Source organism: Streptomyces sp. NPDC046931, from assembly GCF_040644655.1.
Taxonomy (GTDB): Bacteria; Actinomycetota; Actinomycetes; order Streptomycetales; family Streptomycetaceae; genus Streptomyces.
In genome coordinates this window covers 1-112,609 of sequence record NZ_JBEYWX010000023.1, presented here as the reverse complement: position 1 = coordinate 112,609, position 112,609 = coordinate 1, and the positions used below count along the sequence as shown (strand labels likewise).

Annotated in this window: 97 protein-coding genes and 16 pseudogenes; 57 read left to right on the top strand and 56 right to left on the bottom strand. The window is 68.7% G+C overall.

Annotated features, from left to right (window positions below):
* Positions 1–67 precede the first annotated feature (67 nt).
* Positions 68–562, bottom strand: a complete 495-nt coding sequence (locus ABZ876_RS30805; protein WP_361788070.1) for an RICIN domain-containing protein — start codon at positions 560–562, stop codon at positions 68–70.
* Between the two features lie 777 nt (positions 563–1,339).
* Between ABZ876_RS30805 and ABZ876_RS30800 the strand changes: the two genes are divergently transcribed.
* A complete protein-coding gene (locus ABZ876_RS30800) occupies positions 1,340–2,182 on the top strand; it encodes a hypothetical protein (protein ID WP_361788068.1) in 843 nt (280 codons plus the stop codon).
* Positions 2,183–2,615: 433 nt separating this feature from the next.
* Here the strand turns inward: ABZ876_RS30800 and ABZ876_RS30795 are convergent, their stop codons facing one another.
* From ABZ876_RS30795 to ABZ876_RS30785, 3 genes are read right to left on the bottom strand one after another with little or no spacing between them, the layout of a single operon-like run.
* Positions 2,616–3,788, bottom strand: a complete 1,173-nt coding sequence (locus ABZ876_RS30795; RefSeq protein ID WP_361788066.1) for an SRPBCC family protein — start codon at positions 3,786–3,788, stop codon at positions 2,616–2,618.
* Positions 3,785–4,402, bottom strand: coding sequence for a DNA primase (locus ABZ876_RS30790; RefSeq protein ID WP_361788064.1), 618 nt, complete (start codon positions 4,400–4,402; stop codon positions 3,785–3,787). The genes ABZ876_RS30795 and ABZ876_RS30790 overlap by 4 nt, the downstream gene beginning before the upstream one ends.
* 2 nt (positions 4,403–4,404) lie before the next feature.
* A complete protein-coding gene (locus ABZ876_RS30785) occupies positions 4,405–4,527 on the bottom strand; it encodes a gas vesicle protein GvpG (protein WP_361788062.1) in 123 nt (40 codons plus the stop codon).
* Positions 4,528–5,727: 1,200 nt separating this feature from the next.
* Between ABZ876_RS30785 and ABZ876_RS30780 the strand changes: the two genes are divergently transcribed.
* The gene (locus ABZ876_RS30780) at positions 5,728–5,898 is read left to right on the top strand and encodes a hypothetical protein (protein WP_037661814.1); all 171 of its coding nucleotides are present in this window, start codon (positions 5,728–5,730) and stop codon (positions 5,896–5,898) included.
* Between the two features lie 643 nt (positions 5,899–6,541).
* The gene (locus tag ABZ876_RS30775; RefSeq protein WP_361788060.1) at positions 6,542–7,369 is read left to right on the top strand and encodes a ZIP family metal transporter; all 828 of its coding nucleotides are present in this window, start codon (positions 6,542–6,544) and stop codon (positions 7,367–7,369) included.
* A 512-nt stretch (positions 7,370–7,881) separates the two neighbouring features.
* On the opposite strand, the gene ABZ876_RS30770 is transcribed toward ABZ876_RS30775, so the two are convergent.
* The 7 genes from ABZ876_RS30770 to ABZ876_RS30740 form a co-directional block, all read right to left on the bottom strand.
* Positions 7,882–8,232, bottom strand: a complete 351-nt coding sequence (locus ABZ876_RS30770) for an STAS domain-containing protein (protein ID WP_361788058.1) — start codon at positions 8,230–8,232, stop codon at positions 7,882–7,884.
* A 485-nt stretch (positions 8,233–8,717) separates the two neighbouring features.
* Positions 8,718–9,005 (bottom strand): hypothetical protein, encoded by a 288-nt coding sequence (locus ABZ876_RS30765; RefSeq protein ID WP_361788056.1) that lies wholly within the window; start codon positions 9,003–9,005, stop codon positions 8,718–8,720.
* Positions 9,006–9,186: 181 nt separating this feature from the next.
* Positions 9,187–10,056 carry a trypsin-like serine protease gene (locus ABZ876_RS30760; RefSeq protein WP_361788054.1) on the bottom strand — a complete coding sequence of 290 codons (870 nt, stop codon included), beginning with the start codon at positions 10,054–10,056 and terminating at the stop codon, positions 9,187–9,189.
* A gap of 57 nt (positions 10,057–10,113) precedes the next feature.
* On the bottom strand, positions 10,114–10,506 hold the full coding sequence (locus tag ABZ876_RS30755) for a hypothetical protein (protein WP_361788052.1): 393 nt from the start codon (positions 10,504–10,506) through the stop codon (positions 10,114–10,116).
* 194 nt (positions 10,507–10,700) lie between these two features.
* Positions 10,701–11,825, bottom strand: a complete 1,125-nt coding sequence (locus ABZ876_RS30750) for an alpha/beta hydrolase-fold protein (protein WP_361788050.1) — start codon at positions 11,823–11,825, stop codon at positions 10,701–10,703.
* 339 nt (positions 11,826–12,164) lie between these two features.
* Positions 12,165–13,040 (bottom strand): polysaccharide deacetylase family protein, encoded by an 876-nt coding sequence (locus tag ABZ876_RS30745; protein ID WP_361788048.1) that lies wholly within the window; start codon positions 13,038–13,040, stop codon positions 12,165–12,167.
* Between the two features lie 593 nt (positions 13,041–13,633).
* Positions 13,634–14,056: a hypothetical protein gene (locus ABZ876_RS30740; RefSeq protein WP_361788046.1), complete on the bottom strand. Its 423-nt coding sequence runs from the start codon at positions 14,054–14,056 to the stop codon at positions 13,634–13,636.
* Between the two features lie 275 nt (positions 14,057–14,331).
* Here ABZ876_RS30740 and ABZ876_RS30735 point away from each other — a divergent pair, with 275 nt between their 5' ends.
* Entirely contained in the window at positions 14,332–14,940 is a 609-nt protein-coding gene (locus tag ABZ876_RS30735; RefSeq protein WP_361788044.1) for a hypothetical protein, read from the top strand.
* A gap of 165 nt (positions 14,941–15,105) precedes the next feature.
* Positions 15,106–15,367 (top strand): annotated as a pseudogene (locus ABZ876_RS30730) (GNAT family N-acetyltransferase); the annotation flags it as partial.
* Here the strand turns inward: ABZ876_RS30730 and ABZ876_RS30725 are convergent.
* Positions 15,357–16,214, bottom strand: coding sequence for a hypothetical protein (locus ABZ876_RS30725; protein ID WP_361788042.1), 858 nt, complete (start codon positions 16,212–16,214; stop codon positions 15,357–15,359). The pseudogene ABZ876_RS30730 and the gene ABZ876_RS30725 overlap by 11 nt on opposite strands.
* Positions 16,215–16,922: 708 nt before the next feature.
* Between ABZ876_RS30725 and ABZ876_RS30720 the strand changes: the two genes are divergently transcribed.
* The 7 genes and pseudogenes from ABZ876_RS30720 to ABZ876_RS30690 all read left to right on the top strand — a co-directional run bounded on the left by ABZ876_RS30720 (position 16,923) and on the right by ABZ876_RS30690 (position 23,495).
* Positions 16,923–18,134, top strand: coding sequence for a transposase (locus tag ABZ876_RS30720; RefSeq protein ID WP_361788040.1), 1,212 nt, complete (start codon positions 16,923–16,925; stop codon positions 18,132–18,134).
* Between the two features lie 424 nt (positions 18,135–18,558).
* Positions 18,559–19,749 (top strand): helix-turn-helix domain-containing protein, encoded by a 1,191-nt coding sequence (locus tag ABZ876_RS30715; protein WP_361788038.1) that lies wholly within the window; start codon positions 18,559–18,561, stop codon positions 19,747–19,749.
* A 389-nt stretch (positions 19,750–20,138) separates the two neighbouring features.
* A complete protein-coding gene (locus ABZ876_RS30710) occupies positions 20,139–20,477 on the top strand; it encodes a DUF485 domain-containing protein (protein WP_055495030.1) in 339 nt (112 codons plus the stop codon).
* Positions 20,474–22,069 (top strand): cation acetate symporter, encoded by a 1,596-nt coding sequence (locus ABZ876_RS30705; protein ID WP_361788036.1) that lies wholly within the window; start codon positions 20,474–20,476, stop codon positions 22,067–22,069. The genes ABZ876_RS30710 and ABZ876_RS30705 overlap by 4 nt, the downstream gene beginning before the upstream one ends.
* 351 nt (positions 22,070–22,420) lie before the next feature.
* Positions 22,421–22,750, top strand: a complete 330-nt coding sequence (locus ABZ876_RS30700) for a helix-turn-helix domain-containing protein (protein WP_361788034.1) — start codon at positions 22,421–22,423, stop codon at positions 22,748–22,750.
* A pseudogene (locus ABZ876_RS30695) lies at positions 22,720–22,827 on the top strand (winged helix-turn-helix domain-containing protein); the annotation flags it as partial. The gene ABZ876_RS30700 and the pseudogene ABZ876_RS30695, both read left to right, overlap by 31 nt.
* Positions 22,828–23,063: 236 nt before the next feature.
* The gene (locus ABZ876_RS30690) at positions 23,064–23,495 is read left to right on the top strand and encodes a transposase (protein ID WP_361788032.1); all 432 of its coding nucleotides are present in this window, start codon (positions 23,064–23,066) and stop codon (positions 23,493–23,495) included.
* A 123-nt stretch (positions 23,496–23,618) separates the two neighbouring features.
* Here the strand turns inward: ABZ876_RS30690 and ABZ876_RS30685 are convergent, their stop codons facing one another.
* From ABZ876_RS30685 to ABZ876_RS30670, 4 genes are all read right to left on the bottom strand, one after another.
* The gene (locus tag ABZ876_RS30685) at positions 23,619–24,716 is read right to left on the bottom strand and encodes a pentapeptide repeat-containing protein (RefSeq protein ID WP_361788030.1); all 1,098 of its coding nucleotides are present in this window, start codon (positions 24,714–24,716) and stop codon (positions 23,619–23,621) included.
* Positions 24,717–25,041: 325 nt separating this feature from the next.
* Positions 25,042–25,320, bottom strand: coding sequence for a hypothetical protein (locus tag ABZ876_RS30680; RefSeq protein WP_361788082.1), 279 nt, complete (start codon positions 25,318–25,320; stop codon positions 25,042–25,044).
* Positions 25,321–25,354: 34 nt separating this feature from the next.
* The gene (locus tag ABZ876_RS30675) at positions 25,355–25,606 is read right to left on the bottom strand and encodes a DUF2933 domain-containing protein (protein WP_361788028.1); all 252 of its coding nucleotides are present in this window, start codon (positions 25,604–25,606) and stop codon (positions 25,355–25,357) included.
* Between the two features lie 54 nt (positions 25,607–25,660).
* Positions 25,661–25,924, bottom strand: coding sequence for an SHOCT domain-containing protein (locus ABZ876_RS30670; protein ID WP_361788026.1), 264 nt, complete (start codon positions 25,922–25,924; stop codon positions 25,661–25,663).
* Between the two features lie 202 nt (positions 25,925–26,126).
* On the opposite strand from ABZ876_RS30670, the gene ABZ876_RS30665 reads away from it, so the two are divergent.
* The gene (locus ABZ876_RS30665; protein ID WP_361788024.1) at positions 26,127–28,934 is read left to right on the top strand and encodes a heavy metal translocating P-type ATPase; all 2,808 of its coding nucleotides are present in this window, start codon (positions 26,127–26,129) and stop codon (positions 28,932–28,934) included.
* On the top strand, positions 28,931–29,257 hold the full coding sequence (locus ABZ876_RS30660; RefSeq protein ID WP_361788022.1) for a metal-sensitive transcriptional regulator: 327 nt from the start codon (positions 28,931–28,933) through the stop codon (positions 29,255–29,257). The genes ABZ876_RS30665 and ABZ876_RS30660 overlap by 4 nt, the downstream gene beginning before the upstream one ends.
* Positions 29,258–29,528: 271 nt before the next feature.
* Here ABZ876_RS30660 and ABZ876_RS30655 read toward each other — a convergent pair.
* Together ABZ876_RS30655 and ABZ876_RS30650 are read right to left on the bottom strand one after the other, a co-directional pair.
* A pseudogene (locus ABZ876_RS30655) lies at positions 29,529–29,612 on the bottom strand (HNH endonuclease); the annotation flags it as partial.
* Positions 29,613–29,651: 39 nt separating this feature from the next.
* A pseudogene (locus tag ABZ876_RS30650) lies at positions 29,652–30,271 on the bottom strand (IS256 family transposase); the annotation flags it as partial.
* A 10-nt stretch (positions 30,272–30,281) separates the two neighbouring features.
* Between ABZ876_RS30650 and ABZ876_RS30645 the strand changes: the two are divergent.
* Positions 30,282–30,754 (top strand): annotated as a pseudogene (locus ABZ876_RS30645) (Tn3 family transposase); the annotation flags it as partial.
* Positions 30,755–30,848: 94 nt separating this feature from the next.
* Here the strand turns inward: ABZ876_RS30645 and ABZ876_RS30640 are convergent.
* The 4 genes and pseudogenes from ABZ876_RS30640 to ABZ876_RS30625 form a co-directional block, all read right to left on the bottom strand.
* Positions 30,849–31,217, bottom strand: coding sequence for an STAS domain-containing protein (locus ABZ876_RS30640; RefSeq protein ID WP_361788020.1), 369 nt, complete (start codon positions 31,215–31,217; stop codon positions 30,849–30,851).
* Between the two features lie 5 nt (positions 31,218–31,222).
* On the bottom strand, positions 31,223–32,683 hold the full coding sequence (locus ABZ876_RS30635) for a GAF domain-containing SpoIIE family protein phosphatase (RefSeq protein WP_361788018.1): 1,461 nt from the start codon (positions 32,681–32,683) through the stop codon (positions 31,223–31,225).
* A gap of 233 nt (positions 32,684–32,916) precedes the next feature.
* A pseudogene (locus ABZ876_RS30630) lies at positions 32,917–33,453 on the bottom strand (hypothetical protein); the annotation flags it as partial.
* Between the two features lie 254 nt (positions 33,454–33,707).
* The gene (locus tag ABZ876_RS30625) at positions 33,708–33,911 is read right to left on the bottom strand and encodes a cold-shock protein (RefSeq protein WP_361788016.1); all 204 of its coding nucleotides are present in this window, start codon (positions 33,909–33,911) and stop codon (positions 33,708–33,710) included.
* A 368-nt stretch (positions 33,912–34,279) separates the two neighbouring features.
* Between ABZ876_RS30625 and ABZ876_RS30620 the strand changes: the two genes are divergently transcribed.
* Positions 34,280–34,627: an STAS domain-containing protein gene (locus ABZ876_RS30620; RefSeq protein WP_361788014.1), complete on the top strand. Its 348-nt coding sequence runs from the start codon at positions 34,280–34,282 to the stop codon at positions 34,625–34,627.
* A 254-nt stretch (positions 34,628–34,881) separates the two neighbouring features.
* Here the strand turns inward: ABZ876_RS30620 and ABZ876_RS30615 are convergent.
* The 3 genes and pseudogenes from ABZ876_RS30615 to ABZ876_RS30605 form a co-directional block, all read right to left on the bottom strand.
* Positions 34,882–36,419: pseudogene (locus tag ABZ876_RS30615) on the bottom strand (Tn3 family transposase); the annotation flags it as partial.
* Positions 36,420–36,494: 75 nt separating this feature from the next.
* Positions 36,495–36,947 (bottom strand): hypothetical protein, encoded by a 453-nt coding sequence (locus ABZ876_RS30610; protein WP_361788012.1) that lies wholly within the window; start codon positions 36,945–36,947, stop codon positions 36,495–36,497.
* Positions 36,948–38,220: 1,273 nt separating this feature from the next.
* Positions 38,221–38,826, bottom strand: a complete 606-nt coding sequence (locus tag ABZ876_RS30605) for a chorismate mutase (RefSeq protein ID WP_361788010.1) — start codon at positions 38,824–38,826, stop codon at positions 38,221–38,223.
* A gap of 127 nt (positions 38,827–38,953) precedes the next feature.
* Here ABZ876_RS30605 and ABZ876_RS30600 point away from each other — a divergent pair.
* Positions 38,954–39,039 (top strand): annotated as a pseudogene (locus ABZ876_RS30600) (integrase core domain protein); the annotation flags it as partial.
* Positions 39,040–39,178: 139 nt separating this feature from the next.
* On the opposite strand, the gene ABZ876_RS30595 reads toward ABZ876_RS30600, so the two are convergent.
* Positions 39,179–40,255 (bottom strand): ATP-dependent DNA ligase, encoded by a 1,077-nt coding sequence (locus ABZ876_RS30595; protein WP_361788080.1) that lies wholly within the window; start codon positions 40,253–40,255, stop codon positions 39,179–39,181.
* 175 nt (positions 40,256–40,430) lie between these two features.
* Here ABZ876_RS30595 and ABZ876_RS30590 point away from each other — a divergent pair, with 175 nt between their 5' ends.
* Entirely contained in the window at positions 40,431–40,667 is a 237-nt protein-coding gene (locus ABZ876_RS30590; RefSeq protein WP_361788078.1) for a hypothetical protein, read from the top strand.
* Positions 40,668–41,136: 469 nt separating this feature from the next.
* Here the strand turns inward: ABZ876_RS30590 and ABZ876_RS30585 are convergent, their stop codons facing one another.
* On the bottom strand, positions 41,137–41,451 hold the full coding sequence (locus tag ABZ876_RS30585) for a hypothetical protein (RefSeq protein ID WP_361788008.1): 315 nt from the start codon (positions 41,449–41,451) through the stop codon (positions 41,137–41,139).
* Positions 41,452–41,812: 361 nt separating this feature from the next.
* On the opposite strand from ABZ876_RS30585, the gene ABZ876_RS30580 reads away from it, so the two are divergent.
* Both ABZ876_RS30580 and ABZ876_RS30575 read left to right on the top strand, forming a co-directional pair.
* Entirely contained in the window at positions 41,813–43,180 is a 1,368-nt protein-coding gene (locus tag ABZ876_RS30580; RefSeq protein WP_361788006.1) for a hypothetical protein, read from the top strand.
* A gap of 8 nt (positions 43,181–43,188) precedes the next feature.
* Positions 43,189–43,380 carry a hypothetical protein gene (locus ABZ876_RS30575; RefSeq protein ID WP_361788004.1) on the top strand — a complete coding sequence of 64 codons (192 nt, stop codon included), beginning with the start codon at positions 43,189–43,191 and terminating at the stop codon, positions 43,378–43,380.
* A gap of 92 nt (positions 43,381–43,472) precedes the next feature.
* Here ABZ876_RS30575 and ABZ876_RS30570 read toward each other — a convergent pair.
* Positions 43,473–43,658: pseudogene (locus ABZ876_RS30570) on the bottom strand (flavodoxin family protein); the annotation flags it as partial.
* On the opposite strand from ABZ876_RS30570, the gene ABZ876_RS30565 reads away from it, so the two are divergent.
* On the top strand, positions 43,600–44,235 hold the full coding sequence (locus ABZ876_RS30565; RefSeq protein WP_361788002.1) for a GNAT family N-acetyltransferase: 636 nt from the start codon (positions 43,600–43,602) through the stop codon (positions 44,233–44,235). The pseudogene ABZ876_RS30570 and the gene ABZ876_RS30565 sit on opposite strands and share 59 nt — an antisense overlap.
* Positions 44,236–46,230: 1,995 nt before the next feature.
* On the opposite strand, the gene ABZ876_RS30560 is transcribed toward ABZ876_RS30565, so the two are convergent.
* The 3 genes from ABZ876_RS30560 to ABZ876_RS30550 all read right to left on the bottom strand — a co-directional run bounded on the left by ABZ876_RS30560 (position 46,231) and on the right by ABZ876_RS30550 (position 48,424).
* Positions 46,231–46,929, bottom strand: coding sequence for a hypothetical protein (locus ABZ876_RS30560; RefSeq protein WP_361788000.1), 699 nt, complete (start codon positions 46,927–46,929; stop codon positions 46,231–46,233).
* A gap of 139 nt (positions 46,930–47,068) precedes the next feature.
* Positions 47,069–47,815 carry a hypothetical protein gene (locus ABZ876_RS30555; RefSeq protein ID WP_361787998.1) on the bottom strand — a complete coding sequence of 249 codons (747 nt, stop codon included), beginning with the start codon at positions 47,813–47,815 and terminating at the stop codon, positions 47,069–47,071.
* Between the two features lie 63 nt (positions 47,816–47,878).
* On the bottom strand, positions 47,879–48,424 hold the full coding sequence (locus ABZ876_RS30550) for an RNA polymerase sigma factor (protein WP_361787996.1): 546 nt from the start codon (positions 48,422–48,424) through the stop codon (positions 47,879–47,881).
* A 52-nt stretch (positions 48,425–48,476) separates the two neighbouring features.
* Here ABZ876_RS30550 and ABZ876_RS30545 point away from each other — a divergent pair, with 52 nt between their 5' ends.
* Together ABZ876_RS30545 and ABZ876_RS30540 are read left to right on the top strand one after the other, a co-directional pair.
* On the top strand, positions 48,477–49,418 hold the full coding sequence (locus ABZ876_RS30545) for a serine/threonine-protein kinase (protein WP_361787994.1): 942 nt from the start codon (positions 48,477–48,479) through the stop codon (positions 49,416–49,418).
* Between the two features lie 576 nt (positions 49,419–49,994).
* Complete coding sequence (locus ABZ876_RS30540; RefSeq protein WP_361788088.1) at positions 49,995–50,210, top strand: hypothetical protein; 216 nt, start codon at positions 49,995–49,997, stop codon at positions 50,208–50,210.
* On the opposite strand, the pseudogene ABZ876_RS30535 reads toward ABZ876_RS30540, so the two are convergent.
* A pseudogene (locus ABZ876_RS30535) lies at positions 50,162–50,293 on the bottom strand (arsenite S-adenosylmethyltransferase); the annotation flags it as partial. The gene ABZ876_RS30540 and the pseudogene ABZ876_RS30535 sit on opposite strands and share 49 nt — an antisense overlap.
* A 142-nt stretch (positions 50,294–50,435) precedes the next feature.
* On the opposite strand from ABZ876_RS30535, the gene ppk2 reads away from it, so the two are divergent.
* From ppk2 to ABZ876_RS30520, 3 genes are all read left to right on the top strand, one after another.
* Complete coding sequence (gene ppk2, locus ABZ876_RS30530; protein WP_361787992.1) at positions 50,436–51,392, top strand: polyphosphate kinase 2; 957 nt, start codon at positions 50,436–50,438, stop codon at positions 51,390–51,392.
* 703 nt (positions 51,393–52,095) lie between these two features.
* Positions 52,096–52,875, top strand: coding sequence for an alpha/beta hydrolase (locus ABZ876_RS30525; protein ID WP_361787990.1), 780 nt, complete (start codon positions 52,096–52,098; stop codon positions 52,873–52,875).
* Positions 52,876–52,926: 51 nt separating this feature from the next.
* Positions 52,927–53,910 (top strand): transposase family protein, encoded by a 984-nt coding sequence (locus tag ABZ876_RS30520; RefSeq protein ID WP_361787988.1) that lies wholly within the window; start codon positions 52,927–52,929, stop codon positions 53,908–53,910.
* Between the two features lie 60 nt (positions 53,911–53,970).
* Here ABZ876_RS30520 and ABZ876_RS30515 read toward each other — a convergent pair whose 3' ends face one another.
* Together ABZ876_RS30515 and ABZ876_RS30510 are read right to left on the bottom strand one after the other, a co-directional pair.
* The gene (locus ABZ876_RS30515) at positions 53,971–55,152 is read right to left on the bottom strand and encodes an ISAs1 family transposase (RefSeq protein WP_361787986.1); all 1,182 of its coding nucleotides are present in this window, start codon (positions 55,150–55,152) and stop codon (positions 53,971–53,973) included.
* Between the two features lie 72 nt (positions 55,153–55,224).
* On the bottom strand, positions 55,225–55,644 hold the full coding sequence (locus ABZ876_RS30510; protein ID WP_361787984.1) for a hypothetical protein: 420 nt from the start codon (positions 55,642–55,644) through the stop codon (positions 55,225–55,227).
* A gap of 946 nt (positions 55,645–56,590) precedes the next feature.
* Between ABZ876_RS30510 and ABZ876_RS30505 the strand changes: the two genes are divergently transcribed.
* Positions 56,591–56,899, top strand: a complete 309-nt coding sequence (locus ABZ876_RS30505; RefSeq protein WP_361787982.1) for a hypothetical protein — start codon at positions 56,591–56,593, stop codon at positions 56,897–56,899.
* Between the two features lie 4 nt (positions 56,900–56,903).
* On the top strand, positions 56,904–59,366 hold the full coding sequence (locus ABZ876_RS30500) for a hypothetical protein (RefSeq protein ID WP_361787980.1): 2,463 nt from the start codon (positions 56,904–56,906) through the stop codon (positions 59,364–59,366).
* A 27-nt stretch (positions 59,367–59,393) separates the two neighbouring features.
* Here the strand turns inward: ABZ876_RS30500 and ABZ876_RS30495 are convergent, their stop codons facing one another.
* From ABZ876_RS30495 to ABZ876_RS30485, 3 genes are all read right to left on the bottom strand, one after another.
* Positions 59,394–59,762 carry a hypothetical protein gene (locus ABZ876_RS30495; protein WP_361787978.1) on the bottom strand — a complete coding sequence of 123 codons (369 nt, stop codon included), beginning with the start codon at positions 59,760–59,762 and terminating at the stop codon, positions 59,394–59,396.
* A gap of 176 nt (positions 59,763–59,938) precedes the next feature.
* Entirely contained in the window at positions 59,939–60,895 is a 957-nt protein-coding gene (locus tag ABZ876_RS30490; RefSeq protein ID WP_361787976.1) for a sigma-70 family RNA polymerase sigma factor, read from the bottom strand.
* A gap of 10 nt (positions 60,896–60,905) precedes the next feature.
* Positions 60,906–62,114 (bottom strand): FAD-dependent oxidoreductase, encoded by a 1,209-nt coding sequence (locus ABZ876_RS30485; protein ID WP_361787974.1) that lies wholly within the window; start codon positions 62,112–62,114, stop codon positions 60,906–60,908.
* Positions 62,115–62,496: 382 nt separating this feature from the next.
* Here ABZ876_RS30485 and ABZ876_RS30480 point away from each other — a divergent pair, with 382 nt between their 5' ends.
* On the top strand, positions 62,497–63,435 hold the full coding sequence (locus ABZ876_RS30480) for an aminoglycoside phosphotransferase family protein (protein WP_361787972.1): 939 nt from the start codon (positions 62,497–62,499) through the stop codon (positions 63,433–63,435).
* Positions 63,436–63,578: 143 nt separating this feature from the next.
* Here the strand turns inward: ABZ876_RS30480 and ABZ876_RS30475 are convergent, their stop codons facing one another.
* Positions 63,579–64,214: a M56 family metallopeptidase gene (locus ABZ876_RS30475; protein ID WP_361787970.1), complete on the bottom strand. Its 636-nt coding sequence runs from the start codon at positions 64,212–64,214 to the stop codon at positions 63,579–63,581.
* Between ABZ876_RS30475 and ABZ876_RS30470 the strand changes: the two genes are divergently transcribed.
* The 11 genes and pseudogenes from ABZ876_RS30470 (at position 64,192) to ABZ876_RS30420 (ending at position 77,007) form a co-directional block, all read left to right on the top strand.
* Positions 64,192–65,094: an IS701 family transposase gene (locus ABZ876_RS30470; RefSeq protein ID WP_361787968.1), complete on the top strand. Its 903-nt coding sequence runs from the start codon at positions 64,192–64,194 to the stop codon at positions 65,092–65,094. The two genes, ABZ876_RS30475 and ABZ876_RS30470, sit on opposite strands and share 23 nt — an antisense overlap.
* Positions 65,079–65,351, top strand: a complete 273-nt coding sequence (locus ABZ876_RS30465) for a hypothetical protein (RefSeq protein ID WP_361787966.1) — start codon at positions 65,079–65,081, stop codon at positions 65,349–65,351. The genes ABZ876_RS30470 and ABZ876_RS30465 overlap by 16 nt, the downstream gene beginning before the upstream one ends.
* 214 nt (positions 65,352–65,565) lie before the next feature.
* On the top strand, positions 65,566–69,996 hold the full coding sequence (locus ABZ876_RS30460; protein WP_361788076.1) for a WD40 repeat domain-containing protein: 4,431 nt from the start codon (positions 65,566–65,568) through the stop codon (positions 69,994–69,996).
* Positions 69,993–70,883, top strand: a complete 891-nt coding sequence (locus ABZ876_RS30455; protein ID WP_361787964.1) for a hypothetical protein — start codon at positions 69,993–69,995, stop codon at positions 70,881–70,883. Before ABZ876_RS30460 ends, ABZ876_RS30455 begins: the two co-directional genes overlap by 4 nt.
* Positions 70,884–71,299: 416 nt before the next feature.
* The gene (locus ABZ876_RS30450; RefSeq protein ID WP_361787962.1) at positions 71,300–71,806 is read left to right on the top strand and encodes a hypothetical protein; all 507 of its coding nucleotides are present in this window, start codon (positions 71,300–71,302) and stop codon (positions 71,804–71,806) included.
* A gap of 77 nt (positions 71,807–71,883) precedes the next feature.
* On the top strand, positions 71,884–73,326 hold the full coding sequence (locus ABZ876_RS30445) for a hypothetical protein (protein ID WP_361787960.1): 1,443 nt from the start codon (positions 71,884–71,886) through the stop codon (positions 73,324–73,326).
* An 84-nt stretch (positions 73,327–73,410) separates the two neighbouring features.
* Complete coding sequence (locus tag ABZ876_RS30440; protein WP_361787958.1) at positions 73,411–74,241, top strand: hypothetical protein; 831 nt, start codon at positions 73,411–73,413, stop codon at positions 74,239–74,241.
* A pseudogene (locus ABZ876_RS30435) lies at positions 74,238–74,984 on the top strand (class I SAM-dependent methyltransferase). Before ABZ876_RS30440 ends, ABZ876_RS30435 begins: the two are co-directional and overlap by 4 nt.
* A gap of 176 nt (positions 74,985–75,160) precedes the next feature.
* Positions 75,161–76,152: pseudogene (locus ABZ876_RS30430) on the top strand (IS5 family transposase).
* A gap of 42 nt (positions 76,153–76,194) precedes the next feature.
* Entirely contained in the window at positions 76,195–76,485 is a 291-nt protein-coding gene (locus ABZ876_RS30425) for a helix-turn-helix domain-containing protein (protein ID WP_361787956.1), read from the top strand.
* A gap of 153 nt (positions 76,486–76,638) precedes the next feature.
* Complete coding sequence (locus ABZ876_RS30420; protein ID WP_361787954.1) at positions 76,639–77,007, top strand: VOC family protein; 369 nt, start codon at positions 76,639–76,641, stop codon at positions 77,005–77,007.
* 76 nt (positions 77,008–77,083) lie between these two features.
* On the opposite strand, the gene ABZ876_RS30415 is transcribed toward ABZ876_RS30420, so the two are convergent.
* The 4 genes from ABZ876_RS30415 to ABZ876_RS30400 form a co-directional block, all read right to left on the bottom strand.
* Positions 77,084–77,818, bottom strand: a complete 735-nt coding sequence (locus ABZ876_RS30415; RefSeq protein WP_361787952.1) for a transposase family protein — start codon at positions 77,816–77,818, stop codon at positions 77,084–77,086.
* Between the two features lie 81 nt (positions 77,819–77,899).
* A complete protein-coding gene (locus ABZ876_RS30410; protein ID WP_361787950.1) occupies positions 77,900–79,099 on the bottom strand; it encodes a hypothetical protein in 1,200 nt (399 codons plus the stop codon).
* Positions 79,100–79,129: 30 nt separating this feature from the next.
* Positions 79,130–82,495, bottom strand: a complete 3,366-nt coding sequence (locus ABZ876_RS30405; protein ID WP_361787948.1) for a protein kinase — start codon at positions 82,493–82,495, stop codon at positions 79,130–79,132.
* A gap of 50 nt (positions 82,496–82,545) precedes the next feature.
* Positions 82,546–83,577: a hypothetical protein gene (locus ABZ876_RS30400; protein ID WP_361787946.1), complete on the bottom strand. Its 1,032-nt coding sequence runs from the start codon at positions 83,575–83,577 to the stop codon at positions 82,546–82,548.
* Between the two features lie 623 nt (positions 83,578–84,200).
* Here ABZ876_RS30400 and ABZ876_RS30395 point away from each other — a divergent pair.
* A pseudogene (locus tag ABZ876_RS30395) lies at positions 84,201–85,597 on the top strand (NF041680 family putative transposase).
* A 90-nt stretch (positions 85,598–85,687) separates the two neighbouring features.
* Here the strand turns inward: ABZ876_RS30395 and ABZ876_RS30390 are convergent.
* The 4 genes and pseudogenes from ABZ876_RS30390 to ABZ876_RS30375 form a co-directional block, all read right to left on the bottom strand.
* The gene (locus ABZ876_RS30390) at positions 85,688–86,884 is read right to left on the bottom strand and encodes a transposase (RefSeq protein WP_361787944.1); all 1,197 of its coding nucleotides are present in this window, start codon (positions 86,882–86,884) and stop codon (positions 85,688–85,690) included.
* A 30-nt stretch (positions 86,885–86,914) separates the two neighbouring features.
* A complete protein-coding gene (locus ABZ876_RS30385) occupies positions 86,915–87,070 on the bottom strand; it encodes a hypothetical protein (protein ID WP_361788086.1) in 156 nt (51 codons plus the stop codon).
* Positions 87,066–87,577 (bottom strand): annotated as a pseudogene (locus ABZ876_RS30380) (transposase); the annotation flags it as partial. The gene ABZ876_RS30385 and the pseudogene ABZ876_RS30380, both read right to left, overlap by 5 nt.
* 162 nt (positions 87,578–87,739) lie before the next feature.
* Positions 87,740–88,663, bottom strand: coding sequence for an alpha/beta hydrolase (locus tag ABZ876_RS30375; protein WP_361787942.1), 924 nt, complete (start codon positions 88,661–88,663; stop codon positions 87,740–87,742).
* 73 nt (positions 88,664–88,736) lie between these two features.
* Between ABZ876_RS30375 and ABZ876_RS30370 the strand changes: the two genes are divergently transcribed.
* Positions 88,737–89,213, top strand: a complete 477-nt coding sequence (locus tag ABZ876_RS30370) for a MarR family transcriptional regulator (protein WP_361787940.1) — start codon at positions 88,737–88,739, stop codon at positions 89,211–89,213.
* Between the two features lie 419 nt (positions 89,214–89,632).
* Here the strand turns inward: ABZ876_RS30370 and ABZ876_RS30365 are convergent, their stop codons facing one another.
* Together ABZ876_RS30365 and ABZ876_RS30360 are read right to left on the bottom strand one after the other, a co-directional pair.
* Positions 89,633–89,992, bottom strand: a complete 360-nt coding sequence (locus ABZ876_RS30365) for a transposase (RefSeq protein WP_361787938.1) — start codon at positions 89,990–89,992, stop codon at positions 89,633–89,635.
* A 205-nt stretch (positions 89,993–90,197) separates the two neighbouring features.
* Positions 90,198–91,250, bottom strand: a complete 1,053-nt coding sequence (locus ABZ876_RS30360; protein WP_361787936.1) for an Lrp/AsnC family transcriptional regulator — start codon at positions 91,248–91,250, stop codon at positions 90,198–90,200.
* 173 nt (positions 91,251–91,423) lie between these two features.
* Between ABZ876_RS30360 and ABZ876_RS30355 the strand changes: the two genes are divergently transcribed.
* Both ABZ876_RS30355 and ABZ876_RS30350 read left to right on the top strand, forming a co-directional pair.
* Complete coding sequence (locus tag ABZ876_RS30355; protein WP_361787934.1) at positions 91,424–92,140, top strand: SDR family NAD(P)-dependent oxidoreductase; 717 nt, start codon at positions 91,424–91,426, stop codon at positions 92,138–92,140.
* A gap of 69 nt (positions 92,141–92,209) precedes the next feature.
* On the top strand, positions 92,210–93,184 hold the full coding sequence (locus ABZ876_RS30350; protein WP_361787932.1) for an amidohydrolase family protein: 975 nt from the start codon (positions 92,210–92,212) through the stop codon (positions 93,182–93,184).
* 102 nt (positions 93,185–93,286) lie between these two features.
* On the opposite strand, the gene ABZ876_RS30345 is transcribed toward ABZ876_RS30350, so the two are convergent.
* Both ABZ876_RS30345 and ABZ876_RS30340 read right to left on the bottom strand, forming a co-directional pair.
* Positions 93,287–94,645, bottom strand: coding sequence for an ISAs1 family transposase (locus tag ABZ876_RS30345; RefSeq protein ID WP_361788074.1), 1,359 nt, complete (start codon positions 94,643–94,645; stop codon positions 93,287–93,289).
* A 400-nt stretch (positions 94,646–95,045) separates the two neighbouring features.
* Positions 95,046–96,005, bottom strand: a complete 960-nt coding sequence (locus ABZ876_RS30340; protein WP_361787930.1) for an NADP-dependent oxidoreductase — start codon at positions 96,003–96,005, stop codon at positions 95,046–95,048.
* Positions 96,006–96,173: 168 nt separating this feature from the next.
* Here ABZ876_RS30340 and ABZ876_RS30335 point away from each other — a divergent pair, with 168 nt between their 5' ends.
* Positions 96,174–97,064: a LysR family transcriptional regulator gene (locus ABZ876_RS30335; RefSeq protein ID WP_361787928.1), complete on the top strand. Its 891-nt coding sequence runs from the start codon at positions 96,174–96,176 to the stop codon at positions 97,062–97,064.
* A 361-nt stretch (positions 97,065–97,425) separates the two neighbouring features.
* On the opposite strand, the gene ABZ876_RS30330 is transcribed toward ABZ876_RS30335, so the two are convergent.
* Positions 97,426–98,514, bottom strand: coding sequence for a zinc-binding alcohol dehydrogenase family protein (locus ABZ876_RS30330; RefSeq protein WP_361787926.1), 1,089 nt, complete (start codon positions 98,512–98,514; stop codon positions 97,426–97,428).
* Positions 98,515–98,616: 102 nt separating this feature from the next.
* On the opposite strand from ABZ876_RS30330, the gene ABZ876_RS30325 reads away from it, so the two are divergent.
* The 4 genes from ABZ876_RS30325 (at position 98,617) to ABZ876_RS30310 (ending at position 101,438) form a co-directional block, all read left to right on the top strand.
* Entirely contained in the window at positions 98,617–99,510 is an 894-nt protein-coding gene (locus tag ABZ876_RS30325; protein WP_361787924.1) for a LysR family transcriptional regulator, read from the top strand.
* Between the two features lie 328 nt (positions 99,511–99,838).
* Positions 99,839–100,294 (top strand): transposase family protein, encoded by a 456-nt coding sequence (locus ABZ876_RS30320; protein ID WP_361787922.1) that lies wholly within the window; start codon positions 99,839–99,841, stop codon positions 100,292–100,294.
* Positions 100,278–101,228, top strand: coding sequence for a transposase (locus tag ABZ876_RS30315; protein WP_361787921.1), 951 nt, complete (start codon positions 100,278–100,280; stop codon positions 101,226–101,228). The genes ABZ876_RS30320 and ABZ876_RS30315 overlap by 17 nt, the downstream gene beginning before the upstream one ends.
* A gap of 24 nt (positions 101,229–101,252) precedes the next feature.
* Positions 101,253–101,438, top strand: coding sequence for a hypothetical protein (locus ABZ876_RS30310; protein ID WP_361788072.1), 186 nt, complete (start codon positions 101,253–101,255; stop codon positions 101,436–101,438).
* 62 nt (positions 101,439–101,500) lie between these two features.
* On the opposite strand, the gene ABZ876_RS30305 is transcribed toward ABZ876_RS30310, so the two are convergent.
* Together ABZ876_RS30305 and ABZ876_RS30300 are read right to left on the bottom strand one after the other, a co-directional pair.
* Positions 101,501–102,103 (bottom strand): DUF6000 family protein, encoded by a 603-nt coding sequence (locus ABZ876_RS30305; RefSeq protein ID WP_361787919.1) that lies wholly within the window; start codon positions 102,101–102,103, stop codon positions 101,501–101,503.
* 359 nt (positions 102,104–102,462) lie between these two features.
* Entirely contained in the window at positions 102,463–103,233 is a 771-nt protein-coding gene (locus tag ABZ876_RS30300; RefSeq protein ID WP_361787917.1) for a transposase, read from the bottom strand.
* 35 nt (positions 103,234–103,268) lie between these two features.
* On the opposite strand from ABZ876_RS30300, the gene ABZ876_RS30295 reads away from it, so the two are divergent.
* Positions 103,269–103,745 carry a hypothetical protein gene (locus tag ABZ876_RS30295; protein ID WP_361787915.1) on the top strand — a complete coding sequence of 159 codons (477 nt, stop codon included), beginning with the start codon at positions 103,269–103,271 and terminating at the stop codon, positions 103,743–103,745.
* A gap of 59 nt (positions 103,746–103,804) precedes the next feature.
* Here ABZ876_RS30295 and ABZ876_RS30290 read toward each other — a convergent pair whose 3' ends face one another.
* Positions 103,805–104,383, bottom strand: a complete 579-nt coding sequence (locus tag ABZ876_RS30290) for a helix-turn-helix domain-containing protein (protein WP_361787913.1) — start codon at positions 104,381–104,383, stop codon at positions 103,805–103,807.
* 69 nt (positions 104,384–104,452) lie between these two features.
* Between ABZ876_RS30290 and ABZ876_RS30285 the strand changes: the two genes are divergently transcribed.
* Positions 104,453–105,997: an FAD-dependent monooxygenase gene (locus tag ABZ876_RS30285; protein ID WP_361787911.1), complete on the top strand. Its 1,545-nt coding sequence runs from the start codon at positions 104,453–104,455 to the stop codon at positions 105,995–105,997.
* A gap of 169 nt (positions 105,998–106,166) precedes the next feature.
* Here ABZ876_RS30285 and ABZ876_RS30280 read toward each other — a convergent pair.
* Positions 106,167–106,903 (bottom strand): annotated as a pseudogene (locus tag ABZ876_RS30280) (DNA polymerase III subunit alpha); the annotation flags it as partial.
* Between the two features lie 10 nt (positions 106,904–106,913).
* On the opposite strand from ABZ876_RS30280, the gene ABZ876_RS30275 reads away from it, so the two are divergent.
* Together ABZ876_RS30275 and istB are read left to right on the top strand one after the other, a co-directional pair.
* Positions 106,914–107,366, top strand: a complete 453-nt coding sequence (locus ABZ876_RS30275) for a hypothetical protein (protein ID WP_361787909.1) — start codon at positions 106,914–106,916, stop codon at positions 107,364–107,366.
* Positions 107,363–108,094, top strand: coding sequence for an IS21-like element helper ATPase IstB (gene istB, locus ABZ876_RS30270; RefSeq protein ID WP_361787907.1), 732 nt, complete (start codon positions 107,363–107,365; stop codon positions 108,092–108,094). Before ABZ876_RS30275 ends, istB begins: the two co-directional genes overlap by 4 nt.
* A gap of 386 nt (positions 108,095–108,480) precedes the next feature.
* Here istB and ABZ876_RS30265 read toward each other — a convergent pair whose 3' ends face one another.
* A complete protein-coding gene (locus ABZ876_RS30265) occupies positions 108,481–108,906 on the bottom strand; it encodes a nuclear transport factor 2 family protein (RefSeq protein ID WP_361787905.1) in 426 nt (141 codons plus the stop codon).
* 86 nt (positions 108,907–108,992) lie between these two features.
* Here ABZ876_RS30265 and ABZ876_RS30260 point away from each other — a divergent pair, with 86 nt between their 5' ends.
* The 4 genes and pseudogenes from ABZ876_RS30260 (at position 108,993) to ABZ876_RS30245 (ending at position 112,457) form a co-directional block, all read left to right on the top strand.
* Positions 108,993–109,559, top strand: coding sequence for a TetR family transcriptional regulator (locus tag ABZ876_RS30260; protein ID WP_361787903.1), 567 nt, complete (start codon positions 108,993–108,995; stop codon positions 109,557–109,559).
* Positions 109,560–110,413: 854 nt separating this feature from the next.
* Complete coding sequence (locus tag ABZ876_RS30255; protein WP_361787901.1) at positions 110,414–110,557, top strand: hypothetical protein; 144 nt, start codon at positions 110,414–110,416, stop codon at positions 110,555–110,557.
* A gap of 1,317 nt (positions 110,558–111,874) precedes the next feature.
* A pseudogene (locus ABZ876_RS30250) lies at positions 111,875–111,958 on the top strand (integrase core domain protein); the annotation flags it as partial.
* Between the two features lie 184 nt (positions 111,959–112,142).
* Positions 112,143–112,457: a hypothetical protein gene (locus tag ABZ876_RS30245; RefSeq protein WP_361788084.1), complete on the top strand. Its 315-nt coding sequence runs from the start codon at positions 112,143–112,145 to the stop codon at positions 112,455–112,457.
* Positions 112,458–112,609: the final 152 nt, after the last annotated feature.

The window sequence follows — 112,609 nt, the reverse complement described above, 5'->3', positions numbered from 1 at the left end:
GCCGACCCGAAGTACTCGACGGCTTCATCGCCGGGACCGGACTGGCACTGGAGCCTCCGTAACGCTGTCACCCCACCCTTTCAACCTCAGCGGCAACCTTGGGGTCGTAAGGCATCAGCTGCTCATGGTTGGAGGCCCAGAGTTGGTTGATGTTGCTGGGCGGTTCGCGCCTTTTGTCTTGATCGAGAGCAGTTCCCGGCGCGATGGGTCCACCGCCTTCGTGCCCGGGTACTTGCAGGACGAGCCCGCTCTTCTTGTTGACAAGGAAGCCCGCGTCATATTTCCACAGTTGGTTGTCGTTGTCGCTGGGCCTCCTGTCCCGGACGATGACCCGGCTGCCGGGCGCGGTGCTTCCGTCTTTGGTGTCGAGCACCTTGCCGCTGTACACGTTCCGGACGAAGAAATAGCCCTCCGGAAAACTGTCCTGCCGCAGGGTGTGCCCGAAGTGGGCGGACGGCTCGACCGCAGAGGCGGCGCCTGGTAGCGGCATCACCGCCCCCAACAGCGCCGCAGCCAGTACTGCGACGCTCCGCCGCCGCCCTACCGCCAAGGAAACGTGCATATCTCCTCCTTCTCGGTGACTTCCCGCACGCCCTTATCACTTTGGGCGCCGGGCGAAGCAATAGGCCGCCGCCAGGAAGGTGAATTCACTCGATCGAGCCGGACATCGCTGGTCCGTGAAGAGGGGTGGTCCACCGGCCGACATTGCCGATGCCTGTCAGCCCTGGGTTCCGAGCGGGCGCCACCGGTCAGCAGGTGCTCCCGCAGGACTTCGAGCAGCGCTTGGAGCCGCAGGACTCCAGGGAATGTCAAGGACGGCCGGCTGCCATCCGGCCACCCGGAGTTCCATGCCGCGCACATACCGCTGACGGACGTGGAGCGGGAACTCTGGTCTGCCCTGACCCTGGAGTTCTGACCTGCGCGTTGGGCCGCGTGGACGGCGACCGTCGACCGCTGCGCCGCGAATGCCGGTCGGACGCTCCGCCAAGCATCTGACCAACTGCCGGCCCGGGCCGAGGACAGCGGTGATGCCCTGGTCACGGCCAGGGTAACGGGCGCATGACGCAGGCACGAAGGCGTCGTTGCAATGCTGAGCTGTCAACATCCGATGTGTTGACCGTGAATTGCGGCGCGAATAGCGTCCAGGCATGCGGATCTCCCTGCGGTTCACCCGGCGGTGCGCCGTCGACCTGCTGCGCGTCGCCGCCGCGCTCTGTAGCTGACGCCTCGCCGAACGCAGCCGTCCCATGCTGACCGCCCACCATGGCGGTTTCCTTCGTGTGCGCGCGTTCGGCGTCCCGGCCACAGCACTCACCCGCACATCCGCGAAGGAGTACCCGTGCACCCGCTCAGAACCCGCCGCTCCGCCCTGCAAGCGCTGGGCTCGGCAGCCCTGCTGACCGCCTCCGCCACCGTCCCGCTCGCCACGCCCGCCGTTGCGGACGAACGGCAGCAGCACCTGTCCGTGACGCTCGACTGGTACGACACGACGGCCGTGACCATCGCGGTGGCCGGGGCCGCCACCCAGGTCACCAACAGCCGGACCTGGGCCATCAGCTGGCTGGCGGCCGCCCGAGCCACCCGCGAGGTGCCGCCCGGCGTCGACCGGAGGGACTTCCGGAACGCGGCCCTGGCATCCGCTGTGCACGACGCCCTGGTGGCGCTGATCCCATCCCGCACCCAGGAACTGGATGACGCGTTGCGCTCTACGCTGGACCGCGTTCCGGACGGGCCGGCCAAGGCGAAGGGCGTGGCGGCCGGCGCGCGCCAGGCACGGCTGGTCCTCGCTTTGCGTGAGGGCGACGGTCTCGACCCGACTTCGGTGAACGCGCCGTTCACCGTGCCGCCGGCGGCTCCCGGCGTGTGGCAGCCGACTCCGCCCGCCTACGCCCCGGCCGCACAGTACGGCAACCGGCTCGCCCGGCCCTTCCTGCTGGACAGCCCCGACCAGTACCGGCTGTCCGCGCCGCCCGCCCTGGACTCCGCCCGCTACCGTGCCGACCTGGCCGAGGTCCGTGCGTACGGGGCCGCGGACAGCACCGTACGCACAGCGCTGCAGACCGAGACCGCCAACTTCTGGTTCGGCTCCTCACTGACGCTGTACACCATTGCCGAGCAGGCCGTCGACTTCGAGCGGCGCTGGCAGGCACTGACCCGCCACCACGCGCAGCAACAGCGGTGACAAGCCGCGCGCTGCTCCCCACTTCGCACCAGTGATCCAGTCAGCGTCAACGGCTGCGCAACCGTGAAAACCACACGTCAGCCCAGCACGCAGCCGTGATGCCCATTGCGCGGCCAGTGCGCACAGCGATCTGCGCGCTGCGCACCCGTCACCATCACCCGCTCTACCGAGGCTCTTCGCTGGCCGGTCATGACAGGGGCCTGGCCCCGACCCACAGGAGACCGTCGTCACCCACGACACCCAGCTTCAAGACAGAATGCCGCCCGGCCCCGCGTGATGTGTCGCTATTCGGTCGAGGTCGCATCAGGTCGACTTCTCGAAGCCGAAAAGTGGGTGCAGCGCCTTGCGCGGATCCACAGTCCGCCACCGGGGCCCAACGAAGGGGGGAACAGTGCCTCATGGCCGTGCGGCTCGGGAAACCGGTCCGGCGTCGTCATCGACGGCTCCCGCGGTCGGCGTACTCGGGCTCCTCTTCGTCCTCCTCGTACTCGCCCTCGCCCTCGTACTCGCCCTCACCGCCGCCGTCGCCCTCGTACTCCTCCGACTCCTCGGGTTCCTCGGAGTCCTCCGGCTCCTCGTACTCCTCCGGCTCCTCGTACTCCTCCGGCTCCTCGGGTTCCTCGGAGTCCTCCGGCTCCCCGGACTCCTCCGGCTCCTCGGATTCCTGTTCCTCGTCCTCGGCGCGGGTCTCGTCGCCCGGCTCCTGCTCCGATTCCTCTTCCGCGACCGCGTCCTCGTGGCTGCGGACGACCTCACCGTCGCGGATCTCGCCGCGCCAACCGTCCTCCGCCTCTCCCTTCAGGGCGATGTGGCGGGCGAAGTGCTTCAGGTCCAGCCTGACCCGGCGGCCTTGGGCCCGCCACAGATTGCCGGTCTTCTCGAACAGCCCGGACGGGTAGTACTCGATGACCAGCAGGATCCGGGTGAGGTTCTCCCCCAGCGGGTGGAAGGTGACGACACCCTTGGCGGTGCCCTTCGCGCCTTGTGAGGTCCACTGGATGCGGTAGTCGGGTACCTGCTCGGTGGTGTGCGCCTTCCAGCTGCGGCTGGACCAGAAGATCTTGGCCTGCCAGTCCGAGTGGGTGTCGTCGGCGCGGCTCGCGCTCTTGACGCCCTTGGCGAAGGCGGAGAAGTCCTGGTATTGGGTCCACTGGTCGTAGGCGGTGCGCAGCGGCACGCCGACGTCGACGGACTCCATGATGACCGTCGGCTTGTTGCCGCCTCCGCCCTTCTTCCTGCCCCGGCCGCCCGTGAGATTCTTCGCCGCGTCCATCACGTTCTCCTTGGCGCGGGAGGCGCCCAATTCCAGTGCGCTGCGGAGCGGGCCCTTGCCCTCGGTGAGCTTGCGACCGCCGTCGAGGGCGAGACGGGCGAAGCCCGGGCTGTTGCCCTCGGCGATGTCGTTGAGTTTGCCGGTGGTCTGGCCGAGCTTGCGGCCGAAGCCGGTGAGCATCCGCTGGGCCTGCGCGGACAGGTACTCGCGCACCTCGTCCTTCAGCCGGTCGGCGGCCTCGCTGTGGGCGAGGCCGGAGAGCGGGTTGCTGTCCTTCGCGGCGCCGGTGGCCCGGCGCGCTGTGGACGTCGCGGATCCGAGGGTGTCGGTCATCGCTCGTCGCCGCCCTTCGCCGCACCCGCACCGCGGGCGCCGAACGTCTTCTTCGCGGCCGTCTTACGGGCCGTGCCGGTGGACTTGGCCGCCTTCTTGCCGGGGGCGGCTTTCTTCGCCGGCGCCTTCTTCGCCGGGGCCCTCTTCTCGGCCGCCTTCTTCGGCTGGGCCTTCTTGGCCGCCTTCCTGGCGGGCGGTCCGTCGCCCCGCTCCCGGCGGTCGTCGTCCTCGGGCGCCTCCCGGTCGCTGTTCTCGGCGCTGTCGTCCGCCTCCTCGTCGGAGCCGGGGGCGGGCTGGGCCCCGGACAGTTCGTCGCGCATTCGGGCGGTACGGTCGTGCAGCCGGTCGGCGAGTGCGCCCATCTGCCGCCCGACCATCGCGCCGGAGGCGGCCTTTCCGACGCCCCGCAGGTCCTGGCGCAGCTGATCGCCGATCTCCTTGAACTGCGGGTTGTCGCTCAACTGCTGCCGGGCGAGGGCCGCGAGGGCCCCGGGGCCGAGATTCAGCTTCTTGCCCGCGACCAGGGAGCCGACCGCGAGCGCCATTTTCAGTTTCTTCGTACGACCCAGCAGATATCCGGCCCCTACGGCCAGGCCCAGTGTTGTTCGGTTCATCATCACGTCCCGTCGCTTGTCGTGCCGCAGGAGTGCATCGCCGCCTTTAGCCGGTCCAGCAGTTCGTCCTCCCGCCGGTCGAACTCCTCCTCGGTCACCTCTCCCCCTGCGTGTGAGCGCTTCATCCAAGGCCAAACCTCTGGAAGCGGTCACGGGGCGGAGGTCTGACCGGCGTACCTGGTGGAAGAGGTGTCTGTGTCAGCCATCCAGTGCCGCCAGGCGACTACGGGCGGGCTTGGCAGACCAGGCTGTGTGAGCTGGGGTTGCGTGCCAGGACGTCGCTCCCGGCCGGTAGCGCGTATCGCGCACCGGCCCTCTGCAGGGCCTTGCGCGTAGCCGCACCGGAGCCATTGAGAAGCTCATTGATCAGCTGTTCGGTCTCCAACTCCAGTGATGCATCCAGCGCCCTGTTGACCTGTTGCACGCGGGTGATCGTGACGCTTGGAGGGGGGCTTGTCGGTGTATGGGGTGGCGGCTGGTCTGGTGTGTTGCTGGTTCGTTGAGAGGTGGGGTGAGTGCTGTGAACTGGGAGGTCAGCGCGTGTGAGCTGGGCTTGTGTGTTCTGTGCGCAGAAGCGCTGGGCTCGTTGTAGGTAGCGGTAGGGCCAAAAGGCGCGGTGTGCGCTTCCGCTGGTCAGGACTGTTTTTGTGGGTCGGCGGGTAGGGTCGGCGGGTTTGGGTGGGACGGTTGTGTTGCTCGGCAAGGTGGTCGAGGCGGATGGCGTCGGGTGAGGCGTTGGTGATGCGTTCGGTGCCGTCGCAGATGGCGGTGATGGCGCGGCGCTTGTCGTCCTGGACGACGTCCTGGCCGTCGCGTTGCAGGACGCCTCGCTCATCTGTCTCGCTCGGCAATGAAGCTGATCAAGACAGGTAGCGGCGCTGACGCGCCGGTGCGGGCGTACCGCCAGCGGCGTCACTGGGATGGCGGGTGGGGGTTCACCGGAGAAACGAACCACCAAGGGCCCGCCACTGCCTGAGGCGACTGCTCGCTCGTGGGGAGCGATGGCGTCACTCACCTCGTTGCCGGTGGCGCGCTGTTCGGCCTGGGCTCGGCGTTTCCATGGCGGTCGTGGGGCTGGGTTCCCTCGGTTGCCGGTCTCGGGCGTCGGCTGTACGCGCGACCCTGTAACGGTCTCGGCGAATCCATGGCCACGGCATCGCTTTGAGGCATACACGCTGCGTGTCAGCGGTGCGTGGGGTACGAGAAAGCGGGCACCGTCCACGGTGTGCGGCGCGCATATGCCCCTCATCCCGTGGAAGTAACTCATCTTTTGGGTGCTTGTAGGGCTGAAGTAAGGGCATCCGGTGGCCAGGAGGTTGATAACGATGGTTCCCCTGCTTCTGGTTCTTCTGCTGGCTCTGATCCTCTTCGGCGCGGGCTTCGCGCTGAAGGCACTGTGGTGGATCGCGGTGATCGTGCTGATCGTGTGGCTGCTCGGCTTCGTCGTCCGGTCCGCGGACAGCGGAGGCCGCAAGGGCCGCTGGTACCGCTGGTAGACGAAAGGCATCCGGCGCGCGGAGCGCGCCACGCGCGAGCAATGAGTGGGCCCGGCCGGCACGGCCGGGCCCACTGGCGTGAAGGAGAGGCTTGCTTGCGGCAGTTGGGAGGGATCGGGCTTATCGGACGCACCGCAGGGTACGTGAGTCATGCACCGGCCCCGCAGACTCAGCAGTGGAACCCTGCTCCTCCTGTCTGCGGGGCCGGTGCGCACCGGGCTTGCATATGGTTCGGCCGGGCCACGCAGTTCGGCCCCGCCCGAGGCGGTACCTGGCGATGCCGAGGTGTTGGCCGCTTTCTCGCGCATCACTGACTACTGCTCGCGCCGGGATGGGTTCGAACATGCGGGGACGCGTGGCGTTGCGGAGGGCCGCCTGGCTGGTCAGCGAAGCGTGGTCCAGTCTCGCATGCCCGTATATCTGCATAAGTGTGGAAGAAACCGCTGAGATGCTGTTTTTCCAGAGATATCGCCTCGTGACATGGATGCGGGAACCAGCCTCGGTGGGATTGCATGTGCTCCGACGATGGAACGTGTAATGACTTGGCCAAGGTCCACTGAAGCCCGGCCACCACCACTTGTTAGGTAAGGCTTGCCTGGTTTACGTTCTGTGCGCTTCTTGTGCACGTCAGACCGGAGTCCCCATGTCCAGCGGCAATATCGCCCTGCTCGGAGCCATCGCAGGCTTCACCATCTACCTCGGCCTTCCCCTCGGCCGCCTCCGCAGCCCGACCCCCCGGCTCAGGGCCGGCCTGAACGCCGTCGCCATCGGCATTCTGATCTTTCTCGTGTGGGACGTACTGACCCATGCCTGGGAGCCCATCGACGAGGCCCTCAGTAAGCACACGTGGGGAACGGTTGCCTCCGGAGGCGCCACCCTGATCGCGGGCCTGACCATCGGCCTCGCCGGGCTCGTCCACTACGACGGCTGGATCGCCCGCCGCCGCAAGACCGACGGCCGACCGGCGGGCCCCGGCGCTGCCGCCTCCGTCGAGCTGGCTCCGAAGACCCACAGCCAGGCGAGTTCGCTCGCGTTGATGATCGCCACCGGCATCGGCCTGCACAACTTCGCCGAAGGCCTCGCCATCGGGAACTCCGCCGCGCGAGGAGAACTGTCCCTGGCCCTGCTTCTGATCATCGGTTTCGGCCTGCACAACGCCACCGAAGGATTCGGCATCGTCGCTCCGCTGGCTGCCGAGGCCGAACGTCCCTCCTGGCTCACCTTGCTGGGGCTCGGCTTGATCGGCGGCGGTCCCACCTTCTTGGGCACGCTCGTTGGCCGGCACCTGGTCAATGACATCCTTTCCATCGCGTTCCTCGGCCTGGCCGCCGGCTCGATCCTCTACGTTGTCATCGAACTGCTCGCCGTGGCCCGCAAGACCGGTCTCAAGACCCTCACCGCCTGGTGCATCCTCATGGGCCTCTTGCTGGGTTTTGCCACGGACGCCGTCGTTACGGCTGCCGGTGCCTGACCGGCCAGTCTGCGCATCGATTCGTGGGTGCCGTCCCGGTCCACGGGCGAGCGATGGACCGGGACCAGCATCGTGTGTGGGCCGCTAGTGCCTTGGAAGCATCCGTGTTCCGGTCGCCCGTCTTGGTTTGCGCCCAAGCAACTGTGGAGCGACCGTGTCCTCGACGAAGCCAGACACACCGCCGACCCTGTCACCTCGCCCGCCTCTTCGGCATCCACCCCCCACTGCCGTGAGGTACGTACACGCCGCCCACCCGGACAAGGCCCTGGCGAAGATCCGTTGAGGCGACCCCCGCTACTTCAAGGCCCCCCTTCTGACGCGCTCGCTAGGCCACCGGCCTGCTGACGCCCGACAGAACAGACTGCAGTCGACTGAAGTTGGCGGAGAACAGGAACACGACCGCCGTCCCCTCATGTCCTTGATCTGCACTTCTGGCGGGCCGCTCGCATCCCATCCGGTTACCGTCGACGAGCTAATCCCCTAAGGCGGGGAAGGGCCCTGCGCTGGGGCGCTCATGGGGCTGCGGGCCTGAGGTCGGCCGGGGGTACGTCGGGCAGGAGACGGCAGAGGTCGAAGACGGTGGGATTCACGTCGGCCGCCATGAGCAGCAGCGACAGCGGCTGTGCGCGCAGTCCGGTCACGGTCGCCCGGCGCTTCGGGCCGTCGCCGGCGGTGGGGGTGAAGAGGAGGTGGAGGCCGGCGACGTCCATGAAGGGCGTGAGGGTCAGGTCCCACAGCAGGTCGCTCACCTGCGGCGGCAGCGCGTCGACGGCGGCGCGCAGCGGAGGCAGAGTGTCGAAGTCGATCTCTCCGCAGAGGGATAGGCGTGCGAAGGTGCCGTCGATCGTGGTGGTGATGTTCATGCGGGCGTGCCCCCTTCCGGGGGTTGGTGAGCCCAAAGACGAAGCACCCCCCTTGAGGGGTGTACGACGATGGAGGGGGTCGGGTGCCCGGGGTGGGGGCAACGCCCGAAATCCCCAAAGACCGGCACCCAGGGATGTCGGTCGGTCTCGTTGTCTTCCCTTCCACCGTCACACAGACACCCTCGCCGCCACGACTGCCTACACGAGAATCTGCTGTGAAGCCCGCCACCGCCCAGGCCGACAGGCCCCTGTCCTTGCCGAAAGCCTTATCCGCCCAGGTGATGAGGCGGTGGGCGGCCTTCGCGGAGCGTCGACGATGGATGCTCACGCCGCGGTTGCGCGGAAGCCGATCAGCACTGCAACGTGATCGTCCGGACTGCCGCGACTGGCCTACATCGGTGTGAGCAACGCGCTCGCGCTGCTGCGCCTACTGCCGATGAGCGATCGGGACAAAGACATCGAGATCCTGGTGCTACGGCATCAGATCACGGTGCTGGAGCGGCAACTGGGCCAGCGTAGACCGCGGTTCGATGCGGCCGACCGGGCGTTCCTGGTGGCGCTGCTGCACCGGTTGCCGATGGAACCAGCGCCATCTGCTCCATGCTCTGCGCGAGTTCGAACACTTCTACAACTCGCATCGGCCCCACCAGGGCATCGGCAACGACCGCCCGCTCCGCCCGTTGCCCGAGCCGATCAACGACCCGGCCCGGATCCTTCACCTTGACGTACGAAGACGCGACCGACTCGGCGGCATACGCCACGAGTACCAGCATGCCGCTTGACCTGGCCGGATGAGGTTTCCGGCAAGGACAGCGTTCAGGCTGGTCAGCGCAGAGTGAGCCACCAGGGGAAGGCCATCGAACCCTCCAGGGGCGGCTCTGGGCCGCGAGCCCCTCCCCGGCACGCTTCGCGGCTACGGCCCTTTGCCGTGAGCGGGGTGCGGATGAGGTGGGCTCAGTCCTCGTCCTGGGCGCGCCGGTAGAGCTTGGCGATGTCATCGTCGAAGTATGCGGCGTAGGAGACGTCGTCCTGGTCGCCGCCGCCCTCGTGGCCGCCCAGGACGCCGATGACCGTGCCGGTGTGGCTCTTGGGGTTGTAGTCGGTGAGCCAGGGGCTGCCGCTGGTCCCGTCCTCGAGGTCGGTGCACTGGATGCGCAGCTGGGCGTCGCTGAACTTCGTGGTGCGGTTCTGGCATGAGATGGGCGTGTCACGGCTGGTGGGATAGCCGGTGATCTTGACCTTGTTGCCGAAGCCGCGGTTTATGCCGAGGGTGTTGCCGCTCAGGACGTCCTGAATGTTCTTGCCGTCCTTCTGGTCGAGGACGAGGAAGGCGACGTCGAGGTCCTCGTCCTGCGACTTGGCCCAGCGGTCGTCGACGACTACCTTGCTGACCTTCCACAGGCCGGTGGGTTCGTCGCCGTTGCGGTAGCCGGGGGCGAAGACCAGGTCGTTCAGCGGCTGTCCGGAGTCGGCGTCGAAGGCGCAGTGGGCCGCGGTGATCAGCATGTTCCGGCCCGGACTCTGCACCACGCTCGCCGTGCAGAAGTGGGCGCCCTGGTCGTCCTTTTCGAAGACCGCGCCGATGCGGGCGTTCTCCTCGGTCTTACGGGGGGTGTACGCGGTGCCGTCCTTGGCCGGGGCCGTCGCGGGGTGGTCCTGGTCCTGGTCCTGCGGGGACTGGCCCGGCTCGCCGGATTTGCCGAAACCGCTGGGCCCGCTGCTTCTGGCCGCATGGGTTTCCCCCGCGGCGTCGCCCACCACTGCTGCCGCCCCGACGATGACCAGTGTCAGGGGCAGGATGGAATTCCTGACTAGTGAGCGCACAAGGTCATTATCGACGCGGGCCGGGAAATCGGGAGATGCTTCACCGGGAGGCTCCCGTCACAATCCACCGCCCGGATCGGTCGTCGGCACCCTGGTCGCCACTGCTGCCGTGTCACCGGCGGAAGTGGTCGATCCGTTCAGAAGCAGGCGCCGGTCGCTCAGGGAGAGACCGAGAGGGGGTGCCGTGATGACGACGTCTGGCGCCGCAAACTCCCTACGAAAGGAGTCGCCCTTCTCGATCACTACGTGCCTTGGTGCGCCCTGGCCGATGCCGGCCGCCAGTGCGGCGATCTGTGCGTCGAGCTCATACCCGAGAAAGTCGACGACGGCTTCTCGCTCGGCCGCACTGCCCAGGGCCGCCCAGAGGAATGATCCGGTTCCGCAGAACGGGGCCAGGACAAGATCCGCCAGACGTTCCTCGACCAGAGCGGCGACGGCAGGGGCGAGCACCGGGGGCGAGCTGAAAGCCCCCGATCTGCCGCGTGATGCGAACTCCGTCAGGGCGGCACGCTTGGCGCGCCAGAGTACATCCCCCCTCAACGGGCACGAATGCGCCGTCCGGCCTGGACGCCTGGTGTTCGAGCGCCTGCAGGGTCGTTTGCGGCCGGCCACATCACCAGTGCCGGGCGTCAGGCACCGGTGGCTCAGTGTGCGACGAGCCGCTCGCTCATCCACTGCAGCATCGGCGGGATCTCCCGCTTCCAGGTGTTGAAGTTGTGCCCGCCATTCGGAAGGATTATCGACGAAATCTTGGTCACGTTCGTGTCCTGCACACCCTTTATGAACTTGAGCGTGTCCTTGTAGTTGTGCTCACCGACCCTGCTGCTGGTGACGAGCAGTGAGGTCTCGGGGGCGGCCAGATGCTTGAGCGCCCAGAAGAGGTCGGCACGGTTCTGCAGGTTCTTGTCACCGCGGAAGAGGTCCCCGGTGGTGGGGTCGATCTGCGCCCTGTAGTACGGCGACAGGGCCGCGGCGGCCGCGTATGAACCCGGGTGGTGCATGGCGATCTTGAGTGCGCAGTAGCCGCCGGTCGAGTCGCCGGCGATGCCCCAGCTGGCGGGCGTCTTGACGACCCGGTAGCGGGCCATCACTGAATCGCGCAGATCCTTGGCGAAGAACGTCTCTGTCTGCGGGCCGCCGGGAACGTCGACGCACTCGGTGTCCCGCGGCGGCGCTACGGTCGGACGTAGCATCACCAGGATCATCGGCTGCATCTTCCCGTTTTTGGCCAGCTGCTGCGCTGTGCTCGGGTAGTTCAGCTTGTCCACCAGCGCCTGGGCCGTGCCCGGGTAACCCGTGAGAACGACGGACACCGGGAACTTGCGCGCGCGGTTCTGCGGCTGGAAGTACTCCGGGGGTAGGTACACGAACGCCGGCGTGGCCAGATGGGTCGTACGGCCGATGATGTCGACCTTCTGGACCTGCCCAGCCATCTGCGGCAGCGCGCTGCTCGCACCGATGACAGGGGAGGCGGAGAGCACTTGGACGGGGCTGCTGCCGCCCTCCGCCACGTGGTCGACGACTACTCCCTGGCCGGTCTCCTGGCCGAACAGGTCGGACCAGCTGGCGTAGAAGCCGAACGCCTGGTTGGTGGCGAGTCCCACCGTGGCGAAGCCCGCCAGCTGGGTGGCGAGCAGCAGCCCGAACCGTCCGCTGATGGCCCGCCAGTTCCGCCGGGCCAGGCGCGGCCACAGCCATACCGTGCCGAGGAACAGTACGACGGCGAGGACGATCGCCAGCATCAGCAATTTGTTGCTTGTGAGACCCATGGGCTGTTACCTGCCTGCGCTTTCTGCCCGGCACCCGCCCGCGCTTCGTTGCGAGGGCTTGCCCGGGGCGTTTCTTGGCCTTTGACCCGACTTTCCGGTGGGGAGTGAACCTCTCCTTGCTGGACACCGTCCTAAAGGGCGCAATGTCGCCGGATGCCCGATCGGGCCCGGATCGGGGGTCTCTCGCAAGAACTACGAGATGCGATGTCTGTCAGATAGATGAGCAAATCTCGGGCGAGGTTCCGACCCGATCCAGCCGGCCGCGGCGCATACTGCGCGGCCCGCGCCCCGATGCCGAAAGAGTGCAACGGCTACGAAGCACACTGATTTCTGGTCGGTTCAGTGTCCGGCTGGCGGCTGGATGTAGTCCTCCAGGCGGGCCACCGCGAAGCCCTGCTCTCGGATGCGCTTGAGCAGATTCGCGAACATCTCCGTCATGGTGGCGCCCTTGAGCTCGGCAGGGCCGCGGAAGTGGGCGAGGATGATGTCGCCGGGACGCAGCTTCTTGCCTGGCTCTTGGTACTGCATGTTGCGTACCTGCATGGACTCGCGCCACCAGACGATCGCTCGCGGCCCGCAATCTCCCACCGCGATCTTGGTGTTGTGGTTGTACGCCCCGTAGGGCGGCCGGAAGAGGAACGGGGCGGTGCCGAACTGCTGGGTGAGGATCTTCTGGTCGCCGCACACCTCTTGCTTCTGGCGGTTCAGCGGGATGGTGTTCATCGCGGGATGGTGCAGCGTGTGGTTCTGGATGTGGTTGCCCATTGCCTGCAGTGGCTTGAAGTACCCGTAGTCCGACTTGATGGCGTCGTTCATCAGGAACATCGTGATCGGGATTTTCAGGTCCCGCATCATCTTGATGAACTTGGGGTCCTTTTCCAGTCCGTCGTCGACGGTGATGAAGACGACCTTCTGGGATGTCGGTACATGCGTGAAGACCGGGATTGGGCCGGTCGCGGACAGTTTGATGGGTTTGTCCGCGGGGGGCTCGGGAGTCGCGGGCAGCGGTGTCAGGCCCCACTTGTGCCAGGCGGCAGGCTCAGCCGTGACGTGCGACCCGGTTCCCGGCGTGCCGCCGACGGTGGCGGACGCCGACGAGGTGGCCGCTGGACCGGTTGCGTTGCCACCGCTCATGTCGCAGCCGCCTACGGACACGGCCAGGAGCACGCTGACCAGCGGGGCGTAGAACTTGCCGCCTGTGTTGCGTCGCTTCACCGCACCGCTCTCCTGACTGCAAACCTGACCTTGACTCTGCTGGGAAGATAACCGCGGTATGAAAAGCGAAGTTCAGCGGTATGAAAGGCGAAGTTCAGCGGAGGGTGAGAATATGGCCAAAGCCCACACCACCCCCGGCACCATGCGGGTCATCACAGCCGACGTCCGGCAGGAGGCCAGGGCTTGATCAAGTGCTGGACCGCCGTTCGCCAGGGGGCGAGGGCGCGCCACTCGCGCCTTATCGGGTGTCGTCAGCACCGCCCGGACCCTCTTGCCGTAGGCCGGCTCCGGCATCGTGCTCCAGAGGCTGGCCGGAAAGGCCGCCCGGATGGTCAGGGTGACCTGAGCTTCTCAGAGCGTGCGGTGCGGCCGGATGGGGCCCGCATCGCACCGGATCCCACGGCCCGGCACCGCCCACTCAGGGTGCAACGGTTGCCCGCGCCCGGGAAGGCGCCGGGGCCTTTCGCAGCCCGCGGCAGTCCCGACCGTCAAAGCAGTCCACAGCGCTGCAGATCGCAAGCAGAGGGCCGGCATGCTGCGGGAACTGCGTCTCGCCGTCAGCGGAGCCTGGCGGCTTGAGTTCCCACTGACTGTCAGCTGGTTTGGTGGATCGAGGCGCCGACGAGGATGCCGTCGGCGACGGTGTAGTCGCCGGCGTACGTCTTGAGTGTGCCGTCGGTTTGGGTGGCGTACAGGACGGCGTGGACGCGGGAGGCTCCGAATGCGCTGATGGTGCCCAGGGTGATGTTCTGGGTGGTGGCGAACCCGGCCACCCACCGGTCGTAGGTCGTCCCGGCGATGTGCGAGCCGCCGAGCGCCCAGGCGGCCGCGTAGTCGTGATCGGTGATGTCCTGGTAGTACTGCGAGACCACCGCCGAGGCGTTGGTCAGATGCGGCCGAGGAGTGGCCGGGGGTGCCGTCTTGGGCACGGTGTTCGGTGCCGCGGACGTCGGCGTGGGGCCGGCGGTAGGGGGCGTCGAGGTGGGCGGCACGGAGGCCGGCACGGTGCGCGTCACGGTAACGGCCGGAGCCGCCGGGGAAGCGGGTTTTGCGGAGCAGGCGGCGAGAGGCGGGACAGCGAGCAGAGCGACAGCCGAGACGATACGGCGCACGGGCCCCCCTTTTTTTTGGCAGTGCGGAAGTTGCTCCGAACACCGTGGCATCTCGCGCACGGAGCGGTGGGTTGGTGTTGGGTGGAACGGCGGGCGGGGGTCATGTCGGTTCGGTGCCCGGGGCGGTTTCGGGGTCCTGGCCGCCCCAGCCTTCCTTGGTACGCCACAGGACGTGGACGTTGAAGATGTCGTGGAGGGTGTCGGCTGCCCAGTCTTCGGCGGGCCGGGAGGCACAGGACCAGGTGGAGGCGGTCGGCGGGGGTGGGAAGGGTGTGGTTGATCTCCAGGAGGCGGACGGCTCCCGAGCGCAGGTCGGCGTAGGCGCAGTGGCCGGCGCCGAGGACCTCGTAGAGGAAGTGGCCGTCCTTCGTGGCGCAACTGACGTCGACGATGGGGGTGTTGGTGGGCTGGAGCGTGTGGCGCGCGATGAGCAGGGCGTCGGCCCTGCCGGCACGTTCCAGGCCGTCCTTGAGGCGACCCGCATCGAGGTGATCGTCCTTGAGTGCGTGGTGGGCGTGTGCCGAAAGGTTGCGCAGGAGGGTCAGACGGTGCCTGTCCGGCGATCCGAGCACACGCCGCACGTCGACCCAGTCCGCCTGGTCCCGGCGCAGGACGCGGTTGGCCATGCCCTTGAGCTCGGACAGACGATCCCGGGCGTCCTGCGCCACGATGTTCTCACCGTTGATCAGCTCGTCCAGAACGCCGAGCGCGGCCGTGTAGCGCGGCGCCATCCTGGGCGAGATGGGCTGACTGCCGCGCGGGTCGGCGGTCAGCAGACAGTGGGTTGATTCGTGGGCGAACACCCAGCAGTCCAGCTCGTCGCCGGGACGCGGGGCAGCCGCGCCGTGGCGAACCGTCAGGATCAGGGGGCAGGTTGAGAGGGGTCGGGCTGCGGACTGGACCTGGCTGAACAGCTCGGCATCGGCGCGCTGCGCTCTTGGGGGATGAACGTTGCGAGGGAACCCGAGCGGTAGGTCCAGCTGCTGGTCCCCGACCGACGGTACGTCGGTCGGGGCAACGGGGCGGCGCTGCTGACCCATGCCGCTGAGGAGTGGCAGGTCGGCGTGGAGCTGCTGCGGGTGGGTTGATGGGCGGGGCGGGGGCGAGTTGGTCGCGTTCTACGAGCGCAACGGTTTCACCCCAACCGACCAGCCTGATCCGCCGGGCGCCCCCTCAGTTAGCCGAATGACGTTGCTTTCCGTCGTTAGCGGGTGAAGCCGTAGACGGGCCCTACTGGTGTGGAGAGCACCTTTCCGTCGGTAATCCGAACCACCGCATGGAAGGGGTGGTAGCCATCGGCTCCGCCCGTTGACCCGCAATCGACAAGCACGGTTTGGTTGTCCAGCCACCCGACTGCCGTGTTCTCGCACGAGACAACGACCTGCCCGTAGTCTCGGGTGTTGCCGTTAAGATCCTCAACGAAGAGGTCCGGCACCCCCGGCGAGTTACCAACATAAGCATTATGCGTACCGTCAGGGCTGAGCGCAGCGTTCCGAGCCGGCGGAGCGGAAGCCTGATATGGAAGCCCGTTGACCAAGTTCAGTTTGTACCATTGCGAGTAATTGGACTGAAGGTCAAGCCAGGCGAATCTTGGGTCATCGTCGACAAAGTCTGTCACCGTTACAGCCATATTGCCAGTGGTCTCCCACATGACCTCGACGCCTGTCGACAGGGTCATAGCCCGGACCTGCTTGGTGTTTTGGCAATACCACGTGCCGTTGGGGCCCTGCGTCATCTGGCCGTTTTCGTCCCAAGCGACGATGCGGCTGTCAGCCGAGACCGCCACGTCCCGCATGCACGCGGCGTAACTGCGGCTGGCGACCGTGCGGGTCGCCAGCCCGACGCCGCCCGTCACCACAGAGAATGTCTCGTTATATGCCGGGATTGGATCGGTGGTCCGCTCGAGGACGACCCAGCGTCCTGTGGGAGACACCGCGACATCGATGATGGTGTTCGTAGTCTTGTACAGGGTCTTCTTGTACTTGCCGTCCGTCGTGGTGGCCAGAAGGGTGTGCACATCGGAACCGGTCACCACGAACGGCCCGCCGGGAGTGACCGTCACCGAGACGGTAGGGCTGGTGGCCGCCGAAAGGGACGCTGTCTGAGCTGTCACTGTTCGGTAGGACCAGCGACCAAGGCCGGGGTTGGCAGCCGTGACTCGGTACGAGCCGGAACTCTGCGAACGAGTCGTAACTGCCGTCACCCAGTGGCCGGACACAAGGCGTTGCAACGCGACAGTGCGAATCCCAGAAGGTTTCACGGCGCCGGTCACGATGATTGACTGACGGTTTGTGACACCAGCTGCAGTGGCAGCAGTCAGCGTACTGCGAGTCAGAGACACCACCCGAACAGCGGCCGAAGTCGCCGCCGAATACCGGCCTGTTTTCGGAGCCGTGAGCCGCTCTGTGTACGTACCAACAGGCACTTTACCCTGTTGGAACGCGACGGTCCCGTTCGAAGCTGTGCGTGCTGTCGCGACCGAATGCCACGCACCGGCGCTGTATTTCTGAAGGGTGACGGGACGGCCGCTACCGGGTGTAAGTCGACCGTTGACTGTGAGCGTCGATCCGGCGTATATCGTTTTAGGTGCCGAAGCGGTCAACGTCGATTTAATCGGCGTTGCGGCGCCGGCAAGGCTGCCACTCAATACTGCCATGATGGCAGCCAAAGACACGGCGATAGATGCCTTAACCAGGTGTCTCTTGAACCTGTGAATCACGATGTTTTGCTCTTCTCTGAGGTCATAACTCGGTGAGTGGCTCCTGGGGGGATGATGCTGGCCGGTCCGGTCTCGGCAGGATGTGCAGCGAGTCGAGGGCTGGTGATCACATCGACCCAGGGTCGGTACGCCGCGAGGTATGCAGGGTGCGGGTCGCTCCTCACGAAGGGGGAGTACGCCACTATGGGGCCCAGTGTCCGGAGAGGGGTTCCTGCCGTTGGTAAGGGCGGGCGGTCGACTGGGAGATGTGTCCGCGTGTGCTCACCTTCCTCTCGACCAACATGGACGCGAAGACGATGTGATGGTGGCGATCGTCTTGGTTGTCGCGGCTGCTGGCGCGGCCAGTACGACGGAGGGTGCCACTGCGAGCGCGGTAGCAGCTGCAAGGCGACGTACGGGCACAGGCATGGGAGCTCCGGTTCGTCGATTGACGGTAGACCCGCCGACCTGTGTGCAAGACGTGAAGAATTGATGTTCGCGATGCTAGCGCCCGCAAGTGACACCGAGAAGCGGTGCCCCGTGATAACGGGTGGCTGGCCCCGGGCAACAGACAGGGAAGAGTCATTTCGGCTCTTTGAGTGGAACGGTCACAGCATGGCCCTTCCGTCGGCTGCAGCCCGCTTTGCATGTGGCGCGCACGCTGCGACGAAGGCGGGAATCGGGCCGGAGATCGTGCATCGCACCAAACAGCGGATCGCCCTGGACCTGCTCGATGATCCCGACCAGTCGGCTCTGGCCCCGCCGCTGGTCGTCGCGGACAGCGACTACGGCACCAACGTCGCCTTCCGGACCGGGCTGACCGCCCAGGGCATCCGCTGGCCGCTGGCGGTCACGGGTCACACCGTCGTTCTGACCGCCACCGCAGCCCCGATCACCGCCTGGGCGCGCAGGCGCCCCAGCATCACTGTCGACCGGGGCGCCGCGGAACACCGCTACCGGGCCCCCAGGTTCGTCTACCGGGCCGGGACAGCCGATCACCCTCGCCCGGTCCGGCTGGTTCGTCGCCATCCCGGTACGCATCGCCAGGATCGTCGAGTGCGAGCACATCGCGTCCACCGCCGACCGGCTGCTGCCCCGGCGCCCAACTGGTCCAGTGGAAGCGCAAGCGCGGCGGGCACGTCTTCCGGTCCTGGATCACTGACCTGCCCGCGAACGCCCCACTCGCGGTCCTGGTCGGGTACGCGACGAGCCGCTGGTGCATCGAGGCCGACCATCGCGAGATGGAACAGGCCCTCCCTGGGCGACTATGAGAGCCGGACATAGCGGGGGCACCACCACTACGTGGCGCCGGTCTCCGCGACCCGCCTCTTCTGCCTGGAGCATCACCTCAACCCAAAAGACCAGGGCACGACCTCAGCCTGTACAAGATCGTGACTCCGTTCCAGGCCGCGCTGATCGGCTCCCTGTGGCGCTTCCCCGCCTGTGAGTGGGCGCCCTGGTGGCAGCGGTTGTGCGTCAGCCGTGTTCGGCTGGTGATGGCACGGTCGTGGCGGTTGATGAGGACTGGAGCTGAGCTCGCGCGAGGGGCCTTCGCCAGGAGGTCGGTGCGACCCGGTCACGGTGAGGGGGAGAGCTGGTGCGACGAAGCGCTGCGCGAGGAAGCAACTGTGCGACGAAGCGCTCGGGTGGCCGGACGCATGCCTGCCGGGCTCTGTGCGGCGGGAAGGGGCCGCACTAGAGTGCCGACGTGCACGCAGAGCTCGATCCCGCAGTCGTCGACTCCCTGTTCGCCGGGGCGGATCGGCTCACCGACACGATCGTCGACCGCATCCGGGCCGAAGTCGGCTTCTACCTGGCCGGGGGCTCGGTGTCGCGTGACGCGCTGCGGCAGTCGGTCCACGACAACGTCATGCGGGTCCTGCAGCAGTTCGCGGGCGGCGGTCTCGCCGCCGCCCTTCAGGCGCCACGGACGACCGGCCGGGAACGGGCCCTGCAAGGCGCCCCGCTCCCCGAAGTACTCAGCGCCTACAGAATCGGCTTCGGCTGCTTCTGGGAGGAACTGGTCGCCCTCGCTCGCGCCGGCAGCCGGCTCGGCGACTCCCAACTGGTCGACCTCGCCGCCGACATCTGGCGGTTGAGCGGTGAGTACGCGGACACGATGGTGAGCGGCTACCGCGAGGCCTCCGCCCAACTGATGCTGCAGCGTGAGCACGAGCGTTCGGTCCTCGTCGAGGCGCTGTTCGCCGGTTTCATCGACGGGCAACGCACCCTCTGGGAGACCGCCGAGATCCTGCGGCTGCCGCTGGAGGGCGACTTCGTCGTGGTGGCCGCGGAGACTCCCGCGATCGGGCGCCAGGCCCTTGCCGACATCGAATCGCGGCTCGAGGCGGAGGCGGTCAGGTCGGCCTGGCGACTGCTGCCCCACGAGCAGATCGGCGTGGTGTGCTCGCGCAGTGTGCGGATGCGGGAACGGGCTCTGCAGGTACTGGGCCGGCAAGCGGTCTCGCGCATCGGCGTCAGCCGGCCGTTCACCTCACTGCGGGAAACTCCGCAGGCCCTGCAGTTCGCCCGCCTCGCCCGGGGGACACTGCCCGCCGGTGAGGCCGGGCTCGCGCGGTTCGAGGACACCGCACCGCTCGCGGTACTCGTCGCGGCGGCGCCCGCGGAGGCCGAGCGGGTCGTCTCGACGATCCTCGGCCCCCTGTGCGAACTGCCCGCCGAGGACTGCTCGCTGCTCATCAGCACGCTCGACGCATGGTTCACCGCGGCGGGCTCGGCCGCGGACACCGCGCAGGCCATGTACTGCCACCCCAACACCGTGCGCTACCGGCTCCGCCGACTGGAGACACTCACCGGACGCTCACTGCACAACCCCCAGGACGTCGCGGACCTGGCCACCGCGCTGCAGACCGCCCGGATCGTCCTCGGCCTGCGATAGGCCCGCCCTCCGGGTGCTCGCGGGAGCCCCCGGGGTCCCCGGGCGCCCGCGGGGCGTTGCGGGTGGCCCCCGCTGTCAATGCGGTGCGCCGGACCGTCGATGCCAGCTGCCCGCGGTACCGCCGGCAGCCCCGAACCGGCTTTGTCACACGGAACAGTCATGCCGGCCCAGCGTTGTTCGCGGGTCCATGGGTGGGCCCGCGACCGGCGGTCAGGATGTTCGCCCACAGCAACGGGTTGGCCGCAGCACACAGAAAACAGCTCCGTGCCCAGCCTCGCGCAGGCCCTCGCCTCGCCCCCTGATCAGCGCATCCGGAAAGGCAGCTCGTGACAGCATCGGACGACCTTCAAGAGCCCTGGATTCCGCGTAGCCACCGGGCCGGTCCCACCGTGACCGTCACGGGCGACCCCCTGGCATACGTACGGGCCGACGCGGCGGCGCTGCGCCGGGCGCACCGCTCACTGCGGCGCAGCACCGTCGGACTCGTACTCGGCGGCCATCTGTCGTACGCGGCGCTGTCCTGCCTCGCTCCCTCCCTGATCGGAGCGCGGACAACGGGCCACTTGACCCTCGGGATGGCTCTCGGCCTCGGGGAGATGGGTCTCGTCGCCACCGTCCTCGTCCGGCACGCCCGGCATACGAGACAGCGCATCGATCCGCTTGCCGACCGGCTCCGGTGCTATCTCGCGGAACGGCGCCGCGCCGCGACGAAGGGAGCGACGGCATGAGCGACCCGTCCTCCGCCTCGCCGGGCACCACCCTCGTGGTCTTCATGGTCTTCGTCGCCCTGTGCCTGCTGCTGTGCGTGCTGGCCGGCCCCGAGAAGGACGATCCGGCCGAGTTCTACACCGGCAACAGCGGCACCGGCGCACTGACGTCCTTTCAGAACGGGCTGGCCATCGCGGGCGACTACATTTCCGCGGCCACGGTGCTCAGCACCACCGGCGTCATCGCGCTGGCCGGCTACGACGGCATGCTGGTGGCATGCGCCACTGTGATGTCACTGCTGCTGACGGCGATCCTCCTCGCCGAACCCCTGCGCAACTCCGGTCGCTACACCATGGGCGACGCCATCGCCGGCCGGCTGACCGGCCGCCGGGTGCGGATCGCAGTCGGCGTCGTCACCCTCGCGGTCACCCTGCCCTATCTGACGGTGCAGCTCTCCGGTGCCGGCGCGATGGTGACGTTCCTGCTCGGGTTCACCGGCAACGAGGCGAAGCCCCTGTGCACCGTCATCATCGGCGTGCTCATGGTCTGCTACGCGGCGCTCGGCGGGATGAGGGGCACGGCCGCGGTGCAGATGGTGAAGACCGTGGTGCTGTTCGCCACCGTGACGGTGGTGACCTTCATCGTCCTGAACCGATTCGGGTGGAACCCCGGCAGGCTCCTCGACGCGGCGGTGGCCGGCAGCGGCAGGGGCGACGGTTATCTCCGTCCCGGCCTCGAGTTCGGCGACTCGTCCACCGGTCGACTCGACTTCCTCGGCTTCCAGCTCACCATCGTCCTCGGCGCCGCGACCATGCCGCACGTCACCATGCGGCTGTACGGCGCCCGCAGCGCCAGGGCGGCCCGCGTGTCCATGCGCTGGGCCGTGAGCCTGACCGGCGTCTTCTGCGCAGCGGCCGTTGTGCTGGGACTCGGCGCTGCCGCCGTCGTGGGCTCGGCGACGATCGGCGCCTCGGACCCGAACGGGACGACCAGCGTGCTGCTGCTCTCCCGGGCGCTCGGCGACGGCTCGGGCGTGCTGGTCGCCGCCATGGGGTGCGCGGTCTTCGCCACCGCGCTGGCCGCCGTCACGGGTCTGCTCCTGGCCGCGGCGTCTTCGGTCGCTCACGACGTCCTCACCCAAGCGCTGCTGCGCGGACGCGTGTCACCGAAGCGCGAAGTGGCGCTCGCCCGCGGCGCGACAGCCGTGGTCGGAGCACTTGCGATCCTTCTCGCGGTGTGGTCGAGGGACTGGAACCTGTTGTCGCTCATCTACCTCGCACTGACCCTCGCGGCCTCCGTGGTGCTGCCGGTGCTCGTCCACACCATGTTCTGGAACCGCTACACCGAGCGCGGGATGCTGTGGTGCCTGTACGGCGGTATCGCCGTCGTCACGGCCCTGACCCTGTTCTCCCCGCTCGTCTCGGGCACACCCGAATCGCTTTTCCCGCATCGGGACTTCGCCTGGTTTCCGCTGCGGATGCCCGGGCTCGTCACGATCCCCCTCGGCTTCGTGCTGGGCTGGTTCGGCAGTGTCCGGCACCGCACCGGGCCGGATGCCCGCCGCGACGAGGAGGCCGAGCTGCGCACACTGACCGGAGTGGGCGGGGAGTGAACGCCGACCGGGCCGATCGCACCCGGTCCGCGGTGTGACCGAGGACGGTAGTTGGCGGTACACGTGTATATCAGTGCAGGTCGCGGGCGTTCAGAGAACGATAGTTGGCGAATCTTGAGGACCATAGTTGGCGGTTCACGCCATCGCCGAACCCGAGCACGAGAACGTCGCCGCAGGTGAGCGCATCGGGCGACGGCGGTGCATTCAGATCAGCCAACTAGCGCACGTCATGTGCCAACTGCCGTTCCCGGTCACAGCTGGCTACTTGACCGCCGGCGCGGAATGTGTGCTTACTGATTTCGGCGTCGTAGGGTGTGGTGACAGGGTCCGTCTTGGCTGGTATCCGGAAGTATGCGGTATCCAGACGGGGGCGGGCTGACCGCCGAGCAGCGCAACCGCCGTGAAGAGGTACGGGTGCGGGGCGTCGACCTCTTCGAGGAGGGCGTGAGAGTCCCGCGCATCGCCCGGGAGTTACGGGTGAGCGAGAAGTCGGTCTACCAGTGGCGTCGTGCTGGGGCGTCCGGTGGGCGGGAGGCTCTGCGTTCCCAGGGGCCCCGGGCTACGACTGCAGACTCGGCCCTGACCTGCAGGCCACGCCCGCCGCCTGGCTGGACGAAGGGCCGGCGGCGCATGGCTGGGCGGATGACCAGGTGTGGACCGCGGCAAGGGTGCGCACGCTGATCGGGCGGAAGTTCCACATCTCTTACAGCGTCTTTGGCGTCGCCCGGCTGCTGCACCGGATGGGGTTCAGCGTGCAGATGCCCGTTCGGCCCGCCACCGAACGCGACGAGGACGCGGTCACCGCATGGCGGGAGGCGACCTGGCAGGAGGTAAAACCTATCCGGGCGGCGACCGGCGCATTCATCTGCTTCGAGGACGAAGCAGGCGTGACCGGCCTTCCGCCCAAGGGCCGCACCTGGGGGCGGCGCGGGATCACCCCGACGGTGCGGGTTTCCGGCCGTGGCCGGGGACGGCTGTCGGTGGCCGGGCTGCTGTGCTACCGGCCAGGCCTGCCCGCCTGTGCTACCGGCTGCGGCGGCATACCGGCCGCAAGGGCGAGCGTCGCTCGCTCGGCGAGAGCGACTACATCCGCCTGTTCGACGGCGCCCACCACCTGCTCAAGGCCCCGCTGGTCGTGGTGTGGGACCGACTGAGCACCCACATCTCCAAGGCGATGCAGGCACTCGTGGCCGAACGGGAATGGCTGACGGTGGTCCTGCTGCCCAGGTATGCGCCCGACCTCAACCCGGTCGAGGGCCTGTGGGCGCACGTCAAACGGAGCCTGGCCAACCTTGCCGCCCGCACCCTCAGCGAGTTGGAAACCCTGCTCCGTGGGCGGCTCAGGGCGCTGCAGTACCGGCACCACATCCTCGGCGGGTTCCTCACCGGAACGGGCCTCGCTCTCGAGAGACCGGACCGACCCTAAAACGCCGAAATCAGTAAGCGCGTTGAGCAGGGCCGGGCTGCTGGCCCTCGAAGCGACCACTGGTGGGGCTGGTTCTGGTGCTGGAGAGTTCTGACCGCCACGATGCACTCACAGACTGCCTTATCAAGGCAGGTCGGAGATGTTGGTGTCAGGAGGAAGCCGCAGTCCGGGGGGCATCACCTGCAGGCCGAACTGCGGGGGGTGGGTGAAGTCCGCTACTTGGGAGAAGTCGACAGTGCCGCCGTTGAATAGGGCGGGCGGCACCGTGGTGTAGACGGATGGAAGATGGTGCTCACCGAAGTTGACTGTGCTGCCGGTGAAGGTCGCGCCGGTGAAGTCGACGGAGCCGCCGGAGAACTCAGCGCCCTCGAAGGGGACTTCGCCCGCCGTGAAGGCAGCGTCGCGGAAGTTCACTTGAGCCCCGGTGAAGCGGGCATGGTCGAAGGTGACCCAGCCGCCGCTGAAGGTGACACGGTTGAAGCGGAGGGAGCCGCTGCGGAATTCGGCGAGCCGGAAGTAGACGCAGGTGCCTTCGGCGAAGTCGACATCATCGAAGACGACCTGGTCCCGGCCGTGACCGACGAAGAGCGCCTTGACGAAGATGATGTCGTCGCCGGTGAAGCGGGCGCGACGAAAGTCGGCCTCGTCAAGGACGGCGCCGGTGAAGTCGAGATCGTAGCCCTGCCAGGACGCGGGGGCACCATCGCGCAAGTGGGCACCGATGAGCCCTAAAATGGTCACGCGCACTTCCCGCTCGCGCTGCCACGGCACAAGCGCCTGATCATCGATAGGTGGATCGGGAGCATGCGGCATTCTCAGGTAGCCGCACAGCACGTCGATGCACATCTGCCGTTCCTGCAGCCACTCATCGGCAAGCCGTGCCATCGCGTAGGCGCCAGCCATCCGAACAGCCGGCTGGGCCGCTCCGAGTTGCTCGGCCGCAGCGCCGAACCGTTCGACCAGCACCTTTTCATACTCGCGGGCATCGGCCGCTTCATTAAGATGCTGGCGTCGGTAGGCGACTACGAGTGCTACAACGCCGCCGACTCCTGCGACAACAGCCAATGCGATCTTGATGGCGTCGTGCGTGTCACCGGGCTTGAGTGGTCCGGACCCCTGCACCCGAGGCGCCCCCAGCATCAGCCACAGCAGTCCTAAGACTGTGATCGCCGCGGCAACGGCGAACACCAGCACTACGGCGACATGCAGGCCCAGCCGCAAGCGCAGGACACCGCGCGGAGTTGAACTCGAATTCCTCTCAGCCGTAGTCAAGCTCGATCCAACGGCCAGAAAGCCCCGCTGACGATCACGGAGTCGAAGACGACCGCGGGTTCATCGCGCGTGAACCACCCCATTACGCCCCCCTTCCCCCCATGCGTCACTAGCGTGACGCACCAACAGCCCGCGCAACGGACCTCCGGCATTGGCCAACCAGACCACCTGCCTCGTACCCGAACCACGCCCCTGGCACGCATACCAGCCGGCAGCGGAAATGCCGCCCCGCCTCCTACGCCGACTGCGTGGCGGCCACAGGCCGTATGCGGCGTCATCCATGGCGACCCCCCACGGTTGAGACGGGGCGGGCGGGTGCGCGCCGTCCGTGGGCGAGGCTGCTCATGCGCTGCTGGTAGGCGGCTTGGTCGAGGCGGTGGTGCAGGCGCAGGCCCACCACTCGCAACTCCGCGGCCTCCAGGGCGGCGCGCCGACCCCGCAGGCGGGCCAGCGGTGGGCGGCGCGGCTCATCGCAGCCGAACAGCCGGGTGATGTCGTAGACGAGGGCTGTCAGGATAAGCAGCCCGATCAGTGCGGCGGTCACGGCGACCATGTCATTCACCTCCCCCGCCCGGGCCCGGGCCGCTTCAGAACCGGCTGGGCCCAGTGTGGTGGTCGTGCTTGCGCAGCGGGTCTTCGTCCAGGTCGTCGCGGTGCTGCTCGTGGCCGCTGTGCGTGTCCTGGCCGTGCATGCCGCGCATCATGAAGAACATCATCAGCGGGCAGGCAACGACGAGGGCGAGCCAGACCAGGTTCTGCAGCGGCGCGCCGACGATCAGGACGGCGGCGATGACGATCGCGGCGGCGAGTGCGTACAGGCCGTAGTTGCGCTTGTTCATGACCGCCCTCCTTCGGAGTAGGGCAGGAGCCGCAACCGGTGGGGCATGCAGGTTTCAGGGTTTGGTGAGGGGGCCAGCGTGCAGTGCGCTCAGGCGGCGCCGGTATTCGTCCTCTTCGATCTCCCCGCGGGCCAGCCGCTCGCGGAGGATGTCCTCTGCCGAAGGCGCTGCCGGGGTGTGGGTGTGCTCATGTGGCTGGTTCAGGGCGCGGAACAGCAGGACCGCGATGGTGATGATCAGTGCCCAGAAAAGGATCATGCCGGCCGACATCGCGAACCAGCCCCAGCCGCTGACGTTGTGGTCGTACCAGAACATCATCGCCATTCACCTGCTTCGGCCTTTGTCTGTAGCCGGATACGAAGCGCACCCAGCATTTCTTGCCTTCCTTTCATCGTCCCGCCGCTGGGCGTGGCGGTCTGGGGCCGGATGGCCCCGGACCAGTGGGCCGACCCGCCCCTACCAGGTAGGGGTAGCCGGGCGCAGGCTGGAGAAGGGAACCGACAAGGGAGGCGAGCGGCCCATGGGTGCCCTCGAGATCGTCGTGGTCCTGACCTCGGCCGTGCTGATCGGCGCACTGGGCTGGTACTTCTTCGGCCCGCGCCGCGCGGGAGCCGCCCGGCTGGAAGGCGGGGTGCAGCGGGTGGAGGTGACGGTGCGGGGCGGCTACAGCCCCAACCTGATCAAGGTCCGCCAGGGCACGCCGGTGGAGCTGGTCTTCGACCGGCAGGAGGCCGGCGAGTGCACCTCCCGCGTGGTCTTCCCTGACCTGAAGGCCGGCGCCGGCCTGCCCGCCCACACCCGCACCACCGTGCGGCTCAACCCCGACCGTCCAGGCACCTTCGGCTTCGCCTGCGGCATGAACATGATCCACGGCACCCTGTTGGTCGCACCCGCGGACGACTCGACACAGCCTGCACCGGACAGCCATGGCGCCACGGCCGCACCGCCTCCTACTTCTGGTGCCACTGGCGGGCCGCCAGCGGGTGAGGAGCGGACGGCGGCCGAGTCGGAGGCCGCGGACGCCGCCGAGCGGCAGGCGGAGATCAAGGACCTCACCCACCGCGTGGTGGTGGGCGCCGTGCTCACCGCCCCGGTGCTCTTCGCGGTGATGGCGCACGAACTGTTCGGCGCCACCTGGGTGCCCGGCTGGATGCTCAACCACTGGCTGCAGTTGGCGCTGATCACGCCGGTGATGTTCTACACCGGGTGGCCGATCCATGTGACGGGCTGGCTGACCCTGCGCCACCGGGCCGCGGACATGAACTCCCTGATCACCCTCGGCACGTCTGCTGCCTACGGCTACAGCCTGCTGGTCACCCTCGCCCCCGGTCTGCTGCCGAAGGACGTGCGGGAGGTGTACTTCGAGGCCGTCGGTGTGATCTTGACCTTGATCCTGCTTGGGCGGCTGCTGGAGGCCCGGGCGAAGGCCGGCACCGGTGAGGCCATCCGTGCCCTGCTGGGTCTGCAGGCCCGCACCGCACGCGTCGTTCGGGACGGAACCGAGCGCGAGGTCCCCGTCGAGGACGTGGTGGTCGGGGACGAGCTCGTCATCCGGCCGGGGGAGAAGATTCCCGTCGACGCCGAGGTGCGCTCCGGCTCCTCCGCGGTGGACGAGTCGATGGTCACCGGCGAGCCGATGCCCGTCACGAAGCACGCCGGGGACACGGTCATCGGCGCCACCGTCAACGGCACCGGGTCCCTGCGGGTGAGGGCGGCCAAGGTCGGCGCCGACACGATGCTCTCCCAGATCATCCGTCTCGTGCAGCAGGCCCAGGCGTCGAAGGCTCCCATCCAGCGGCTCGCCGACGCGGTGTCGGCGTACTTCGTACCCGTAGTGATCGCTATCGCGATCGGTAGCTTCGCTGTCTGGTTCGCCGTGGGCCCGTCGCCCGCGCTGACCCTGGCGCTGGTCTCAGCGGTCGCGGTGCTGATCATCGCCTGCCCCTGCGCGCTGGGCCTTGCCACGCCGCTGTCGGTGATGGTCGGTACGGGCAAGGGCGCCCAGGCCGGCATTCTGATCCGCTCCGCCGAAGCTTTGGAGACCGCGCACAAGCTGGACACCGTGGTGCTGGACAAGACTGGCACCGTCACCGCGGGCAAGCCCGTCCTGACCGACGTCCACCCCGTCGGCGGATTCGACGGGACGGCGCTGCTGCGACTGGTCGCCGGTGCCGAGGCCGACAGTGAGCACCCCCTTGCGCAGGCCATCGTCACCGGCGTCCGTGACCGCGGCCTTCCCCCTTCCCTGGCGACGGGCTTCGACTCGGTCACCGGCAAGGGCGTCCAGGCCACCGTCGACGGGCACGCCGTCCTGGTCGGCACCGCCCGGCTGCTGGGCGACGTCGGCATCGACACCACCGCCCTGACCCCCGTCGCTGCCAGTCTGTCGGCCGAGGGCAAGACCCCCGTCCTCGCCGCAGTGGACGGACGTCCTGCCGGTGTCCTGGCCGTCGCCGACACCGTCAAGGAGGACTCCGCCACAGCCATCGCCGCCCTGCAGCACCTCGGCATCGACGTCGTCATGCTCACCGGCGACAACGCCCGCACCGCCGCAGCCATCGCCACCCAGGTCGGCATCGGCCGGGTGCTGGCCGAGGTGCTGCCCGAGCACAAGGCCGACGAGATCCGCCGCCTGCAGGGCGAGGGCCGCACCGTCGGCATGGTCGGCGACGGCATCAACGACGCCCCCGCCCTGGCCGCCGCCGACGTCGGCCTGGCCATCGGCACCGGCACCGACGTCGCCATCGAGGCCGCCGACATCACCCTCATCGCCGGCTCGCTCGGCGGGGTCGTCACCGCGATCCGGCTGTCGCGCGCCACGATGCGCAACATCCGGCAGAACCTGTTCTTCGCCCTGGTCTACAACGCCTTCGGCATCCCCCTCGCCGCAGGCGCCCTCTACCCTCTGTGGGGCATCCGGCTCAGCCCGATCATCGCCGCCGCGGCCATGGCGCTCAGCTCCCTGTCGGTCGTCACCAACGCCTCCCGGCTGCGCCGCTGGCACACCCAGCCGCTGCCCGAAGCCCGCCCCGCCCACATCCAGCCCCAGGTCGAGTCCGCCGCCGACCGGGCCCCAGCCAGCAGCACGGCAACCGCGGCAGGACACGGGCACCACCATCCCGCTTCCGAGGGCAACGGCGGCAGCACGGTCACGGACCCGGTATGTGGCATGCCCGTGGACAAGGCAACCGCCGCCGAACACCGGCAAACCGAGCACAACGCCTACTACTTCTGCTCCGCGCACTGCGCCGCCACCTTCGACGCCGACCCCCACCGCTACACCGTCCCCACGGCCGGCGGCACGCACGAGGGAGGCGAACCCCGATGACCACCGCCGCCACCCCACGCCACGCCCACGAGCACACCCAGGCACCCGGCTACGCCGTCCACAAGGCCGACCACCTGGCCCGCCTGAACAAGATCGAAGGCCAAGTCCGCGGCATCTCCCGCATGGTCACCGACGACCGCTACTGCATCGACGTCCTCACCCAGATCACCGCCGCAAGCCGCGCCCTGCAGGAAGTCGCCCTCGGCCTCCTCGACGACCACGTACGCGGCTGCGTCACCAACGCCGCCCGCACCGACACCGCCCAGGCCGAGGAGAAATTCGCCGAACTCACCGACACCCTGCGGCGCGCACTGCGTCTGTAAAGGGTTGCTGAACCAGCCAGCCAAGGGAGGTCCCCGGTGTTGGCACAACGACTCGACACCGAGGCCGTGACGGCCCTCGTGAAGGACGCCACAGCCGCCCCGTCCATGTACAACGCACAGCCGTGGCGGTTCCAGTGCCTGCGGGACAGCAGCGCCTTCCATCCCTTTTCTTCGCAGGGAATCCCGGGCTTCAGGCCGGGCGGGAATGCGATCCTCGGCTCGGAGGCGCGCAGCGCCGGAGGTTTCTGCGCTTGTGTGGTGACGGTCAGCTGGGCATCCAGGTGCTCGGGTCCTGGTCAGCCTTTGAGCGGTGCGAGGCGGCGGAGACCGCGATGAGGGCGCGGTCGTCGCCGAGGGGAGTAATTGTCAATGCCTGTGGATCAGTTGAGGTAGCTCAGGCCGCGCTGAGCTCGGGTCGCTCGACGACCCGCGTTCGAAGCGGGCGCCGGCACGGACGAGGGCCACGAGGTGGGGTGCGTTCACGGCCCGCCACCGCTGCTGGGCGGACTCGACGAGCTTGAAGACCATCGCCAGGGCGGCGGTGCGCGAGCCGGCGCCACGAGTGACCTTGGTCCGCAGCCGGACCGTGGCGAAGGTCGACTCGATGGGGTTCGTGGTCCGCAGATGGATCCAGTGCTCCGCGGGGAAGTCGAAGAACGCCAGCAGTTCGGCTTCGTCGTCGGTGATCTTCTTAACGGCCTTGGGGAACTTCGCGCCGTAGAGCTGCGAGAACGTCTTGATCGCCGCTTGGGCGTGCTGCTTGTCCTCGGCGTTGTAGATGTCCTGGATCGGTTTCTTCGCGCCCGGCTGCGCGGACTTCGGCATGGCGTCGAGCACATTTGCGGTTTTGTGAACCCAGCACCTTTGTTCGCGGGTGGCGGGGAACACCTCGGCCAGGGCCTTCCAGAAGCCCAGGGCGCCGTCGCCGACCGCCAGGACCGGGGCATGCATGCCCCGGCGGGCGCAGTCCCGGAGCAGGTCGGCCCAGGACTCGCCGGACTCGCGGTAGCCGTCGTTCGGCCGCGGACGGCCCACGCCGCTGGGGCAGGCGTTCGCGGAGTACGGGCGGACCGCCAAGACCCTGCACCTGCTGCGGGTGGTCGACCCGGTGGACGACACCTACCGCAGGCAGATGAACCGGCAGCTCACCGTGCAGGAGTCCCGCCACACGCTGGCCCGCGACATTTGCCACGGCAAGCACGGGCAGATCATGCAGGCGTACCGGGAGGGCCAGGAGGATCAGCTCGGCGCGCTCGGCCTGGCCCTGCGGCGCGTGCTGTGGACGACCCGCTACCTGGACGCCGCCGTCGGGCGGCTGCGGGCCCGGCCGCCCGAGGAGCGTGAGCACGACGTTCGAGACGAGGACGTCACCCGGCTCTCCCCGCTCGCACGCCAACCTCAACGTGCTGGGCCGCTAGCATCCGCGCTTCGGACCCGGCCGACTGCGGCCTGCGCCCGCTACGCGACCCGGACGCCGGCGAGCACGCCGAAGACTGAACCGCACCCGAGGCGCCTGGCCGTTCGTTGTACCACCGCGCAGACCGGGCTTTGCCGCCCGGAGAGCGACGCGAGAGGCTGGCGAAGGAGCGGTTCAGGCGGCGTCGGGGGCGCCCTGGTGGGCGCTGAGCGCGTCGGCGGTGCTCGGGTAATGGGGCAGGAGGCTGTCCACACCGGTGAGGGTGAGCATGCGCATCAGCCGGTCGGGGACGGCGGCCAGGGCCAGGGAGCCGCCCGCTTCCTGGGCGCCGTGCCAGATGCCGATCAGTGCGCTGAGCCCGGCGGAGTCACAGAAGCCCACACCCGACAGGTCCAGGATCAAGTGGTGGTGGCCCTGGTCGATCAGCTCCAGCGCGCGGGTACGCAAGCCGGGTGCGGTATGCAGGTCGATCTCGCCGGTGACGGTGGCGACCGCTGCGGGACCGGGGGTGGCGGTCAGGGTCAGCTCGATGTCGTCGGTCATGGCCGTCAGTGCTCCTCGCCGGCGGGCGCGGCGGTGGTGTGGGCGGTGGATCCGGCCCCCGTCGCGGCGTCGGCCTGGTCGGGAGTGGGGACCGACAGAGCCAGCAGGGCGACGTCGTCACTCGCGCCCTCGGGCAGGGCGTCCAGCAAACCGACGGTGTCCTGGATCAACTGCGCCGCCCCGCACGAGGCGGGACGAGCGGTGAGGAAGGCCGTCAGGCCCTCGTCACCGAGCATGGCGTCGGTGCTGGTGTGTGCCTCGGTCAGGCCGTCGGTGTAGAGGAGCAGGGCCTGGCCGGGGGTGAGGTGAAGGGTGGTGGAGGCGAAGCGGGCGCCGGGGAAGGCCCCGATGAGCATGCCGCCCTTGGGGCGGACCGCTTCCACCCGCGTGTGCGTGGCGCGCCCGGCTTCGGGCGGGGCGGGGCTGAGGTGGTAGGCCGGGGGGTGCCCACCGGTGGCCAGCTCCACGGTGAAGCCCCCGGCCGCAGCAGGGGTGAGGGTGGCGAAGAAAGCTGTGCAGAACCGGCTGCCCGCCCACACGTCGGCCAGCAGGGTGCTGTTCAGGGCCTCAAGTACCGCGACGGTGTCGTCTGTGTGCTGGGCGGAGGCCCGCAGGGTGTAGCGGGCCAGGGAGGTGATAGTGGCCGCCTCGGCGCCCTTGCCGCACACGTCCCCCAGGAACAATCCCCACTTCCCGGAGGGCAGGGGGAAGACGTCGTAGAAGTCGCCGCCCACATCGTGCACGGACGCGGTGTGGTAGTGGCAGGCCAGCTCCAGGCCGGGCACCGTCGGCAGCGCCGGCGGCAGCAGAGTGTGCTGCAAGGTGGAGGCGAAGGAGGCGATCGCCGCCCTGTCCCTCTCCGCCTGCTCCCGGGCCGCCCGCTCAGCCTCGGCGGCCCGCTGCTCCTGGCGCACGGTGCGCAGCGCGGACAGGCGCAGCTCCATCTCGTCCATCACGATCGCAGCCAGATCGGTCAGGGTGGCAGTCTGTTCGGAGGTGATGGAGCGGGGCTTGGTGTCCAGGACGTTGACGGTGCCCAGCTTGTGCCCGTCCGCGGTGGTGATCGGCGCGGCGGCGTAGAACCGAACCCCCAGCGGACCGGTGACCAGCGGGTTGCCGCAGGCGACGTCGTCGAGCAGGGTGTCGGGGATCACCAGGGCATCGTCGCGCAGCACCGCCGAGCCGCACAGGCCCGGGTCGCGGCCGATCTCACTGACCCCGTCCAGGCCGTGCGCGGCCTTGAACCAGATCCGGTCCTCGTCCACGATCGTCACCGTCGCCACGGGGACGTCGAACAGGCGGGCTGCCAGCGCAGCCACCCGGTCGAACGCCCCGTCGGGCGGGGTGTCGAGGATGTCGTAGCGGCGCACCGCTTCGATCCGGCCGGCCTCGACGACCTCGTCGGGCACCAGATGCAGGCGCTTGCCAGGAACGCCGTCCTCGGATGCCGAAGCCTGCTCGGGCATCGGCTTTCCACCTTCCTTGACCTCCCGCAGCCACCGGGCGCGACACGGGCCAGCGGAAAGCCTAAGCGCAACGAGTGTGCGAAGGCCATCCGGGTGGCACCTCGAAGGGATCACCACCGATGTCGACGCGCAGTGCTGCCCGGTGAAACCCGGCGACGGCACCGGGCAGCACTGCGCTCCCCCTCATCGCCCCACGTGCGGGCACCGAACGGGCGAGCCGGGGCGTGGCGGGTCTGGCCGCCGTCGGAGAGCAGCTCGTCGAACAGGGCGCGGTAGTGCACCCTGGCGCCGCGCAGCTGCTCGGTGGTGGCCTTGTGGCCCGCGCTGAGCGTGTCGATCTCGTGAGCGGCCCGGTAGTGCTCCAGGGTGCGGCCGTGCTCCACGGAGAGGTCCTTCATCTGCTGCTCGAAGCCCTCGGTGGGGTAGCCGCGGGCCTGCATCAACGAAGTGACCAGCCGGTCCGCGTCGTGCACCGCGTCCTCCGGCCGGTCCACGAAGTCCTGCTGCACGCCGTCCCAGTCCCGGGCGAAGCGGCCCCGGGCACTGGCCGGCAACGGCTTGATGTAGAGCTCGTCATGACGCTTCGCGCGCTCGCTGAGCTCACGCTCGGCGGCGAGTCTGCTGTCGGCTCCCTGAACCGTCCGCTCGTACTCCGGGCTGAAGCGTTCACGCAGCGTTCGACGCCGCATGAAAAGAGCCACGGCGGACACGATCAGGGCCACGACCACCACAGCGGGAATGACGATCGCCAGGAGAGTGCCTGTAGACATCGGACCGCCTCCCGCCCGACCGCCTGACTCCCAGAGAAGCAAATTAAGGGCAATTAACCTATTCAGGGGATATCCGAAATAACCCAAACCATACCTTCGTGGCAGCTCATCGGGCGATCGTGGGCCTCGATCCGATGGCCCTGGCACGATGCTGGGTATGCAGTCGCTGCCTACGCCCTGCCCTGCTGATCTGATCCCGGACGCGACGGGCCACGCGTTCAACGCCGCCTGCCGGCGCGACACTACTCACAGGGTCAGCCGCGGATGATGTTCTGCGCCTGCGGTCCCTTCTGGCCCTGCCCGATGTCGAAGGTGACGTGCTCGCCCTCGGTCAGTTCCCGAAAGCCGTTGCCCTTGATCTCGGAATAGTGGGCGAAGACGTCCGGGCCTCCCTTGTCCTGGGCGATGAACCCGTATCCCTTTTCGGCGTTGAACCACTTGACGGTGCCGCTGGCCATTGCTGTCGATCTTTCGTTCATGCCCTGGAGCAGCCCGTGGGCCGGGCATGCTCCGGCTCTTGCGACGGCAGGAGCCCTCAGCCGTTCTACCCCCGCCCGTCTTCACCTATACGGAGCTGAAAGGCACCCGGCCCTCCGCTCAGCCCATGGAAGCGGGCTGGTAAACCCTGACCGGCCTGTGCGACGCTGCAGGGACAACCAGCCTGGTCTGGTGGGAGGCCCCGCGCCGCCCTTGAAAGGTCATTTTTCGGTGGCCGGGGCGCGGTACGGGTTGTCTCGCTCGGCTTTACGCGGCCCCATGCCGCGTGCTTGATGCCTTCCTCGCCGGAGGGCGTGATGGGCTCGACCCCCGGATTGAGGGCCGAACCATGAGCGACTTCACCGTGGTGACCCAGCAGCACCCCGACCGCACCGTGATCACCGTCAGCGGGGACATGGACCTTCAGACCTGTCCTGAACTGGCTCAGGCCGCGTTCATCATCCCGCTGGGCGGCCAGACGCTGTACCTGGACCTGTCGGGCGTGTCCTTCATGGACTCCAGCGGCCTGAGCCTCCTGGTGCTGCTGCGCCGCCGCCTGCACGCCGTAGGCGGCCGCCTTGCCGTCACCGGGCTGCAGTCCCAGCCCGCGCGCCTTTTGGAGATCACGGACACCTACGAGCTGTTCGCGGCCGATACCGCGGCCGCGGACGGCTCGGACGAAGCCCTGATCGCTTGACAGGCCAAGCAGCCGGCGCGTCTGTTCGATCAGGGTACGGTCCTTCGCCGCCGCGGCGGCGAAGGACCCGCAGGGCTGCTGGTCCCAACCCCGCGGTGAACGAGTCGCCAGCCCGGTGCCACCCACACCTTTCACAACGACCCGTGCCGGAGGGCAGATGCCGCGGTCAGGCTTCGTCGTCCCCGTCCTCGCTGGCGTTCGGGTCCCGGAAGGGACGCAGGGCCCTGGCGGGGACCGCCGGCCTGGATGTTGAAGCCGATGTTGCAGCTCTCGGCGACCAGCAGCGCCACCAAGGAGACGAGCAGCCCCTCCATGCGGGTGGACACGTGCCTGAAGGAGTTAGGGAAGCCGGTCCAGGAGTGGGCCTCGAACAGCACATCCGGCAGGTCGATCCTGGGAAGCATGGCCTCGGTGGTCTGCCTCAGCCCGGTCAGCGACTCCGGCTCGCCCACCGCGCCGAGCTTGTCCACGGACAGCTTGGCCCGACCGCCGCCTTCGGGGACGACGATCTCGACCTTCGCCTCACCCCCGGCCTCCTCCAGCCGGTCGGCCATCTGCCGCCACGCGGCGTCCAGACCTCGAGCGAGCTGTTCCAGATGCTCGCCGGCGTCCTCGGACAGACTCAAGGCCGCCAGCACGTCCGTCTTCATCGCCTGCCACCGGGCGCCGTCCAGCAGCCTCGCGCGCGGGTCCGCCCACCGGTTCGACGGGGACGCGAACACGTCCCGCCGGTTCAGCGCACGGTGCAGCTGCTCCAACACGCACACCACGTACGCGTCGCGCGGTCGACCGCACCCTGCGGCAGCTTGGCGCCCGAGAACACCACGCGCCGCCACGTTGCCGGCACCGGCTCGGCGTCGACCTCACAGGGCAGCAGCGGCCGGTCCTTCACCCGCCGCCTGGACGGCGCGGGCAGCCGGCGCACCGCGGTGAGCACCCGCCGCCCGGCCGGGGCGGCACCCAGCGCGTCCGACCCACCCAGCAAAGACAGGAACAGGCGCACCATGTTGTAGCGCAGGGCCAGCTTCTCGCTCAGCGCCACCTCGGCAGACCCGTCGTCCTCCGGCACCAGGGCCTCCACGGTCGCGACCGCCCCGGTGACCGCCGTGCGCGGCACAGCCTCCTCAACCGCCGCCCACAGCGCGGCAACGTCCAGGTCCGTCCCGGCTTCGGCGACCAGGTCCAGCTCCTCAGTAAGGATCTTCGACGCCTTCGCCAGAATGCGGGCCGCCTTCTCCAACTGCGGCAGCATCGCCAACCGATCCCTGTCCGACGCCCGGCGGGCCGGACTGATCAGCCGGTTCGCCATCAGCACCGCGAACAGGTCCAACGCGTCATCGACCGCCTGCGCCTCCAGCTGGCGCACCACCGCCGTCAGCAGGGCGCTCTGCCGCGGCTCCGGCGCCCGTTCGATCGTCTGCGTCTTGCTCAGCTGCCCGTACCGCGCGAGCGTGTTCAGCCGGTTCACCGGCACCGACGACAGGTTCACCCGCCCCAAGCCGAACGCAGAGATCTCCTCCGCACGCTCCATCGCCGTGGCCGTCGACTTCACCGGCGGCGTCCGCAGCCGCTCCAGCTCCGAGGCCCGCTTGCCCTCCGGCACGACCAGCAGCGTCTTCAGGGCCGGCACGAGCTGCGGGTCGGCACGGTGGGCGGCCCGGGCCACCGACTGGTACAGGCGCCGCTCGGCCGCCGTACGGGCCTCCGACACCTGCCGGGCCAGCACCGAGACACCCGGCAGCAGCACCCGGTGCCGGCGCAGCCACGTCACCGCGTGATTGAACAGTGCCCTATGCACTTACATACCGCCCTCTCACTGAGGTGGGGAGGGCGTAACGCGGCTCGATCGGTGCCGGGCCGAGGCGGCCTATCGGAGGCCGTGGCGGTCGAGGCGGTGGATGAGGCCGGGGCGGCGCTGGTAGTCCTCGCGCAGGCGGGCCAGGCGCTGGTGGAAGTCGGTGTGCTGTCGGGCGTGGGCGTAGGCGTCGCGCAGTTCCGCGAGGAGGCTGACGGCCTGGTCGTAGCGGCTGGTCTTCTTGGTGGCGATGTGCGCCTCGATCTGCTGCCAGACGGATTCGGCCTCGTCTGTGAGAGCGGTCAGATGCCGGGCGCGGGCGGTGGCCCGTTCGTGTTCGGCGTGCTGTCGGCGTTCGGTGCGCCGGGTGTGGGCGGCGTCCAGGAGGTGGGCGGCGGACCGGCGCCCGGGGACCGTGGTGGGGGCGTCGGCGCCGCGCAGGCGGTGCAGGAGTTCGGTGTGCAGCCCAGGTTCCGGGCCGAGGGCGAGCCGCAGCAGCAGAGCGTCCTTCTCCTTCTGGGGCATTGCGGCGATCAGCGGGGGCGAGTTCCTTCTTCGCAGGCCTGGTCGGCTTCTTGGATGCGGCGGGACTGGCCTGGGCCGCGACTGCCAGCAGGTCGTCGTCCGCGCGCAGGAAATCCGCGAGCGCCCGCTGCGGGGCGGTCAGTTCGCCGAGCCCGGCCGGGACGGGCGGTTCGGGACGGGTCCGGTACTCCTCTTCGTCGTCGTCTTCGAGTTCCGAGGCGGCGAGCGCTGAGAGCCAGGCCAGATAGAGGGGGCGCAGGTCGCCGGTGGTGAGTTCGTCGCGTACGCCGATGAGGGCGGACAGCGAGTCGTCGGCGCCCTCGATCCAGTCGCCGCCCTCGTCCTCGCTGGTCAGCTCGAGCAGGAGGTGGGTGCGGGTGGTCCAGGCCTCGATGTGGTGGTCGAGACAGTACGGCCGCGCCGCCGGCAGGGCCAAGGTCTGCTTGGGCAGGCGGAGCATCAACCGGTGGGTGCCCCAATTGGTCACGTACAGGTGGGCGTCGAAGTAGCGCTCGACCATTTTGCGCGGATTGGCGCTCAGGTCGCCCCAGTTGTAGGTGTTGGTGAAGCTGGTGGCGGTGATCCGGGCCCGGGTGGAGATGGCCCTCAGCTGCTCCTGTTCCTCGCGGCTGAGCGGCCGGTCGAGGGCCTGGAACTCGTAGTACTGGTACTCGCTCACACGGCGGACCCTATCGCCGGCGCGGGTGGGCTCGGACGCGGAAGGGCCACCGGCAGCGGAGCCGACCGGAGGCGGCAATCAAACGTCATAGGGTGAGCCGAGGTGAGCCGGGGCGGGGAGGAGTGGGCTGTGGCGGTGTGGACCGAGCGGGCGATGGAGCATGATGCAAGAACGGAGCTCGCGGCCGTGTTGCAACTGGTTGCCGCGGGCAGGCTGCGGTGCGGCGACAAGACGAAGCGCCCCTCCGCCGCCACCCTCCGCGCACTGGGCGAGGTCCTCACCGGCAGTGACTTCTACGAGGGCGAGGCGGTCAGGGCATTCGCCTGGCCGCTGCTGCTCCAGGCTGGCGGTCTTGCGGAACTATCGGGCGGCCGACTTGATCCTTGCGCGGCACCGAGGCGAACACATCCGCCACGAATAACACCAACTTCGCCCGGAACCGGCTCACTTCATGTGCGTCCACACACTCACCATGCTCCTGCACAGGCCCGACAGGAAGACCTAACGGAGGCCTACTAGATCCTGTCGTCACCAGCCGTCCCTCCTCAGAGCGTGCGGGAGTTCCACGACTGGGCCCGGGCGCGGAAGCACATCTCAGCCCTCGCACACCGATGGCAGGGCCCGCCCCAGCCCTTCCACGTGCAGCGTGTCCAGCCGGTGCCCGTAGGCCGACCATGCCGCCGCCATTCGCAAACGCGGGCCGCACGGAGGCCGCGCCCGCAGCCCCTCCGTTTCCCGCAATGCGGTCAGCAGTGCCGTGGTGATCCGGTCGAGCGCGGGTCGCACCTCCTTTACGAGGTCGGGCCGCTCGGTCGGCCGCTCCTCCGGGTGGGCGTCCCATCGAGCGTAGAGGCCGCGCTGCACCAACTTGTTGGCCTCGATCTGGTCGCGGAACACCGCGGTCACGGCGTCGGGGTTGAGCCCGAGGCCGACGGCCCTCGCGGCGACGTCGTCCAGGATCTGCCGCTCGCGCACCGGATCGTCGATGGGCTTGTCGGTGCCGTACTTGGCGGCGGCCACCTTGTCGGCCAGCAGCAGCCGCTCGGCGAACAGCTCGGTCACCGACCCGAGGCCGGGGGCGAGACTGGCAGCCCGTGCCGGAGTCGACGGCACCGCGGTGGCCGGGGCGGCGCCGGCGAGGGTGACGGCCGCCGTGGCGCAGACGGCGACGAGGGCGGACCGGAATATCGGGGGGCGCACGTGGGTTCCCTTCCTTGAGTGGAGCGGCGCCAGGTCGTCGCCCGCGCCGTGCAACACCGTATCGACCACGAGCCCGAATCGCCGCGTGAACCGCTGGGCAGCGCAAAGGAGTTGCGGCGTTCACGCGCCCCTGATCGTCTACGACCGCACCAAGACCTCGTCCGCCGGCACGTTGCCCCGGGTGAGGCGGTTCCGCTGCACCCGGAGGCGGTCGCGTTGACCGGGCACTGCGACGCGTTGGACGACTTCGGCATCGATGCCGAGGCGGGCGCCGTGGTCGAGCTGGACGGCGACCTGCTGCCCAGCCCATTCACACCGAAGGGCGAGCGTTCGGAGGGCCCGGCCTGGTACTTCACCTGGCCGCCCGAGAAGCTCGCCCATCTCCTGATCGCGATGGAGGAAGAGTCCTCCCTGACCGGTGCCGTCGTGATGGGTGAGGCGGTCCAGCAGTTACCGCCAGAGGCCATCGCTGAGCACGGCTACCCGGCCGCGGAGTCGGGTGTGCTGTGGGAGGAAGCCCGCGACGCCCACCTGGAGCGCCTCGGCGGCGGGCAGCCTCGTGTCGCCTGAGCACGGGTCGCGCCGGTCCCAGGTCGTCCTGGTGGAGCCCGCACTGAGCCGGCTGCCAGCGGCCGAGACGCACCGGCTGGATCGCGCGATCGTCGCGATCAGCGTCAACCCGGAGTTGGGCATCACCCGGGTGCCCGACACCCTGTTGCGCGACTACGTGGACGACGTCGACGGGGTCCGGGTGATCTACTCGAAGGCGGCAGCAGTCGTCGAACCTGCCGAGCAGCAGGGTGCGCGAAGCGGCGAGTGTGCCGGTGACCGCGCCGACGATCGCCTCGGTGGTCTCGCGCACCTTGTACTTCCGCCAACCGCGCACCGCAGGCTCGTACACGCTGTCCAACCGCTTGAAGAGCATGCCCTCCATTCCGACCGACGCCCACGTCAGCCACTCACGCACGGTGTCAGGGTCGGTGGTCGACGGGCACAGCACCCACGGGGCCGACAGCCGGCGCGCGGCGAACACGGACTCGAGCGCGGCCCTGCGCCGCCGATACGGCCATCCGGTCGTGTCGGTCCCGGACAGCCGCAGCAGATCGAACGCGACGAAGTGGGCCGGCCACTCGCCCGCGGCCCGGGCCGCCCTGGCGCCGCGCTGCTGAAGCCGGTTTTGCAGCTGCTCGAAGACGAGCCGTCCGGCGGTGTCCCATACGACCAGCTCGCCATCCAGCGCGGTCGCGTCCGGCAGCTGCGCGGCGCCGGCCGCAATCTCCGGAAACGCCGGAAGCATCTCGGTGCCGCGCCTGGAGCGCAGCACCACCCGGCCCGAGTCGACCGAGGCCAGGGCCCGGAAGCCATCCCACTTGGGCTCCGCCGCCCAGCCTGGCCGCAGCTCGGGCCCGGGCACGGGAGCGCTCAGCATGGGTTCCGGCGGCGTCCAGGTCACACCAGATCCCTTCCACCGGGCGCTCCGGTGCTGTCAGGGGTGAGGGCGGGCCCGACCACGAGGCCGACCACGCCCGGCGCGACCTCGACCACGGCTCCGGTCGGGCGTGTCCGAAGTGACACGCAATTCGAACAGGCGATCTAATATGAGTATGTACGTGACCGACTTCCCCGACGACCTGATGCAGACGCAAGCAGCCTGGAACGACACCTACCAAGCGCTCGCCGCGCCCCGCGCCCGCGACACCACCGCTCTGCGCCGCCGCCTGCTGCTTTTGTCCGTACGGCTGTGGTGGCACCCGTACTGGGAGACCGTCCCGTCGGTCCCCGCGGCGCGCTCCGAGCTGCGCCAGTTGGCCCGCCTCCACGGAGCCATCCGGGCCGCGTGACCGGACGCCTCGGTCGACCAGGAGCACGAGGTTGCGCCAAGGGTTGCGCCCATCTGTTGCGCTGGAGGTTGCGCCAAGGGTTGCGTTAGGTGTTGCGCGGCCCGCAGGACCGTCCCTGGCTTTGTTCATGTTCAGCGACAGCGTTTGTCCGCTGCTTTGGGCAACCGTTGGTGATCACTGACCGTTGGAATGTTCACGAGAAATAGCGGCAGCGCGTGGCGACGCCCTGAACGCCCCTTGTGGGGCGTCTGGGACACACGACAGCGCGGGCTGCCACAGGTCGGTGGCAGCCCGCGTCGGAGTTCGTCCGAACAAGATGTTCGGCTGCCCCACAAGGAGAGGGGCTCCTATGCCGGGCGTGAGTAGTTGCGGTACAGAAAGTGCCGCCGAGTCTTGCTGAGGTCGGCGAGTTCGTGACGCTTCAAGCTGCCGGGGACGGCGCTGGCGCGCAGTTCAGACCTCTGAGCGGTTACTGGTTCTCCGGGGGCAACCCGGCGTTCTGCCGGTCGAATGCCCGTTGGCGATCGGCGTACGACCGCTCTGTGTTGGCAGGCCCCGCCGTCCGGGTGGGCTCGGTCACCTGGTCTGTGCCGTAGACGTAGTGCGTGGACTCACTGTCGTACGTCGACTTGTACAGCTTGACGGCATACAGGTTCTGGTCGGCGTTCACGCACGTGAACTCACGCACAATCCCGTCGTAGTACATGCCGTTGCTGCTTTCGCGGTGGCTGACGATGCGCACGGCCCGATTCGGGTCAGGCTGGAGTTCTGCAACCGTGGCCACGCCGAACCTCCTTCACTCCGGGAGAAAGGTGGAGGAATTCCCCTTTCGTTACCCCTGCATGCTGGTCTTTGGTCCGCTACTCGTGAATTACTTGTCGGCTGGCAGGTCGATCGCCGGCGCTGCCATTGAGCGAGCACGCTGTCACGAAGTACAGACCGACGCCCTTGCGCCGGGTCTTTTCTCCCCGCCGTGACCACGGCCGCCGCGACCGGACCATAGCCAGCGTCGACGCTCGCCCGGCGAGCTGTCCGCAAAGCCCACGACCCTCGCGCCCAGTGTGATGGCCGAGCAAGACCAAGCCCTGCACGAGGCACTCAGCCCCTGACACTCCTGGCCGACGCGATCCGCCGGCAGCCCCGCCTTGCCGTACGCCGCACGCAACGCCGCCGCGGAGGCCGTCAGGATCCGCCGCAGCCTCGCGGAGACCGACCCCGGAACGCACCTCCCGCCCCTCGCTGCGGCGCTCAACGACCTCGCCAACAGGGAGATGGAGGAGGGCCACGCCGCCGCCGCGCTGGCGGCCGCCACCGAGGCCACGGAGCTCTTCCGCCGCCTCGCCGGAACCGACCCCGACCGCCACCTCGGCCAGCTCGCCACCACACTCAACAGCCTCGCCACCGTCCAGTCCCAGACGGGGAACCCGACCGGCGCGCTGGAGACCATGGGCGAGGCCGTGGAACTCATGCGCCACCTGTTCGAGCTCGATCCGGGGAGGTACCTCCCGGGTCTCGCCATGGTCCTGAACAACCTCGCCGTCCAGCAGTCGGCCGCGGGCGACCGGAGCGGGGCGCTCGCGTCCGCCGGTGAAGCGGGCGAGCACTACACCCGCCTAGCCAGGGCCAATCCCGCGGTCCACCTGGCCGGCCTCTGCAAGGCGCTCAAGAACTTCTCCAAGCAGCAGGCCGAGGACGACCAGGTCCACGCGGCGTGGTCGTCGGCCGCGGCGGCGCTGAGCGGCGACACCCTGGTGCAGGCGGAACCGAACGCCTGGTACGCCCACTGCACGGCCCTGCGCGGAGACCGGGAGCGGGCCGTGGCACTCCTGCGCTCCGCCGTGGCCGGCGCCGAGTCCGAGGACCTCGAACTCCGTTCCCGCATAAGGAAATTGATCCGGCAGGTGACCATGGACCTGGAGATCCACGACGAGGCTCTGCCCGGCTGGGCGACCGAATCCTTTGCCCCGGACACCGCAGGGCTGATCACTGCCTGGGCGACACGCTCCGGCTGGCCCGACGAGGAGGAGTTCCTGCGCGCCAACGCAGGCAGCCTGACGAAGCCCGAAGGCCGCGAGCAGCTGCGGCTCTTCGCGGACCTCTCCCCCCTGGACGACCTGCTGACCGATCTCATCGGCATGCTCGACGCGATCGACGCCCACGGCCTCACTGCCGTGATCGACGAGGGCCGCCGGCACCACGAGGCGGGTACCCTCCTGCAGTCCTGGATGGACACTCCCGACTGGTCCGACTCCTACGCCTTCCACGCCGCCCTCCGGGACCGGCTGCACCACCCCTACGTCAAATCGGTCCTCGCTACCGGGGAGGACCCACGCAGCCAGCAGCCCTTCGCCCGGCCGAGAGACTGCCCCTCGAAACGGTGTACGAGGTCGTCACCGACGCGGAGGCCGCCCAGGACCAAGCCCTGCAGGCGGTCGAAGCGGCGAACATCGACGCCCTGGACGCCATCGTCGGCTGCAACCACGGTCTGGCGGACACCTCGTCCGGCCGGCTGATCATCCTCGTGATCCTCATCGCGGGCAGTGAGGACGACACCGCCCGTCGGCTCGCTCCGGTCATCGTCGAACGCTCGGCTCCACTCCAACGCGAGGCCTTCGCCATCCACCTGCGCAACCTCGCCCGTCGACTGCCCGAACTGACCCCCCTGGCCCACGAACTGGCGGAGGTGATTCACCCGCACGGCGGGCGCGACTGACGGTCCCTGAACAGAGCGTGATCCATCCGAGTCGGGGCGGACGTCCACAGGTCGGGGTGGCTCTGGAGGTCACTCGTCGACGGACCGCCGGTTCAGCGGTGCTCCGGGTTCTCGAAATCGAAGCGGCGACCGGCGTCCCATTCGGAGCGCTGGTTGCCGTGGGCGGGGATGCCGCTGGCATCCTTCAGGAGCCGGGCCAGGTGCAGAAGGTTCCAGGTCATGAAGGTCGTGTTGCGGCTGGTGAAGTCGTTCTCCGGGCCGCCCGAGCCCGGATCTAGTGCCGCATCCGACAACGTCCGCCCTGTTGAGGTACCGACAGAGGTCGGGGGCGTGTGGCTCCGAAGGCCGGAAAAGGGGCGCGAGGCTGGATTTTGCGCCAGGGACGGTCCGGTGGCGAAATGGTCGACCCTCGATGTCGAAACCTGTCAGGATCCTCGAATGGAGATCCTTCGCATCGCTCAGGTCGAGGCGGTCAAGGCCGCCGGGTACCTCTTCGACTCCGCCCCAGGGCAGGAAGCGACTGAACGGTTCCTGGGGGATGAGCGCCATCACCTCCTGATCGCCTACGTGGACGACATCCCGGCGGGGATGGTCACTGGTGTCGAGATGACTCACCCGGACAAGGGGACCGAGATGTTCCTGTACGAGCTGGGCGTGGACGAGTCGTTCCGCGGGCGTGGCGTCGGCCGGGCTCTGGTGTCGGCGCTTGCGGACCTGTCGCGCGAACGGGGCTGCTACGGCGCGTGGACGATCACAGACGAGGACAACGGCGCGGCAATGGCGACGTACTGCCGTGCGGGCGGTGTCCCGGAAGCGCGACAGGTGGTGCTCACCTGGACGTTCGATCAGCCGTAGGTCGACGCGACGGAGCCGCTTCTCGCACTGGGCAGTTGGCGACCCGACGTCCGGCTGGCCGCCTGGGTGGCGCGGGTGGCCCGGTCTGGGGGGCCCGAGGTGGGGTGACGCGGAGCCGGTCGAGGCTGCTGGTGCCGCGGGTGATGCGGCGGGTCATCAGGGGTGAAAGCGCGAGGTTAACACCGCTGTCATGGCTGTCCGAGGCCGTCCTCGGGCGGATCTCCCCATGCGCCCCGGGTGCCTACCCACCCAAAATGGATCGCCGACGTCCCCGGATCCGCGCCATGTTGGCCCGGCCGGAGCTCGGCGCGTAGCGTTGGACAGGTGGATGCGTACCCCGTTGCCGTCATCGGTGCCGATGCTGACGTGCGCGGGGGGTGTTGGCGTCTCCTTCTGCGGTGGGGAAGTCGGAGTTCTCGTCGTTGGTGGTCGTGGTCTGGAACATCCAGGCGCCGTCGGATCTTGGTCGATCTTCTGTCCTACCGGGAGCTGGTCAGCGGAGTGCGCTGACCTCGGGTGCCGAGAGCGTTCGGGAGTAGACGTGGACGTCGGATCACCCCCGACCCTGCGACCGACACCTTTGCGGTTCACCACCCCGTCCAGGCTGGCTCAAGAAAACGGGGACACGGCCCGTTTCCCAGCAGTCGACGGGGTTCTTGACGAGCGGACCAGGGTGCTGGGTGAACACGTCATGTGCCTCGCACTCGTCCGCCTCCGATGCCTCCGCCGGGTCGGTGCCCGGGCCGGTTCCGTCGTCGAGTGGCGCCGGCGACGGGGCGGGGGAGTAGAGGCGGAGCCCAGAGGGGTCGGTCGGTGGTGGCGGCGAGTAGGGCCGGGAAGACCTCGCTGCTCACGTCCGTTGCGGCCGCCGGTGACGGGGTCGAGGCGGCAGTGGTTGCGGGCGCGGACTCCTCCGGGGATGCCTGCTCGGGTTCCTGCAAGCTGTCGAGCTCGTCCGGGACGTCTTCCCAGGGCCCCTCGGCCGGGTGGGATGCCTGCCCGGACACCTTCAACGCGGTGGTGATCTGCTGGTAGGCGGCGTGCTCGAGGCGTGGGACGGTGATGTCGGTGCCGGCGTAGTCGAGGTTTTGCGGCGTGCTGAGGGAGGCGTTGAGGATCTCCGCCTCGGGGAGGCGAGCGGCCGCCGTTGCTCAGGAGCGGTCTTTCTGATCAGTGGGCAGGGGGTTGTCCTGGGCTGATCAGTTTGGTGCCTGGTGGTGGTGGCGCTGTCAGGCTGGGTTGCTACGGCTCGGTGCCGGGGTTGAGTCCTGAGAAGTGGTGTACCGGTTCCCACCCGATCCGGGCGTTTGCCTCGGCTTCGGAGTGAGCGTCCGGATACAACGGACATGGATCCAGCCGGCGGAGAAGTAGGAACGGCTGACCAGCACACACGGCGGCGGCCCGCGAACACACCAGGTGTTCGCGGGCCGCCGCTTCAGGAGCACCAGAGGCAAGGAGAGAATCCGTGCCCCGCAGTCCCGACGACGACGCGCCTTGCCGTATGAGCAATGCCGATACGCAGCTCAGTGCCGATCAGCAGCAGGCCGCCGTCAATGACCGGACGACGCTGCGCGGCGGAGTGTGCACCGGCAATCCGAAACGTCGGCGTGAGCTCACAGCCACAACCGTCGGCACCCACCCTCGTGTCGCGGAGGGTGGCACCCGAGTGGGCCGGGAGCGTGTGTCCGGCGTGACGAAGGCCACGGAGGCGGAGGCCCTCCGGAGACCGGAGACTGCGCGAGCACGGCGCCGTTCCGCCCGGAGGAGATGCGCCGGAAGGTTGCACCCTTCTCGCCCGCGACGGGGTGCACGAGAGCGTCCGAACGTGCACAGGGACGCACGTCGCCACTGTTCGTCACCTGCGACCGGTCTCGCCTCCACGGATTCCGGCCACTCCGCCGTGCCCCCGGACGGCGCAGCGCCCGCCATTCCTCCCTGGTGCACGCCGCGAGGAATGGTGGGACGCCGCAGGAAGTGCGCCGTGGTGGATCGGGATCAGTCGGCCAGCCGGTTGATGGCGGCGGCAGCGATGCCTTCCATGTAGCCGGGGTCGTCGCTGGGCTGACCGGAGAGTTCGACGATGCCGAACCTGTGACCGCTGCGGATGACCGCGACACCGCCGGCGGCCCCGCCGTCACCGTTGAAGGCCGGGTACCACCTGCCCTCGCCGGCCTTGACGGTGAGCGTGTGCCCCTTGCCGTAGTACCAGTGACCAGCCGGCTCGGCCTGGCAGCCGCGCACCAACTCGTTGAGCTGCTTCTCGTACGAGGCCGCCGACGTATTGGTGGAACCGTCTGCGACGGATTCGGTCAGCAAGGTGTCCTTGGTGTCGAAGGTCCAGGTCACGTCGGCATAGGCGCTGGCCTTACCCTTGGTCAGCGTTCGCATCGTCTCCTCGCCGGAACACGCCGAGAGAGCCTGCTTCCCGGTCATGTCCACCGTCGCGCCGACCGGGGAGAGGCCCTGCTGGAAGAAGTCGTCGCGCTGGATCAGGTTACCGGCGCCGAGGCGGGGCTCAGCAGGAGTGGCGGTGGGCGCGGTTGCCGGCCGGTTCGGCGAGCCCGTGTCCGCGCCGGCGGCAGCGGGATGCGCGCCGATACCGACCGCGAGCAGGGCCGCACCGATGGAGGCTGCTACTCCTGCGGTACGACCGCGGCGCGAGAACTTCTTGCTGGCAGCTTGGTTGTCGAACATCTCATTCCCCTGTGTGGTCACCATGTGGCTTGGGTTCTCGTACAACCGGGGAGATGCACGGGGTACTGGAGATGTTGGACAGCGATCTGCTGCGATCGGTGTGAGCCGCCTCACCTCTGTCAGCGAGATCGGGTTGGTCTCAGAGCTGTGTGACGGCCGCACGGACGATCCGCGTCATCGCGGCCGTGTCCAGGCAGGCGTCGACCTCCAGGACCCCGTAGTGAGAGCCGTTCCAGAGTATGGCGATGCCTCCGCACGGTTCCTTGCCTCGTGGGGCGGTCCCTGTGGTGTTCAGGTCACCGTTGTAATAACCCAGCCAGCTTGCAGTGATACTCGGAGCGACATCGATCGTGTGCGTCGGTCCGTAGACCCAGTGGGTGGCCGGTTCGTTCTGGCACGGCACTTCCTCCAGCAGGAGGCGCTCGGTGAAGTTCTGAGCCAGGGCCGGGCTATGGGCGTCAGCGGCGACTTCGCGCGCGACCTGGTCCTCGATGTTCATCGCCAGCGTGGGGTCGCTGCTGTCCGCGTCCCTGGTCGTCATCAACCCGCGGAAGTATGAGTCCGACCCTCCCAGGGTCTCGCCGAGGGTCTTCTCCCCGGTGCAGGCCTCGTTGGCGTATCTGCCGTCCCCGAAGCGATCCCGCATGTAGATGTGCTTCGGGAATCCGGCCTTCCGGAACTCGGCCGCTGCCAACAGGTGCCGGCCCGTCATGGGTCCGCCGGCGGGCTTCGGCGCGTCGGAGCCGTTACCCGGCGAGGACGTCACAGCGCCCGGCGTCACTGCCCGAGTGATCGGAGCAGAGCGAGCGGGCAGGACGAACCGGCCGGTCAGCAGGCCGAGCCCGATGGCCACCAAAAGGATGACGACGACCGTCCGAGCTCGCACGGCAGTACCTCCCGGCTCCTACTCAAGCTGAACTGCCGGTTGACACCGGAGCGTTGGAATGTCTTAGAAGCCGCCGCCGAGGCGGTCCCGCATGAAGCGGCGAGCCTGGTGGATGCGGTCCTTGACCGTGCCCAGGGGAGCGCCGGTGATCTCAGCGACCTGAAGATAGGTCAGGTCTCCCAGATCGCGCAGCACGAAGGATTCCACCAGGGCCGGATGCCGCTCCTCGAGCGCGGCCAGCGACTCCATGAGATCCAGGCGGGTACCCGCGATGACGCTTGTCGTTCGAGGGTCGACGCCCTCGGGAAGGACCGCGTGACTGTCCTCCGCGCGCCGGCGCATCGAGCGGTACGTGGCCCTGGCGGCGTTCGAGGCGATCACTGTCACCCACCCGAGGAACGAGCCCCGTCCGCTGTACTCCTGCAGATGTGTGCTGATGGACAGCAGAGCGTCCTGCGCGGCCTCTTCGGCGTCGGCGTGGTGCGGCAGGAACCTGGAGCAGCGGCGCATGACCGTGGGGCGAAGCTTGACAAGGAGGTGGTCCAAGGACGCCCGGTCACCTGCCCGGGCGGAGGCCACGAGTCGTGCCAGCTCGTCCTCGTCGATCACCTTGCTGTCCCCCGTTCTCGTCCGACCTGAAGTCCGCCTGGCCTCACCGCGGTTGGCCCGGACGCTTCCGGCAGAATGTTGCCACATGCAGAAGCTGGGCCGTTATCTCCTCGAGAACAGGCTGGGAGCCGGTTCGTTCGCCACCGTCTGGAAGGCGTACGATCCGGAGCTCGACACGGACGTCGCGGTCAAGGTGCTGGCCGACAACTGGGCGTCGAACGCCGACGTACGGGAACGATTCCTGGCAGAGGCGAGGCTGCTCCGCAAGATATCCAGCCCACGTGTCGTACGCGTTCACGACGTCGGTGTCCAGGACGACCGGCCCTACTTCGTCATGGACTACGTCCGGGGCGGCACGCTGGCCGAGAAGATCGGGCACTGCCTGCCCGCGGAGGCACTCCATCTGGCAGCCGAGGCCGGATACGCGGTTCAGGTGCTTCATGACACCGGCGTCGTCCACCGCGACATCAAGCCGTCGAACCTCCTGCTCGACACCGGCCGCACGCCCACTGCCGTACTTGTCGCAGACCTCGGCAGCGCGAAGCGACTCGCTGACGCGTCGGGGTTGACCGTGACCACCGGTACTCCGGCGTACATGGCGCCCGAGCAGGCCTTCCAGACCGGCGGGTTCGATGGTCGAGCCGACGTGTACGCCCTCGGTGTCGTGACGTTCGAACTGTTGACCGGCATGAAGCCGTTCGGTTTGGGCGGTCGTCTCACCCTCACACCAGAGCAGGCATCGACATCTTTGCCGCCAAGGATTCCCAGGGAGCTGGGGGTTCCGAACGGCGTCGACACACTTCTTCGTACCGCGCTGTCCGTCGATCCCGAGGACCGACCGCAGACCGCGCAGGCGTTCGCGGACGCGCTGCTGTCACGGGGAGGAGGGGAGTGGGTGCCGACCGCGTCTGCGCGGCCCACACGCCTTGCGGTTTCGCTTGCGGCGGTCCTCGTGTACCTGGTGACAGCGGTGCTGACCTGGTTGCTCCGCTGAACGCGGATTCCCCGTCGGCGTGCAGATCCGAAGAGCAGGCGAACATGCCGTTGCCGAACACTGTCGCGAGCGCCTCGGGAGGCGTGTCGCCCAGCCAACGTCGCCATGCCTGACACGCCGCAAGCCGGCGTGCCACTCCGATGCCGCATTCGATCACCCGGCTGGGCGGTGCCGCCGGGCCCGCCCGGGCCGATGCGCATCGAGCGGGGCGAGTCGGCCGGAAGGGGATTTCCCGGGAGGTCGCATCGACGCCCGCGCCTCAGGCGGGCGCCACGGCTACAGACCCCCTTCTTCAGCCTGGCCCAGCGGCGAGGGTTTCGTGAGTACCTGACCGGGCTGCTGGCGCCGCGGGAGCGGAACAAGACCATCACCTGCCTGGCGGGGGCGGAGCCGGTGGCGGGTGCGGGGATGCCGGGGGTGCAGCGGCTGCAGTTCTTCCTGTCCGAGTCTCCCTGGGAGGCCGAGCTGGTCAACGACCGGCGGCTTGAGCTGCTGCGTGAGGAGCGGGTATGTCAACTTAACGGCCCTGTCTCACATTCGGTGGTGACGGAGAGTCGTGAGGGTCGTTGACTTCGCGTGAAGGATGTCAACGAGCTTGCGCAGATGGTGTTTTCGGGGCTGTTCCCGCTGGTCATAGAGGATGTGACCGACGAGGGTGAGCGGATCGTGGTGCAAGCTCGGACGCCGACGGAAGCCGCGGTCTGTCCGGTGTGCGGGGAGCCGTCCGGGCGGGTGCACGGCTATCAGCTGGGCGGCTTGGTCGCATGGACGATGGCGGAGTCCATGCCGTAGGCGAGCGGGTGGGTCGGGGTGATCTGGATGTCGGTGAACCCGGCATCCTCCTGGCCGGTGCGGTATTCGGTGAAGGGCAGTGCTGTTCGGCGCGACGGCCCTGGGGCGGCGACCGCTCTCGCGGTGGTCGGTGTCGTCCATCGCGGCGCCACCAATGGGCGGGGCCGGACGGGGTACTCGTGTCTCCCTTTGACCGACCGCGAGAGCCGAACGGAATGCCAGTTGATGAACGCGCAAGACGCCGGGAAACTGCTCGATGGACTGACTGTGGACGCCAGTCGGCGGGAGCAGCCGATCGTGCTGGACGCGGAGGGACGCCCCATCCGGACGTGGCGAGAGAACTACCCCTACGAACGGAAGGTGGGACGCCAGGAGTACGAGCGTGCCAAGCGCGTGCTGCAGATCGAGCTGCTCAAGCTCCAGCGCTGGGTCAAGGACACCGGCACGCGCGTTGTCGTCGTGTGCGAGGGACGTGACGCGGCGGGCAAGGGCGGCACGATCCAACGGCTCACCGAGCGGCTCAACCCGCGCGGCGCACGCGTGGTCGCCTTGGACAAGCCCACCGAACGTGAAGCGGGCCAGTGGTACTTCCAGCGGTACGTCGCGCAGTTGCCGACGGCCGGGGAGATCGTGTTCTTCGACCGCTCCTGGTACAACCGGGCCGGTGTGGAGCGCGTGATGGGCTTCTGCTCCCAGGAGGAGTACGAGCTGTTCCTCGCCCAGTGCCCGACCTTCGAGCGGATGCTGGTCGACAGCGGTACCGTGCTGGTGAAGTTCTGGTTCTCGGTGTCCCGTTCCGAGCAGCGCACACGCTTCGCGATCCGGCAGGTCGACCCGGTGCGCCAATGGAAGCTCTCGCCCACCGACCTGGCGTCCCTGGACCTCTGGGACGCCTACACCGAGGCGAAGGTCGGGATGTTCCGCGCCACGGACACCTCCCACGCCCCCTGGACCGTCGTCAAGAGCAACGACAAGCGGCGGGCCCGACTCGAGACCATGCGAAGTCTGTTGTCGCGCATCGACTACGCGAGCAAGGACCACGAGGCGGTGGGCACACCCGACCCGCTCATCGTCGGCGCCGCCGACACCCTTCTGGAGCCCGGTGAGGAGGACACCACGCTCTCGCCCACGCCGCTCTCACCCGGTCTCGGCGTCCCCGGCAAGCACCCCGGCAGCGCCTGACCCTCACCCGTCCGGGGCCCGTCCGACACCGCAGGCCCTGACGCCTCTCGGCCAAGGCCGGCGGGGTTCATGCTCCGTAGCGTCTGCGCACGCGGTGCCCTCACCGCCGCCGCCGCTCGCGTCCGGCCCACCGCCCGCACCGCCACCCCGCTCGAGTCGGCGTGGGACTTGCCCGCCGGCCGAGCTGATCGCGACCGGCCGCCTAAAACCCCACCTCCGCGACATCACCGCCTGCGCCGCCGCCTGCTGCGCCTGTCCGTACGCCTGCGGGACGGCGGTGCGCTGCGAGCTGCGCCAGATGGTCCGGGCCCAGGGAGCCGGCCGGGCCGCGTGACCTGCCGCTACGGTGGATCAGGAGCACGGGGTTGCGACAAGGGCTGCGTTTGGCTGTTGCGCTGGAGGTTGCGACAGGGGGTGCGCCTACTGTCGCGCGCCCCGGAGGACGGCTCCTGGACCCGCGCAGGTCACCACACGGTTTCGTCGTGGTCGGAGCCCTGACATCCCCGTCGCGGCCGCCTTTTCACCCATGTCCCCTGGAGTGGAGGAGTAACGACGTTGTGAACGAAATCGGGTGGGGTGTCTTGGTCGAGGCCCGAGGCTTCTGGTGCCCGCGCCGCGTCCACTGCTGGGGGCGGTGATGGTGCACTGAGGCCTGGTGGCTACTCTCGTCTCTCCGTCGATCTGGAGTGGAGGGGAGCAGGCTGTGCGCAGTGCCGCCGTGACGCCCGAGGGCGGCCAGATCCGCTGGGTTGAGCTACCGGGACAGGAGCCGTCCCGCGTCTACGTCCATGGTCTGGGCGCCACGTCACCGGCCTACTTCGCGGAGGTCGCGGTTCATCCTCTGCTCGCCGGACGTCGTTCGCTGTTGATCGACTTGCTCGGGCACGGCATCAGCGACCGGCCGACGGACTTCGACTACACCCTGGAATCCCACGCCGATGCCCTTGCCGCGGCCCTGAACAGCGCGGGTGTCATGGGCGCCGAGCTGATCGCGCACAGCATGGGTGGCTCGGTGGCCATCGTCCTGGCCGCCCGGCACCCCCATCTGGTCTCCCGCCTGGTCCTGGTCGATGCCAACCTTGACCCGATCCCGCCCGCACCGGGCGCCACGGGCAGCAGCGGCATCGCCGCGTACTCCGAGGAGGAGTTCCTGGCGGGTGGCTGGGAAGAGATCCGCGAACGGGCTGGTTCCCACTGGTGGTCCACGATGCGCCTGGCAGGCCGGGAGGCCCTGCATCGCAGCGCGGTCCACCTCACCCGCGGCACCGTCCCCACCATGCGTGAGCTTCTGCTGGACCTGAAAATCCCCCGCACCTACCTGCTGCCCGAGGCCGACGGCCCGCTCCCGGGAATCGATGCGCTCACCGAAGCCGGGGTGGCCGTGGTCTCCATCCCGGACTGTGGGCACAACATCATGCTGGACAACTCGGAAGGCTTCGCCCGCGCCACCGCAGCGGCGCTCTGGGACCACAACCAGCGATAGCGCCCAAGTGGCCCGTAACGCGGAGAGAGCCGCGCGGGTTCCTCCTGTGTGATGACGAAGGAATGGGCCCGTGCGGCCCTGTCTCATCCTGCCTTCACCGGCATCTGCCGTGCACATCTCGGCGGTTTGATCGACGAGCTGGCCGGGCCGTGGACCGCGCGCTGTGAGTCCGCACTGCACGAGCGGCGCGGCGGCAACCGCAGGCAGCGGCCTGGTGCCGGGCCGAAGCACGACCTCGTCTTCACCGACCGGGTGTTGGTCACCCTGGTCCACCTGCGTCACCAACTCCCGCACGCCGCCCTCGCGGAGCTCTACGGCCTGGAGCGGTCCACCATCACCAGGGCGATCGGCGAGATCCGTCCGCTGCTGGCCGCGCGGGGCTTCGCCGTCCCCGACCGGCCGGGGCTTGGGCTGCACACGCTGGCCGATGTCTTCGCCTACGCCGCAGCCGAAGGGATCACGCTCCGCATCGACGGCACCGAGACCCAGGTCCGCCGCCCCAGGGCCCACCGGCCCGGCCGTTGTGCGTTCGTCTCCGGCAAGAAGAAGCAGAACACCATGAAGACCGCCACCATCAGCGACGCCCGGGGCCGCACCCCGCGGTCCGGGGCCGACCGGCCCGGAAGAATGCACGACCAGACCGCGATGCGCACCGAAGGCATTGCCGAACAGCTCCGCCTCCACCCGGACGTGAGAGCCGAGGTCGACGAGGGCTACCGGGGCCTGGCCAACGAGTTCCCCGACCAGATCTCGGCACCGCCGAAGAAGCCGAAGGACTTGGAGGGCATGCCGCTGACCGAGCGGTACGGATGGCGTGAGATGCGCCGCCGCCAATCGTCATGCCGGATCTGTGTCGAGCACGCCAACGCTGAGCACCTGCAGTGGCGCCCCTTGCAGCGGTTTCTCGGACGTCGCGAGCATTACCCGGCCACCCACCGTGCCATCGCCGGCCTGGTCTCCGGCCGCGCCGCCCAACGTGCCACCCACCGCAAAGCGAGCACCGCACTCGTGCCCGTCACCCCGACGACCCGCTGAATCACCCACCAGCCGAACCCCCCAGGGCTTCGGCGTAGTCGGCGGGCGCCCGTTTTGTGATCATGCGAGGCCGAGGAGCGCGAGGGGTCGGCGGGCGTCGCGTGCATTGCGGCGGAGGCTGGCGGCGATGTTCTTGACGCCGCTCAGCCGGAGGGCGCCGACGACGAGGTTGCGCCAGGTCGCCATCGCGCGGGGTGCGTTGCCGGTCCGCAGTTGGGAGGCGTCCTCGGCGAAGGTGGTGTCGCGGACGTGGTGCAGGGCCTCGATCTTCCAGTGGTCGCGGATCAGTCTCGCGAGTTGGAGTGGGGTGGCCTGTTCGGCGGTCAGGCTGGTGACCGCGTAGACGGTCGTGATGGTGGTCTTGCCGGTCTTGCGGTCGGTGCGGCGGCGCTTGATCTGGACGGCCTGGCGGGCACCGGGGAAGAGCAAGTTGTTCACGGTGGCGACCTTGATCCGGCGGATCTCCGCGCGGCCGTGGCCGGTGCCCCGGGTGCGGCCCTGGAACGGGATGTCCTGCCAGGGAAGGGACTTCAGCTGCTTGCGCAGCTTCTTCTGGTTGCCCTTGACGATCGCGATGTAATGGGCCCCGCGGCCCAGGAGGTAGGTGGCGTGCTCGCGTTGCGTATGGAGCGCGTCGCTGGTGACCACGGTTGTGGCCAAGTCTGCGACGGTGTCGAGGAGCGGCTGGAAGCGGGTGACCTCACCGGTCTTCTCGCCCACGTCGAGCTGGGCCAGGACCAGCCCGGTGGTGTGCTCCACCGCGGCGAGCAAGTGGATCCTCCGTCCCCGGGCCTTCGCCGCGCCGCGCAGGGACTTGCCGTCCACAGACAGGCCGCACAGCCCGGTGCTCTCGGGCCGACGGTCGGCGAGCCATCCGCCCACCGCCCGGTCCAGGGCATCACCGTCGATGTGGGCGAGCAGCCGGCGGACTGTCGCCTCCGAGGGCACCAGTCTCCGGGGCAGTACTGGATCGGGGCGCACGCCGAGTCGCTCCAGCACGTGCGGCGGGGCGTCCCCGATCCACTCGCCGACTGCCAGCAGCGAGGTCGCGCCGGTCAACACCGCGCACGCGGTCAGCGTGAGCACGATGGCCAGGGCATGGCGCACACCGCGCGGATCGCGCGGATCTGGCACCTGAGCCAGCCGCTCCAGCAGGCCGGGCACCTCCCCGGGCCCGACGTCGGACTGCTCGCGGAGCCGGTCAAGGGCAGGCGGAATCGGGGATGATGCGTCGGCAGGCACGGTCTTCCAGGCAGGTCACGGGGCGTAGAGGACCCCATGAGCACGGGAACCTTACCGGCATCGTCCCCCGGGTCACAGCAATGACGCACCCTGGCCTGCCACCCAGGTCTGCCAGACACGACGGGTGTTCGGGAGGTCAGGGCGGTCAAGGAGCCAGAACACATACCCGGCATGGCACCGGGCCCACGGACTGTCCGAATCGGCTGCCCGATCGAGCCTGCCCCGTAGGTCAGCGCTGTCGACAGCCCGGGCAACCCGCACGTATTCGCGATCCTTGCAGCGATACGCCCGGCTGACGACGATCTCGACCAGGTCGGTGAGCTTCGCCTTGATCACTTCCTCCTGGCGAGCACGGGCCACCTTTCGGATCAGGCTCTGCTTCGTACCCCACGCCTTCGCGTGCTGCGTCCACTCCAGCGGGTACCTCGCCTCCCACTCCAGGAACAGCAACACATAGGGCAGCCCCGGCCACGCCGCCAGATCCCCGTCCACAGGGCCACCCCACACCCCATCAGGCAGCGAACGCCTCTGGGCTTGCTGATACCTCCGACGCGCCTGCAGAAAGGCCGGCTCCCGGTACCGCTCGTCCGCTCCCAGGGGACGCGTCAGCAGCCACATCTCGTTGGACCGGGCGAGCGCGTCCGTGACCTTCCTCTGGGCCTCCGCCAGATGGACGAGCGCTGCACCTCTCGCAGCCGGATCCTCCGCTATAAGCCCGAACGCCCAACCCAGTCGCTCAGCCCATGCGCAAGCGTCGTCCGCATCTGTACCTGCCTCTTCAGCCACGCACGGGATCATCTCCTAGCGCAGTCGGCTCGCTCCACCCGACGGTGCGAGGGAGACGCAAGGGCTCCGGGGCGCAACGGACATGAGCAGGAACTTCCCGCCCTCCCTCTCATCATTCCAAATGATCACGAAACGGATGCCTCCCGACTACGCTGAAGCCCTGCTTCTCAGGCATAGGCGGGATCCAGCCATTTCTCTTCGAGTGAGTACGGCTCACATCCTCGCTTGGGACACAGTGCACACACAGAAACTCCATGCAGCATCAGGTAGCCAGGGCCTCGAATGTCGCTGATTCGATAGAAAGAGGTTTCAGGCCAAGGTCCGCATAGGTAGTTCGAATGTCTGTACGGACGCGCGTGCAACACCGTATGGTGGCGCCGCGCTTGGCGGGAACCTGACCATTCCCTTCTGCCTTCGCGCATATCAATCAGCGACCGGGAGGACCGTCGTTGCTCACGGGGGAGGAGGGGTGCGTCTGCCATGCAGTCGCATCGGGGATCTGCGCACGTCAACTCAGCCGGTGACATGAAGTTCTGAACCGCCTTCAGATTCGCACTCACCGAGGTTCCCCATCCCGGCCGCCCTCACGGCCCGGCGTCACCCCTTTGAACGTAGAAAGGGATGCTTCTTGCAGCCCAGACCATGGTTCCGCGTGCCCGGGTCACGCAGACCCGGTAGAGCGGGAAAGCTCACCACCGCCATCACCTCCGTCGCCACGCTGGCACTGCTCACCGGCCTCGCAGTCCAGCCCGACCTCGCCACGAGTCTGGCCGGCGCCCACTCCAGCGACCGGCCGGACGACTGGTACGAGACCACCGGCGACGAGCAACTGCGCTTCGACCAGTGCCTGATGGCCGACGGGCTGCGCCTTGGCGGCCCGCGCATGTACACCTTCGCGCAGAACGCCCTTACCGCTCTTGCCCCCATACATCGCACGCGCACACGACGCCCGGCTGCGTGAGATCGTGCAGCGCGCAGCCGAGGGCGTGAGCCAACTGGCCGTGCTGGTGGGAGAATCATCGTCGGGCAAGACTCGGGCTTGTTGGGAAGCCGTGCAGGCGCTCCCGGGAAAGTGGCGGCTATGGCACCCCTTCGCCCCCAGCCGGCCCGAAGCCGCCCTGCGTGACCTGGGCCACGTCCGCCCCTGCACCGTCGTGTGGCTCAACGAGATCCAGCACTGCCTGCTGACGGCAACCAAGACACTCGGTGAGCGCGTCGCCGCAGGACTGCACTTGCTCATGCACGACCCCGAGCGGGCTCCCGTGCTGGTGCTCGGAACAGCCTGGCCCGAACACTGGGCCACCATCACAACCCCGCCCAGAGTCAAGGAAACGGACCAGCACCCCCAGGCCCGTGCCCTACTCACCGCCACAGGCACAGCCATCGTCGTGCCTGACCGATTCAGTGAAGCTGACCTGCGGTCTCTGCAAACAGCGGCGTACAACGACCCGCGCTTGGCCTACGCCGCCCAGCATGCAGAGCAAGGGCACATCACTCAATACCTGGCCGGTGCACCAGCCCTAATCGACCGCTACCGGACCGGCCCTCCGGGCGCGAAGGCACTGATTGAAGCAGCCATGGACGCACGTCGTCTCGGGCACGGCCCAGCCCTGCCCCTCACTCTGCTCGAGGCCGCCGCCGACGGCTACCTCACCAACCACCAGCGCGACCTGCTGAGCGACGACTGGTTGGAACGTGCCCTCGCCTACGCCGCCGCTCCTCTATATGGCATCCGCGGCGCGCTCACGCCTATCCGCCCTGTCGGCGCTCAACCAGCCCTTGCCCACCCCCACTATCTGCTCGCCGACTACCTTGAGAATTACGGCCGCACCGTCCGTGGCAGCACCCCGGCCCCCGCTTCTCTGTGGACAGCCCTCACCGACCACGCCAGCCGCACCGACCTCCCCACACTCGCCAGGTCTGCTAGTGACCGTGGTCTGATGAAGCTGGCCGTTCAACTCTGGACCGTAGCCGCAGCCGCCGGTGACTCAACGGCATGCCTCCGGGTGGCGAAAACCCTGATAGAGGCAAGCCGCGAAGAGGAAGCACTGCCGTGGTTCCAACGCGCCTGCGAGCTGTACTCCGAGGCGCCCGAAATGGGTCGCCCCGGGCTGCTGTATTGGGTGTGGAACCGGCTGGTGCACGCTGGATATCCTCAAGTTCCATGGGTCGATGACACCGTGTGGAAAAGGAGCGTCGCGGCGAACGGCGGTGAGCTGATTTTGCCGGCAACCGTCGGCCAACTCCAGGAAGTAAGGGGGACGGAGGAGGCGCTTTCCTGGCTACGCGACGCCGGTGAGACAGGCAACACCTACGCAACCCGCACCGCCGTGGAAATGCTCATCCAAGCCGGCCGCACCTCCGAAGCCCTCAGATGGATTCAGCATGCCGCCGAAAGCGGGCATCCTGAAGCGGCATCCGAGGCGAGCTTCGCTGGCGCCGAGGTACTGAAGGAAGCTGGTCGCATCGACGAAGCCCTCACCTGGTACCAGCGCGCCGCCGATGGCGACCACCAAGTATGCGCATTGGAGGCTGCGTACAAGGCGGCCGAGATGCTGAAGGAAGCTGGTCGCATCGACGAAGCCCTCACCTGGTATCAACGCGTGGCGACCACTACTGGGCTACCCCAGTGGCTTCGCGACATGTCCGCCGGAGCGGCCGGCGCGGCGGCGGACATGATGCAAGAGGCAGGCCGTCCAGAAGACATGCCCGTCTGGTTGTGGCAGCGTGCCGAGGCCGGCGACATCTACACCATGATCACGCTTACCACAGCGCTGGAGGAGGCGGGCAGGAACGATGAACTGATTGCCTGGTTGCGGAACCGCGCGGAAAGCGGAGACCCACTGGCCATGTATACGATGGCTCGCGGTTCTATCTTTGGCCATGCCGAGCAAGCCGAAATCTGGATTGACCGCGCCATTGCATACCTGCAGAGCGTAGACGGTGAGCACTCCTTGCGTCAGAGGTTCAAGGAGTGGGGCGGTGACGAATTTTCGGACGGGTTTACGGCACTAGACCTGGCGGTTGAGCTTCTGGAAGAAAGCGGCCGCGCCGACGAAGCTGACGCCTGGATCCGGGACCGCGCCGAAGCAGGCGACCCTATCGCTGCCAAGAAATTGGCCTCGAGGCTGAGGGTAGCGGGGAAAGCCGCCAAAGCGCTTGCCTGGTATCAGCACGCTGCGGAAGCCGGTGACCACTCCGCGGTGACCGACATAGCCGACACTTTGGGGGAGATGGGCCGCATTGAAGAGGCCATACGCTGGTACCAGCGCGCCGCAGAAAGACAACAACACTCCCTGGCCACCCACGAAGTCGCCGCGCTACTCGAGAAAGAGGGTCGCCTCCACGAGGCGAGGCGATTCAAACAGTACGGGTTAGCACCCGACGGCTCGCTTTCCAAACAGTGGGAGGTGCTGCCACCCCGGTAGGACGGGCCTTCCCCCAAGGCCGGGGAGTTAGCCTGTTTGTGGTGGTGGCAAGGGGGTTGAGGTCCAGGCAGTGGCTGCGTAGAGGCCGGGCGCGAGTTTGTGGATGAGCCCGGTGTCGGCCCATCGGGAGAGCTGCCGATACATGATGTGCGGGGTGATGTCGCCGAAGTGGGCGGCGATCTCCGCGGGTCTCCATAGGCGCGTCGGGTCGTCCTGCAGCAGGGCGAGAGTCCGGTGTCGTCGGCGCTGGGCTGGGGCGGTGTAGCGGTCGTCGCGGGAGGCCGTGGGCAAAGGCGGCTGTTCGGGGCCGGGTTCGAGGACGGTGACGGTGAGGTCGGTGATGGTGCGGCTGTGATCGGGACGGCCGTCGTCGCGTCGCTCGCTGTAGCGGGGCATCGGGGACTTGACCTTGCGGGTGGGTGATGGCGATATTTGAAAATCCCCACCCGGTGCTCACGGGTTGGACGGACCTGCTGAGTTGATTCCCCACCCGCCAGGACGAGGTAGCAGCCGTTCAACGAGCTTCTGGCCGTGAACGCGGGCGCTGCGCCGGACGGCGGTCGGCGAGGGGCTCACCACTGGGTGATAAGCGGCGTGTCCGGTTCGTGCTGCCTCCAGTCTTCGGTGAGGCGGATGAGACGGGCGGGGGCGGCGATGCCGCGCACCGTTGCGATCTTGCCTCCTGCGATGTCGAACGTCACGGCGCCGATGACCCGGTCGCCGATCACGAAGAGGATGGCGGGGGCGCGGTTGACGAGTGCGTAGTGGACGGCGGGCGTGCCGCCGGCGAGTCGCCGTTTCGCGGGTGTGGGTTTGAAGCCGGCCCGTGCGACGGCGGCGATGCGCTGCGCGGTGTCGAACTGCAGCAGCTTCTCGGTCAGGCCGGCGCCGTCGGAGATCGCAGTGGCGTCGTCGGTGAGCAGCGCGACCAGCCGTTCGGTGCGGCCCGAGGAGGCGGCGGCGAGGAACTCCTCGACGATCCTGCGGGCGGCTGCTGGATCGAATTCCTCTTCGCCGCCGCGGCGCGCACCGGTGATGCGGCGTCGGGCCCGGTGGAGGTGCTGCTGGCTTGCGGACTCGGTGAGGTTGAGGATCTCGGCGATCTCGGCGTGACTGTGGGAGAACGCTTCGCGCAGGACGTAGACGGCCCGCTCGACGGGTGACAGGCGTTCCATGAGCGTCAGTACGGCGAGGGAGACCGATTCGCGCTGCTCGAAGGTGTCGGCCGGTCCGAGCATCGGGTCGCCGTCGAGGAGCGGTTCGGGCAGCCAGGCACCCGCGGTGCGTTCGCGGCGGGCCTGCGCCGAGCGGAGCCGGTCCAGGCAGAGGTTGGTGACGACCTTGGTCAGCCATGCTTCCGGCACCTTGATCCGCTGCCGGTCGGCGGCTTGCCAGTGCAGGAACGCGTCTTGCACGGCGTCCTCGGCATCGACGGCGGAGCCCAGCAGCCGGTACGCCAGCGAGGCCAGCCGGTTCCGGCTGGCCTCGAACTGGCTGATGTCGAAGCGATCGGTCGCGGTGTTGTCCACTCGGATCACCCTAGGCGGCTACGCGAGGCGTCTTGTCGGCGGACGCGTGCGGCGCAGCGGCCAGGCGGTGCTTGCGCTTGGGCAGGCCGAAGGTCGGGTGTGAGGTGGTCCACAGCGACATCTTGAGGATGGCCGCCTTGATCCACGCGGCCTTCTGGCCGCCCACGTACTTCGGCTTTGCCTGCCCTTCGTCGTCGACCATCTGCAGGATCCCGTCCCGCCGCCCGAGGCTGATGTGGTTGCCCAGGTACTCCAGCTTAGTGTTCGGGATCTTGCGGCCGGTCAGACGTCCCACGATCGCGGCCGTGGCCTGCATGCCGGTGTAGCCAGCCGAAGCGCAGGACATCGGCAGTGGGCGGCCGTTGTCACCGACGGCGTAGGCGCTGTCGCCGGCGGCGTAGACGTTCGGGTGCGAGAGGGACCGCATGGTGCGATCGACGACGATCCGACCGTTCTCGGTGACCTCCAGCCCGCCAGCGGCAGCGATGCGGCTGACCGCGAACCCGGCCGTCCACACGGTTGCGTCGGACGCCAGGGCGGTGCCGTCGGCGCATAGCACCCGCGCCGCCTCGACGGCTTCGACCTCGGTGTGCTCCAGGACGGTGATGCCCAGCCGATCGCAAGCCTGACGCAGGTGGCTGCGGGCTCCGACGGAGAGGGGGGCGCCCAGCTTGCCGCGGGCAACCAATGCCACCGACAGGCCGGGCCGCGTTTCGGCGATCTCAGTGGCGGTCTCGATGCCGGTCAACCCGTCGCCGACGACCAGCACACGCCCGCTTTCGCCCTGCCTGCCCAGGCTGTCCAGGCGCTCGCGCAGGCGCAACGCCGAGGGCCGGCTGGCGACGTCGAAACCGTGCTCAGCCGCGCCGGGGATACCGTGGTCGGCACTGTGGCTGCCAAGCGCGTAGACAAGCGTGTCGTAGCCCAGCTCGCCCTCGCCCTCGGCGTCGGCCACGGCGACGACCTGGCGCTCGGGGTCGACGGCGGTGACACGGGCCAGGCGCAGCCGAACCCCCGTGCCCGCGAAGACGTCGGCGAGCTGGGGAGCGTCGATCTCCCGGCCGGCCGCGAGCTGGTGCAGCCGCAGCCGCTGGACGAAGTCCGGCTCGGCGTTGACCACGGTGATCTCGGTGTCCGCCGGGGACAACCGGCGGGCCAGGGTCCCGGCCACGTAGGACCCGGCATAGCCGGCGCCGAGGACGACGATGCGGTGCTTCATGTCTCGCTCCTGTCGGTTGGCTTACTCCCGGCGACTTGAGCGGGACAGCCTCCCGATTGCTGACAGGAACCGCGTGTGACATGGGTCACGGACCGGGAGGAGCGATCCTCGGCCAGGGTCTCGGACCAAAAATCGTTAGTTCGGAGAACTCGCTGCACCGTGCCGTTGTCCGGCGATGGCGCGTCCCGAGCGCAACAGTGACGGGTGGGCGAGCAGGTCCCGATCGTGTACCCCTGGACCGCCCGGGCCGGCCTGGGACCCTCCTGAGACGGGCGACTCCAGGACTTCGTTTGCCACGTCAACCAAGTGGGGAGATTGATCGTGCCTGGGGAATTTCACGCATCCGCATCACCCGCGTGCGCCCGAGGCGTTTCAGCAGGCCGTGAGCGCCGACGCGATCGAGGCGATCTGCCGCCGGGCCTTCGGCACGCACACGAAGCTGCTCTCCGCCACCGAGCTCGGCACCGGGATGTACAACACCACCCTCAAAGTCGCTGTCGTCGGCCAGGAGCGACCGGTGATCCTGCGGATCGCCCCGGAGCCGGGCCGCCAGTTCACCTCGGAGCGGGCCTTGATGCGCAACGAGTACGCCAGCCTGCCCTACCTCGCGGCGCTCGCGCCCCTCATGCCCCGCCTCATCACGGTGGACTTCACCCACGAGCTCATCGGCCGCGACTACATGATGCAGACTCTGCTCGACGGCAGTCCCGCCACCGAGCACCTGCGCACCTACCCGCGGTCGACGTGGCCGGTGTACTACCGGCAGCGCGGCGAGATCACCCGCCGCGTCCATATGGTTTGCGGGCCGTCCTTCGGCCCGGTCGCCGCTCCCTCATACGGAACGTGGAGCGATGCGGTCGCCGCGTCCTTGGAGGACATCGCCGCCGACTCGGAGGGGGCGGGCCTCGACGCCGCTGACGCGCGCAAGGTCGTCGCGGCCGTACTCCGCCACCGAACCGTCCTGGATGAGATCACCGAACCGCGCTTGCTTGGCGGGGACTTGTGGGTCCCCAGCACGCTACTTGCTCGTGATGCGCCGGAGCCGACGATCACCGGCGTATACGACTTTGACCGGACGTGGTGGGGTGATCCGGCGGCCGACTGGACCATTCGCATGGTCACGGCCAAGTGCGACGAACGGACTGCGTTCTGGGACACGTACGGGCCCTTGGACCAGTCCGAGAACGCTCGATGGCGCCAGAAGATCTACGAAGCCCGGCATCTCGGCGCCATCCGCCTCGAACGGCATCGCCTCGGCAATCGGGAAGGGGTGCGTGCTAGCTACGACTCCATGGCGGACGTCCTCGCCGTCGTGGGCTGAAACATCTGGCCGATCAGCCACGCCTGCTGAGGGCTTCGGAGCGTGCGAGGGATGCCCGTGGCTGCCTGGGTGATGGTTAGTGCATGTGTCGCTGCCGCCGGGCCCTCGTCCGACTCACGCCGGGCGCATTCCGGTGAAGGCCCCTACCAGGCACCGACCGTCCTCAGCAGCACGTGGAGGTCGTGGGCGGCCTCGGCGGTGGCGAGCGTAGCGGCGGTCAGCATGGCTGCGATTGCCGCCGCGAGGGCGGGATGGCGCCCGAGCGGCGGCGCGAGGAGCGCGGCGACGCGACGGGGTACCGGCCCAGCGGTGGCAAGCGGGCCGCGGCGACCGAGGATACCGAGGGCGGCGCCCGCGGCGCGGGTGCGGGCCGGGGCGCGGTGGGCGGCGAGGGCGGCCTTGCCGACGGTGCGGGCGACGCGGGTGCGGTCGCCGGTGGCGGTGGCCGCATTCTCGTCGGCCCAGCGTTCGATGGTGTAGGTGACGGCCGCAGCGAGGGGACGCAGGAGCGGGTTGGCGGCGGCGCCGAGCTGGGCCACGGCGACGAAGGCGTAGTGGTGGCCGGTGAGGTGGGCGCGTTCGTGGGCGAGCAGGATGTCGTGCTCGCTCTCGTGCAGGGTGTGCAGCATGCCGGTGGAGACGACGACCCGGCCGGGCAGGCCAGGCAGCGCGTAGGAGTCGGGCGCTTCGTCCTCCATCACGACCAGGCCGTCGCGCGCGGGCATGCAGGCCGCGTCCAGCGCGGCGGTGGCCAGCGTGCGGGCACGACGCCAGAGCATGCGGGCGGCCGCGCACTTCCTCTCGCGCGGCGCCTGGAACCATGACCTGGCCCGCGACCGTCTCGCCGTCTGGGTCGCGGCCGAACTCACCGACAACGAAGCCGTGTTGATCGTCGACGAGACGGGTGACGAGAAGTCTTCCACCGACTGCGTGGGAGCCTGCCACCAGTACTCAGGCGCTCTTGGCGGGGTGGGCCTGTGCCAGGTCGCCGTCCATCTCACCTACGCCTCGCCGCGCGGTCACGCCCTGATCGACCGCGAGCTCTACCTGCCCGCCGCCTGGGCCGAAGACGAGGAGCGCAGGCTGCTGCGGCACGTGCCCGACGAGGTCACCTTCGCCACCAAGCCTCAACTGGCCGCCGCCACGCTGCACCGTGCCCGTCAACGCGGCCTTCCCGCCCGCTGGTTCACCGGCGACGAGGTCTACGGCAGCCTGGAGCTGCGCCGCACCGCCCGCACTCTGGGCTTCGACTACGCCCTGGCGGTCAAGGCCGACCATCGCGCGAGCACTGCCGTGGGCCGCTTCAGCGCCACTGAGCCGGCGGCGAAGGTGCCGGCCAGGGCCTGGATGCGACGACGTACGGGCAACGGCACCAACGGCGACCGCCACTACGACTGGGCCCTGATCGACGTCCTGGCCGACGCCCCCCGTGGACCGGGACGACGCCGGGCACGCGTTCCTCGTCATGCGCCGTCACCGTTATACCCGCGAACTGTCCTTCTACCGCTGCCACTCCGCCACCCCCGTCAGCCTCGCGGTCCTCGTGAACATCATCTGCACCCGCTGGAAGATCGAGGAGGACTTCCAAGGCGCGAAGGGCCTGCCCGGACTCGACCAGGGCCAGGTGACCTGCTGGACCTCCGATGCGCTGGAGCCTGATCAGCCTGTTCGCCGCCGCCGTCCTCGCCGTCACCCACGCTGCCACCCGCACCGTCGACGGAGCCGACCACGGCCTTCAACTCGCCCCGGCCAGCGGCCGCGAACTCCTGGCCGTCCTGCGGATCACCGCACTCCCCACGCCCCGCCGCGCCCTCGAGCACGCCCTGCACTGGTCTGCCTGGCGCCGTCACCACCGACACCAGGTCACTGAGGCCCACCGCCGATGGAACAACATCACCGCCGCGGCGGCCACGTGACCGAAACCCGTGAATCACGACTTACAGCTGCCGTGGCTGTTCGGCTCGAACGCCAGCGAGGCGGGCATGGTCCGTGTGTCCGGATGCGACCGTTGTGGTGGCCGGAAGGACCCGGCATGTCTATCGTCGGGGAAGCGGCGGAACACGAATGAACCGGACAGGGGCGGGAGCTGTGGCGGGCGGGTCACGGGGTGGGGGCGGTGCGTTGCGACACGTGGTGCTGTCCTTCGGCCTGCCGCTGGAGCGCACCGAGGACGGCGACTCACCGAGGCCGGGCCTTGATCCACTCGAGCATGCCCCGCGGCATGCCGCGAATGTCGCGCAGGCCTTCCGGGATTTCGGCTACACGTCGGTCGAGGCGCACGGCCCGAGCGAAGGCTCGCTCGGCCCGGACGCAAGCTTCCCCGCGCTGGTCGACTCGGCGCTGGCGGACGCGGACGTCGACGTGCTGGTCGTGCATGTCGTCGGGCACGGCGAGCTGGCCGGTGGCGGCAGCGAACAGCTGTACCTGCTTGATCGTGACGGCAGGCGCATCCGGCCTCCGGTGGGCGAGTGGATCGATCTGATCGAGGACCATCCGGACGAGCACCGGCCCATGACGTTGTTCATCCTGGACGTGTGCCACGCCGGTCAGGCCGCGGTGCTGTCGTGGCATGCGCGGATGGACACGGCGAAGCGGCGCGCGTGGGTCCTGGCCGCGACCGACCCCACCGACCGGGCGTACGACTACCGGCTGAGCCGAGCCCTGGTGAGCGTGCTGGCCGGTTACGCCTCCGGTCAGATCCGGTTCGACCCCTCCGTCCGGTACATCCCCGCGCCCGCCGTCTGGCGGGAGATCGGGCACGCGGTGGACCGCCTATGGCGGGAGGCCGACGCCCTGGAGCAGCGGGTCGGCACCAGCCTGGTGCCCTCGCACGCCGACTTATCCCACCTTCCGTTCTTCCCCAACCCTTCCTACGACCCCCTCAGCAGCCCGGTCGCCGGCTTGCCGCCGGAGATCGCCCGCCTCACGGACTGGGCCGACGTCGATCCCGAGCACTTCATGCGACGTGCCGGCGGCGGCGAACCCGTCGGCCGCGGCTGGGACAAGGGCTACTTCTCAGGCCGTGACGAGGAGTTGGACGAGCTGTCTGCCTGGCTCGACGATCCCGCTGCCGGACCGGGCCTGCGCGTGGTCACCGGCAAACCGGGTGCGGGGAAGTCCGCCCTGCTGGGCATCCTGGTCTGTGCCGCGCATCCCCTGCTGCGCGAGCACACCGAGCCGCTGTGGCGCGGGCTGGGCGAGCGGGCTCCTGGGCGCAACGAGCGGATCGCGGTGGTCCACGCCCGCCGTCTGGACCGTGGGCAGGTCGTCGACTCCCTTGGCCGCCAGCTGCGCGGGATGGGTGGCCGGGCCGACGCGGCCGCACCCGGGGAGAGGCACGGCGGCATGGACCCGAGCCCCGCTGACCTGCTGCTGGGCATGCTGCCCGGTGACGGCCCCCCGGTCACCGTGATCATCGACGCTCTCGACGAGGCGATCCGGCCCGAGGAGATCGCCAGCACCGTCCTGCTCCCTCTCGCCCAGCAGTCGCAGGCAGAGGGAATCCGGCTGCGGCTGTTGGTCGGCACGCGCGACGACCCCCGTTTCGCGGCACTGCAGGCCCTCGCCCGCGCTCAGGCCGGCCACACCGACCTGAGCGCGGCCAGCCCGGTCGCCGTCCGCCTGGGCCTCACCGACTACGTCAACCGGCTCCTGGCCACCGACGACAGCCCGTACTCCGACGGCACCCGGCGCCCGGCCCGCAACGCCCTCGCGCGGGCCATCGCCGAGCGCCTCACCGGCCGCGTCGACGACCGCCGGGGCGGGCTCGGGACCGACGACGCCCTCCAGTGGGGCGAGTTCCTGACCGCCGGGCTCTACGTCCACTACCTGCTGGCCGGCGAGGAGCCCCGAGCCACCGCCGAGGAGGCGGCCGCCCTGGGCCGGGCCGTGCCCCGCAGCCTGCCCGCTCTCCTCAAACTCGACCTGCGACGGCGTACCGTCAGTCCTTTCCTGCGCCCGGTGCTGACCGCTCTGGCCTTCGCGCAAGGGCGCGGCATGCCCGAGAGTGTCCTCGCCCACGCGGCGATGGCCTTCACCGCCACCGGCGGCGACCCGATCCCTTGGAAGCAGTTGCAGGAACTCCTGGACGGCGAGGCGCGCTTCTACCTGCGCCGGGAGGTCGACGAGGACGGCACCGCCCTCTACCGGCTCTTCCACGAGGGCCTCGCCGAATGGCTGCGGGACACCCCGGCCGACCGGCCGGCCCGCGAGGAGCGCCGCACCGGTCCGACCGGCAACGGCCTCCTCGCCCGCGCCGAGCGGCTGTACGAACGGTTGGCGGACTGTGTGGACCGCGACGTGGCGAGCCGCACGCGATGGGATCGGGCCGTTCCGTACCTGCTGCGGCACATAGCCCAACACGCCGTGGATGCCGGGAAGTTCGACGGCCTCGTCGGTGACGCCGAGTTCCTCGTCCACGCCGACCCGCGCTCGGTCGCCGATGCCGCGGGCCACGCCCGATCCGACCAGGCCCGGCTGGACGCCGCCGTGTACCGGGCTTCCTGGGGCGTGCACCACGCGCTGCCGGCCGGTGCCCGCCGCCAGCTCCTGGCCCTGGACGCGGCCCGCTTTGCCAACACGCGGTTGCAGGCCGACCTGCCGGGTGACGCCGACTGGCACGTCCGGTGGGCGACCGGCGGCCAGGTCTCACCGGCCCTGGTCCGCACCCTGCTGGTCCACGACGACGCGACGTACGCGGCAGCGGCGGTGGTGGCGGAGCTGGACGGCCGGCCGCACGTGATCGCCGGCTGCGACCTCGGGCCGGTGCGGGTGTGGGACGCCACCAGCGGCGCCCTCGTCCGGACCCTGCCCCACACCGGCGGTGTGCGGTCGATGGCGGTGGCGCAGCTGAACGGGCATCCCCACGTGGTCATCAGTAGTGGCAGATCGGTGGACGTGTGGGACCTGGTGACGGGTGGTCGCGCCCACCCTCTGGCCGGGCAGGGCGGATGGGTGGAGGCGGTGGCGGTGGTGGGGCTGGGGGGTCGCCCGCACCTGCTCGCCGGCGGTAAACAAGATCGGGGGCCGGCGCAGATTCGGATCTGGGACCTCGCCACCGGTGTCCGCACCCATGTCCTGACGGGCGACTGGGGCAAGGCCGCGGCGATGGCGGTCCTGGCGAACCGCGTGTACGCCATCGTCGAACTCGGCACCGGGAGAAGGGAGGTGCGGGTGTGGGACGCGGCCACCGGTGACCTGAACAATCCCCTGGCAGATCAGTCCGAGGAATTGGACGCGGTGGCGGTGACCGAACTGGACGGCCGCCCGCACGCCTTCACCGCGGGCTGGGACGGGCAGGTGCGGGTCTGGGACCTGACCACGGGCGCGTGCGTCCGCACCCTGACCGGCCACACCGGCCGAGTGCACAGGGCGGAGGGGGTGCACCTGGACGGCCGCCCGCACGCCTTCACCGCGGACTGGGACGGGCAGGTGCGGGTCTGGGACCTGACCACGGGCGCGTGCGTCCGCACCCTGACCGGCCACACCAGACGCCTGCACGGGGTGGCAGTGGTGCACCTGGGCGGCCGCCCGCACGCCGTCACCACGGACTGGAGCGGGCAGACCCGGATTTGGGACCTGGCCTCCGGCACTCCCAGCCGCGCCCTGGCCGGCCACACCAGTCAGGTGACGGCGATGGCAGTGACGGACCTCGACGGCCGCCCGCACGTCATCACCGGGGGCGACGAAGGGGATGGGTTGCTGCGGGTGTGGGACCTCGCCGCCGGCACCTGCGTCCGCTCCCTGCCCGGCCCCGACCGCAAGGTGTGTTCGATCGCTGTGACGGAACTGCAGGGCCGCCCACATGTGATCATCGGCTGCCAGGACAGCCGCGCGCCAGTGGTGGAGCTGAGCGCCGGCACCGTCAGCCGCACCCTCACCCCCAGCTGGGCCTTCTCGGTGGCGGCGACGTCGACGACGGTGGCGGGCCGCCCGCACGCGGTGCTCGGCACCTGGGGCCGGGAGGAAAGCGAAGGTCTGGTGGCAGTGTGGGACCTCACCACGGATGGCCGCCCCCGCACCGCCCTCATGGGCGACTACGGGATCCAGGCGATCGCGGTCGCCACACTGGAGGACCGCCCGCACGCTGTCACCGGCAGCTACGGGCGCGACCTCCGGATCTGGGACCTCACTCCCGACCGCCCCACCCACGTCCGGACCCTGACCGGCCACACCGGCTCGGTGTACGCGGTCGCGGTCACGGACCTGGCGGGTCGTCCCCACGCGGTCACCGGCAGCGAGGACGGATCGGCGCGGGTGTGGGACCTCGCCGCCGGCGCCTGTGTCCTCGTTCTCGACGGCCACACCGACGGGGTGCGGGCGGTGGCGATCGCCGAGTGGGAGGGGCGCACGTACGCGATCACCGGCAGCGACGACGCGTCCATACGGGTGTGGGACCTCGAAACCGGGTCCTGCCGCGCCGTCTTCCGCCTCCCCGACACCTGCGGAGCCGTCGCCGTCGGCGTTCACGGCACGGTCGCCGTCGGAGCCGGCAACGAGGTCGTCGTACTCAGCCTCACACGCTTGGTCAGCCTCACACCCCTGGGAGGGAGACCCCGTTGACCAGCACCAGTGCCCCAACTCTTCGCATCATCGCCGTTCATGGCATCGGCAACAGCTTCGGTGCCGGTCTGTCCCGCAGCCGCACCGAGGAGCTCCGCGCCCAGAAGGCCGCGCTGTGGGCACGGCACCTGAGCAACGGTCTCGGTGTCACCCCGGACCGGATCGATCTCGATTTCGCCTACTACGCGGACAAGCTGGCCACCGGCCCGGCCGCCCAGGGAGTGGGGAGCGACGACGTCTTGGACGATCCGCTGGCGCAGATGATGCTGGAGGAGTGGGCGCGGGAACTGGGGGCTCCCGACGAAGCCGCGCAGGGTCACGTGGCCATGCCGCTGCGGGCCTTGTCGTCGTGGGTGGCCCGCCGGTTCGACCTCGCGGAGGGGCCGCTACGGGTGTTCCTCCGCATGTGGTGCGGTGAGGTCGCCGCCTACCTGCGGGCCCACGACGCCCCGCAGCGACGTGCCGTGCGTGAGGAGGTCGCCGAGCGGCTCGCCCGCCATCGGCCGCGGATCGTCATCGCGCACTCCCTCGGCTCGGTCGTCGCCTACGAGGCCCTGCACGCCCACCCGGAACTGCGTCCCGAGCTGTTCCTCACCCTGGGCTCGCCACTCGCGCTTCCCCGCGTGGTCTTCGATCGGCTCGTACCCGCACCGCGGGCGGACGGCCGGACGCCGCGGGGAGCCGGCCTGCCCGGCCGGACGCGCTGGGTCAACATCGCCGATCCGGGCGACCCGGTGGCCGTCCCTCCCCTGCTCAGCAGATTCTTCGACGGCGTAGACCTCGACCACACCACCGTCATCAGCGGTCTGTTCCGCTTCCACCACGCCACAAACTACCTGCAGTCCGCAACGAGCGCCGCCACCATCGCCCCGTACCTGGTTATCTGACGGGTGCACCGAGGCGCGCGGTCTGCGTCCCTAGATGCCGGGCCCGCCACCGGCGTCGCCACGCTGCAGGATCAGCCGATGAACTTCCAGCCCGGCACCGCGCAGCAGTACAACGGGATGTCGTCGAGCACTTGAAGGCCGCCCGGCTCGGTGCCCTGGCCGACAGTCGTCGATTTCATACAACCCATCCTCCCGAACCGGGTTCGTGCGGATCGGGACGCTTGCCGATCTGCTCCGCCTGTGACCAGGAAGCCCCGCTTCGGGGCGGGGGAATCGGGGGGCGGGCCGGTGCTGCGGGCTTTGCCAGGGGCCGTTGCGGGAAGCATACGCGGATGGGCGGGCGGGAATACTAGCGTGACTCCATGGTCGACTCGTGGGGGCGGGATGACCAGGGATTCCAAGGGAGGGAAGTCGCTGTGACGATCGTGGTTGAGACGGCGGTGGCCTGTGCCGTCGCGTGGGCGCTGCGCAAGGCGAAGCGGGTCGGCGGACGGGTCGACGGGGAAGTCGACTCGGTGCTGGACGCGGCGATGGACCGCGTCCACGAGGTCGTGGCGGGCAAGCTCGGCTCCAGCGGGGACCTCGGGCGCCTCGAGCAAGAGGCTACCTTCGCCCTCCAGCGGGACCCGGAACAGGCCCGGCACACCTTGAACGACGGCTTCACCCGGCACAGCATCAAGGGCACGCTCGCCCAGGCCATCGACACGGACGAGGAGTTCGCCGCCCAGTTGAAGGAAGCTGTCGAGGCCTACCGCGTGGCGGTGGGCAAGGCCTCCCTCGCCGCGCTCGGCGCCTACGGGCTGACCGTCGAAGGCGACCTTCGCATCCGGGCTGACAACGGTTCCTTCGCCGCTGGCACCGCCCACGTCGAAGGCGGTCTGACCATCGGAAACCCTTCCAAGCTCGGCCCGGACAACGCCTGACCGGACCGGGCACACCCATTACGGGCACCGCTGCCGGGACTGCTGCGGGCACCGGCGAGGGATCCCTCTCGGGGCCGGTGACGGCCCAGAACGGTGCCGTCGGCGCACAGTATCTGATGGCTCGGGACATCTATCTGGGCGGGCCGTCGACCCAGACGGGGGCCGAGATCATCCGGCTGCACCAGGACCAGGCCGAGGCGCTGCGGGATCTGATCAAGGCTCAGGAAGCCCTTCACAGGGCGCAGCAGGCGGTCCATTTGCTGGTGGGTTTCGCGGGTTCTCTTCAGAGTCGGTGCGAGCTGTTGGAGGCCGAGCGAGACCAGGCGTTGGCGGGGTCCGGGGGGCGGGCCAATGAGGAGTTGCAGGCGCGTCTGGCACGGACCGAGCGGCAGCTTCGAGAGACGGAGCGCAAGCTGGATCGGGCCCTGCAGGACCGTGTGACGGCGGAGAGGCTCGCCATGGTGGCCCAGTCGAAGGCCGAGACCGCGTGGCTCGCGGTGGAAGACGCCCAACTCCGTGCCGCCGAGGCAGAGGCCGAGGCGGCGGCTCGTGCGAACGGCACCGGGCAGAAGGGGGGGCTCCCCGACACGTTCGGGCCCGGAGCACCGTCGGAGGACGAGGTGGACATCGCCTTGGAGCAGATGGAGAACTTCCAGGACGGCCTGGCCGCATCGTTGAGGAATCTGGACGGCCTCTTCGGGCCTCCTCGGACAGCCACTCCTTACAGAGCTGATGGCCCAAGTCAGCGGGTTGTTCAAGGCGAGGTCGTGAACGATGCGAACACCTCGGCCACCGTGGCCCCTGTCGCTGTCTGGGGAACGGCACAGAAGGCACCCGCCACAATCGCTGTGCCTCCCGTCGACCCGGCGCTGACTCGGCTCAGCGGTAACGGCCCGGGTGCCCCGCCGCGCACCTTGAGGTTCTTTTCGCTGCTGGCTCGTCGGAGGAGGAAGGCCGCAGCAGCGCGGGTCTCTTCGGCCGCGGACGGCCGGAGGAAGAACACTGCGACGGCGCGGCGCGCTCCGAGGCACCGGCTTGGGAGAGCGATTGCGTGGATCGGCAGTGGTTGGGAGAGCTGGTATCTGCTGGCATCAGTGCCGGTCGCCACAGCCGGAGCGGTCGTGATCTACCCGCTCGGCACCGGCGTCAGGAGAACCGCTCTAGACGTGCACCAGGGATGGTCCTCCTACATCGGGCAACTCTTCACCGTCGTCGCCTTCACGGTCCCTGTGGTCGTGTTCTTCTGCCTGTTGCTCAACGCGGCGGTCCACAAAGCCTTCCGGCCAGCGTCTTGGGATTTCTTCAACAGTCGGTTCCACTACGACGAGGAGCCTTGGCGCCGCATCACCTACGGCATCGTGATTGCCGGTGTGCTGTGCGGAATTTTCCTGCCCGCTCCGTCCAGGCGTACTGCAGAATTCATCCTCTACACATACACAGCCTTTGGTCTCTTCGCGTTCGTGGCACTGGCACTCATCACCTGGAGTGTCCGCCGCATTTTTTACCGAATCTTCTCGTAGCAACACGGATGGCGCGTTCCGGCCCTGGTGGACCAGGGCTTCCGGCTGTCCGGCGGCGCGGACTCCGGGAACGTCGCTCTGGCCGTGAAATCAGCCCGCTTCCCCGAGGTGTACAGCTTCGGTCTGCTGGTGGGAGGAAGCACCGGCAGGCAACAGAGCGAGCGGCGTCGGGCCCTTGTGGAGCACTGCGGTCTCCGGGACACGGCCACCCCCGCCATGCAGCACCCACCCTTCTGCACCGGAGGCGTGCGCGATCTGTGCAAGCCGCATGATCCGACAGGAGCCTTCTACCAGGAGGCGTTCGATGTCGTGCGCGAGCAGGCAGCCGCCCGGCGATGCGAGATCATGTTTACGGGCAGCGGCGGGGACGAGATCAACGCCCACCACTCCGGGACACAGGCCGAACTGCCGTCGCCGGAACCCGTGCCGTGGCTCGGCGACAAAGCAGTCCGAGCGCTGGCCGAAGTCAACGAGCACTTGGCCCCCATCCCGGTGCTGCCCGTACCGACCCTGATGGCGTTCGGTATACACAACCCCGGATTCCTCCGGGCTGGAATCTGGCCGGTGAGCCCGCTCGCACACCCGCGGATCGTGCGGTTCATGGAGCAACTACCGCACGAGCACAAGCGCGGCAAGGCGCTGTTCCGCGAACGGATCAGACGAGCCGGGCTGCCCGAGTGGGTGGCCGCGCCGACCGAACCGGAGAACTTCCTGGCCGTCCTGGAGAAGGGTTTACGTTCCTACGGCTTGCCGGTCTTGGACGACATGCTGAAAGAGTCCATCCTGGTGGACCTCGGCTACGTTGAGGGCAAGGCTCTCGCCAAAGCGAGGAGGAACGCCGACTCCGCGCCGGTCGTCCCCGATCTGCTGTGCGATGTGCTCGCCCTGGAGGTCGGACTGCGAAGCCTCATGTGACCAGCCCCGACACGGAAGCCGAGCACGTGGAAGCCACCAACCTCCTGTACCGCGATCCGGCACTCTACGACGTTGTCCAGTCCGACAGCACGAGCGCCGGAATGTGCCAGACCCTGATCGAGCTGCACAGGCCGGACGCCCGGACCCTGGTCGACTTCTGATGCGGTACCGGCCGCGACCTGGAGATCCTCGCCAAGCGCTTCGAGTGCATCGGCGTGGACCTCCAGCCCGGCACGGTCGACTACGCCCACCAGGCACGGCCCGGGCTGGACATCCGCACCGGCGACATGCGCACCGCACGACTCGGCAGCCGCATGGACGTGGTGACCTGCATGGGCAACAGCCTCGCCTACGTGCACGACAACAACGACATCGGCCGGGTCTTCGCCACCTTCGCCGCCCACGCCCGGCCGGCAGCGCTGCTCGTGCTGTGTTCCCCCGTCGCCCCGATCACCCGGACCGAGCCGACCACCGCCACGGTCGACACCCCGACGGGATCCGCGACCGTCACCATCCGCCACACGTGGGACCTGCGGACCCAGATCAACACCATGCACCGGCACTGGGCACTCCCCTCGGGCGACGAGGCCCGAGATGAGATCCGCAGACGCGTCCTGTTCCCTCGCGAACTGGAACGCTACGCGGAGGGGGCTGGCTTCGAGGTCCTGGACATGAACGACGGCGCAGAGACAGGGCTTACCGGCCCCACCGCGTACACAGTTGCCCGGTACACCCGGCGATGACCGACGGGCGAGAAAGGGCACCAGCCCCAGCCACCCGACTCTGACAGCAGTAGCGACGCTGAGGTTGAAAGGGTGGGGTGACAGCGGGCGTTGGCGGTGCTAGGGCCTGTGTGATGTCGTGATCAATCTTGCCGATCCGGATTCGCCTGGAAGAGGGATCCGGTAGGAAGACGATCGTGACGCGCAGGCAACTCACCGACGACCAGTGGAAGTTGATCGAGCCGTTCCTGCCGATAGGCGAGTACGGGCCGTACCCCGAGCGGCTGCAGGATCAGTTCGAGGGGGTGATCTGGCGGTTCAGGACAGGCGCGCAGTGGCGTGAGATGTCAGGTGAGTTCGGGCCCTGGCCGACCGTCTACGGGCGCTTCCGGGTCTGGAGGAACGCCGGTGTCTTCACCGCCCTGCTGGAGGGCCTGATCGCCGAAGCAGCCCGCCAGGGCAAGACAGACTTATCCCTGGTCAGCGTGGACTCCACGACCGTCCGTGCTCATCACGACGCCGCCGGGATGATCGTCGGCAAGGACGTCATGGAGGCTCTCGAAGAAGCCGCCGCCGAGCAGGAACAGGCCCGGCGAAAAGGGGTGGCGAGGCGGAACAGAACGGGCGGGACGGTGAAAACGAGCCCGAGCGGACCGAACGCCGGCGCGTCCGCCGCCGAGGCAGGCTCCGCCTGAAGGAAGCCCTGCTCGGGAGGTCCCGCGGCGGACTGACCAGCAAAATTCACCTTGCTGCCGACCGCAAGCGCCGGCCGTTGTCGTTCGTTCTGGCCGCCGGGCAGGCCGCAGACAGCCCCCAGTTCATCCCCGTGCTGAAGAAGGTCCGCATCCGTCTGCCGGTCGGCCGACCCCGCTCCCGGCCCGGCGCGGTCGCCGCGGACAAGGCGTACTCGTCCCGCGCCAACCGCGCCCACCTGCGGAAACGCCGCATCAAGGCGGTCATCCCGGAGAAGAAGGACCAGGCCGCCAACCGCAAGAAGAAGGGCAGCCGGGGCGGCCGTCCCGTCACTTTCGACGCCGATCTTTACCGTGACCGCAACATCGTCGAGCGACTGATCAACCGGCTGAAGGACTGGCGCGGCATCGCCCCACGCTTCGACAAGACGCCTGAGAGCTACCTCGCTGGCCTTGAACTCCGCGCCTCGATGATCTGGGTCGGAGATCTCCTGTAAGCAGCCGATTGATCACGACATCACAGGCCTTACATCCTCGTCATGAGATACGCGGATGGCGGCGGCCTGACCGTCGCGGGGCGGGCGAAGCGTGAGGCAGTGCGCTTCGAGGCCGCGGAGATGTTCGAGCGAGGCGTGCGGCCGCCGGAGATGGCCCGCAGGTTACGGGTGTCGCGGAAGTCTGCGTACGCCTGGCACGCCGCCTGGCTGGCGGTTGCGGTGCTGTTCGAGGGAGTGCAGGCATGGCGTCGGCAGGGCGATGCGCCACCGCGTGCGCCTGCCGGGCCAGGCCGGAGGCGGTCGGCTTCCTGCAATGAAGCTGCGCCATCTTGAAGTAGCTGGTCAGGGTGCTGGTGTGACGCCGGTTCGGGGTGCTCGTGCTGGTCGTGGGCGGCAGTCTGGGGTGTAGGCAAGGCCGTTTTGCCGATGAGTTCACCGTCCTCGAACGGTCTACCCAGCGACACGACCGTTCTCGACAGGAGTGCCATGTCCACCATCCAGCCAGTGATCATCACTGCCGACCAGGACGTCCTGCTCGGCTTCTATACGAAATTGTTCGGCGCCGAGGAGATCTTCCGGGTACCGGCGGAAGGCCCGGCCTTCTACCTCGGCTTGCGCATCGGCGACACCGACCTCGGGCTGGTGGCCAAGACGGAGCCGGGGACCGGGGCGGCACCGCGGATCCTGCTCAGCATCGGTGTCGACGACGTCGACGAGATGCTCGGCCGGGTGACGGCGCTGGGCGGCTCGGTCCGCAGCGGCCCCAACGACATGCCGTGGGGACAGCGCGTCGCCCACATCCAGGACCCCGACGGCAACCCGTTGAACCTCACCCAGCCGATCCCGGCTCAGTGACGCTGTTCCGCGTGCTTATGCTGGTCGTGGGCTGCCTGCGGTAGAGATCAATTGCCTGTAGTGGCCTCGATGTTCGTCAGGACGAGCAGCGCGCGAAGCAGCGTCGGCGTACAAGCGAACGCTTGTACGCCGACAGCATCCACGGTGACGACCACATCGGCGAGGTCGGGGAGCGTGTCGAGGAGCGGCCGGAAGCGTGTGACCTCGTTCGTCTTCTCCCCCACGTCGAGTTGGGCCAGGACCAGGCCACTGGTGTGCTCGAGTGCCGCGAGCAGGTGGATCCTTCGGCCGTCGGCCCTGGCGGCGCCGCCCAGGACCTTGCCGTCGACGGCCAGCGCGCGGAGCCCGGCGCTCTCGGGTCGGCGGTCGGCGAGCCAGCGGCCGCGGACCGGTCGAGGGCGTCGGCGTCGATCCGCGTGAGGAGTCTGCGCACCGAGGACTCGGAGGGCGCCAGTCGCGACAGCAGCGGATCGGGGCGGACGCCGAGGCGTTCGAGCACGTCGGGCGGGGCGTCGGCGATCCACTCGCCGACGGCCGACAGGAAGGTCGCGCCGGCCAGGACGGCGCACGCGGTCAGCGCGAGCACCACGACCAGGGCGTGGCGGACGCCGCGCCTTCGGCGCGGGTCGGGTACCTCGGCCAGCCGCTCCAGCAGACCCGGCACCTCCTCGGGTGCGATCCCGGGCTTCTGGCGGAGCTGGTCAAGGGCAGGCGAGATCAGCGATGTTGCTTCGGCAGGCACGGTCTTCCACTCGGGATCACGGGGCGTAGAGAACTCCGTGATCTCCTGAGAGGCCGTGCCTCTTTTCATGCCGAATCATCATGAAGCGGGCGGATCACCGCGATGCGGGTGTCACCCCAGAACATCGAGGCCCTGGCGGACGACCCGGCTTCACAGTTCGATGAGCCGGCTGTAGCGACTGCGGATGGCATCGCGCTCGCTGTCGGGCACAGGGTCGACCGCCAGAGCGATCGGCAGGAGGCTGGCGGACGGGCGGGGGCCGCTGTCGAAGCGCGCTCTAGCCGCGGCGATCTCCTGGTAGGTGCCGATGGTGATGCGTCGTTCCGACGTGAAACTCGGCTCGCCGACGCGGCTGACGACGAACCCGGCGTGGCCGAAGACCTTGCGGCAGCTGTCCATGATGCGCCGAGCCGTGCCATCGTCATGGGTCATCACGTGTAGGGATCCGCTTCCCCAGCACAGCCCGGCCACCATCGACACCACCACCAACAGGTCGCGCCCCGTCGGGCGAGGCAGGGCCCCGAGGGTGGTGCCGTGCCGGTAGAGCATCAACGTCATGGCAATGTGCTCCTCGCCGGGCACGGATCCCATGCCCCTTCGGACCACTTCCATGACCGCCACCAGGGCCTCCGAGTCGACCTTGGGCTCAGGACGTTCGACCGGAACCATTGAGAACAACACCTCATCGCTGCACGACAGTTCCTTGAGGCGTGCTTCGGTGACGGCGTCGTGCTTCGGGTCGACCGCTGTGGTCACCCCGACCAGGACATTCCCTGCTGCCTGTACTTGTGAGAGTCCGGCCGCGGAGATCTCCGCATGCCACGAAGTGCCTTCCAAGGGACCGCCCTCGGCCAGCACGGTCAGCCGCGTCGGTTCGAGACGCGCCTTGAGCCCTTCCACGCTGCGGGCCGACGAGGCCTGCCCGGGCGAGACGAATCCGGCACTCGCGCACCTGTTCAACGTGCCGATGCTCCAGCCCTTGCCGAACATGTTCGCCAACGCGTTCGTCCGGATCAGCACCGCTGCCTCGCACGACGGGTTCACGAGCAGCAGGGGTGTCCCCCCTTGCCAGTCCACCACGCACGCCCGCCACGTCAGGTTGACCTTGAGGTTCTGGGCCTGCTCGGGCGTGTGATGCACCCACGCCGACGGGCGGCATTCCTGATGGTGGAGGGTGGCGAAGAGCCCGACGTTCACGTCGTCGATCGCAAGGTTGAGTACATCCGCGCCAGTGATCTCTTCGCCGCAGGTCAGGCAGTCCACGGGCACCAGGTTGTTCCGCAGTCTATCCATCGTCTCGGTGCCGAGCTCCGCGCGGATGTCGTCGGCGACCTTGAGTTCATTGCGCATGAGGTTCCCCCAGGTTCTTCATGGTCGGGTTCAGGAGTGCGGCACGCTGAACTCCCAGTCCAGTTCCCACAGACTCGCCGTGCCGTCGAGCCCGCCGACGAGCAGGTACCGCCCGCCCGGTGTCACCTGCAGGTCGAGCACCCCGCTCTGCCCTGTCTCAAGGGTGTGCACCACGTCACCGGTTTGGACGGACCAGACCGTGACGGTGCCCGCCAGATCGCCCGCGAAGACGAACCGGCTGTCCTGGCTCAGCGCCAGGCACACCAGCCGGTCCGACTGCTCGGCGAGCGCGTGCACGCGCTCCCCGGTGCCGGTCCACATGCGCAGGTACGGCGCTTCGTCCCCGCACGCGACGATGAGCCGGCCGTCGTCCGACACGCGTACGTCGCGCGGGGCATAGGCGTCATAGACCGGGATGTCGAGCAGGCAGCTGCCGTCGGCTAGGTCCCACAGCCGCAGGGAGTCGTCTGCCCCGGAGACCACGGTGCGCTGGTCCGCGCTGATCCAGACGGCGTTGACGCGCGAGGTGTGTCCGGTGAGCGTGCGCAGGCGCCGTCCACCGGCCAGGTCCCAGAGGTGGAGCACGTGGGCGGTGTCGGCCGCGACCACCCGGCTGAGGTCGGCTGAGATGGCTGCCGACGTGAGGATGTGCGGGTCGTCCGGGACGAGCGAAGCGACCTGCGCCCCCTCTGATGTCGACCAGACACGCATGGTTCCCGAGGACATCACTCCGGCGGCCCTGCGGCCTTCGGCGTCCAGCCTGGTCGCCAGCACCCCGTCGTCGAGGTCGAACAGTGGCGCCCCGCTGTGCAGATCCCACACGTTCGCCCCGAAGAGAGTCCCGCACGTCGCGTATCGACCGTCGTCGGAGAGACTCGTCCACACCCTGCGCAGTGTGGTGCCGGGGACGGACATCGTCCGTCTGATCCACGCCGTACGCAGTCCGGTTCGGGGGAACTGGTCCGCGAGTTCGCGCCAGGCATGGAGGAGCTGCGCGTCACGCTCGTAGCCGGGTAACGCGCGTGCCTCGCCGAGGAGTTGGTGTGCGGTGCGGTAGTGGGTGGCGGCGATGGCCACCTCGGCCCGGGCCGTCAGCTCGCGCGCCCGGTCGCCGAAGTGGGTCAGGTCGACCACTGGATGGGGGCGGCTCACGCGCAGTGCGGCTGTGTACCCGACAGGAGCGCACAGTTCCCAGGAGCGGACGGTGTTGTCCGCGGCGACCGACCGCGCGTGGCGGCCGTCCGGGGAGAGCCAGACCGCGCACACCCCCGCCGTGTGCCCGTGCAGCGTACGAAGGCAGCGCGGTTCGGTGAGATCCCACAGGCAGACGGTGCCGTCCTCGTTCCCTGTCAACGCCCAGCGGGTCCCCTCGTCGAGAGCGAGCGCCGTGAGGCCGGGGAGCGTCGTCATGCGACGCTCGCACTCGCCGGTCCGCACATTCCAGACCCGCACCATCGCGTCGTCACTCGCGACGACCACGCGCGCGCCGTCTGCGGTCCATGCCATGGCCGACACCCGCGCGCAGGATTCCGTGAGCACACGGGAGAGGTCCGCGGAGCCGGGGCACACGAGATGCAGGCGGCCTTCAGTGTCTCCGTGGTAGACGAGGAGCATGGCCCCGTCGGGGCTCACCTCCGCCATCGAGAAGGCCGCGCGTTTGTCCAAGGGCGCACGGAGAACCAGCCCGCCGCGTGGTGCCGTCGTTCCCTGTTGGAGATTCCAGCCGAGCAGTTCGCCGTCCCCCGTCATGGCATACGCTCTGGACTGGTCAGGGGAGAGGCGTAGGGCACGGACAGTCTCGTTTCCGACCGGGGTGTACATACGGAGCGAGCGCCCTGTCGCGAAGTTCCACAGGCGGATGCACTCACCGCGGGCGAGCGCGAGCCCGAATGTGCCGTCGATGCTGCTGACGTCGGCGGACCAGACCCCGTTGTTCTGGCAGCTGTGGAGACACTCCCCTGTGGACGCGTCCCACAGACGGGTCGCGCCGCTCGCGTCTCCGCTGATCACACGTGTTCCGTCCCGCGTGAATCCGGCCTGGCCGAAGGGCGGGAGGTCCGGGTCCGGGTACCAGGGCACGGACGTCGTCCCGGCGGCGGAGAAGTGACCGAGGTCCGGGGAGTCCAGAGCCTGCCGCGCGGAGCGCGTCTCCGGTTCATCGGCATGGTCACGCGCGACCAGTTCCAGTTCCTCTTGCGCGCTGTCCACGGCGCCGCGCTCAAGATGCGCTTGCGCCGTCAACACGTGTGCGTGCCAGGGAACTTCGGCATGGCGGCTGGCGACGCGCAGGGCGGATAGCATGGCGGCGTCACTGATCTCGCCGCGCCGCCACCGCAACAGTCCCGCGTTGTACGTTGCGTCAAGATGCTGGGGGTCCGCTTCGAGTGCCTTGCGCAACTGGCCGGCGGCCTGCTCCTGTTGCCCGAGGTCGAGCAGGGACAGAGCGCGGTTGTTGTACTCGGCCGCCCTCAGTTCGGCCTGCGTGGGCGGTACGAGGAGCGGGGTCCCAGGGGACAACTGGCCGTGGATCGCCGCCAGTTCGCTCGCGATTTCCGTCATCGAGTCGGGCCGGGACCTCGGGTCCTCCGTGAGGCAGCGGTCCAGTAGGAGAGCGAGGGATTCCGGCATCTGCCGTGTCGGTGCGTCGGCGGGCGGAGGGCTGTCGTACGTCACGCGGGTCAGCGGTCCGACGGTGGTGGAGGACTGCGCCGACGCGGCCGCGCTGAAAATCTCCCGCACGGACACGGCGAAGCTGTAGACGTCAGACGCCCTGCCCAGCGGCCTGCCCTGGAGCTGCTCCGGCGACGCGTACGCGGGAGTCAGACCGCCCACGGACGGACCCCCGGGGGCCGTGCTCAATGCCTGAGCGAGGCCGAAGTCCGTGATCTTCGCAACCCCGTCGACGCCGCTGTCGAGCAGCACGTTCGCCGGTTTCACATCTCGGTGCAACACGCCGCTGCCGTGGGCGAATTCGAGTCCGCGCGCCATCTGCCAGCTGATCCGCACGATGCGCGTGACGACCGTCTCGGGGTCCCCTGCGTACAGGGCGCCGGTGTCGATGGACTCGCGCAGGCTGCCGCCGCGAACGTACTCGGCGAACAGCCGCGGGACCCCGTTGAGCACGCGCACGTAGTAGCAACTGCAGACATTCGGGTGCAGCCCCAGGGAAACCCAGGTCTGTGCTTCGGCCACGAAGCGTTCGACGTCAGTGGCGCGTGCTAGGTGCTGCGGCAGCGGCGACTTGACCGCCAGGTCGATGCCCCATCCCAGGTGCCGCACACGGTGGACGACACCCATCCCTCCATGCCCTACGAGGCGGGTCAACTGGTAGAGCCCGTCGATCACATCACCGGTGTTCCACCCGGTCGACGGCCCTGCGAACGTACTCGAACTCATGCCTTCGTCTCCTCCTGTCAGGCTCCGGCCCGGGGGAAAACGAGATCGCTTCAGCCGATGGAGAGAGACACGTGATCGTTGAGCACGACGGTGTCGTGTCTCTGTACAAGAACGACCGCGTCTCGGCGCACATCGACGGCCTCGTCCCCGCGGAGCAACACGGCATTGCCGGCGCCGCTCAGGTGGGTGTACGACCAGCCGTCATCGGAGAGTTCGAGGGCTCCGTGCGTGCGGCTGATGTCGGGTCGGCTGATGCTGATGTCCTTGAGGCTGCGCCCAATCGTCACGTAATTCGATTCGGTGCGGTGTGTGGTCACCACGGCGTCGTCCACGACCACCGACACATCGAGGGCGTCCTGGAGGGTGAGACCGCCCGCCGTCAGCTCGCCGTCGTACAGAACGCGCAGAGAGCGAGTGCCAGGGAAACGCAAGACGCTTCCATCCGGAACAAACACGGTCGTGTCGGGGCGGATCCGCACCCCCTGGCCCTCGCCCGACACGACCGACACGACACAGTTCGAAGACTTCTGGATCCATTGGAAGCCGGGCCGCCCGTCGATGCTGTCGAACCAGCGGAAGGTCCCGACCACGGTGGTGCCGTCATCCGGCCTTCCCACGGCCGGTCCGTCCGCTGTCATGAAGAGCGGCAGGTCCAGCGGACGCCCGAGGTAGAACCGCGCCGCCTCGCCACCACGCCCCTCATGCTGTCCCTCCAGAAGCACAAGAGTGACACCTGCTTGCGGGGAACTCTCGGCGACCAGCGGCACCCACACGCGCTGCTCTGCGGGCTCCGAGGACGCGCGCCGCATGAAGCCGCGGGAGGCTCTCATCCCCGCCGTCAATTCCAGCCAGCTGTACAGGGCTTCGTCCTGACGGACGAAGAACCGGAACTCCCGACTGCCAGCAACTGCACTGCGCCTGCCGGGAATTGTCCACTCCAGGTGGTTCGTTCGGATTCCGACGACGTTGCTGACAAGTTCCTGACGGCTCGTGGTCCGATTCACGCCGCCACCGACTGTGCCGATGCCCGGTGTGACCGAGACGTTCGCGCTGGTCGTCGCCTGGGCGTCTATGTACTCCACGGACGGCGACGGTGCACAGGCCACCGGAGTCGGGCAGCCACGAGACGCATGGAGCCGCGCGGAGACTACCAGGTCGAGTCCGGACTTCGCCTGCACGGACCGTACGGTGACGGGGACAGAGACAGCGAGGAAGCGCGACGCCTCACGCACCGACCCGGTGAGGCCTGCCTCTTCAAGCATCGATGTGGTCGCAGCATCGCAGGAAATCTCGCCTATGACGACCGCCGAAGCTCGTGCGGACCAGCCACTGCCGTGTCCGTGCATCGATCAACCACCTGTCACTGGAAGTGAGGTCAGCGCACATTCATCATGCCCGACATCACCAAGCGACCACCATCTTGAAGTCGTCAGTGACGATACTGGTGTGGCGAGTCGTCAGGTGCTCGTGCCCGACCGCAGAGCCTCGGTGTTCTGGGGTGACACCCGCATCGCGGTGATCCGCCCGCTTCGCGATGATTCGGCATGAAAAGAGGCACGGCCTCTCAGCTTGGCGTTTATGGTTTGCGGTCGAACATGGCCTCGAACTTGCTGATGGGTTTGGTTGTCCCCCGGACGTGAGAGCGGCCTTCGTCTGATCCTGTGCTCCGTCACAGAGGCATGGGATCGACACGAAGGCCGTAGCAATGAGTCTGCTGCAACGCCGCGTCCCACGGGATGCGTTCGCCGAACTGTCACGCTTTCGGACGGATCTCTATGCCTGTCTGTCCGGGCGGCGCGATGCGCCGTTCGAGCTGAGCGACGCCCCGCTGTGCACGGACGGTCCGGTGAAGACATTGGTCGAGCTCTCGCCGGCGCCCGAGCACCGACGCGGGCATGGCGCCTTATACGGTGGTCTGAACTGCGGGAATCTGGATGTGGCACGGCTACGCACAGCGCTGGCGGGACTTCCGCTTCCCCGCACGGCGGAGGGGCGGCTGGTCCTGGCCGTCGACGTGAGCAACTGGTTGCGGCGGGATGCGAATACCAGCACGGAGCGGCTGTTCTGTCACACATACGGTCGGGGCAGGGGTTCGGCCCAGATGATCCCCGGTTGGCCCTACGCCTTCGTTGCCGCCCTGGAGCCGGGCCGGACGTCGTGGACGGCCGTGCTGGACGTGCTCCGGCTGCGGCCGTGGGACGACGCGATCATCGTCACCGCAGTCCAGGTGAGGGAGGTGTTCCAGCGGTTGTATGTGGCCGGCCAGTGGCATATTGGCGACACGCCCGTTCTCATCGTCGTCGATGCCGGCTACGACGTGACCCGTCTGGCCTTCCTGCTTGCAGACCTGCCTGTGGAGTTACTGGGGCGGATGCGGTCGGACCGGGTCCTGTTCTTCCGGCCTCCGCCACAACCGGCGGGCAAGCGCGGACGCAAGCCCAAGCACGGGGCGGAGTTCACCTTCGAGGACCCGGCCACCCATCCCGTCCCGTCCATCACCACGGTGAGCGACACCACTCACTACGGACGGGCCACCGTCAGGGCCTCTGGGACCGCCTGCATCCGCTGCTGACCCGACGCTCGGCCTGGACCGACCATCTCGCGGAGCTGCCGGTCATCGAAGGCACCGTCATCCGTCTGCAGGTAGACCGCCTCCGCGGCGACCGCAACCCCCGGCCCATCTGGCTGTGGTGGTCGGCCACTGATGCCACCGCCGCAGACGTGGACCGGCTCTGGCAGGCCTTCCTGCGCAGATTCGACCTGGAACATACCTTTCGGATGTTCAAGCAGACGCTGGGCTGGACAACTCCCAAGCTCCGCGAGCCGACCGCCGCTGACCGCTGGACCCGGCTCGTCATCGCCGCCCACACTCAGCTCCGCCTGGCCCGGCCCCTGGCCGAAGACCTCCGCAGACCCTCGGAGCGGCCTGCACGTCAGGGGCGTCTCACACCAGCACGAGTCCGCCGCGGATTTCGCCGCCTCCACGGCAAGGCCCCTCAGCCGACCAGTGCACCGAAACTCAGTACCGCTGGCCCGGGCCGGCCCATCGGCATGAAGAACAAGCACCGCGCCCAGGAACGCACCGTCGGGAAACAGGGCTAACCGGACCTCACGGCAACCATCACAAGTAGCAGAGCTGGATAAACGTCAAGCTAACGCAACGGCGTGACTCTGCTGGTGATGTTGTCGGGGTCATGGGGCGGCGGCTGCGCATAGCGCGTGAAAGCCCGTGGTACGGCGGCGGGTTCTGGTGGTGCTGGATATCCAGTCGGAGACCTGGGTGACGTTGCAGGCCAGGGCGGTGAGAACGTGCTGGACGTGGGTCTTCGCCAGGCCCCGGTAGCGCGAACGGCGCAGGCCGGGGGCTCGGACGTTCTGCGAGAGAGTGGCTTCGATGCCGGCGCGGATCGCGTAGCGGCGCTGCCATTGCTCGGTGCGCTGGTCGAACCGGTTGCGCGTCTGGATCTCGTGCAGCAGCTGGGGGAGCACGGCGATGGAGCGGGGCCTGGTGGCTGAAGGGGTGCAGTGTGCGCGGTCTGGGCAGGTCCGGCAGTCCGCTTCGGCGAACCGGGCCTGCAGGTAGGTGTGGTCCTTGATGTTCAGCTTGGTCCAGGACACGCTAGTGGCCCCGCGCGGGCAGATCGTCTGCTCATTGTCCCAGTCGATGGCGAAGGCCGCCTTGTCGAAGCCCGAACCGGCCTTGGCCTGGGCGCTGTGGTCGGCGACGACCGGGCCGAGCAGAGTGACGCCGTGCACGCGCTGAGCCCGCTCGATACGTGCCGGAGAGATGTAGCCGGAATCGACCACATGCTCCGCGGGCAGCAACTGCCGCTCGGCAAGCTCGTCGTGGATCGTGTCAGTCAACTCGATGTCCTGGACGGTGGAGATGGTGGTGGCGACATGAACCACCAGCTCAGGGCGTTCTTCGTCGCAGGTCTCCGTGAAATGTGTCCGGTATCCGCTCCACGCGGTGTCCCGTTTGACGCAGTAGTGCGCATCGGTGTCATAGGGCGAGTCAAACCGCAGCGAGGCGGGCGGCAGGGCGTGGCCGTCCCGCCAGCGCAGCAATCCGTCCACGTCCCAGAAGTAGTGGTGGACCCAGACCTGGCGCAGGATCTCCACTTGCGGAAGAAGTCGCAGGTGGGATGGGGTGCAGGCGGCCCAGGCGGCGGTGAGGACCTTCTGTCCGTCCCGGCCGAACTCCTCGGCCCGGGCGGTCACGGCCGCCTTCCCGCCCGGCAGCTTGCCGATCTCCACCCGGCGCCCGCATCGCTTGGCCCACTCGGGCTCGATCAGCGGAGCCAGCCAGGCGGGGGCGGCCTCGGCCAGCTCCTCCAGGGCTGCTCGCAGCGTCTCTCCGACCAGTTCTAGGCGGCTGAGGGTCCGCACCGCGGCCAGCAATGCGCCGGTGACGCTCCGTCACGGGTAGCGGCGTCGGAGCGTTGCCATGAGGATGACGCGGTGGCGGAGCAGCGGGACTCCCGCGCGTCCGGCCATGATCCGCTTCTGGAGGTTGAGATCGGTGATACGGCCTTCGTTGACGCCGGAGTTGAACGGTGTGGTGATGCCCTGCACGTCCCAGGAGGGCGGCCTTCAGGCGGAGTCCGCGTCGGCGCCGGGTGCGTCGTCGCTCCTCCCGCTCGGGGTCTGCTTCGGCTTCCTGCCCGTTTCGCTCTTCGGAGTCGCCCCTTTTGACCTGGCCTTCTCCTCCTCGGCCGCGGCCTTCTCCAGGGCAGTGAGGATGTCTTGGCCCAGGTGCATCCCGGCGGCGTCGTGGTGGGCGCGCGCGGTGGTGGAGTCGATACTGACCAGGGACAGGTCTACCTCGCCTCGCTTCGCTGCTTCCGCGATCAGGCCCTCCAGCAGGGCCTCGAAGACGCCCGCGTCACGCCACTGCCGGAAGCGGTTGTGCACAGTGCACCAGGCGCCGAACTCCTTCGGTATCTCCCGCCACTGCCCGCCGGTCTTGCACCGCCAGCTCACGCCCTAGAACTGCTGCCGCAGCCGCTCGGGATACGGGCCGTACTCGCCAATCGACACGTACCGCCCGATGAACTTCCATTCCTCACTCGCGTCACGCAAGAGGGTCTAGCATCCCCGGTTGAGACAGTGCTTATGGCGGACGGGCTTCGGGGTCTTGAATGGCCCTCGGAGCGGGGCGGGGCGCTGGCTGCCAGGGAGGGGAACGGCGAGCCAGGGGCCCGGGGGTGTGGGCCGTCGTCCGCCTGAGGGCGTATGCCGCCTTCAGTTTGCCGGCGTGTGTGCCGTGCCCTTGGTGCGGATGCGCTGACGGAGAAAGAGAGCGGCGCGCTCCAGTGCCTCGTCGGCTTCGTCCAGGACGCCGGCGAACGCCTGGAAGACATGTGGAACGTCCGCTGTGACGTCCAGGATGACGTCCACTCCGGCTTCCCTCGCGCGCGTGGCCATGCGTGTGGAGTCGTCCAGGAGCATTTCGTTGGTGCCCGCCTGTAGAAGTATCGGGGGGAAACCGGTCAGGTCGGCGTGGATGGCGGGGCTGAGCATGGGCTGGTGCGGGTCCTGTCCCGCAAGGTACATGGCCCCGGTGTGTTCCAGGCCCTCACGCGTGAAGAACGGATCGATGTCCGCCTTGCTGTCCATGCTCCCGCCTGCCCGGGTCATGTCGAGTCCAGGGGAGAACGCCACGATCGCGGCGGGCATGGGCAGGTCCGCGCCGCGAGCGGCGAGGCAGGTGGCGGCAGTGAGGCCGCCACCGGCGGAGTCCCCGGCGAACGCGATCGCCGAAGGGTCTTCGCCGCTGTCGAGAAGTGCGCGGTAGGCGCTCAGCCCGTCCTCGATCGCGGCCGGGAACGGGTGCTCAGGGGCAAGCCGGTAATCCAATGAGAACGCCCTGAATCCTGTTTTGGTCACCAGGTTCCCCGTCAGCGACATCGCCGTCTCCGGTGAGCCCACCACGTAGGAGCCGCCGTGGAAGTAGAGGATTGTCCCGGCCTTCGGAGTGCCGGCCGGCTCGACGAGCACCGCGGGCCGGTCGCCGAGCGTCGCAGTCTGGGTGCGGATCCCGGCCGGGACGATCATTTCGGCCATCATCGCCCTGAACCCGGCGCGGAGCTCCTCCACCGCCCGAGGGCCCTCGGGCCGAGGCTGCCGGACCATCGCGTCGATCTGCGCGCGCTGTTGCCTGCTCATTGTCGCCTCCATCGCAAGTGCATGCCAAGGAACTATATGCCCAGGCATCTGTGTGGGTGCTAAGATATATGCCATGGCATCTAAGTCAAGCGGTGGCCGGGTCGACCTCCCGGGCTTCTTCGCCGACCTCGTTCGCTGTGAGACGCGCCTCTACAACGCGCTGAACGACCGTCTTCGCGAGCGGCACGGGATCGTCACCTCGCAGTTCGAATTCCTGCGCTTCCTGCGCGACCACCCTGGGTCCCGGGTGGCGGACCTTGCCGCTGAGTTCGCCATCGGAATCGGTGCGACCAGCAAGGGCATCGACCGTCTGGAGAAGCTGGCATGGGTCATACGGCGAACCAATCCATCGGATCGTCGCTCGTCACTGCTGGACCTGACCGATGACGGCCTGCAACTCGTCGAGGCGGCGGAGGCGACCTTCACTGAAACGCTGGCCGAGCTGACCGCAGGCGCCCTCGGTGGCCCCTCAGGACCGGCCGCCGTACAGGTCCTTTCGGAGCTCCGCTCCGTGCTCGAACGCCATCAGATCGGCCTACCCACAGGCTGACCGGCATGTGCGTCCAGTGCGATCGCCCGCTGGCCATGTGATCAGCCTTTGTCGCGAGGCGAATCCCGCAGATTGATCACAACTCGATACGCGATCCTCGGCTGAGCCACCCGGCCTTCCGTTGCTGGCCATCGCAGCCGGAGACGTCCTCACCCGGGTGAGCGGAGTCAGCGATCGACCTTGCACTGGCCGCCCTCATCGGCGTGATGGGAGGCCTGCTCGGCTCGGTCCTCGGACCCCTCATCCAATGGCACACCGCACGCAAGGACCAGCTGCGCGCCACCGCCGCCCGCTTCTGCGCACCGGCTCTTTGCACACCGCGGGATCCTGTACCACGGCTGGACTTCGGCCCTCATCAACCGTGCCCGCCGAGGCCGCCGTAGCACGCCCGCCCGCCCGGCAGGAGGTGGAGTCGATGTTCACACTGCCCATTCGCGCCTGCGCTGCGCGCTCTCCGCTCCTACCGCCTTGGCCAGGGCCCCGTCGGGATCGGCGGCGCCGACCTCGATGTGTAACTCGGGCAGGATCTGCCGCCACGTTGCATCCGCCGACCAGCGGCCATGCCGTTCATAGGTGCTCTGCCAGGGGCCGTACCGCTCAGGCAGGTGCGGCCAGGGCACCCCCGTACGGGCCCGGAACAGCACTCCGTTGATCACTTTGCCGTGATCGGACCACTGCCCGCCAGGCTTGCCGTTCGCGGGCAGTAACGGCTCGAACTTCTGCCACTGCGCGTCCGTGAGCTCGTGTCGCCGCACCATGACGGAGTTGACGGCCGCCATCGGCCTGCGTCCGGCCAGCGGTGCGGACGGGATTTTAATGCCCCCAGTCGCCTGAGGCCATCGTTCTTCCGCGGTCGCGGCTCGGCACGAGATGAGCGCCGAGGCCGTGGCCGCCCTTGAGTCGCGGCGCGCCTCTTACGACTCGCGGTGGAAGACGCCTCAGCAGGTTCGGCACCCGTCGAGCGGCTGGTCGCGGCACAGCCTCTCAGCGTCGCGCGCGAGCGCTGGACGGCTCGACGAGGCGATCGTCCAAGAGGCGGGTGCCAGCCTGTTTGACGTACTTCAGCACGGGTGAGACCTCCATGCTCTGCAGTCCGGTCAGGGACCCGATGCGTTCCGAGGTGAACTCGAACAGTTCGGCGAGGTCCCGGGTGTGTGCGACGGCATGGATGTTCCAGGGCCCGGAGATGGCTGCGGCGAAGGCGATCTCGGGTTCCTGCGCGAGTGCGCGGCCCGCGCTCTTCACCGCTGACGGGTGCGCGCGAAGCCAGAGGTGCGCGCGAGCGTGATAGCCCAAGGCTGCTGCGGCGATCTCGACGTCGATGTGGACGACGCGATGCTGGAGCAGAGCCTCAAGGCGCCGCGAGGCGCGTCCCGGAGTGAGGTCTGCGGCTGTGGCGAGATCGACGAGACTGGCACGGCCATCTGCGGCGAGCGCATCGAGCAACTTCTCGTCCTCGAGGGTGAGGCGCAGTGGCTCGCGGGTGACGACCGGAGACTCGGTGAAAGGGGGCCCGCCGCTCCCCAACGCTGCTTCCTCCCGAGGGGACAGTGTGCCCTGCAGGGCGGACCAGTAGTGGCCGCGACCTCCGAGGAACTGCCGGAGCATGGCGAAGGCGTTGATGTCGATCACCGCCGCGGTGCGGGGAAGCCGCTGCACCAGGAGATCCTCGCGCTGTTCCCGCGTCCGGGATTGCGTCGCGCAGGTGACCTCACAACCCGCCGCACCCAGGGCTACCCAGTTGATGTCGTCACGCTTGGCGAGCGCGTCGGCGATCGCCGCGACACTGCCGGGACGGCAGCGCAGCCGCACCAGCCACCTGCTCTGCCCCAGGGCACCCGGGTTCACCACGCCGGCCACGCGGATGACGCCGCCGGCGCGTAGCCGGCGATACCGGCGGTTGACGGCCCCCTCGGTCAGACCGAGGGCGTTCGCGATCGCGGCGAACGAAGCCCGTGGAGCGATCTGCAACGCACGAATGATTCGCACATCGTCGGGCTGAATCGAAGCAGATTCCGTCATGAGCGCCCTTGTCATGTCGCCGATCCTACAAACGAGCCCTCGTAGCTCGCCTGCGATGCGGTGTGGACGAAACACTTGAACCGCACGGGTTGAAGGGCCGCGGCAGCGGGCACCGCCCTGTGCCGATCCCGGGGCCTCGACCGATGCCCGAACGGAGTCCAACGCTCGAAGAACGGAGATGACGCTGCATGTCATCGACCTCCACTGAACAACACCCACCGACCGCTCTCATCGTCGGGGCCTCGCGCGGCCTCGGTCACGCGATGGCGGCGGAGTTCTTCGGCAGGGGCTGGAACGTCGTCGGCACCGTTCGCGACACCACTGCCCGAACGCCGCTGCACGACCTCGCGGACCGCGCCGAGGGGCGGGTGACCATCGAGCATCTCGACATCAACGACCCGGGCCACCTGCCCCCGCTGCACGCACGTGTGGCGCACCGCCGACTCGACGTGCTCTTCGTCAACGCGGGCACGACCAACAATGAGCAGACGCCCATCGGCGGGGTTGCGACGGCCGACTTCATCGACGTGATGGTTACCAACGCGCTGAGCCCCATGCGCGTCATCGAAGCCCTCGAAGACCTGGTGTCCCCGGCGGGACTCATCGGGGCGATGTCCTCCGGACAGGGCAGCATCACGAACAACGCGACGGGAGGCCGCGAGGTCTACCGGGGGAGCAAAGCAGCCCTGAACATGTTCCTGCGGAGCTTCGCGGCCCGGCAGGGGGAGACGCGGCGCGCCTTCGTACTCATGGCGCCGGGCTGGATACGCACCACCCTGGGTGGTCCGGATGCGCCGTACACCATCGAGGAGACCGTCCCCTTGCTGGTGGACGTCCTGCTCTCCCGACTGGGCACGCCCGGCCTGGCATATCTGGACCGCTTCGGCCAGACCGTCCCCTGGTGATCCCTGCGGCCCACCCCAGCACTCACCGCTCGCCACCGGCCGGCTTGGAGCGGCCTCAAGGAGGAGATCGTGCCGATCATCGCCATCGAAGAACACTGGAGCATGCCGGATCTGACGACTGCCCTCCACGCCCTGCCGCACCCGGATGAAAGTCTCGTTTTCGGGGAAATGGACGACAACCAGGAGCGTTTGGAGGACCTGGAGGCGGGCCGGATCGCGGCGATGAACGCGCAGGGTATCGACGTGTCGATCCTCGCCCTGACACCGCCGGCAACCCAGTCGCTGCCACCCGGCAAAGCCCTGGCGCTGAGTCGCGCCGCGAACGACGTGGCCGCGGCGGCCGTCGCCCGAAACCCTGCCCGTCTTCGCTCGATGTCCACCCTGCCCATGTCCTCACCGAAGGACGTCCCAGCCGAGCTTGAAAGAGCCGCGAGTATGGGGCACGTGGGAACCATGGTGTACGGCCGATCAGGGGACCTGTTTCTCGACGATCCCGTCTACGACGATTTTTTCGGCGTGGCCTCGGAACTCGGTCAGCCCGTGTTCATTCATCCCCAACTGCCATCGCGAGCTGTCCGTGACGCCTCATACCGAGGATTCGACCCCATGACGGAACTCGCCCTGGCCACTTTCGGCTGGGGATGGCACCTGGACGCCGCAACAGCAGCCTTGCGGCTGATCCTCCGAGGTACTTTCGACCGTCATCCCGACCTTCAGATCGTGCTCGGCCACTGGGGAGAGACGTTGCTTTTCTGGCTCGATCGGGCCGACAGCATCTCCCGGACCGCCGGCCTGCAGCGCTCCGTGTCCGACTGCGTCCGATTGAATTTCCACATCACCGTCTCCGGCATGCTCAACCCGGCTCACCTGCATCATGCTCTGTCGGTGACCTCTGTCGACCGTTTGATGTTCGCCACGGACTACCCCTTCCAACGGCCGGCCAAAGAGGAAATTCGTTCTTTCTTGGGTCACTTCTCCTCCGAGACAGAGCGCCAACAGTTCTCTTCCGGAAACGCTGCATCCTTGTTCGGCATTGGCCTGTAGCCCGAGATCTTTCATCATCGGCTGCCCTTCCACGGCTCGGCCTGGTGTGACGACTCCCGACCGCGCTTTCCGAGGAGGGCCTCGTCCTCGCCCACACAGGCCTCAGCACCTTCGTCGACGCCTTCGTGAGGCCAGGCCGGTCCTGAGTTCCACGCCCCTCCTCCATGTGCTGGCTTCGTTCATTTCAAAATAGCTGCGAATGTTCGTCCGTTCGGGCAGCACTTCGTGATCTTGAGGCTCATGGTTGTTCACGAGAAATAGCAGCGAATAGCAGCAGCAGTATGGCGGCCTGCGCTCGTGAGGGCTGGGCGTGGCCAGGGCGGCGTCGTTCAGGTGATCTGCTTGGTTTGATGAGGTGGGGCCGAGAGTGGCCAGCGGGCGGGTGGCGTCTCGGCCGTGCTTGCGCAGGCCGGCGGCGATGTTGTCGCAGCCATCGAGGCGGAGGGCGCTGATGGCCAGGTTGCGCAGTGCCGCCATGGCCCGAGGTGCCGTTCCGGTCCGCACGCGCGAGGCGTCCTCGGCGAAGACTGTGTGGCGCACATGGTGAAACTTGTTCTCGATACCCCAGTGATCGCGCACACGTTGCGCGATCTCGGGAGCGCTGGCCTGTTCTGGCGTCAGGTCGCTTACCACATAGACGCGTACCAGACTGACTTTGCCGGTGGTGACGATCCGGCGGCGGCGTACGATCTTGGTGGCCTGCGCGGCGTGGGGGAAGCTGATGCCGTGGACGACGGTGCAGGTCTTGACTCGACGGATCTCGTTGCGGCTGTGCGCGGTGGATCGGGTCTTGCCCATCAGCGGCACGTCCCGCCAAGGCAGTTGCTTCAGCTCCTGGTGCAGCGTGGGGTGGTTGGCCTTGATCACGGCGATGTACTGGGCTTGCTTGTCCTCCACCAGGAAGCGGGCGTGTTCGGTCTGGGAATGCAGCGCGTCGAATGTGACCACCGTGTCCGTCAGGTCGAGCGGTGCGAGCAGCGGCCTGAAGACGGTGATCTCATTAGTCTTGGAGCCGACGTCGCGCTGGGCGGTGACCAGGCCGGTGCGGGTCATCGCGGCGAGCAGGTGGACCTGGACGCTGGCGGTACGGCGGGCGCCTCGGACCGTCTTGCCGTCCACCGCCAGCGCACGGCGGCGCCGCTCGCCCGGCGCCTCGCCGAGGCCGGGGCGCTCGGGGTCCCGGGCGGCGAGCCAAGTCCCAATCGCATCATCCAGGGCGTCGCCGTCGACACGCTGCAGGACGTGGCGCACGGTGGCTTCGGCCGGGGCAGTGGGGCCGGTGGGTTCTCGGTCCGGGCCGCCGAGAGCGGACAGGACGGCGGTCGGAGCGTCGGCTGCCCACTCGGCGATAGCGGTCAGCGACTTCGCGCCGGCCAGCACCGCGCACGCGGCGAGCGCTAGGACGAAGCGGAGAGGGTGGCGGCGGCCGTTGGCCGTGCGGGGATCGGGCACCGGGGCCAGGCAGTCCAGCAGGTGCGGGTGTTCCGCGGCCTTGGCGGGGTGGGCCTTGGTGAGTTGGCCCAGGCCGCCGGGGATGGTCGATGACGAGCGGGCAGACGCGGTCTTCCGTTGCGGTGGTCAGGGACTCGACACCTCTGAACAGACACGCTGAATGACCGTCCCCTGGTATCGCACGTGCCACGTTGCGGCACAGATAGACCGGCAGACCTGCCCACCGGCCGTGGCCCGCCGTGGCGATGACCACGCCGGCGAGATCGAGATCCCCCACGGTGATCCCGCGACTGGTCCGGCCGGCCTCCTGGACTGCTAAGCCCGCATATTTAGGTGCCGCGTATTCGACGCTGGGGCCGGCGAGTCATCAGCTTGAGTGAGGGCCCTGTGTCGTTGTCCGGGTCCTGGCTCAGCCGACCTGCAGCACGGTCTTGCCGCATAGCCGCGCGGTCCGGAGGTCGCCGGCGAGGGCTCGCGGTGCTTCCCCAAGGGGGAGCACCGCGCCGATGACAGGCCGGATGCTGCCTGCGGTGACGAGCTTCGTGAGTTCGCCGAGCCGCTCCGGCTTGCGGTCGAGCGAGTAGTTCGCGGCGTGGATGCGTGCGTCGGCCATGAGCTGGCCGTCGAGACCGAAAGCGGTCGACAGCAGCGCACCGCCGTCCTTCACCGTGCCGGCCAGGCTGCTGGTGAGTGAGCGGTCGCCGACAAGGTCGAGGACCGCGTCGAGACCCTCGGGTGCGAGCTGGCGTAGAGCCTGGTCGAGAGGCTGCGCCCCACGGACGACGATCTCGGTGGCGCCGAGCTCGCGTACCTGCTCGGCGTGCTGAGCGGACGCCGTGGCGATGGTCCGGATCCCGCGGGCTGCTGCGGCCTGCACTGCGAACGTGCCGACACCTCCCGTGGCGCCGATGATGAGCAGCGTGCCGCCCTCGGGCACCTGTGTGTGCTCGATCGCGCCGAGCGCGGTCATGCCGGCGGTCGGCAGCGCGGCGGCCATGTGGCTCGGCATCCCGGTGGGGATGGTTGCCAGCGCGCCGAGCGCGGGCTCTGCCTGGACGACGCAGACCTCGGCGAAGGTCCCGAAGTGCAGTGGCTGGCTCCAAAACTGGCCGACGACACGGTCGCCAACGCGGAATCGCGTCACGTCGTCACCGATCGCGGTCACGGTGCCGGCACCGTCCAGGCCGAGCGTGAGCGGGAACCGGTACTCCCCGAGCCATTCCAGCGCGCCGGACGCGATGGCCACGTCCAGCGGGTTGATCGCCGCCGCCTCGATGGTGACCTGTATCTGGCCGAGGCCGGGTTCGGGCACGGGCAGCTTCCTGAGCTCCGGGGTGTTGCCGAAGCGCTCGATGCTGATGGCTCGCACGTGTCTCTCCGTTCTGCCGCGGGCCGTTCGCCCTGCGGCGACACCAGCGTGCGGTCAAGGCGAGGCCCGGGGGAACGACCGGTCCGGCAGCCATTAGGAACAAGAAGGTAGTAATCCTGATGCCGAGCAGGTCGTAGTGTGTTCTCCATGGCAGTGGAGTCCCGGGCCTTGCGGTACTTCGTGGCGGTGGCCGAGGAACGCAGCTTCACCCACGCCGCGAGGCGGCTCGGCATCGCCGGCCCCGCGCTGTCGCGAGCGATCCGCAACCTTGAGACCGAACTCGGCGTACGCCTCCTGGAGCGGTCCACGCGCGTGGTGGAGCTGACCGAGCCCGGCGCAGTGCTGCTGACCCATACGCGGCCTGCCCTGGAGGCTCTCGACGCGGCGGCCCGACGCGCCGTGCGGGCCTCGGCACCGCATCGCAGCCTGGTGCTCGCCGTGAAGGCGGACGCGGACGGGGGCCTGCTCGAAGCCATCCTCGCCGCGGTGGCTGCCGAGCCCGACACCAGGCCGGTCGCCGTGCGCCTGTGCGGATGGCAGGAGCACACGCGGCTACTGCGGGCGGGAGACGCCGATGTGGCGCTCATGTTCGAGCCCTACGATCCGGACGGCATCGACGCGGATGTCGTCGCGGTCGAACCGCGCGTGGCGGCGCTGCCCGCCGACCATCCACTTGCCGGAGCTGGCCGGGTACGGCTCGCCGATCTCGGAGTCGCCCCGGCGGACGTCCGCGAACGGGTGGAGCGCGACATCGGCGAGCACGGGGTCCAAGGCCTCGCGCAGCTGCTCGCGCTCATTGGCCTCGGCCAGACGATGACCGTGCTACCGCGATCGGTCGCATCCCAGTACCCGCGACGCGCGGTGTCCTACGTCCTCATCGAGGACTGCCCTCCCGCCGCACTGGTTATCGCCTGGCCGGAATGCTCCCGCAGCCGCGACGTGGCCGCGCTGGTACGCGCGGCGGCGGCCGTCGCGCAGTCGCGTGGCATCGGTGCTGCATCAGACAGGACGACCGGACAACTGGAATCCTGCGGTGTCGCCCCACCAGCCGAGCCATGATGGCCGCGCAGCGGCCCCGAGCATTGGCTGACCTGTGCTGCTACTGGTCGTTCGGGTCAGCCGTTGTGGGAGGCAGCGACTGCGAGACACCGTCAGGCCAGAAGAGTTGGGCCCGACGGGCGTGCTCGTGCTCCAGCGGAAGGCCGCGTTCGGGGGGTGCTCTCGGATGGTCGAGCCACCACCTGATCGGGTCCGATGGTGGTGGCCGCACTGGCAGCCCCTTCTACGGTAGAGCGGTGTGAGGCCCCACACGACAGGGCCTACCATCGCTCAGCACGCTCTCCGACCAAACCGGGTAGATCCCCCGAACGACGCCGCCCTGGGGGGCGTGGCGCTGGCATATGGGGATCAGCCGGTCTTGTCAGCGAGCCGGTGGGGTGAGGGTGGTGCGGTCGAACGGGCCACCATGTGAGGCGGCATAGGTCACGGCGTCGTTGACGGCGTTGAGGCTGAACGACCGGACCCGTTCGGCGGCGAGGTCCAGGGTGCCCGAGGTGAGGAGCCTGATGATGCCGACGTTGGCTGTACGCGGGTACATCCACTGGCCGCGTACGGTGATCGAGTTGCGCATGATCCATGGGTACGGGAGGGCGAGGTCGTCGCCACCGAGCATGCCGACGCCGCCCATGAGGACGACGCGGCCGTATTCGCGCACGGTCATGGCTGCCGTGCGCGCTGCCGAGCTGGGTGCGCTCGGCGGTAGCAGGTCGATCACCATGTCGATCGGGCCGTCGGCCGCCGCGGACATCGCCGCGCGGTCGCCGGCGTCGTCCCCGGTGAGCGGGACCGGGCGCACGAGCGGACCGAATCGGTCGGCGAGGAGGTCGAGCGCGGCCTGGTTGCGGCCTGGGGCGACCACGCGGCCCGCCCCCATGGCGAGCGCGACCGCAACCGCACTGCTGCCGAGGTTGCCGGTGGCCCCGTTGACGAGCAGCGTCTCTCCGGCTGCGAGCCCGCCGGCCAGCAGCCCACCATAAGGGATGACGTGCACGCCGAGCGCGGCCCAGCGGGCCGGGTCGTCCCCCGCCGCTGCGGGGAGCGGGAAGACGTTCTCCGTCGGGACCCGCATGAGCTCTGCGAACGATCCGTCGTGCAGGTACCGGGCGAGGCGAGCGCCGCCCTCGCCGCGGGAACTCCAGCCCTGGAGCGTGATATCGGGCGTCAGGGCGTCATCCCGCGAGCGCACCGTCGAGTCGCACCACACCAGGTCGCCGGGACGCAGCCGGGTGGCGTCCGGGCCCACGTGGACGACCCGTCCCACGCCGCCGATCCCGGGCACGACGGGAGGGACCAGGGGATAGTTCCGCTCGCCGCTGAAGACCTCAGCCGCGTAGGGCGCCACGCTGGCGGCGAGGACCTCGACCACCACCTCGCCGCCGCCAGCCTCGGGGTCGGGCACCTCCCGCACCGTGAGCGGGGCACCGAACTGCGTCAGAACTGCTGCTCGCACGTGATGACCTCCGTGTTCGTCCGTGTTCGTCGGGATCGACACTAGGAACCCGGCGGGCATGCGGGAAGCGACGTTTAAGCATCCGTGGTATGCGTATGCCGCATGGACATCTCCAGCACAGGCCTACGGGTCCTGCGGCAGATCGCCGAGTCCGGCAGCTTCACCGCAGCAGCCACCCGGCTCGGCTACACCCAGTCGGCGGTCTCACGTCAGGCCGCCGGCCTCGAACGAAGCGCGGGCACCGCCCTGTTCGAACGCCGCCCCGATGGAGTGCGGCTCACCCCCGCGGGTCTGACCCTGCTGCGCCACGCTCGCACGATCCTGGACTGCCTGACGGAAGCCGAGCGCGACCTCACCGGCACCGTCCCGCGGACCGAACTCGTGCGCCTCGGACTGTTCCTGAGCGCGGGCGCGGCCATCCTGCCTCGCTCACTCACCCGCCTCGCGGCGACAGACCCGCAGATCACGGTCACGACTACCGAGGGCACCACGCCCTCCCTGATCCGGGCACTGCGCGCGGGCTCGATCGACCTCGCCGTACTGACCTCCCGCCCGCCCCACCGGCCTTTGGACGGCGAGTCGCCGCGCCTGCACACCGAGACCGTTACGGACACCGAACTGGTCGTGGCGGTGCCTTCGACCGGAGAGTTCGCCGGCCGCACCGCGGTGCACGTCGACGAACTGATCGACGCCCCGTGGATTGCCGCCCCGGCGTCGAACGCCGAGCCACTGCTCGGTGTCTGGCCTGGCCTGCCCGGACGGCCAGACATCGTCCACTGCGCGCGCGACTGGCTGACGAAGCTTCAGCTGGTCGCCGGTGGCTTCGGGGTGACAACGGTGCCCTCGCGGCTCTCGCCGGTGCTGCCGCCCGGGGTGAGCCTGCTGCACGTCGAAGGCGCACCTCCCGAGATCCGCCGGGTTCTCGTGGCGCGGCTCCCCGGCCGCCCCACCCCGGCGATCACGGCCGTCACCCGAGCAATTGCGTCGACCACCTGATACGTGCCGCCGGCCGTCAGATTCGGTGCCGTAGCCCGCCGAGGGCGCACACCATCACGTGTACCTCGGCAATAGCCAGGGTCCTTTCAGCAGGAGCACCCCGCTGCTGCCCGTGCAAGTACCCCAGTGACGTCGAAACTCGTGAACATAACCAGGCCGTAGAGCTGGGTGCCTCCCAGACCCGTGAACAACTGACTTCCATACTCGGGTTCTGGCTCAACCTCTGTGACACGGCCACTCTGAGTGACATCCGGACCGCTTCGAGCCGTACGCGAAGTCGCCCGAAAATGGCCCGTCGGTTCGGCGGTTGGGCTGACAGTTCGGGGCCGTGGAAGAGGTTGTGCTCCGGCTCAAGGAGTTGTTGTTCCCGTCGATCGCGGACGTCGCGGTGCTGTCGGTGGACGTGAATAGCGAGATAGTGCGCGTTGATGCGCAATCTGTCGCGGACGGTGCCGTGTGCCCGGTCTGCGGAGTCTGGTCGAACCGGGTTCATGGTTCCTACGTGCGGTTTCCCACTGATGTGCCGAGCGGTGGCCGAAGTGTTGTTCTCCAGTTGAGGGTCCGTCGGTTCACGTGCGGGAACTCGGGCTGCGCACGCCGTACCTTCGTTGAGCAGGTGCCCGGCCTGACACGTCGGTACGGTCAGCGGACCGAGCGGTTGCGTTCCACCCTGGCCGCAGTCGGCCTGGCCCTTGCGGGCAGGGGCCGGGGCCCGCATCGCCCGCGTTCTCAGGGTGCCCGTCAGCCGCAGCACGGTCCTCCGGCTGGTGGAGGATCTTCCTGAACCTGAGATCCCCGTGCCGCGGGTGGTCGGCGTCGACGAGTACGCCACCCGCAAGGGCCGCCACTACGGCACTGTCCTCATCGACATCGAGACCCGGCGCCCCGTCGATCTGTTGCCGGACCGGGAGGCTTCCAGCCTGGCTGCCTGGCTCGCCAAACGGCCGGGCGTCGAGGTCGTCTGCCGCGACCGGGCGCCGTTCTTCGCCGAAGGCGCCTCCGCCGGCGCCCCGCTGGCCGTCCAGGTCGCGGACCGGTGGCACCTCTGGCACAACCTGAGCGAGGCCGCCGAACGGGCAGTCGGCCAGCACCGCCGCTGCCTGCGAGCCCTTGTCCCGGCCGCCCCCGAACCCGAACCTGAGCCCGCCCCGGAAGACGAGCCGTCCGGTTCACCCTGGCCGACGGGACACCGGTTCGCCGACCGCACCAGGTCCCGGCACGCCGCCGTTCACGCACTCCTGGAGGCAGGGCACAGCCTGCGTTCGGTCCAGCGGCAGCTCGGCATGGCCTGGCACACCGTCAAACGGTTCTCCGACGCCGCGAAGCCGGAGGACCTGTTCACCGGCCAGTGGCAGAACCGGACCTCGGTCCTCGACGACTACAAGCCCTACCTGGACGACCGCTGGAACGACGGCATCACCAACGCTTGGAAGCTGTGGGAGGAGATCGTGCCGCTCGGCTACAAGGGCAGCCACCAGCGCGTCCGCGCCTACCTGTACAAGAAGCGCACCTCACCGCGACCGGTGACCGCCCGGCCGCCGTCACCCCGAACAGTCTCCGGATGGATCCTCAGACGCCCGGAAACCCTCACCGAGCACGAACAGCTCCAGCTCAAGGCCGTCCGCACCCACTGCCCCGAACTCGACGCCCTTACCCTTCACGTCCGGTCCTTCGCGGCCATGCTCACCGACCGCCAGGGCGAGCGCCTCCCGGCCTGACTCGACGCCGTCCGACAGGACGATCTGCCCAGCCTCCACACCCTGGCCGCCGGCATCGACCGCGACATCGACGCCGTCACCGCCGGATTGACCCTGCCCTGGAGCTCAGGTGCGGTCGAAGGCCATGTCAACAGGATCAAGATGCTCAAGCGCCAGATGTTCGGCCGTGCAGGGTTCCAACTTCTTCGCAAGCGTGTCCTACTGGCGTGACGGAGGGCGGCCGCGTCCCGGGCGTTGAGCCAGAGTCTTCGCAGTGAACGAAGCCGAGGGGGTCAGATGCCGGCACATTCGTCTACAACGGCGCAGGCGAGGCGGATGCCGCCCAGGTAGCTAGAGATGCCGTCATCGCCGTGCATGTGGGGCGCGTCCTGGAACCACTGCCGCCACAGGCCGCCCTCCTGGAGGAGGCAGCTGGCCCGGTCGCCGTGCAGGACGGACTCCGTGTAGGCCAGGGCGCCCATGGCTGTCGGCTGGTCGTAGGCGAGATCGGGCCGACGCAGGTAGCGATCCAGGTAAGCGGCAAGCAAGTCGGCGTCCCGTGCGGTGCCGAAACTCGCCAGTGCCACACAGTAGGCCCCACCCGCGCAGCAGACCTCACTCTCCAGCAGCAGCGCACCCAGACGCTCACGGAAGTGGTCACGGCGCGAGACGGCGGCGAGCCATGCCGCGGTCCGCCGCTCGCGCCAGCTGCCTTCGAAGAGGATGGTGAGCTCGGCGTCGGTAACAGCCCTCGCATCAGCGGCCAGGTGCTGAACGAACGGCTCGTACTCCTCGCGCGACATGCGAAGTACCGCTCCGCCGAGCTTCAGGTAGCGGCGCCCGGGGAGGCAATAGCGGCGGTACAGGGCCTGTATCTCGGTGTCGTAGCGGATCACCACCCCATCCTCTCGCGACGAGCACGCAGCTGAGGGAGTGGGGCCTGCAGTGGCCCCGAGACGGGTGGGACGCCATCTGGGTCGGGTCGGGTGCGCAGGGTTTCGACAGCACGCAGGGTTACTGCTCCATAGAAGGTAAGCCAGAACCCATACTCGTGAATAAAGCCAATGTGCCGGCCCCCGCGGGCAGGCACATGGAAGCGGCATCGGGACAACAGGCATCGCCTCGGTTCGGGGGTTGACGAGGCCGGTTGTGTGTTACGGGTCGATCACTCTCTGAACAGAATTCCCGACTCAGAAGACTAAGGGTTGTCCCGTAAAAGATCTCCGGTGTGCTGGTTGACCAGCCCGTTTCTCTGTTACCCAGCCAGGGTGAGGTTGTGCAGGCGGGCGATGCCGAGCATGGCATGGTGGACGCCGTCGCCTTTCAGGCGGCAGTCGCGGAGTATCTTCCAGCCCTTCATCCGCGCGAAGACGTGCTCAACGCGGGCGCGGACTTTGCGGTGCGAGCTGTTGTGTTCCTCCTTCCATCCCGGCAACTCGGCCTGGCCGCGCTCTCGGCGGTGCGGGATGACCAGGCCGGTACCCCGGTAGCCGCCGTCCGCAATGACCGTCGCCTTGCCAACGGCGTCCTTCGCACCTGACAGCTCCCACGCCTTGCAGTCGTTGCGATTGCCGGGCACGGGCCGGCCGACCGCGACGACCAGACGGGTATCGGTATCGATGACGACCTGGTGATTGGTGGAGTACCTGTAGTTCTTCGACTGCTCGGCGATCGTGTGATCGCGGGTGGGCACCAGGGTGCCATCCACGATCAGCACGGCGTCCCTGCGGAACCGCCTGCGCGGCTGCAGTCCGAGCGACGGCGCAAGGTCGTCGATGATCCGAGCGGCGGCCGACTTCGACACCCCGAACAACGGCGCAAGCTGCCGCAAGGTCAGGTTCGTGCGCCAGTAGGCGGCCACCAGCAACACCCGGTCTTCCAGCGGCAGGCTCCATGGCCGGCCCTTGCGGACCGGGGCCGCGCCCTCGCGCCGTAGCGCGTTGATCAGCTTGCCGAACTGACGCGGGCTCAGCCCAGTGAAAGGGGTTATCCAGGACGGCTCCGACGCCGTGATCACAGCAGCCACAGCAAGATCGTCTCAAAGATCGACGGCATGGGACGATGACCGCTATGTCAGGTCAGGTCTGGGTGTCCCTCATATCCTTGGGCGGCGTTGTCCTCGGCGGCTTGTTGTCCTACCTCGTGCAGCACAGGACTCAGCTCTCGGCGGAACGCGCTGAACAGCAACGGCAGCAGATCGCCTTGTCGGAGGCCCGACGAGCGGAACGGCTGGCGCTGCTGGAGCGGTTCATCGAGGTGGGCGCCGAAGCCGAACGCGCCGCGTTCAGCCGACCTGCCGACTGGGACGACACCGACGACTGGTACCTGACGACCCGGGACGTCATGAACAGGCTGTGGGTCGCCGAGCGGCTCATCCGCATCCAGTTCCCCCTGCCCGTACATGACGCGGCGCGCGCGTACTTCCTCGACCTCAACCGGACCGTGTGGGAAGGCCTGCCCGAAGGCGAGAGCGTACGGGACTACCTGGAGGACAACCGGCTGGCCTTCCTCGACGCCGCTCGTGCGGTCATGGGGTAGCGCACGTCCGACCTCCGGAGATCTTTTGCGGGACAGCCCTTAGCTCAGCCAGAAAGAATTTAGCGCCGTGAGGCGCGCCAGCCGTGTTCGAGGATGGCGAACGCGGCTTCGACGGTGCGGGCCGGATCTTCGGAGCGGATGGCGAGTGCCGAGGTTTCCAGGGCGAAGTGGGCCAGTGCGGCGCATTCGGGATCGGCTTCGGGTGCGCCGGTTTCGGCGGCGAGGGTGCGGCTGAGCGCGTCCTCGTGCCGCATCCACATCCGGTGCCAGTACTCGCTCAGCGCCGGAGTGCTGCTCACCAGGGCCATGAACTCCGGCGCCCCGTCAGCGGCGGCACCGCGCTCGACGCGGGCCAGCGTGTGGTCCCGCAACGCGCCCAGTACCGACGTGCCGGGCGCGCGGTCGCGCACGGCCGCGAGCAGGCTCTCCTCGATGTCGGCGTCCCGGTCGAAGACGAGGGATTCCTTGCTGGGGAAGTGTTTCTGCAGAGTCGTGGTGGACACGTCGGCGGCGTCGGCGATCTCGCGGACACCCACGTTGTCGTAGCCGCGCTCGAGGAACAGTCGCAGTGCCGCGTCGGCCAGCGCCTGGTGGGTCGCCGCCTTCTTGCGCTCCCGCCGGCCCATCCCGGTAGTCATGACTTGACGATACCACTAATTTTACCGTGTACTCAGTTGTACCGTGCCACTTTGAGGGGAGGGGTTTCCATGATCACTCGTGTTCCGGTCCTGATCACCGGCGGTGGAATCGCCGGACTGACCGCCGCTCTGCTGCTGCGACGCGAAGGGGTGGATCCGGTGCTGGTCGAGAAGCACGCCGGGGTGTCGCCGCAGCCGAAGGCCCGCCGGTTCAACCCGCGCAGCACCGAGGTGTTCCGCCTGCTCGGCCTCGCGGCCGAGGTCGCCGAGGCGAGCGCGCCGCTGGCGTCCTTCACCGAGGTCCTGGTCGGTCCGACGTTGGCCGAGGCGCAAGTCCGGGAAATGAGCGGCACCATGCGGGAACGGCGGCTGCAGCAAGCCAGGATTCCCGAGCTGAGCCCGGGGCCGAACGTCCTGTGCCCACAGGTCGTGCTGGAGCCAATCCTGCGCCGGGCCGCCGAAGAACGAGGCGTGTCCGTGCGGCTGGGCACCGAACTGGTGTCCTTCACCCAGGACGACGACGGGGTGACCGCGCTGCTGAAGCCCGCGGACGGCGAGCCGTACGAGCTGACCGCGGACTACCTGATCGCCGCCGACGGCGCGCGCAGTCCCGTCCGCACCGCACTGGGTGTCACGCGCAGCGGCCATGGCCACCTGGCCGACAACCTCGATCTCTACTTCCGCGCCGATCTCACGGATCTGGCGCGGGAAAAGCCGTTCAGCCTGTGCGAGATCGACAACCCGGTAGCCTCGGGCGCCTTCCTCTCGGTCAACGGCACGGACCGGTGGCTGCTCTCGACGGCCGACTTCCCCGAGGCCCGCACGCTCGGCGACGGCGACTGGCACGACCTCCTGCGCATCGTGATCGGCATGCCGGATCTCGACGTGGAACTGCTCAGCCGGTCGCCCTGGGAGGCGGCGATGCGCGTGGCCGACCGGTTTCGCGACGGCCGTGTGTTCCTGGTGGGCGACGCCGCGCACATGATGCCCCCGATGGCCGCGGCCGGAGCCAACACCGCCATCGCCGACGCGGCCAACCTCGCCTGGAAACTCGCGGCAGTGCTAGCCGGACGGGCGGCGCCCGCCCTCCTCGACACCTACCACGCCGAACGCCATCCGGCCGGCTACGCCATCGCCGAAGCCTCCAGCACCGTCCGCGGGCACGTCGGCGACATGCTCGCCGCCTTCACCCAGCCCGACCGCCGGCACGACGACCTGCCGGCCACGATGTTCGGCACCCAGTACCCCGAAGGGGCGTTCGTCCCGGACGGCCGCGGCCCCGCGCCCGCCGACCACTACGCCCCGGCAGGCCGTCCCGGCACGCGCGTGCCCCACGCTTGGCTCGACGCAGCGACGTCCACTGTGGACCTTGCCGGGCCCGGCCTGACCCTGCTCACCGGCCCGGACGACGAACGCTGGATCGTCGAAGCGGGTCGCCTCGGACTGCGTCAGGCGACCGTGTCACACCGCGAGTGGCTCGCCGAGGTCTGCCTGCCCGCCGACGGCGCTCTGCTGTTACGCCCTGACGTCATCGTCGCCTGGCACTCGGCATCCGCGACGCCGCTCGCCGAGGCATTGACGCGAGTGCTCGGCACCACGGCCGTCCCCGCGTAACCGGCTGGTCAGCTCCAGCGGAAACGGCCATCGGCTTCGGAGCGTCACCGGCGCACGGTGGCATGCGCCTGCTTCACGGAAATCTTGCCGGGGCCACATTCGGGCGTACGCCAACACGGGATGCTCGAGGATGCCCCGCGAAGATACTGAACCCATCGCACACCCCGGCCTACGCCCCTGGAGGACCTGCGGGTTCACGCTCGATCCCCTCCAGGAATTCGGGAACCCGTCGGCTTCGGTCGGCGTATGGGCGGAGGCGGGCCCCGGCGGTGCCGCCGGCGAGCGTGCGCTGCGGGGTGGCCGTCTGGGCCGGGGTGGGGGCCGGGCCGGTGCGGCCGAGGAAGTCGAGGGCGGCCTGGGGGCCGTGGTCGCGGCGGGCGGCGGCCACGTCGTCCAGGTCCCAGGCCATCTCGCCGACGACGGTGCGGCGCGGGCCGCGGGCCTCCACCTTGCCGTGTACGAGCAGGAGTCCGGAGTGGAACACGGTGTGCGCGACGTTCTCGTGGGAGTCTTCGAAGAAGGCGATGTCGACGAGGCTGGAGCCGTCCTCCAGGGTGCAGAGGATGATCCGCTTGCCGGACGAGATGGGCGGGGTCTGCGTGGAGGCCCGCACTCCGGCGACCAGAACCTTCTGCCCGGGCACCATGGCGCGCAGGTGGGCGGCGTCGGTCGCGCCGAGTTCGCGCAGCAGCCGGTGGTGGTGCTCCATCAGATGCTGGCTCACGTCGATGGAGAGGGTGTCGAGTTCGGCGCCGAGCTTGTCACGGCTGGTCAACTCCGGCAGCCCGCTCGGGCCGGCGGTCACCAGCTCGGCCCCAGCGGCAACTGCCCGTCAGTGGCGGTGCGGTTGCGGGACTGCCGGTGCAGTTCGCTGGCCTGCAGCAGCAGATCCCGTCGGGTCAGCCTGGGGGAGAGGGTGGCCCGCACCAACAAGCTCACCACGGTCCATTTCCCCGCCATCCGCTGGAACGGCCCCACCCAGCCACTCGACGACGAACACCGCTGGAACACCGCACGCCGGCTCCTGCACGACGACACCCTCAAGCCCGAAGACCGCCTCGCCGGGCAGCTTCTCCTCCTCTACGCTCAAGGGCCGTCGGCGATCCACCGGTTGACCACCGAGGACGTCGAGGTCGGCGCTCAGGAAGTACGTCTCCACCTCGGCAATGCCCCCATTCAGTTGCCGGAGCCCGTCGCCCAGCTGGCCCGCACCGTCGCCGCGAAACGCAAGGGGCACGCGACCATCGGTGCCCTGGCGCCGCCTGCGTCGACACTCAAGCGCCACCTGCATCGGCAGCCGCCGCGGTCACGAGTCGCAGGACCGGCCAGCAGACCGCCTCTGACCTGGCCTTCCTGGCCCGGGCGATGAAGGCTCCGGCCCTTCTTGCGGCTGCCGACCGGCTCGCCGAACGGGCCCGCAAGGAGTCCTGGACCCACGCCGAATACCTGGTCGCCTGCCTCCAGCGCGAGGTCTCCGCCCGTGAATCGCACGGCGGCGAAGCACGAGTACGCGCCGCCCGATTCCCCGCGATCAAGACGATCGAGGAGCTCGACGTCACCCATCTGCGCGGCATGACGCGCCAACAGCTCGCACATCTGGGCATGTTGGACTTCATCGCGGGCAAGGAAAACGTCGTCATCCTGGGCCCGCCCGGCACCGGCAAGACGCACCTGGCGATCGGCCTGGCAGTGCGAGCCTGCCAGGCCGGACACCGTGTCGCCTTCGCCACCGCCGCCGAGTGGGTCGACAAGCTCGCCGCCGCCCACGAGTCCGGCCGCCTGCCGGCCGAGCTCACCAGGCTCGGCCGTTATCCGCTGATCGTGGTGGACGAGGTCGGCTACATCCCCTTCGAAGCGGAGGCCGCGAACCTGTTCTTCCAGCTCATCTCGAACAGATACGAACGCGCGCCCGTGATCGTCACCAGCAACAAGCCCTTCGGACGCTGGGGAGAGGTCTTCGGGGACGAGACAGTGGCCGCCGCCATGATCGACCGCTTGGTCCATCACGCCGAGGTCCACTCCCTCAAGGGCGACTCTTACCGCATGCGGGGACGCGAACTCGGACGCGTTCCCACCGACACACCCGACAACGACTGAACAGCCACCAACCGACACCAACCGGGTCAGATTTCCACCGCCCGAAGTGGGTCACGATTCAGGCGACGCCGACAAGAACCGCACCACCCCCTGACCGGACTCGGCCCTCGCCGCGACGGCCGGCCTTCTGCTGGGTCCCCGCCGCTGCCAGCCCCCTTGTTCCGCACGAGCTTCGAGACACCGTGTACGGGGTCTTCCCTCTCGGTTCGGGTTATTCCTGTCCTGTCTCAACGAAGTCAGTGGTCCGCGTCCACGCTGACCTGCGTGGACTGGATGGGGTGAGACGCAGGGGCTCGGTTCGTTGAGACAGATCTCGGGGGTCGGGGCCGGAACGGGCTGAGTGCTGTGCCGTCTCAAGTCGGGCTGCCGCTGTACTGCTCTGGCCATCACGCTCTGGCGCCGGCGACTCCCGAGCCGTCCATGTAGTCGCGGACTCGCGTGATCAGTCCGTTGCGGACGTGGAGTATCAGGAGACCGGGGACGGTGAACGTGGTGGCCTTGGTCGTCAGTGTTCCCACCACGACATGCTCGGCGATGATCACTTCTGGGTCGGCGGTCTCGTAGGCCGCGACCCTCCTGACCTCCTGCACCTGGGCGGGGCTGGCGCCCCAGGCCGCCCGGTATCCGGTGCGCACGGCCTCACGCCCCTCGTAGCGCGGGGGGAAGCCGGGAGAGGCGAACGGGAATTCGTGCACCGCGTCCATGGCGTAGAGATCAGCGAGATCGTCGGGGGACTTGTCGAGCATGGCCTGGTAATAGCAGGTCAGCACCTCGTGAGGGGTGCGAAGAGCAGGTTTGTCCAGATGCGACACGGGGGTTGCTCCATTCGCTCAACATTTGTTGACCCACTCACCGTAGGGTCGGTCGGAAGCTCGGTCAACGGTTGTAGAGTGAATCGGTGTCCACTCCTCGCCAGTCCCGTGCCGACCGCCGCCGAGCAACCGAGGCGCGCATCCTCGACAGCGCCCGGGAGCTGTTCGCCGAGAAGGGATTCGAGCGCACCACCATTCGCGCCGTGGCGGCCTCAGCAAGCGTCGATCCGGCTCTGGTCATGCAGTACTTCGGCTCGAAGCGGGAGCTGTTCACCCAGGCCGTGCAGGCATTCCCCGCCCCGCTGACGGCAAGTGATACCGACGCGCTCGTCGACCAGTTGCTGGCATCGCTCGGCCTCAAGCTCGGCGGTCTTCCCGAAGGCACGCTGGCGATGATGCGGTCCATGCTCACCGACCGGGCAGCAGCCGATCACGTCCGTGCCGCCCTCGGCCGGCAGATCGACAGCATCGGTGCCGCCCTGCCCGCTGCCGAGGATCCCGAACTGCGCGCCACACTGGTTGTCACCGCCTTGCTGGGCGTGACCATCGGCCACCAACTCCTCGGCCTGACCTCGCTTCGTGAGGCCCCTGCCGATCGCATCGTCGCGTTGCTCCGCCCGGCCATCAAGGCCCTGTCTGGACCGCCGGAGTGAACGCGACGCCGCCGATGCTCGGTGCGTGGAGCGCAGCGTCCGCGATCCGCATGAGGGGGCGGGCCGTATTCGGGCTCAGCAGCGGTAGTAGGGGTAGAACGGGCTCCACCGTGTTTCCGTGTCGGCTTCATCAGGCCTGCATCGCGTCTGGCATCCCCAACCGCTCGAATCTCCTCCCGGACTGGGTGCAGACCAGGTGAGTCACCTCAAACGCTTCGGCGTCCTTCGGGTCGATCCGCTCGTCCGCACGGACATCGACGACCAACGCGGAGCCGTCCGCGCGGCGGACGAAGTAGTCCGGGCGTGCCGACGCCCCCGCGCACCGTCATGCCAGTGCAGCCAGAACGGCCGTGAGCCGATCCCCACCATGCTCGGATCGAAGTCCATCAGCAGCAGTCGGTCCCGTTCCAGCCACGACTCGAAGCCGACGCGCTGCCCGGTCGTCGCCTCCCAGTACCAGCCCGGGAAGTGACGCTCACCGCGCGATCAGCGGAACGTAGTACCGGAGCGGCATCCTCGTACCGGCCCGTCACGCAGCCCCGCTGCGGTCGCCGACGGCGTCCGTGCACCGCGTCCATGTACGACAACTCGATGCACGGACCCGCCTGATCCACCCCAGCCGTACAGCCATTCAGCACACCGCCCGCGACCTTCCCCAAGAGGCATGGACGCTGACATGCAGCGACCCGCAGGCCTTGGTGGTCCTGCCGCACTCGGGCCTCCCGGTCCGCTTGCAGACCCTGGACGACGACAGCTTCAGCGACGCCATCGAACCCAGGCCCTCGCCGACGGGGTCCTGGTGGCCGCCCCGGCCGAGCTGGCCCGGCAGGTGGGCTTCAGGGTCCCAGTCGGCCTTGACTGACGCCGCCTGGGCGGACCGTGTGTTGTGGGGCGACGAGGACAGCCGCCGCCTGACCCCGCAGGACGAGATGGGCCGTCTGTGGGACATCGTGACCATGACCCGCTCCGCCATCCGGCGCAGCCCAGGGCGGGGGTAGCAGCGTCACGGTCGAGTTGTACCGGATTCCGCGAGGCGGCCGCACCCGTCAGCGCCGCCGAGTCCGGCTTGCCGCCCAGATCGGGCCTGGCGACAACGCCGAGCCCAGGGGTCTCGTTGTAGCCGAGTCGCTCCAGTACCGGGCCGGCCACCTGGTTCCAGAGCCACTGCAGCTCGCTGTCCAGCGAGGACTGGGTGTGGCGGAGGGTAATCAGAGTCGTTGGCTCGCGTGTCATCAGGAAGATCAGCGCGTGGAAGGTCAGCGCGCGGGGGAGCACGTCGTTGATGCTCAGGCCCAGTCCAATTACCTCGACCCGCTCGGATGTCAGGAGCAGAGCAGCGGCCGCACCGAGTTCTGACGCGTAGAGCATGACGATGGGTCCCTCGGCAGCCTGATCTCGCGATTCGCTTGCAGCCGGCGGCAGCAGGAAACGTTCCAGCCCGGGCAGACGCCGAGTACTGGCGAGGAAGGCGTCGAATTCCTCGGCTACGTCCAGTTCGTATGCGTACCTGATTGCCCTGTCAGCTTGACGCAACCACGCAGGCTGCTCCGCTCGCCGGGTTGCAATCTGCGCTTCCGTCGTCGCCATGCGGTGGCGAAGGTCGAGAAACGCTGTGGCCAGATCGGGATCGTGTGCTCGCAGTGTCTCAAGGTCGTCGCGGCCGTCGAGCAGTTGCCCGAGCAGTACCCCCGCCCCTGTTCGAGTAGTTCGGCGGCGCGCTCTGCGCGTCCGAAGCCTGCGACGAGGCCGGCTGCCACCGATGCCAACCCAGAGTGCTGGCGAATCGTACGCAAGTTGGTGCTCAGTGCTACGTGGCGTGGCGTCAGTTTCGGCAGTAGTACCTCCACTGTGTGCTCGAAGATCCGCGCTGCCTCCTGCCAGTCGCCCGCTGCGGCGAGGGCATGACCCAGCAGTACCGCCGCTGTTATACGAGTTTCGGTTCCCCACGGCCCCTTTTCAACAACCCGCGCATTCTGACGTGCGACGAGCAGGTATTCAGGGACCAGCGCGGGATCGTGTGTCTTGCGGTACCGCAGCATCAGCGCGTAGGCGAGACGCCTAAGGGCGTCGGAGTCTTGCGGATCGGCCGCGACGGCGGCATGGCAGTGCACGAGGGCCTCGTCGAGGTCGCTGAGGTCCTCGCCAAGAGCTATTTCGTACCGTTGGAGGAGGAGTTTGCCGAGGAGGGGGTGTCCGTCTGGCGCGCCGCGTCGGTACCAGGCGATCGCTTCGTCGAGTGTTTCAGGGCGGTCGTCGAGTTCATGGAGCTCTCCAAGCGCCTCTGCCAGCTGGAGGCGACGGCCATCGCGGCGGCGACACTGCTGGCCACTCACCCGCGCGCGATCGGCAAAGGGGTCCGCGTCGTCGACGAAGAGCACTGGGACGGTCTGCCAGACGGCACCAGGCACGGCCCGGGCTGGACATCCGCACCGGTGACATGCGCACCGCACGACTCGGCAGCCGCATGGACGCGGCTGCCTGCTCGCGCACGACGAGCCGGGCTGCCCGAGTGGGTGGCCGCGCCGACCGAACCGGAGAACTTCCTGGCCGTCCTCCGCCCACGCCCGGCCGGCAGCGCTGCTCGTGCTGTGTTCCCCCGTCGCCCCGATCACCCGGACCGAGCCGACCACCGCCACGGTCGACACCCCGACGGGATCCGCGACCGTCACCATCCGCCACACGTGGGACCTGCGGACCCAGATCAACACCATGCACCGGCACTGGGCACTCCCCTCGGGCGACGAGGCCCGAGACGAGATCCGCAGACGCGTCCTGTTCCCTCGCGAACTGGAACGCTACGCGGAGGGGGCTGGCTTCGAGGTCCTGGACATGAACGACGGCACAGAGACAGGGCTTACCGGCCCCACCGCGTACACAGTTGCCCGGTACACCCGGTGATGACCGACGGGCGAGAAAGGGTACCAGCCCCAGCCACCCGATTCTGACGGCAGTAGCGACGCTGAGGTTGAAAGGGTGGGGTGACAGCGGGCGTTGGCGGTGCTAGATCCTCGTCATGAGGTACGCGGATGGCGGCGGCCTGACCGCCGCGG

Coding starts and splice junctions, on each gene's coding strand:
- ABZ876_RS30805 (WP_361788070.1), bottom strand. CDS start 562: ATGCACGTTTCCTTGGCGGTAGGGCGGCGGCGGAGCGTCGCAGTACTG.
- ABZ876_RS30795 (WP_361788066.1), bottom strand. CDS start 3,788: ATGACCGACACCCTCGGATCCGCGACGTCCACAGCGCGCCGGGCCACC.
- ABZ876_RS30790 (WP_361788064.1), bottom strand. CDS start 4,402: ATGAACCGAACAACACTGGGCCTGGCCGTAGGGGCCGGATATCTGCTG.
- ABZ876_RS30785 (WP_361788062.1), bottom strand. CDS start 4,527: ATGAAGCGCTCACACGCAGGGGGAGAGGTGACCGAGGAGGAGTTCGAC.
- ABZ876_RS30780 (WP_037661814.1), top strand. CDS start 5,728: ATGGTTCCCCTGCTTCTGGTTCTTCTGCTGGCTCTGATCCTCTTCGGC.
- ABZ876_RS30775 (WP_361788060.1), top strand. CDS start 6,542: ATGTCCAGCGGCAATATCGCCCTGCTCGGAGCCATCGCAGGCTTCACC.
- ABZ876_RS30770 (WP_361788058.1), bottom strand. CDS start 8,232: ATGAACATCACCACCACGATCGACGGCACCTTCGCACGCCTATCCCTC.
- ABZ876_RS30765 (WP_361788056.1), bottom strand. CDS start 9,005: ATGCTGGTACTCGTGGCGTATGCCGCCGAGTCGGTCGCGTCTTCGTAC.
- ABZ876_RS30750 (WP_361788050.1), bottom strand. CDS start 11,825: ATGGGTCTCACAAGCAACAAATTGCTGATGCTGGCGATCGTCCTCGCC.
- ABZ876_RS30720 (WP_361788040.1), top strand. CDS start 16,923: ATGATGCTGGCCGGTCCGGTCTCGGCAGGATGTGCAGCGAGTCGAGGG.
- ABZ876_RS30705 (WP_361788036.1), top strand. CDS start 20,474: ATGAGCGACCCGTCCTCCGCCTCGCCGGGCACCACCCTCGTGGTCTTC.
- ABZ876_RS30700 (WP_361788034.1), top strand. CDS start 22,421: ATGCGGTATCCAGACGGGGGCGGGCTGACCGCCGAGCAGCGCAACCGC.
- ABZ876_RS30680 (WP_361788082.1), bottom strand. CDS start 25,320: ATGGTCGCCGTGACCGCCGCACTGATCGGGCTGCTTATCCTGACAGCC.
- ABZ876_RS30675 (WP_361788028.1), bottom strand. CDS start 25,606: ATGAACAAGCGCAACTACGGCCTGTACGCACTCGCCGCCGCGATCGTC.
- ABZ876_RS30670 (WP_361788026.1), bottom strand. CDS start 25,924: ATGATGTTCTGGTACGACCACAACGTCAGCGGCTGGGGCTGGTTCGCG.
- ABZ876_RS30665 (WP_361788024.1), top strand. CDS start 26,127: ATGGGTGCCCTCGAGATCGTCGTGGTCCTGACCTCGGCCGTGCTGATC.
- ABZ876_RS30660 (WP_361788022.1), top strand. CDS start 28,931: ATGACCACCGCCGCCACCCCACGCCACGCCCACGAGCACACCCAGGCA.
- ABZ876_RS30640 (WP_361788020.1), bottom strand. CDS start 31,217: ATGACCGACGACATCGAGCTGACCCTGACCGCCACCCCCGGTCCCGCA.
- ABZ876_RS30635 (WP_361788018.1), bottom strand. CDS start 32,683: ATGCCCGAGCAGGCTTCGGCATCCGAGGACGGCGTTCCTGGCAAGCGC.
- ABZ876_RS30625 (WP_361788016.1), bottom strand. CDS start 33,911: ATGGCCAGCGGCACCGTCAAGTGGTTCAACGCCGAAAAGGGATACGGG.
- ABZ876_RS30620 (WP_361788014.1), top strand. CDS start 34,280: ATGAGCGACTTCACCGTGGTGACCCAGCAGCACCCCGACCGCACCGTG.
- ABZ876_RS30610 (WP_361788012.1), bottom strand. CDS start 36,947: ATGCCCCAGAAGGAGAAGGACGCTCTGCTGCTGCGGCTCGCCCTCGGC.
- ABZ876_RS30595 (WP_361788080.1), bottom strand. CDS start 40,255: ATGCTGAGCGCTCCCGTGCCCGGGCCCGAGCTGCGGCCAGGCTGGGCG.
- ABZ876_RS30590 (WP_361788078.1), top strand. CDS start 40,431: ATGTACGTGACCGACTTCCCCGACGACCTGATGCAGACGCAAGCAGCC.
- ABZ876_RS30565 (WP_361788002.1), top strand. CDS start 43,600: ATGAAGGTCGTGTTGCGGCTGGTGAAGTCGTTCTCCGGGCCGCCCGAG.
- ABZ876_RS30560 (WP_361788000.1), bottom strand. CDS start 46,929: ATGTTCGACAACCAAGCTGCCAGCAAGAAGTTCTCGCGCCGCGGTCGT.
- ppk2 (WP_361787992.1), top strand. CDS start 50,436: ATGAACGCGCAAGACGCCGGGAAACTGCTCGATGGACTGACTGTGGAC.
- ABZ876_RS30520 (WP_361787988.1), top strand. CDS start 52,927: ATGACGAAGGAATGGGCCCGTGCGGCCCTGTCTCATCCTGCCTTCACC.
- ABZ876_RS30495 (WP_361787978.1), bottom strand. CDS start 59,762: ATGCCCCGCTACAGCGAGCGACGCGACGACGGCCGTCCCGATCACAGC.
- ABZ876_RS30485 (WP_361787974.1), bottom strand. CDS start 62,114: ATGAAGCACCGCATCGTCGTCCTCGGCGCCGGCTATGCCGGGTCCTAC.
- ABZ876_RS30475 (WP_361787970.1), bottom strand. CDS start 64,214: ATGCTCTGGCGTCGTGCCCGCACGCTGGCCACCGCCGCGCTGGACGCG.
- ABZ876_RS30465 (WP_361787966.1), top strand. CDS start 65,079: ATGCGCTGGAGCCTGATCAGCCTGTTCGCCGCCGCCGTCCTCGCCGTC.
- ABZ876_RS30425 (WP_361787956.1), top strand. CDS start 76,195: ATGAGATACGCGGATGGCGGCGGCCTGACCGTCGCGGGGCGGGCGAAG.
- ABZ876_RS30420 (WP_361787954.1), top strand. CDS start 76,639: ATGTCCACCATCCAGCCAGTGATCATCACTGCCGACCAGGACGTCCTG.
- ABZ876_RS30415 (WP_361787952.1), bottom strand. CDS start 77,818: ATGAAAAGAGGCACGGCCTCTCAGGAGATCACGGAGTTCTCTACGCCC.
- ABZ876_RS30410 (WP_361787950.1), bottom strand. CDS start 79,099: ATGCGCAATGAACTCAAGGTCGCCGACGACATCCGCGCGGAGCTCGGC.
- ABZ876_RS30405 (WP_361787948.1), bottom strand. CDS start 82,495: ATGAGTTCGAGTACGTTCGCAGGGCCGTCGACCGGGTGGAACACCGGT.
- ABZ876_RS30375 (WP_361787942.1), bottom strand. CDS start 88,663: ATGAGCAGGCAACAGCGCGCGCAGATCGACGCGATGGTCCGGCAGCCT.
- ABZ876_RS30370 (WP_361787940.1), top strand. CDS start 88,737: ATGGCATCTAAGTCAAGCGGTGGCCGGGTCGACCTCCCGGGCTTCTTC.
- ABZ876_RS30365 (WP_361787938.1), bottom strand. CDS start 89,992: ATGGCGGCCGTCAACTCCGTCATGGTGCGGCGACACGAGCTCACGGAC.
- ABZ876_RS30360 (WP_361787936.1), bottom strand. CDS start 91,250: ATGACAAGGGCGCTCATGACGGAATCTGCTTCGATTCAGCCCGACGAT.
- ABZ876_RS30355 (WP_361787934.1), top strand. CDS start 91,424: ATGTCATCGACCTCCACTGAACAACACCCACCGACCGCTCTCATCGTC.
- ABZ876_RS30325 (WP_361787924.1), top strand. CDS start 98,617: ATGGACATCTCCAGCACAGGCCTACGGGTCCTGCGGCAGATCGCCGAG.
- ABZ876_RS30295 (WP_361787915.1), top strand. CDS start 103,269: ATGACCGCTATGTCAGGTCAGGTCTGGGTGTCCCTCATATCCTTGGGC.
- ABZ876_RS30290 (WP_361787913.1), bottom strand. CDS start 104,383: ATGACTACCGGGATGGGCCGGCGGGAGCGCAAGAAGGCGGCGACCCAC.
- ABZ876_RS30285 (WP_361787911.1), top strand. CDS start 104,453: ATGATCACTCGTGTTCCGGTCCTGATCACCGGCGGTGGAATCGCCGGA.
- istB (WP_361787907.1), top strand. CDS start 107,363: ATGAAGGCTCCGGCCCTTCTTGCGGCTGCCGACCGGCTCGCCGAACGG.